We start from the raw sequence: 115,343 nt of genomic DNA on the forward strand, positions 1-115,343 counted from the left end.
CCGCTGTTTCTCTGATAGATGTCCCGTGTTCATTCATATAATAAAGTACATCTAGTTTATACTGGGCTGGGTAGAATGTATAGCACTTTTCAAAGGCCTTTTCACCTGAAGACTCATATCGTCTAATCCACTCACGAAGTACGCTAGGGTTAACTCCTATAGATTTAGCAATTGTTTTTCCACTTTCTGTACCATCTAAATATCGTTTCACCGCTTGGATTTTTTCTTTTGAAGAAAATTTAGCCATAAAAAATGCACCTCCAATCATATAGAGGGCTTTTACTTTATCTAGCTGCAGCGGCTAGAATCTCTGGCCATTTCACACTCTCGGCCTGCGCCAAAAGTGCTTCTCGATCGAGCGTTCCAATGACCTGCGATTCTGAGCGAGCTGCCTCCGCTTTTATTACTATCCAGTTACGCCTCCTAGACCATTGCGTCTAAGAACCTTCCCTGCCAAAAGGTAAAAAGCACCTTTTGCAGGAAAGAACCTTAGCCACCGGGTCTAAACAGTCGGCTTCACTTTTATTTCACCCAACCGAGCAGCATTTCCCGCACGAATTTGCTTGCTGCGACTGGTGTTTGATCACTATGGTCGTAGACTGGAGCTACTTCTACTAAGTCTGCTCCAACTACATTTATATTTGAATTTGCAATTGCTACGATGGAATCTAATAATTCTTTAGATGTGATACCGCCAGCTTCTAACGTTCCTGTTCCTGGAGCGTGAGCTGGGTCTAATACATCAATGTCGATTGTGACATAGACTGGGCGTCCTGCAAGTTCCGGTAATACTTCTTTTAACGGTTCTAATACGTCAAACTTGTATAAGTTCATACCTACTTCTTTCGCCCATTCAAATTCTTCCTTCATTCCAGAACGAATTCCGAAAGAATATACGTTTTCCGGACCAATTAAATCACACACTTTACGAATAGGTGTAGAGTGGGATAAAGGCTCCCCTTCATACGATTCACGTAAATCAGTATGAGCATCCATATGGATGATTACTAAATCCGGATATTTTTTTGCCATTGCCTTAAAAATTGGCCAAGACACTAGGTGCTCACCGCCGAGACCTAGTGGAAACTTACCGGCATCTAAAAGTTTTGATACATATTCTTCAATCATGTCTAAGCTGCGTTGTGCATTTCCGAATGGTAATGGGATATCACCCGCATCAAAATATTTTACCTCTTCTAGTTCACGATCTAAATACGGACTATATTCTTCAAGACCGATTGATACTTCACGAATACGTGCAGGGCCAAAGCGAGATCCTGGACGGTAACTTACTGTCCAATCCATAGGCATCCCGTAAATAACTACCTCTGACTCTTCAAAACTTGGATGACTTTTAATAAATACTTTACCTGAATAAGCTTCATCAAAACGCATATTCTTTTCCTCCTTATGTGGAACTTAAGGTATCCCAACCTTTCATTATTTCTCAAATTTGGAGCGAGTTGCTCCTCTTTCTCGATTTACCGGGTCTTCTGTTTCATACAAGAAGACAATTTTCTTTACAGAAGTGTAAATGGCTAGCATGTTCAAGTCTTCTGGACAAACACCTTAAATGAGCTACTTACACTTTATTTGTTCAATACGATTCTCTTACTTAATTAGATCGCCAACAAATTTCGGTAATGCGAATGCTGCATTGTGTAATTCTTTTGTGTAGTATTTCGTTTCGATTTCGTGGAAACGCTCTTCACTTACTTCTAATGGATCATGTTTTTTAGATCCGATTGTGAATGTCCAAAGACCACTTGGATAAGTTGGAATATTCGCTGTGTATAAACGAGTAATTGGGAAAATCTCTTTTACATCTTTAAACACAGTTGTAATTAATTCTGGTGTAAACCAAGGGTTGTCCGTTTGAGCAACGAAAATACCATCTTCTTTTAACGCTTTTGAAATTCCAGCATAGAAGCCTTTTGTAAATAGGTTTACTGCTGGTCCTACTGGCTCAGTAGAATCTACCATAATTACGTCATATTCATTTTCGCTTTCTGCGATATGTAGGAAACCGTCTCCTACTTTCACTTCTACACGCTCATTATCTAATGCGCCTGCAATTGATGGTAAGTATTGTTTAGAGTACTCAATTACTTTTCCATCGATTTCAACAAGAGTTGCTTTCTTTACGCTTGGGTGTTTTAACACTTCACGAATAACACCGCCATCACCGCCACCAACAACTAATACGTTTTCAGGGTTTGGATGTGTAAATAAAGGTACGTGCGCTACCATTTCATGGTAAACGAACTCATCTTTTTCTGTCGTCATAACCATGCCATCTAAAATAAGCATGTTTCCGAACTCTTCCGTTTCAACCATATCAAGTTTTTGGAATTCTGTTTGCTCCGTATGTAATGTGCGGTTAATACGCGCCGTAATCCCAAAATGTTTTGTTTGTTTTTCAGTGAACCATAGTTCCATCGTACAATCACGCCTTTCAATGCAAATTTATAATAGGGACATCATTAATGTCCCCTAACAAAAATAAAACAAAACATCCAAAATGTATAGTTAAAAGTACAAAAATACCGAAAATATATTTTAGTCAGAGGGTTCTAACATATGTGCAGAAAGGGTTTGCACCGTAAAAGGAAAGAAAACCCTTTCTTAAGAAAGGGCTTTTGTCTCTATTTCTACTGGTTTACGAATTGGAATTAGGATCATAATACAACCAACTAATACCACAATTCCACCTACTAAAAACGGACTTTGTGGTGAAACAGTATGACCGATAACTCCTGATAAAATCGGAGCAATTGCGCCCCCTAGCCAACGAACGAAGTTATAAACACCTGACGTAACAGATCTTTCATAAGGTGAAATATCCATTACATAACTTGTATATAATGCATTGTTTAAACCAGATGCCAATCCTGATAAAACGATAAGAGTAATTTGTAACCACATAATTTTCACAAAGAATAGTGCAATTAAGAAAATCGCAAATACGAGTAAACTACCCTTCAATAATGTTTTTGGTTCATATTTCCCTTCTAGCTTATGTGCTAAAATTGCAGAACCGTAAGCTAACGCGAGTCCCCATCCGCAAAATACAAAACCTAATTGAATAGCTGATAAATGCATAATAAGTGGTGAATATGCTAACACGACAAAAAATCCGTAGTAGTATAGCATCCCTGAAATGGCACCTTGCATAAATGGTTTATACTTCACCAGGTTAAGTAATTCCCCTACGCCAGCAGCCTTACGCTTCACTTTTCGCTCTGGTTCTTTTACAAAAAAGAATACTAAAATAAATGCTAAGAAAATTAAAATACTCGTCGCGAAAAACGGATAACGCCAAGAATGACCACCTAATATCCCGCCTAATAATGGTCCGCCAGCCATGCCTAAACCGATAGCTGCTTCGTATAATCCTACTGCTTCATGAACTTCTTTACTTAATGCTATTAACAGCGTCATTGCTGTAGCAAAAAACATCGCATTTCCTAATCCCCATCCAGCGCGGAAAAGAGATAATTGAGCAATCGTTTGCGATATACCACATATAAACGCAAATACAGTCACAATCGCAAGGCCGATTGTCATCATCCGTTTATCACCAAATCTCGATGCAAATATACCAGCTGGTAACATCATGATTGCCATCGTTAAAATATAAGCGGTAAATAACATTTCAACTTGCCAATGTGTTGCACCAATTTTCTCTGCAATAATTGGCAAAATTGGGTCGACTACTCCTATACCCGAAAAGGCAAGGAAGGTAGCCACCACTGTAATCAATCTCCCTAGTTTTTGTTTGCTCTCCATTTTGATTACTCTCCTTTTGTGCTCTCTAAAAATGTTACTGCACGATGTAAACTATCTTCGAGTTCTGCCTTTACACGTTGCATTTGCTCCATTTTTTCGTCTAACGTTTGCACTTGTTTTTCAAGCATATCTTTAATTTCTTGAATCACTTCACGATCACGAGGGTTCTCGCTATTTCTCCTTTGCTCCATTCTTTCTTTTAGTGATAAGAAATGCTGCATTTCTTGAAGTGTGATTCCTAGCACTTCTTTCGCTTCTACAATTCTTTTAATTCTGGCAATATCCTCATCAGTATACAGACGAATATTTCCCTCACTACGTTCTGGGGGATGAATTAAACCAATTTCCTCATAATAACGAAGTGTACGTTTTGTTAAACCGACTTGCTTTGTTACTTCATCAATTTTATACATGTTTATTCCTCCCTTCACTTGATTATTACATTTTACGTTAACGTTAACTTTTCTGCAACTGTTAGACTTTTGTAAATGTTTGTCATATTCAATTGTATTTTCCCTAAAGCAGTTTCATAATAAAAGAAATGAGATAATAAGGAGAATTTCACATGATTAAACCACTTATTTTCGCTCATCGCGGAGTAAAAGGAACACATCCCGAAAATACGATGATTGCCTTCCAAGAAGCAGAACGCATTGGCGCTCACGGAATTGAACTCGATGTCCACTTATCAAAAGATGGTGAACTTGTCGTAATTCACGATGAAACCGTCGATCGCACAACAAATGGCGTTGGACTTGTTTCGGAAAAAACGGTGGAGGAACTACAATCATTGGACGCTGGTAGCTATAAAGACCCTTCTTTCCATGAAGCAAAAATCCCAACATTGCGCGAGGTTTTCATTTGGCTTTCCACAACGAACTTACAACTAAATATTGAATTAAAGACAGATGTTATTCATTACCCAAATATTGAGGAAAAAGCTGTCGCACTTGTGCGTGAATATCATCTTTCTAATCAAATTGTATTTTCATCATTTAACCATGACTCTGTTTCATTATTAGCAGAAATTGCTCCTGAAATCCCAAGAGCAATTTTATATGATACACCACTTGCTGATCCAATTGCCGAAGCAAAACATAGAGAAGCAAATGGATTACATCCAAACTTCCAGTTATTAACGAAAGAATTTGTGCAGTTAGCACAAGAGCAAGGGTATGTTTTCCGTCCATATACAATTAATGAATACAAAGATTTACAAACTATGATTGATTATGGTGTAGATGTCATCATTACCGATTGGCCAGCACGTGCCTTTGAGCTCCTTTCTTAATGGAAGGGGCTTTTTTATTTTCGAAATTTCATTGTTTAAAATAAACGAAAACCCTCAATACTAATACAATAACGCTTGTATTAATGAGGGGCTGAAAAAAGATGGATCAAACTATGAATCCAAAACTTAAAAAATATAAACGTCTTTTCTTCACCGCAATGTTTTCTTGCGTCCTTTTCTTCGTTTTTTCTTTTTTTGTTATTATTATAGTTGCAAAAATTATGGGACCTCCTCCTGTTGCGGTCCCGCAAACAAGCGTCTTTTACGGAAATGATGACACTGTTATAGGACAAAGTAATGAAATGCAAAAACGTTACAATGTATCTCTTAATGAAATTTCACCTTATGTAAAAGAGGCGACACTATCTATTGAAGATCAACGATTCTACAAACATCATGGCTTTGATATGAAACGTATTGCTGGTGCCATTGTTGCCGATTTAAAAGCGATGGCAAAAGTCCAAGGTGCTAGTACGATTACACAACAGTATGCTCGTAACCTTTACTTAGATCATGATAAAACGTGGAAACGTAAACTATTAGAAGCAATGTACACAATTCGCCTTGAGGTGAATTATAATAAAAATCATATTTTAGAAGGATATTTAAATACAATTTATTACGGACATGGCGCTTATGGCATCGAAGCTGCGTCCCGTCTATATTTCGATAAAACGGCAAAAGAGTTAACATTAGCAGAAGCTAGTATGCTCGCAGGTATCCCGAAAGGGCCAAGTGTCTATTCTCCCTTTTTGAAAGAGGATCGTGCGAAAGGACGACAAGCTCTCATATTAGATGAAATGGTAAAGCAAGGATATATTACGAAGCAACAAGCAGCCTTAGCGAAGAAAGAGCCACTAACTTTTGCCTCATTAGATACGAAAAAAGTAGCAGAGGTCGCACCATATTTCCAAGATGCTGTACAAGCTTCGCTCCTTCGTGATGTTGGATTAGACGAACAAGCTTTACAACGGGGTGGCTTGCGAATTTATACAACGCTAGACCCTAAACTACAAGCTGTAGCAGAACAAGCTGTAAAAGATCACATACCTGACACAACAAACATACAAACTGCTCTCGTCTCTATGAATCCAAAGACAGGTGAAGTGGCTGCTCTTGTTGGTGGAACTGATTATACTACGAGTCAATTTAACAGGGCTACACAAGCCATTCGTCAGCCTGGTTCTACATTTAAGCCATTTCTATATTATGCAGCATTAGAACGAGGATTCACGCCTGCTACACGCTTAAAAAGCGAATATACTGTATTCACCTTAGGTGACGGCGTTTCAAAGTATAAACCGAAGAACTATAAAGATTATTATGCAGATGATTTCGTAACGATGGCACAAGCTCTCGCAGTCTCTGATAACATTTATGCTGTGAAAACAAATTTGTTTTTAGGCGATGACGCGCTTGCAAAAACAGCGAAACAGTTTGGAATTACAAGTGCATTAAAAGATGTGCCTTCTCTAGCTCTCGGTACATCACCAGTAAAACCAATTGAAATGGTTAACGCTTATAGCATGTTCGCAAACGGTGGAAAAGAAGTAAAACCTACTTTCATTCGCCGCATTATGGATCATGAAGGAAATATATTATACGATGCTCATTTAGAGAGTAAACAAGTTCTCGACAAGAGCAAAGCGTTTGTAATGGAAGAAATGATGACTGGTATGTTTAATAAGAAACTAAGCAGCTATGCTGCTGTAACTGGTCAATCGATGTTATCCAAACTATCAAGAACATATGCCGGCAAATCTGGTTCTACTGAAACGGATAGTTGGATGATCGGATTTACTCCGCAAATCGTAACAGGTGTATGGGTCGGATACGATCAACCTAAATCTATTTCAAACGTAGCAGAACAAGGGTATGCGAAGAAAATATGGACTGATACGATGGAGAAGGGCTTAGATGGACAGCCTAAAAAAGAATTTAAACAACCAAGTGACGTCGTAGCGGTTAATATCAATCCAGAGAACGGTAAAATTGCTACAAAAAATTGTCCTATTTCTGTGAAAATGTATTTCGCTAAAGGTACCGAACCGACTGAATATTGTATGGATCACGTCGATGATAAAGAAGAATTTGAAAAAACGACTGAAGAAAAGAAAAAAACAAGTTGGTGGAAAAAATATCTTCCTTGGTAAAAAAAATAGCTGACGGGCACCCGTCAGCTATTTTTTATTCACTTAATAATGCACGGCGCAATTCTTCACTAGATTCGTTCCAAATCGCTTCATTATGTTCTTTTAAGAACGTACCAAGTACCTTTTTAGATGACTCGTCCATATGGTCAACCATAATGTGACGCTTCAATGATTTATCCATTTTATTTACGTGCTCTGGAAGTGATTTATATCCGCGGCGAATCTCACGGTCAACTGTCATTTCACAAGCTGTTACACCTGCGTAATACGCACCCGTTGCAGTTCTTTCAATCGTTACCCAAACAAGCCAAAACGGTTTTCCGTTTGGAACCTCATCTTTATTTGTTAAAAACTTAATACCTTTTTCTACTGTACTACGCGCATGCATCGCACCGATATCAACAAATGCAGTCTTCTCTAGTACATCAACAAATACAGGTGAAATGTTTTCTAAGCTTAATGCTCCAACACCAAATCCACCATGTCCATCTGTTGAATCATTTTTCACGATATTAAAACCGATTTTTTTCTTTTTCTCTGTCATATGTAAAATCCTCCTCACTTAAAAATTATAAAAGGCCAAAAATAGGCGCAATGATGCTATCTAAAAATACAAATACATGCGGAATAACTACTTGAAAAATAGGTTGAATTGTGTAATTACTAAGCGGTGTAATAACGAGAATTAATAACGCAATTGCCCCGTATTTTTCATACTGTGTCATTTTCGCGCGAATATTTGCTGGTGCTAAATCTTCCACTACGCGATACCCATCAAGTGGTGGGATCGGTAATAAGTTAAATACAAGTAAAACGATATTCAGCATAATAAAAATCTGGAAAAATTGAGCTAACGTATCTGCCACTGCAGATGGAATTGAGTATAATACACCAAATTTTAATAAGCTATACCAAATAATTAAACCAATTGCGCTTAAAATTAAGTTACTAATCGGCCCTGCAATTGAAACTAATATACCTGCAAGACGCGGTCTTTTAAAGTTATATGGGTTAACAGGAACCGGTCTTGCCCAACCGAATCCAAGAATTAATACTGCAATCAAACCTATAGGATCTAAGTGTGCCATCGGTGATAAAGTCAAACGGCCTTGTCTCTTTGCTGTATCGTCTCCAAATTTATATGCTACATATGCATGTGCAAATTCATGAACTGATAATGCGATAATAATGGCCATTGCTACCAAAGGAATTTGGTGCAACGGGTATCTAAATAACTGATCCATGCTTCATCTCCTCTTCCATATGTCAAAAAAAGAAATTATTTGTTTTTTCGATTGTTCTTCCCCATAATCCGCTATAATAAGAGTGTAACTTACATAAAAGGAGCGATTGTACATGCCATACGTAACAGTGAAAATGCTAGAAGGACGCACAGAAGAACAAAAGAAAGCTCTTGCTGAGAAAGTAACAGCAGCAGTAAGCGAAACAACTGGTGCTCCTGAAGAAAACATCGTTGTTTTCATCGAAGAAATGTCTAAAAACCATTATGCAGTTGGCGGAAAACGCTTAAGCGACAAATAATTTCAAGTTTTTTCATAAGAAGCAGCCATTAGCTGCTTCTTATTTCTTTCCTTCTAACAACTCAATAATTCTCTCTTTATATTTTCCTTTTCTTCCATCTTCATAGATTAAATCATGTGGATAGAATAGCTTTTGATCCGTTCTTTTCTTACCTGTAATCGCCTCAACAATATCCGACTCACGTGAAAGCTCTCTAAGCTCTCCGTTTGGCATAAGAAGTAGGATTGGTAGACGCTCTTCTTCTTCTCCTGCACGATAAAAGTCATACGGTAAGTCTGATGTTGAATCAACTACTAAATAATACTCCGGATCAAGTCCAATCTTTTTAAATAAACTACTTAATTCCATCCAATTATCTAAACCGTGTTTATCTGTAAACTCTACATATTTAAATAGATTTCGATTCATAAAACGGCGGCATAAATCGCTTAAAATTGGATCTTCTTCTTCCTGCCATACTTGGAAGTAGTAATACATAACGTTCTCGTCTAACTTTAAATAATCCTCTACTGTTACTTCTTCTTCAAATAAAGAATAGAAATGAACAGGATGATTTTTAAATGTATAATACTTCTCGTGCAGTGATTTCGCACGGTGTAAAATCTTCGTTAAAATAACTTCTGCACTTCGCGTTACCGGGTGGAAATATACTTGCCAATACATTTGATAACGACTCATAATGTAATGCTCAACAGCATGCATACCACTATTTTTAATGACTACTTGATTCCCATACGGACGCATTACACGCAGTATACGTTCCATATCGAAGTTTCCGTACTTTACGCCTGTAAAATAAGCATCTCTTAATAAATAATCCATACGATCCGCATCAATTTGGCTCGAAATCATACTAATCGCTAATTTATTAGTAGACGTTTTTGCAATTACATCTGCTACCTTTTGTGGAAACTCCTTATCAACACGACTTAATACATCATTAATCTCCGTATTGCCAACGATAATCTTTTGCGTAAATTTCTCATGATCTAATGAAAATACTTTTTCAAACGAGTGAGAAAATGGGCCGTGGCCGACATCATGAAGTAATGCCGCACATAAACATAACAATCTATCTTCAGCATTCCAATTTGGTCTGCCATCAAACACATCATCAATCATACGACGAATAATTTCGTATACACCTAACGAATGAGTAAAGCGACTATGCTCTGCACCGTGAAATGTAAAAAATGTCGTTCCAAGCTGCTTAATACGGCGCAAGCGTTGAAATTCTTTCGTTCCGATTAAATCCCAAATAACACGATCACGCACGTGCACATATTTATGTACTGGGTCTTTAAACACTTTTGTTTCGCTGAGTTTGTCGTTTAAATATACCACTTTCCGACATCCCCCTTTCTTTACTACATTCTTACTTTATATTATAAACGAAATGAGAAACAGAAAGAAATGAAAGACTATATTAATTCCCTTTATAAAAAGAAAAAATCACCTTTACCGAAGTAAAAGTGATTTCCTTTATACATTATTTACCTAAAACGAATTCAGCAACTTCGTCTAAGATCATATCTTTCCCTAGTGGGAAGTAACCTTTGTTTAAGTCTTCATTTTTAATTGTAAATACGTGGTTATTTTTAACAGCGTTCATGTTTTTCCAAATTGATTCTTCTTGGAATTCTTTTAAGCGCTGAGAACCGTCACCAGTTGTAAATACGAATAAGTAATCTGGGTTGTAATCGATTAAAGCTTCTTTTTGTACTTGTACTAACGGTTTATCAGTTGGTGTACCTTTAACTGCTGGTAGTTTTAAATCATTAAAGATTACGCTACCGTAACCGTAATCACCATATACGCGGAAAGCATTTGGATATGCAGCCATTTTCATAAATGTTGCTTCACCAGTTTTAGCGACGATTTTGTCATGTAATTTGCTTGCTTTTTCATCATACTTTTTGAACCATTCTTTTGTTTCTTTTTCTTTACCGAAGATTTGACCTACTTCTTCGAATTTTGGACGCCATTGATCTAATGGAGTGTTTAACATAACTGTTGGTGCAATTTTAGATAATTGGTCATAAATCTTTTCTTGACGATTATTTACAAGAATTAAATCTGGTTTTGCAGCAGCTACTGCTTCGATGTTAATTTTATCGCCCCAAGCAGAACCAACTGGTTTAACATCTTTTAGTTTCTTTTCAATATGTGCATCAATTTTTTCTTGAGATGTATTAGCAGTAATAACCGGTTTCATACCGAAAATTAATAATTCTTCTGTTGAACCACTAAGGTCAGCAATTTTCTTTGGGTTTGCAGGAATTTTAATTTCCCCTTTTGCATGTTTTACAGTGCGCTCTTCAGTCTTTGCATCTGCTTTCTTTTCTTCTTCTTTGTTAGAACAAGCTGCAAATAGTACAGAAGTCACAGCTAGTACCATTGCTAATAGTGCCATTTTAAAATTCTTCATGTTCCCACTCCTTCTAGCTGTATTTATCTTATAAGTTACAATGAACTATAAGAAACAAAGATAACAATTAATCAATATATGTTTATTAATTGTTGTTAATAACCCATTCTAACGGGCGTTCAACTTCCCATTCTTATATAAGAAGCTCAACGTCCATTAGAAGTCCCCCTCTTCACGAGGGGGGTTCTACTTATGCTTTTTTACGCAATTGATTACTAATCATCGCTAAATCATATGTTAAACAAATTGGCTTACAGTTTACTGGGCATGGAACGATTTGAGCTTCAATCTCAAATACGTTACGAAGTGTTTCACTTGTCATAACTTCATCTGGCGTTCCTTGTTTCATTAACTTACCTGCTTTTAATGCAATCATATGATCTGAGAAACGAGAAGCGTGGTTTAAGTCATGGATAACCATAACAATCGTTCTACCTTCTTCTTCATTTAACTTTTTCAATAAGTTTAATACTTCTAATTGATGGGCCATATCTAAGTACGTTGTCGGTTCATCTAATACGAGTAATTCTGTCCCTTGTGCAAGAGCCATTGCGATCCACACACGTTGACGTTGACCACCTGATAGCGCTTCTGCTGGACGATTCGCAAATTCTTTCATTCCTGTCACTTCAAGTGCCCAGTTAATGTAGCGATAATCCTCTTCTTTCAGCGTGCCAAACCCTTTTTGATGAGGGAATCTTCCATATGACACAAGCTCAAATACAGTAAGACCCGTTGGCACTTCTGCAGTTTGTGGTAAAATCGCCATTTTCTTTGCAATTTCTTTCGTTGGCTGTTTCTCAATTGCTTTTCCGTCAAGATAAACAGTACCTTGCTTTGCCTTCAAAATACGAGACGCCGTTTTTAATAATGTGGACTTCCCACAACCATTTGGTCCAATAATTGTTGTAATTTTGCCTTCCGGAATTTCAACTGTTAATCCATCAATAATTAAACCTTCATTATAGCCAACAGATACCGCATCCACCGCTAAAGTTGCCATACGAAAAGCCTCCCTTTATTTTGTCCTCATAAGTAAATAAATGAAATACGGTGCACCAATTACAGAAATAACAAGACCGACTGGTATTTCTGAAGTTGTTAGTACACTTCTTGAAATTACGTCTGCGAATAAAAGTAAAAACGTTCCTATTAGGGCAGCTGTGGGCAACATAATTTGATGTTTACCACCAACAAGGCGCCTTGCTAAATGCGGGGCCATTAAACCGATAAAGCCAATTCCGCCGGCAACAGCAACAGATGCACCTGCTAAACAAACTGCAATAAATAATAATTTACGTCTTTCTTTTTCTACGTTTACACCAAGGCCAACTGCTGTAGAATCGCCTAGGTTCATTACATTTAATATGTGTGCTTTACTTATAGCAAGCGGTAAGAAAATAACCATCCATGGAAGTACACTTAATACAAATTTCCAATCTGTACCCCACAGACTTCCCGCTAGCCAAATCGTAGCAAAACGAAAATCGTTAGATGTCATCTTCATAGAGAAAATTAAACTAACAGCTCCAAATCCAGCTGCAACGGCAATACCGACAAGTATTAATCGAGTCGATGAAACGCCATCTTTCCATGCTAGTAAATAAATAATTACCGCTGCTAATATCGCTCCAACTAGTGCGAAGAATGGAAGAATGAATACAGATAAAAATGTACCAGTCCCTACTTTCCCGAAGAAGAAGTAGACGAATATAACAACTGTTAATCCCGCTCCAGCATTAATACCTATAATACCTGGATCAGCAAGCGGATTTCGCGATAAACCTTGCAAAATCGCACCTGACATAGCTAAGGCAGATCCGACTAGTATAGCAATTACCATACGCGGCATACGGAATTCAAATAAAATAACAGACTGATCTTCAGCCCCTAGTCCAACCAATGACTTTAATACGTCCATTGGCGGGATTTTAAAAGTTCCTGTATTTAAACTAATAAGAAATATAGAAATGATTAGTCCTACTAAAATCGTTAATATAGAAATGTTCTTTTTTGTTAAGACACTCATCCTCACATCTTTCCTCTCCCTTCATTACGTGCTAAGTAGAGGAAGAATGGAACCCCAATTAGCGCTGTAATTGCTCCAATTGGCGTTTCAAATGGTGGGTTAATAACGCGAGATAACATATCTGCACATTCAATTAACAGCCCGCCTAAGACCGCAGAACATGGAATAACCCATCTATAGTCCGAGCCTACGAGGAAACGAGTCATATGCGGGATTACAAGACCGACAAATCCAACTGATCCTGCCATGGAAACTGCAGAACCCGTTAAAACAAGAACAAGTACTGTTCCGATAAATTTAATCAATGTCGTATTTTGACCAAGTCCAATTGCAATTTCTTCACCGAAGCTCAAAATTGTAATATATCTCGACATCATAATTGCGATAAAAAGACAAACAAGGCCAATTGGTACTAACATATTAATACTTTGCCATTTCACTCCAGCAACTCCGCCTGCATTCCACATGCTCACCTCTTGGGCAAGATTGAAATACAATGCGATTCCAGATGAAATTGCCCCTAATAAAGCACTAATAGCTGCACCTGCTAAAGCTAATTTCACAGGTGTTAATCCACCTGGTGAAGAAGACCCAATTCCATATACAATGCTTGCACCAAACGCAGCTCCAATAAAAGATGCGATTACAAACATTAAATAAGGTGAATTAGGGAAAAATGCATACATAATTGCAATTCCAAATACAGCCCCATCTGTAATCCCCATTAATGATGGTGAAGCAAGTGGATTTCGCGTCATACCTTGCATAATTGCTCCTGATACCGCTAAAAAGGCACCTGCTACTACGCCCCCTATTGCTCTAGGCATGCGAAGCTCTTGAATTACGTTATGATGTGTAATAGATCCATCAAACTGAAATACAGCTTGCCATACAGTCTTTAAACTAATATCTGCAGCCCCAAAAGAAATAGAAACTGCCATGCTTAAAGCTAACAAAATTGTACCCGCTACTAAAATAATAGAAGCGATGAGCGGTCTGCTCTTAATCTCTTTAACATTCTCTTCTTGCTGTTCTATACTGCTTGCACTCGCTTCCATCCCTCAACCATCCTAACCAACAACATATATTTATTAAAATGAAATTTATTCTCAAATAGTAATAAAAAAATTAGGTGAATTGTTATTTTCCTGATAATGATTCTCAGAATCAGACACTTCTATTCTACCTATCGCTTTAAAAGACTGTCAACCATTATTTTGAAATATAAATTTATATAAATTGGAATTTTAATACAAAAATTATGTCCATCCTTTAGAAAACGTTCGTACACACAAGATTACTTTTGCAGAATAAACCATTCCTCTTATGGGCATAAAAAAAGAAGAGTAATCTTTTCACTCTTCTTTTTCTTACTTATTTAACTTTGCTTCAATTTTTACGATTAACTCATCTTCTGTTGGAGCCGCAACTGGACGGTTATTTACAAATGCGAATGATTTTTTACGACCAGGACCACAGTAAGACTGACATCCAACTTCAATCGTTGCACATGAATCTACTTTTTTTAACTTCGGAACTAACGTTTTAACGTTCGTTGCCTGACAGTCATCGCACACGCGAAACTCGTTTCCCATTACATAACACTTCCTCTATTTTAAACTTTTCTCAAGTACATTTAAAAATAAACACTAAATGGTATTTTACCGCTCTTTGAAGCTCGTTGCAAGTTTCCCTACAAAGCCTATTCTCTACATAATGCTACATATTTATATGCTCTCCTACAGAAGCGCTCACCATTCATGGGAAAATTTTTACCTTTCATCGAAATCTACCATATTTTTAAAAGCTTTGTATAAAAGTTTATTTTTTTGCCCATTATAAAAATAGGAAGTTCATAAAAAGAAAGGGAGTTGAATCTATGAAAGTAAGACAAGATGCTTGGACAGATGAGGATGATTTATTACTTGCTGAAACGGTACTTCGTCATGTTAGAGAAGGAAGTACACAATTAAATGCATTTGAGGAAGTAGGGGATCAGTTAAATCGTACATCTGCTGCTTGTGGTTTCCGCTGGAATGCTGTCGTTCGCTATAGCTATGAACAAGCTCTTCAACTAGCAAAAAAACATCGTAAAGATAAAATGCGTGCTGCAAGCGGTGAACAAGCGAAAAAACGTTTACTTTATACACCACCAGTTTCAGATTCGATAACTAATTATGAAGAGTTAGTACAAGAAGATTCAATCGTACAATATAAAGAAGCTATTCCATATCAAGAATCTACTGCTGCAAGAAGCTCTATGACAATGCAAGATGTTATTTATTTTTTACAAACAGTCGGATCTTCAAATATAAAAGTGACAGCTCTTGAAAACGAGAATACGAGATTGAAACAAGAAATTAAAGCACAAATTCTTAGGAATGAGGAACTAGAAAAGAAACTAGAAAAATTAGAAAAGCAATCTCATACTGTACAAGAAGATTACGAAACACTTATGAACATTATGAACCGAGCTCGTAAATTGGCAGTCATGGATGATGAAGAACGTTCTCAAACATCTTTCCGAATGGACCGAAACGGTAATTTAGAAAAAATTGCAGAATAAAAAGGATGCATGTAATGCATCCTTTTTATTATTTCACCTCTAAGCTCCCCTTTATATGTGAGAAAACTCCATTCTTCATTTTTTGCTATAATAGAGATTGTCATTTTAAAGATAAGGGGTTAGTTATATGAGCAATTCCCGTTCCATTTTATCTCAGCCAGAGTGGCGCATTGTAGATCAATCTAGTTTGGGACCAACATTCCATGCACTTCAGTCATTCGCAATGGATGACACATTATGCACAAGCATTGGAAATGGCAAGTCAGCCGCAACAATGCGTTCTTGGGTTCATCACAATACAATTGTCCTTGGTATTCAAGATTCACGCCTTCCGCATTTAGAAGAAGGTATTTCTTTTTTAAAACAAAACAACTTCAATGTTATTGTTCGTAATTCTGGCGGGCTTGCAGTCGTGCTTGATGAAGGTGTTTTAAACGTATCACTTTTATTCCAAGAAACAGAAAAAGGTATCGATATTGATCTTGGATACGATACGATGTGGCATTTGATTAAGGAGATGTTAAAGGATTACGACGTTACTATCGAAGCAAAAGAAATTGTCGGCTCTTACTGTCCTGGTAGTTATGATTTAAGTATTCGCGATCAAAAATTCGCTGGTATTTCACAACGTCGTATTCGCGGCGGTGTCGCTGTCCAAATTTATCTTTGTGCTACAGGAAGTGGCTCTGAGCGTGCCGCACTCGTTCGTGATTTCTACAACCTAGCAATTCAAGGGGAAGAAACACGCTTTACGTACCCTGAAATTGTACCAAGTACGATGGCCTCACTCTCAGAATTACTTGACGAAACCATTACAGTACAAGATTTAATGATGCGTCTTTTAAAAACATTGCAGCAATTCGCTCCAAAGTTAACTCCATCTCAATTAACAATAGATGAGATTCCTTTATATGAGACGAATTTACAACGTATTATTGATCGTAATAATAAAGCACTTGGCTTAGAAAAATAAAGACCGTCGCTATAATAGCGACGGTCTTTATTTCAATTCATTATAGAATTAAAGTGCTTGAGCTGCTGTAATTAAAGCTAACTTGTACACTTCTTCTTCGTTACATCCACGAGATAGGTCATTTACAGGCATGTTTAAGCCTTGTAAGATTGGTCCTACTGCTTCGAAGTTACCTAAACGTTGAGCGATTTTGTAGCCGATATTACCAGCTTCTAAGCTTGGGAATACGAATACGTTAGCATCACCTTTAATTGTAGAACCTGGAGCTTTTTTCTCAGCTACAGATGGTACGAATGCAGCATCGAATTGGAATTCTCCATCTAAAGTTAACTCAGGAGCCATTTCTTTTGCAATGCGAGTTGCTTCTACAACTTTTTCTGTTTCTGGAGATTTCGCAGAACCTTTTGTAGAGAAGCTTAACATAGCAACGCGTGGATCAATGCCGAATAACTCAGCAGTTTTCGCACTTTCGATACCGATTTCAGCTAAATCTTGGCTGTTTGGTGCAATGTTAATTGCGCAATCAGCGAATACATATTTCTCTTCTTCACGTACCATAATGAATACGCCAGAAGTTTTTGTAACGCCTGGTTTTGTTTTAATAATTTGAAGTGCTGGACGAACTGTATCAGCTGTAGAGTGAGCTGCACCACTTACTAAACCGTGTGCTTTTCCCATGTATACAAGCATTGTACCGAAGTAGTTTTCGTCTTTAAGGATTTTGCGAGCGTCTTCTTCAGTTGCTTTACCTTTACGGCGTTCAACGAAAGATGCTACCATTGCATCCATTTCTTCGTATGTAGCTGGGTCGTAAATATCAACGCCTGCTAATGTTAAATTCATGCTAGCAGCTTTTGCGCTAATTTCTTCCTTATTACCAACTAAGATTGGTTTTACTAACTCTTCTTTTGCTAAACGCTCTGCAGCGCCTAAAATTCTTTCATCAGTTCCTTCAGGAAGTACGATAGAAATGCCTTTTCCTTGAACTTTTTCTTTTACTGTTGTAAATAAGTTGCTCACGAATAAACCCTCCTACATATGTTAAAAATACTCTATCTTTAAGAATACTGCTTTTCTTCTATATTTTAAACTTATAGCTCCCAAAAAATAGATAAAATAAAAATGATTATATTTTCATAAAATTCAGCCGTTAAATTCAACTTGCTTAAACACTTAAATGTGACAATTTTATGCGCCAAGGTTTTATATAGATGATTTTAAAACTATATATGCTATAGTTAACGTGTAAAACTATCATTAACTGAGGTGAATAGAATGAGTGAAGCAACAACAACGTTAGATGGCTGGTATTGTTTACATGATTTACGTTCTATTGATTGGGCTGCATGGAAAACATTATCTAGCGACGAACGCGGACAAGCAGTGTCTGAATTTTTAAATGTCGTTGAAAAATGGAACGAAGTAGCTACTGCGAAAAAAGGTAGTCACGCAATGTATACAGTTGTTGGCCAAAAAGCTGATATTATGCTTATGATTTTACGTCCAACAATGGAAGAGTTAAATGAAATTGAGACAGAATTGAATAAAACAACTTTAGCTGAATATATGGTTCCTGCATATTCTTACGTATCTGTTGTTGAATTAAGCAACTATCTTCCAGCTGATGAGGATCCATACCAAAACCCACAAATTTTAGCTCGCTTATATCCTGAATTGCCGAAAGCAAATCATATTTGCTTCTATCCAATGGATAAGCGTCGCCAAGGTGATGACAACTGGTACATGCTTCCTATGGAAGAGCGTAAAAAAATGATGTACAGTCATAGTAAAATTGGTCGTCAATATGCAGGTAAAGTACGCCAAGTGATTTCAGGATCTGTTGGATTCGACGATTTCGAATGGGGCGTAACATTATTCGCTGACGATGTTCTTCAATTTAAAAAACTTATATATGAAATGCGCTTCGATGAAGTAAGTGCTCGTTATGGTGAATTTGGAACATTCTTCGTTGGAAACATTTTACCAGACGAAAAAGTAGAGAAATTTTTACACATATAAATGGTGAAAAGGAACGAATTTCGTTCCTTTTTTTATTCTTCTCTATATTTATCCTCAAAAATCTCCTTTTTTCTGCACTTTTGAAGAAAAACCGACATTTTTTCAAATTTATTGTAAAATTGTAACCTTTTTATATGTAAAGATATGCTAAAATGATACGAGCTATATGCTAAATAACGATGCGAAGGTGATAATCTATATGAAAAAAATCTTGTCTATTTTACTATTGCTTGTATTGTCAATTTCTTCCTTAAGAGTAACAACATCCCATGCGGAAGAAAAAATACATATTGAGGCGGCGGCTGCACTTTTATTTGATGCAGATACAGGAAAAATACTTCACGAGCAAAATCCAGATGAATTGCTAGCTATTGCTAGTATGTCAAAATTAATTGTTGTTTATGCTGTTTTAGAAGCAATTAAAGAAGGAAAAATCACATGGGATACGAAAGTAAATATTTCTGATTACGCTTATGAAGTCTCTCGTAATAATGAATTCTCTAATGTACCGTTCGAAAAAGGACGTCAATATACTGTAAAAGAATTATATCATTCTATTGTTATATTCTCTGCAAATGGATCTAGTATCGCTTTAGCAGAACTTCTTGCAGGAAGTGAGAAAAACTTCTTAAATCTTGCAAATGAACATGCTAAAAAGCTAGGATTAAAGAAATATAAATTTGTAAACGCTACTGGCTTAAATAACGCTGACTTAAAAGGAAAACATCCTGAGGGAACTGATCTAAATGCAGAAAACTCTATGTCAGCTCGTGATATGGGTATGCTTTCAAAAGCAATGATTACAAAGTATCCAGAAATGCTAGAGGATACAAAACAAAGATTTAGAAACTTCCCAGACAATCATCCAAAACCAATTCGTATGGAAAACTGGAATTGGATGTTACCAGGAGCTGCTTTCGCTTATGAAGGTACTGATGGTTTAAAAACCGGAAGTTCTGATACAGCTGGATACGGATTTACTATTACTGCTAAACGTGGTGATGTACGTCTTATCTCAGTTATTATTAAAACAAAATCAATGGATGAACGTTTCACAGAATCTCGTGAATTAATCGAATATGGATTTAATAACTTTGAAAAACAAAAACTAAAAGTTAATAAGAACAATACAATCTCTGTAGTAAAAGGGAAAGAAGACCAAGTAACTGTTGCACCCGAAAAAGAAATAACAGTAATTGCGAAAAAAGGTAGCAAAGAGCCTTATAAAATTGGGACTGAATTAGATAAATCTCTTGCTGAAGATGGACATTTAGTTGCTCCTACTAAGAAAGATGCCAAAGTAGGCTCAATTACTTTAGAATCAACTGATAAATATGGTTTCTTAGACGGTAGTAAAAGTATGAAAGTTACTGCAAAAACGACAGAGGAAGTTGAAAAAGCAAATTGGTTTGTGTTAACAATGCGCTCTATTGGTGATTTCTTCTCAAACTTATGGTCTAAAGTTTTTTAATAAAAAAGCTGGCTCACGCTAGCTTTTTTATTTTCCACTCTCAATGTAAAACTTCGTTTGGTTGTCATATCTGAGTCCTTTTCCTCATACGTATGAACTAGTAATTGTTACACACTTCATCTAGAGATAAACCTCTTTCCAAAAGGTATTACAAAAAGAGAGGTGACACATAATGGGCGTTATTGCTTATAACGAAGCAGATGTAAAGTTGTTAGCTAGACTGATGCGTGCTGAAGCCGAAGGAGAAGGGCAACAAGGAATGTTAATGGTCGGAAACGTTGGGGTAAATCGTGTCCGCGGAAATTGTTTAGACTTTAAAAGCATTCGTAATTTACGTCAAATGGTTTATCAAAACCCCGGCGGTTTTGAAGCAACGCAAAAAGGATATTTTTATCAACGGGCACGTGAACAAGATATTGCCCTGGCGAGACGGACCATTCAAGGGCAACGTTTTTGGCCTGCCAATTTTGCCTTATGGTTCTTTAGACCTGAGGGTGCATGTCCGCCAACTTGGTATAACCAACAAAACTCTGGTCGCTTCAAAAAACACTGCTTCTTCCAACCATCTGGCGAAGACTGTCCTAGCGTATATTAAGAGATGAAAATGAGGAGGGATTTTTGAATGGCACAGCAACAAAATCCGTACTATGGAACAGGTTTTTATCAACCATCTGGAACTTATGTACAACCGCAACAAATGACTCAACAACAACAGCAAGCAATGCAACAACAATCAGCTCAAGCTGCACAAGCTCAATATGCAATTTCTCAAGGCATGTTACCTCTAGAGCAATCCTATATTGAAAATATCCTTCGCTTAAACAAAGGTAAGCAAGCTACGGTTGTAATGACTTATGAACGTGGCAGTTCCCTTGGTACACAATCTTATACAGGTATTATTGAAGCGGCTGGCCGTGACCATATCGTTATTAGTGAACCACAATCAGGAAAACGCTATTTACTACTAATGATTTACTTAGATTACGTAGAATTTCCAGAGGAAATTACGTATTTACCTAGTCAACAAGCAACTTATGCTCCAAGACCATAAAAAAAGCTGGCATATGCCAGCTTTTGTTTTTTTATAATCCTTTTACAACTGCAGTTCCGACTAAAATCCATGCCACAATAAATGCTACACCACCAAGAGGTGTAATTGGACCAAAGAACTTAATGCCTGTCGTACTTAATGCATACAAACTACCTGAGAACATAATAATCCCAGCTACCATTAGCCAACCAGCAGTAGTTAAAAGTGATGATTGGACCTTATCCATTAATAAAGCAACTACGAATAGTCCACCTGCATGAAACATTTGATATGTAACGCCTGTTTTCCACACTTCTAACATTTTTGCAGAAATTTTATTTTCTAAACCGTGTGCTCCAAAGGCCCCTAACGCAACAGATAGCCCCGCTGCAATACAACCTAGTAAAAAGAAAATTTTCATCTTAATTCCCCTTTTTTACCTTTATCATAAGCAATTTTTGCATATAAGCCAAACGATTTATCTTCTAAAAATCAAATAAAGAATTACCGTTTGCATCACTTTCTTTTATATATACTGGCTCCCCAGAAACAGGTGCAATTGGTTGCATAGTTGTTACTGGTTGTGATCCAATTACTTTCGATGGAATTTGTGGTTCTCTATATGTAGATGTTTCAACTTGTTCATCTAATAATAAGTCACATAAAGCGCGCACAACTAATAAATGTTCTTTTGACTTTTGTCCTTCACTACTTTTTGCCTTCGCAATTTCATTCGCCATTTTATTTAAAATCTTGTCGCTAGATATTTGCATTCCTTATCACCTCGTACTTTGTAATTCTTTCTCGAATTGTCCCAGTTTCTCTACTGAACCAAATACTATTATCATATCACGTTCTTTCAATTTTTCCTGCCCCGCTGGATTATGTATAATATTACCATTTCTTAAAATCGCTAATATTGTTACATCAAACTGATTCCTTACATTACTCTCTAGTAACGATTTACCAACTAATATTGAATCTTTTCCAACTAGAATTTCTTCAATGACAAATGACTGTTCCACTCCATACAACACTGTATCAATATAATGAACGGTTAATGGATTGGCAATACCTTTTGCGATATGAATACCTGCCATACTAGATGGATTAATAACCTTATTTGCACCAGCACGCCTTAATTTCTCTTCAGTTTCTGGCTTTTCAGATCTCGCCACAATTTTAATCGTATCGTTTAATCCTCTGGCTGTTAATGTAATAAATACATTTTCGGCATCATTTGCAACAATAGCAACTAAACCAGCTGCTTCTAAAATTCCGGCATTATGTAATACTTGATCTTCCGTTGCATCTCCATGTACAAATAAAAGCTTTTCCTGCCCCGATATACTTTCATCTTTATCAACAACGACAAATGGAATATTCTTTTCTTGCAATTCATGTACAACTTGAAGCCCCACTCTACCGCAACCACATACTATAATATGATTTTTCAACTGCGCTATTTGTTTATCCATCTTCTTCCTCCGTACTGCATGAAATAAATTCCCTTCAATAATCATAGCTGCCACTACCCCAATTGCATACGTAACAATACCTACGCCAACAGGAATAATAAGGAGCGCAAATACTTTCCCCGCTTGCGTTACAGGAACGGCATCCCCGTATCCAACAGTCAATACAGTAATCATCGTCATCCAAAATGCTTGAAACAAACTAATCTCTTCGATCGTCATAAATCCTATCGTTCCTAGAATTACAACAAAAGTCATACATATAACTGCTATCCATAATTGCTTACGTGCATTCATACCTTGTTTCAACTCTTTTCTCTATCTACAATCTTTGCCAGTGGAAATAAAATACGTATATACTAGATACGGAATCTATGAAAGAGGTTGATATAATGAAGACATTTCTTTCCGCCTTACAATGGGCACTATTTATTTTAGCTGGAAGCCTTATTGTACCAATTAGTGTCGCAACTAGTTATGGTCTTGATGGCGCTGAAGCTATCGCATTCGTACAAAGAACGTTATTTGTTCTAGGCTTTGCTGGTCTCTTGCAAGCTATATTTGGGCATAAACTTCCTATTCAAGAAGGTCCTGCTGGCCTTTGGTGGGGAATTTTCTCCCTTTACGCAAGTTTAGGTGTCGTATTATTTGGATCCAGCAATGAGACACTTAAAGTTCTTCAATATGCTTTCTTATTAAGCGGTATTATTTGTATTATTCTTAGCGTTTTTGGACTTATTGATAAACTTGTTCGCTATTTTACACCGACAGTCATTGGAACGTATTTATTTCTTCTTGTCGCGCAGCTTAGTGGCTCCTTCTTAAAGGGAATGTTTGGCCTTGATGGAAAACATACAGAAGTACAACCTAACGTATTTATTCTTTCACTCATTGTTATTTTACTATCCTTTTTCATCATGAAGCTACCTATTATTGGACAATATTCCGTCCTTTTCAGTATCATATGCGGCTGGATATTATTCGCATGCTTCGGATTATCTAATCCAATAACACCAGTGACAGACATAATCCGTTTTCCGTCCTTATTTGTTTTCGGAATGCCTCGTGTTGAATGGAATATGGTAATTACAGTCATTTTCGTTACACTCTTACTTCTAACAAATATGTTAGCAAGTATTCGCGTTGTACAAAAGGTTGTCTCTAAATATGAAGAAAATGCTGCATCAGATCGTTTTAAACAAGCTGGCATTATAACAGGAATCAACCAATTGCTAGGCAGCCTGTTTTCAGCTATTGGGCCTGTCGCTATTTCTGGATCAGCAGGTTTTATTGCAACGACTAATATTTATAAACGTCTCCCGTTTATATTAGGGTCAAGCTTTATTATTGTCGTTAGTATATTTCCAAAGATTACTTCATTCTTTGCAGCAATCCCTGTTGCAGTTGGTTATGCCGCTATTTATCCTGTATTCGCAAGCATGATTGGCCTCGCCTTTCGAGAATACGAAACTGTCCAGGATAAAGAACGATTATTTAAAGTAGCCGGTCTTTCAATCTTTACAGGAGTCGGAGTTATGTTTGTTCCAGCAGGAGCATATTCCACACTTCCACCATTTCTAGCATCGTTTTTAAGTAATGGTCTCGTTCTTGGATCTGTAATGGCAATCTTGCTAGAAATACTATTTTCTCGTTCCACAGCAAAACAAATATCGTAAATTGGAAAACTTCCATTATTGCACTCTACCTTTAGAGTTGTTACGATAAAATCAAACTTTAATCATTGGGGTTTTATTCATCCCCAATGATTATTAACCAATATTATGAGCAACACACTCATAATAATTTATCTACTTCTTTTCAAAGAGGTTTGATGTCTTACTATTATTCCTCAACATCTTCATGAACATGTATTTTGATTTCAATTAAAGAAAGGAATTTTCTATATGACTTATAAAATGATTGTTTTAGATTTAGATGATACTTTATTACGTGATGACCATACTATTTCACCTCGTACGAAAGAAGCGTTAATGACTGCACAAGAGCAAGGGGTAAAGGTTGTACTTGCTTCTGGACGTCCAACGTTTGGTATGCGCAATGTAGCCAAAGAGCTTCGTTTAGAAGAATACGGCAGTTTCATTTTATCTTTTAATGGTGCAAAAATTATTAACTGTAAAACAAACGAAGAAATCTTTAGTAGTACGCTATCTCCTGAAATCGTTCACAACCTATTTGAAATTAGTAAAACTGAAGATGTATGGATTCATACTTATATGGGCGATGATATCGTAACGGAAGAAAATAATCCTTATACTGAAATTGAGGGCGATATTACTGGTATGCCAATTGTTGTAGTAGATGACTTTAAAGCCGCAGTTAAAGAGCCTGTAGTAAAAGTATTAATGAATAAAGAGGCTGAACGCCTTGTTGAAGTTGAAAAGAAACTACAAAAACAACTAGAAGGCCAATTAAGCGTGATGCGTTCGAAACCATTCTTCTTAGAATTTACAGAAGCCGGTGTTACAAAAGGAACGAGCTTAAACAAACTGATTCAAAAGCTTGGCATTAAGCGTGAAGAAGTTATCGCAATGGGCGATAGCTATAACGACCAAGCAATGATTGAATTTGCTGGTCTTGGTGTTGCAATGGGCAATGCACCTGATGATATTAAAGAAATTGCAAACTACGTAACAGATACAAATATGAACGATGGTGTTGCAAAAGTTGTAGAGAAATTCGTTTTAAAAACGGATGTACTTGTTTAATATTTTCATTCACAAAACCTATTTGAAGTCAAATACTTCAAATAGGTTTTTATTTAAATTCTCATGCTTTTGTGACTATATTTTGAACTTTGCACTATTCTCGTAGTGTAAACTTTCTTTTTGTATATAATGAAACAAAATAGACTATTTTATTTTGAAAAAGAATACAAATTTACTATATACAAGCATACGTTAAAGGAGGCTACTTTATGTTATCTACACCAATCGGACGATTAAGAGCAATTGGACTAGTTGAGGGTATTTCTTTCCTATTACTATTATTTGTAGCAATGCCATTAAAATATTTCGCAGGATTTGCAACAGCTGTTAAAATTACAGGCATGGCTCATGGTGTTCTATTTATTCTATTCATCTTTGCAGTAATTCAAGTAACAATCGTACACCGTAAATCAATTTTATGGGCACTTGGAGCATTCGTTTCATCAGTTATCCCATTTGGTACTTTTGTACTAGATGCAAAATTAAAGAACGAGCAACAATGATAATAAAAAGGTAGTTAACGACTGTTAACTACCTTTTCTATTTATAAATTTGGAATTTCCCAATCAATTTCTCTTTCGCCCATATTAGCTAAAATCGTATTTACTTTAGAATATGGCTTACTACCAAAGAAACCACGTCTTGCCGATAATGGGCTTGGATGTACAGATTCGATAATATGATGATTCGGATTCGTAATTAACTTCTTCTTCGCCTGCGCATGGCGCCCCCACAATATGAAAATAACTGGCTTTTCACGTTCGTTCAACAGTTCAATTACACGATCTGTGAAGTGCTCCCATCCTTTTCCCTTATGAGAATTTGCTTCGCCTTCACGAACTGTTAATACGGTATTTAGTAGTAATACTCCTTGTTCCGCCCATTTTACTAAATAACCGTTATTCGGGATTTCATAACCATATTCATCTCGAAGTTCTTTATACATATTTAACAATGATGGTGGTGTTTTAACACCAGGTTGTACAGAAAAGCTTAAACCATGCGCTTGATTCGGTCCATGATATGGATCTTGTCCTAAAATAACAACCTTTGTATTTTCATAACTTGTATACTGAAGAGCGTTAAAGATATCTTCTACCTTCGGATAAACAACATGCATGCTGTATTCTTCTGTCAAAAAACTGGATAGAGTAAGATAGTACTCTTTCTCGAATTCTGGTGCCAATAGTGGCTCCCAATCATTCTTTAAAACATTTTCCATACTGTCACTTCCTGTCTAATTAATTCACCATATCCTGTCTTGTAAATACTACGAACGAAATAACAAGAGAAACAACTGCCCAAACAGTTAAATTCATCAAAGAAAACCCCATCGATAAACCTTGTAATGCAGGTAATTTTCCTGATAAATAATCCGTTAATGATAAATTCACACTAAAAATATACTTGGCGCCTTCCCAAGATGTTGCGAACGAGCTTAAAATACCACCTGCAATTAATGCAGCTAGCATAACGCCCATACCAGCTGGTGTATTACGAATTAAAACAGAGACCATAAATGATATAGTTCCAACAACGATAGCAACAAACCAGGCTAGTCCATACGCCATTAAGATGTATTGCCACTGCGGAATAAGATGTACAAAGTTCGTATTTAACGTTTCCTTATCAATGACGAATCCTGTTAAAACAGGTAAATTCCATCCCGAGTACCCAAATACAAGCCCTGATAATATGTAGGCAAACAAACCTACAAGAAACAGTATGAGCGAAATGAAAAATAACATCGTCACGTATTTACTAAGGAGTATTTTCCAGCGCCGAATCGGCCGCGTAAGTAACATCTTCATCGTCCCATCACTTCGTTCTCCTGAAACGATATCAATGGCGACAATCATTACGAGAAGCGGAATAAATAACGTAATTCCTTGTTCAATAAATGCTCTGACAAAAGTCGGTGCACCCGGTGCCATCGGGTTAATATCATGATCTAAATAATATTGTTGTTGCTCAACTCTTACCTTTAACCAATCACGCCATTCTTCTGGCAACCTAGAATTGTTCAATCGATTTTGAGAATCAACAATTTGCTGTTGTAATGAAACCTTCCAATCAGTTGTACCGAGTCTTTTTTGTGTCGTTTCTATTTCACGATACTGTGCGTACACAAAAAGCGGGATCAAGATTGCTAAAATAAGCATGACAACAAAAATACGTTTCTTGCGGTAAATCTTTTCTGATTCATTTAAAACTAGATTCGCAAATTCACGCATGCTGCTCACCCCTTGTGAGTTCAATAAATAAATCTTCTAGCGTAAATATGAGCTCCTTAACGCTATGTACATCTATTTCATTTTCAACAAAGTGTTTATTCCAACTACTTATAGATGCAATATCCATGCGGCATAGTAATCGCTCGCCTTCTACACTCACTTCTCTTATTTCCTCGGCCGCTTCTAGCATATCTTTCGCCTTAGAAATCGGTGTAACAATCCATTCTACACGATCGCTTGCTGTTTTAATTAATTCTTCAACCTTGGCAACTGTTATCATCTTTCCTTTATGAATAATAGCAACGCGATCGCATATCATTTGCACTTCACTTAGCAAGTGACTTGAAATAAACACGCTCATATTTTCTTCTTTTACAAGCTTATGTATAAATTCCCTAAGTTCTCTAATCCCTGCTGGATCTAAACCATTCGTTGGCTCATCTAATATGAGCAATTTTGGATTCCCAAGGAGCGCCTGCGCAATTCCAAGGCGTTGTTTCATACCAAGTGAGTACGTTTTTACCTTGTCATGAATTCTTTCATCTAAATGAACCATTTCAGCAATTTCAATAATACGTTCATCTGATATATCACCTAACATACGAGCAAATTGCTTTAAATTTTCCCATCCTGTTAAATATGTGTACAGTTCTGGGTTTTCAACGATACTCCCAATTTGACGCATCGCTTCTCTGAAATTTTCCTTAATCGAATAACCACCGATAGAAATCGTACCTTCTGTCGCCTTAATCAATCCGACTAACATTCGAATGGTAGTCGTCTTTCCAGCACCATTTGGTCCTAAGAACCCGAACACTTCTCCTTGCTTTACATCAAAGGAAATATTCTCTACAAGAGTCTTCTTTCCAATTATCTTCTTCAAGTCTCGTACAGAAAGTATCGTCGTCATTTTACCCCTCCTTGTTCTAGTTTTAATTTACTTACAACGTTTTGAACTAAACGTTCTGCCATATACGTATAACCTACTTCGTTCGGATGAAAATGATCAGAGTATAATAAATCTTTCCCGCGGTTTTGGAATAAATCAAATGTCGGTGTAATATACACATTTTTATCGTTTAGCGCTAACTTCTCTAAAGATGCATTCCAGTCCACAACAATGTTTGAAGACCCTTTTAAATCTTCTACATCTTCAAAAGGATTGTATAAACCAAGCCAAAAAATCGGACTATCTGTATTTAATTTACGAATTTCTTCTATAATTTTCTTTGCTTCATTTTGAAATGTTTCTGTGTCAGGACGATACGTCTCTAAATCTATTTTCCCAAGCGATTCCCAGCCCGGGAACAAATCATTCCCACCAATCGTTAACACGATTACATCTGCTTGCTTAATTGAATATTTAGCGCCATTACTTTCAATTTGTTTTAATAAATCGGGCATTTTTGCACCACTAACTGCTAAATTTGTTAATGCAATTTTTTGCTTATAATCTTTTTGTAAATCCTCTTTCATTCGCCCAACATAACCAATTCCTTCTTTATCACCAACGCCACGCGTTAATGAATCACCTAAACTAACGATTTGTAATGTTCCCGTTTTCCTTTTCTCTTTTGCTACTACATCGGTCTTTTTAATTAAATTTGAAGCTTTTGGATTTAATACATCATTTACACCTGAAACAAAGCCATATGCAAATAAACAGAAAGATGCAATTGTAATGAGTAGAATTACTTTTACTACTTTTGATCTCATATCAAAACCCCTTTTAGCCCTCATAGATTGTCCATAATTATACCAAACGAAATTTTGAAAAGCGATTCTCACACCTTCTCAATTATGTCGTTTCTCTACCTACTAACTCTGGTAATAACTCTATATGCTTCACATCTAATTTCTCTTCACTAATCTTTTCATATAATAATTCAAACGCTCTCATTCCAACGTTTTTACTAGAATGCGAAATCGTCGTTATACCCAATATATCTGCCACCTCTTGATCATCACACCCGATAATCGTAATATCACCCGGAATACGAATTCCTTGTTTTTTTGCTTCTGTAACCATCCCCGCTGCAATATGGTTACAAGATGCAAGGAACGCCGTCGGTTTTACTGACATATGAGCCCATTCTCTAATTACATTGCGTCCATCTTCCACTGTAAAACAACCCTCAAATTTCCAGGTCTCTAACGGTGTTACGGTACTCTGTTGAAGCGAATCTTCATACGCCTTCTTTCGTCTTTGGCTATTAACGCTATTACTTCTTCCAATACAATATCCAATACGTGTATGACCGGTATCTATTAAGCTTTTCATCCCATGTGAAAATACTTTGTAGTAATCGATATGGACACTTGAAATGCATTTTGAATCTATTTCTTCACACATAACAATCGGGCCGAATTTCGTATATTCTTCAAGCTTCTCCTTACTATTTGCCCGAGAACAAATAATAACCCCATCAAGCTTTTTCATTTTTAACATATTTAAAATTTCTAGTTCTCTTTCTTCGCTATAATTCGTCTGGCAAAGCATCATATTATAATTATTCTTTGCTGTTTCCTTCGATATTCCTTCAATAATAGCGCTATAATATTGATCATTTACGTGCGGTAATAAAACGCCAATTACATTCGTTTTTCCCTTCACTAAATGAATTGCATTCACATTTTGCGTATAATTTAATTCTTCTATAATTGCTAAAATTTCTTTTCGTTTCTGTTCATTCACATAAGGATGATTATTTAGTACACGTGAAACAGTTGAAATAGATACCCCAGCAAGTTCAGCAATCTTTCTTATATTTGTCATCTCATTTTCCCCTTCTCACAAAAATTCTCCCTTGACCTGGTAAGCTTTCCACAATATATCCTTTCCTAGCAAATACATTTTGAAAGGATATACAACTATGTTTCGATTCAAATTAGAATATATATTTTTCATTGGCGGTCTACTCATTCTCGCCATCGGTATTAATATGATGACGACCATTACTTCCTTTGGACTTAGCCCTTATGATTCCTTCTTTATTGCACTATATCAAAATTTCGGGATAAGTATAGGTTTTTGGATTTTCATGATTAACTTCGCTTTTACACTTATCGTACTCTTTTGGAATAAAAAACAAATAACAATTGGTACTATCGTAACGATGGTTCTTATTTCTCTTTTTGTTGATTGGATTGGTTCCACTACAACTATTATGGATGCTATCCGCTCTCTTCCAAAATATATAACACTTATTTGCGGAAATCTATTTGTTGGAGCTGGAATTGGCCTTTACGTCTCTACGAACCTTTGCCCAGCACCTCAAGAAGCTTTCGTTTTAACGGTTGCTGAGAAGAAAAAATGGACGTTTAGAAGAACAGAGATTTCATTAGCCTTTTTATTTTTAACGCTAAGCTTTTTATTAGATGGACCTATCTATTTTGGAACAATCATCTTATCCTTTACAACAGGCTGGATTATCCAAGCATTTATTCAAGTTGGTACGCAGATTTTAAATAGAAAAGAGCCTATTAAGCAAGCTGCTTAATAGGCTCTTTCTGTTTTATGGTAAGAGATACTACTTAGCATCCCCTTCAATTCGATAGTTCGCTTTCAAACAATCTATTTCTTCATACCCTTGCAACGTATGTAGAATATAATCATAATCAGCAAGAGACGCACGATGCGTTACAATTACAATTTCAGCCTTTCCTTTCTCTTCAAGCGGCATTTGAATAATTTTTTCAAAGCTAACTCCGCGCTCAGAGAATAATGAAGTGATCTTTGCAAATACACCAATTTCATCTTTTACATGAAGTCTTAAAAACTTCTTCACAACAATTTCGTCTGGCTCTTTTAGTACCTTTTGATATTGCGGGACTACAGCACTATTTCCTGTTACCCCTAATCTAATATTTTGCATTACAGCTACTAGGTCGGAAACAACAGCCGTTGCTGTCGGTAAACTTCCTGCACCTGGTCCATAAAACATTGTTTCTCCAACTGCTTCACCATACACATATACAGCGTTATATTCGTTTTGCACGGCCGCAAGAGGATGTGTATTTGGAAGTAAAGTCGGTTCAACTGTAACCTCTAATTTTTCACCATCTCGCTTCGCAAGACCGATTAATTTAATCGTGTATCCTAAACTCTTACTGTATTCAATATCTTCTTCTGTAATAGAAGTAATCCCTTTTACCTTCACATCTCCAAGCTCTACATTTGTAGAGAAACCAAGGGTAGCCAAAATTGTCATTTTTCTTGCTGCATCTAAACCTTCTACATCTGATGTTGGATCCGCTTCTGCAAATCCAAGTTGTTGGGCTTCTTTTAACACGTCGTTATATGCTCTCCCTTCGTCTGACATTTTCGTCAAAATAAAATTAGTCGTTCCATTTACAATTCCCATTACTTTCGTAATAAGATCTGAAGAAAGTCCTTCTACGATACTGCGTAAAATTGGAATTCCCCCTGCCACACTCGCCTCATAGAATAAATCAGCCTTATTATCTTTTGCTGTCGCTAATAATTCAGCTCCATGTAATGCCATTAAGTCTTTATTTGCAGTTACAACATGCTTTCCGCTTTTTAAAGCTTGTAAAATATATGATTTTGCATCATCAATGCCACCCATCACTTCGATGACAACATCAATATTTGGATTATCTAAAATTTCATGTGCATCTTGTGTTAATAGAGTAGAAGGTACCTCTACCTCTCTCTCTTTCTCAATGTTTTGCACTAATACTTTCGTTACCTTCACTGGACAACCTACTTGGTGTATGAGTCGTTCTTGATGATCCGTAATAATACGAACCACACCACTGCCAACCGTCCCAAGACCTAATAACCCAACTTGAATTTCTTTCATAGTACTTTCCACCCCTCAAAAATTGTGTTTAGATGAAATTATATGAGTAAAAAACCTGAAAAACAATGTATTTTGAACATTCGGAAAAATAAAGGTTAATCTTTACAAGGAAAACGTTACCACGTGTTACACAATCTTTCTTTACAATATATAAGGGGTTTCTTGATACACGTAATAATTCAGCCAATTAGAGAATAATAGATTCCCATGGCTCCTCCACCGTACAAGCGGCTTCTCATTTGGATTATTATGCTTAAAATAGTTTTTCGGCACATCAATATTTAACCCTTTTTGGCGGTCCCGGTCGTATTCTTGCTTTAACGTGTCACAACTATATTCACTATGCCCAAGCGCAAACACTTGTCTTCCTCCTTGCCCAATAACAAGGTGAACACCTGCTTCCTCAGAGTTTGCTAACAGTGTTAATTCTGTCACCTCTCTAATATCACTCTCTCGTACTTCTGTATGACGAGAATGCGGGGCAAAAAACAATTCATCAAACCCTTGTAACAGTTTCACATGTTGCTCGCAAACTTCATGTTCAAACACACCGAACATTTTTTCCTTAAGAGGATACTTTGGAACGCCATAATGATAGTACAAACCAGCCTGTGCTCCCCAGCAAATATGAAGCGTAGATGTTACATTCGTTTTTGAATACTCCATAATATGTTTAAGCTCTTCCCAATAATCTACCTCTTCAAAAGCAAGGGTCTCCACTGGCGCTCCTGTAATAATAAGCCCATCAAACTTTTCATTTTCAATATCACGAAACGTTTTATAAAAGCTTGTTAAATGTTCTTGCGTTACATTACGAGATAGATGTGATTCCATATGAAGCAAATGAACATCTAATTGTAACGGTGTGTTTCCAATTAAGCGAAGTAATTGCGCCTCTGTATCTTGCTTCGTTGGCATTAAATTTAATATAGCAATTTTCAAAGCACGTATATCTTGTGTTTCTGCCCGCTCCTTCGTCATTACAAAAATATTTTCTTTTTGCAACACTTTGCGAGCCGGTAAATCTTTATCAATTATGATCGGCATGTGTTTTGCCTCCAACTAGAGCTGCTTCTAAATCTGCAATAATATCAGAAACATCTTCTATACCAACCGATAAACGAATTAAATCAGATGTAACACCAGCTAAACGCTGATCTTCAGCATTTAATTGTCTATGCGTCGTACTAGCAGGATGTATAACGCAAGTTCGTGCATCAGCTACGTGCGTTACGAGAGTTGCTAGTTTTACATTTGCGATAAATTCTTTTGCTGCTTCTAATCCGCCTTTAATACCGAAAGTTAAAACACCACTAGCACCTTTTTTCAAATACTGTTGTGCTAATGAGTAATTTTCATTACTATCTAAGCCCGGATAATTCACCCATTCAATACGTTCATGATTAGCAAGCCAATTAGCAACTGCAAGAGCATTTTCACTATGACGTTCCATTCGTAAATGCAATGTTTCTAAGCCAATATTGCTAATATATGCATTGAATGGGCTCATACAATTTCCATAATCTCTTAATAGCTGAACACGTGCTTTCACAATATACGCTGCTGCACCAAAGTTTTGAACGTAACTTACACCATGATAACTTGGATCTGGTTCAACAAGTTCAGGATACTTCCCATTTGTCCAATCAAAGTTTCCACCGTCAATTACAATACCGCCTAAGGAGCTCGCATGCCCATCGATATATTTAGTCGTAGAATGAACAATAATATTGGCCCCATGTTCAAACGCCTGGCATAAATAAGGAGTTGCTAATGTATTATCAACGATAAAAGGTACCTCTAATTCTTTAGCGGCAGCTGAAAATTCTTTAAAATTTAAAACATTCATCGCTGGATTTCCTAACGATTCTGCATAGATAAGTTTCGTCTTGTCATTAGCAAGCGCCGTAATTTCATCTGCCGTTAAATTTGGATTAAAGAACGTAACATCAATGCCCAGTTTACGCAAACTCACTCCAAATAAATTAAACGTTCCCCCGTAAACCGTTGAAGAACAAAGTAAATGATCCCCACTACTACAAATATTTAAAACGGCGAGCATAATAGCTGCTTGCCCAGAAGCCGTTGCAACAGCTCCTACACCGCCTTCTAAATCTGATAACTTCTGCTCAAATGCGGCTAGAGTAGGGTTTCCAATACGCGTATAAATATATCCTTCTGCCTCTAAGTTAAATAGAGCTGCTAAATCATCCGAAGTATCGTATTTATACGTTGTGCTTTGATAAAGTGGTAAAACACGTGGTTCACCATTCTTTGGCGTATAGCCACCTTGCACACAAATCGTTCCTTTTCCCCATGATTCTCCCATCTCTCATTCTCCTTTCTTTTATACAAAATAAAAAACTGCCCCTTTCCTGAAAACAAGAAAGGAGCAGTTTGAAAACACGCTCTAAAGGCTCTTTCTTATCTCTCAGGATTACTACCTGCAGGATTTGGCACAATTCCGTTATACGGCTGTTGCCAAGGTTTCATCGGGCCTGTCCCTCCACCTTTTCTTGATAAGACTATGCAATTACCGTTGATTTTATAGCAATAATTTCCTAATGTCAAACAGTTTTTCTGAATGTTCTAAAATAAATGTTAACAGTTTCATATAAAGCAACAAAAGAATTATATTCCATACTAACTCGAAAAATACCTTAGAAAAAAATGATTCATGTAAAATAAACCCGAATCATCTATTTTCATTAAACAAACTGTTTTAATAGAGCATATAATTCTTCAAAATTATGCACTTCATATGTCGGTATAATCCCACTATCATTTAATTTTCTTTCTGGATTAAACCAACAAGTATCAATTCCCGCTACATATCCACCTTTAATATCAGCGCTTAATGAATCCCCAATAATCAGCCCTGCTTCAGGTGCAAAGTTAGGAATCCGTTCAAAAACATAATCAAAATACTCTTTCATCGGTTTTTGAAAACCTGTATCTTCCGAAACAAAAACATCTTTAAATAATGAATGTAAACCTGCATTACGCAAACGTTTATCTTGCGTCTTAGAAACACCATTTGTCACTATATACAATTCATACTCTCCTTGAATTTGATTTATAAATTCAAACGCACCTTGCATGAGTTGATTTCCTTCTTCTAAGTAGTTACGATAATTATTTTCGAATAATATTCCATCTACTTCTTCTCCATACTCTTTAAACAACAGAGAAAATCGTGTATTTACAACTTCATTGCGTGATAGTTCTCCTTTTTCAAAAGCATCCCAAAGACCTTTATTTATTTTTTTATAACGAGCCTCTATCTCGTCTGTTAAAGGGATTCCCTTCTCTTCAAAAAGCACCCGTAAAGCCACTTTTTCAGCCCTTTGGAAATCTAGTAATGTATCATCTACATCAAATAACAATGTTTTATATTTTTTCATAAATTCATCACACTCTCTTTTCTACAAAAACAAATTTACATAAATCGTATCATTCCTTCTTGTAAAGATAATAGGAGATATCTCATACTATACATGGGGGGTGAAAATATGAAAATCAGCAAAAATGAGGAAGAAATTTATCAATACATGCGAATCCATCAATTCCATACCCTATTTTCATTTCATGTCTTGCCATATGTAGAGCTGCATTCTTTTCAAACGAAAGAGATGATATGTAGCGAAGGAAATGCTCTCCCTTATCTCTATTACTTAATTTCTGGGAAAGCAAAAATATATATGAGTCATCAAAACGGGAAGGTTTCATTAATTAACTTTATTCAAGCACCATCTTTTATCGGGGAATTAGGATTAATAGGAGTAGAAAATATTACTAAATCCGTTGAAGTACTAGAAGATTGTGTATGTTTGGCACTTCCTCTTAAAGATTGTCAGCAACTTTTATTACAAGATGCAACGTTTTTACAGCACTTATGTAAATTTATTGGAGAAAAGACAATTACTCGCACTGAAAATTACGCAAAAAACTATAGTTATCCTTTTGAAAATCGATTAGCTGCTTTTATTTTATTAACAGAGCAAAATAATTGTTATATAGAAAAGCATACCGAGGCCTCGGAATATTTAAATGTCAGCTACCGTCATCTTTTATATGTATTAAATCAGTTTTGCCAACAAAATTATTTAAGAAAAGAAGGCCGAACATATTATATACAAGATCGAAATACATTAGAAAAACTTGCTGATGAACTAAAAATATAAAAAACAGCATTAACATGTAAACGTTAATACTGTTTTTTCGAGTGACGATTATAATTTTAATTAAAATTCACTTGCTACTTTAGCTGCTTCTTCAAGACCTGCAGCGATGATTTCTTCTGCTTTATCTGGGAATTGGTTATGCCCTTCAATAACTACTGTTTCCATGTTTGTTGCGCCGAAGAAGCCCATCATACTTGCTACATATTTAACAGCCATTTCTACCTCAGCTGCTGGACCTTCTGAATATACGCCGCCTCTTGCATTTAATAATGCAATCTTCTTATCTCCGATTAGGCCAACTGGACCCTCTGGCGTATATTTGAACGTTTTACCAGCACGGTTTAAATAATCAATATATGTGTGCAATACTGCTGGAATCGTTAAGTTCCATAATGGGAAGCCGAAAACAACTTTATCAGCTTCTAGGAATTGATTTAAATACTTATCAGCAACTGCTACTGCTTTTGCTTCTTCTTCTGTTAAATCAAAGCCTTTACCTGCCTTGAATGTACCATTGATCATGTCTACGCCTACATATGGTAATTCTTCTTTATATAAATCAAGTTCTACTACTGTATCATTTGGGTGTGCTTCTTTATAGTTTGCTAAAAATGCCTCATATAATTTTACACTAACTGCTTGTTCCGCTGGACGGTTATTTGCTTTAACGAATAAAACTGTTGCCATTATTTATTCCTCCTAGTACTCACTCTTATGTTGTTATATGCTTTCAAAAAAGGTATCCCTTGTAATTGTTGTTTTGTTGCTTACAAACATATTCTATCTTTATATAAAGACAATTTCGTCCTCACATAGACGTATTTTTCCATAAAAAAAGTCCACCTTCTAAAGGCGAACTTGGTCTTACGACTTTCGTCTTATACAATTCCATTTTTCACTGCATATAATGCCGCTTGCGTACGATCAGATAAATTCAACTTACTCAAAATGCTACTTACATGCGCCTTAACTGTCTTTTCTGTAATAACTAAAACAGATGCAATTTCCTTATTGCTCATCCCTTTTGCTAATAGCTGCAATACTTCATTTTCTCTCGCTGTTAGCACATCCACTTGAATAGAAGGTTCTTCTTCCTTTTCTTCTACAGGTAATGTTTGAGAGAGAAGAGCATTTGCTATATCCGGATGTAATTGAATATTACCTTTATATGCGCTTCGAATAGCCTCAACAAGCTGATCCGGTTCTACATCTTTTAAAATATACCCACTTGCTCCAGCCCTTAATGCAGGTAACACATGCGCCTGATCAGAAAAACTAGTCAATACAATTACTTTCACATTTGGATACTCTTTTTTAATATATGCCGTCGCCTCAACACCATCCATTTCAGGCATATATAAATCCATTAATATAACATCAGGATTTGTTTCTCCTACTTTCACTAACGCTTCTTTCCCATTATTCGCTTCTCCAACTAACTCTAAATCTTCCTGTGTACTTAAGAAAAATGCTAATCCTTTTAAAACGACTGTATGATCATCAACTAACAATACTTTTATTTTCACAAACTTCCCTCATTTTCACATCATAATGGTACATTTACTTTTACGCGCGTTCGTTTATTACTACTTACAATTTTAATTGTTCCACCAACTAATTCTACTCTTTCACGCATCGTAGTCATACCTAGTGATTTCTTTTCTTTTATATTCTTTTCCACAAAGCCCTTTCCTTGATCAACTATTTCTAATGATACATTTTTCTCATTCACTGTAAAATAAATCGTCGCTTCTTTTACACCTGCATGCTTACTTACATTGTTCAGTGCTTCTTGGCCTATGCGCCATAAAGCTTCTTCTACTACACGAGGTAAATCACGAACACCCGTAACTTGCTCCCTAATTTTCAGTCCCAAATTTTCACCGTACTGCTTTAGAGCTGGCAATAATCCTTTTTCTAATCCTGCCGGACGAAGCTGCCAAATTAATGTCCTCATTTCTTTCAAAGCTCCTTGCGCAAGTTCACGCATCTCATGCAAAGATTGATCTACCTTTTCATTTTTACCTTTTAAAACTGCCTCGGCGCCTTTTGTCATGAAGGTTAATGAAAATAATTTTTGCGAAACAGAATCATGTAAATCTCTTGCTAACCGATTTCTTTCTTCCATTCGTACAAGTTCACGGCGCTGCTCATTTAACCTCAAATTCTCTATTATTAACGAAACATGGTTCGATAATGCTTGAATTACATCTATTGTATTAGCATCAAACTCTCCATTATTCAAACTAACACATAAAACACCAAATATATGGTTTTGAATATGTATTGGTGTAGCAATAACAGCTCGATTTAGATGTACATTATGTCCTATTTGATGTTTTATTAGAACTGGTTCATCTTGTTCTAACGCCTTCTTGGCCGCCTCTTTTACATCCTCTTGTAACTCTTCCTGAACGTAAGACGCTCGCAGAGATAATTCTTTTTCCTCCCTAATAAAAAGCGCTACTTGATTCCATTGAAATACTTCACCTACGTGATTTACCACCTTTTCAGGTAGTACATTAAACTTATGAATCATTTTTAAATCTTGAATGAAACGCTCTAATTTCACATAATAATGTGCTCTTCTCTTTTCATTTTCATATAATTTTGTTCGCTTTAAAGCCGTACCAATTTGGAAGGCAACCGATTGGAGTAATACTAATTCTTCTTCTGAAAAATGTGTTTTACCCGGACTTGCAACATTTAACACCCCAAATTTTTCTCCCCCAGCTTTTAAAGGAACCGTAGCATGATGAAGAATGCCCTCCGTATCCCCCCAATTATATTCAATTGCATTATTAATTCTTTTACATTCAATAATATTAACGGCTCTCTCTAATTTTCCATCTACAAAACCTCGTAAACACCAACATTCACCTTCGCACATCGGGCGTTTATTTTCATATGTAAGTGCCTCTGGTAATTGATAATCAATTAACTTCGTATACTTCCCATTTTCATCCGCAAGAAAAATCCATCCTGTCGTTAAACCTGTTACACTTAGCAATTTCTCGAGGACAGCTTGCAATACATGATATGTATCATTTGATGTATTTAATGTTTCTGCAATTTCCTTTAATATAACTAATTCATTCGTACGATTATCTCGAAACATACTCATTCTCCTGCATACAAGATTTTAAATAGCTCTTAAAATAAATCATCTACTTTTCACTTTGTACTTATTCGTAACATTGATATAATGGTGAAAACATAGTTTTCATTATATCACTCGAGGGGGCTTTCATAATGACATTAAATAAAGCACTTACTATCGCTGGTTCTGACACAAGTGGCGGTGCTGGTATACAAGCAGATTTAAAAACATTCCAAGAACTGGGCGTATACGGAATGACATCTCTTACAACAATCGTAACGATGGATCCACATAACGGTTGGGCACATAACGTATTTCCAATCCCAGCTTCTACATTAAAACCACAATTAGAAACAACAATTGAAGGTGTTGGCGTAGACGCTTTAAAAACAGGTATGCTTGGATCAGTAGAAATTATTGAAATGGTTGCAGAAACAATCGAAAAGCACAATTTCAAAAATGTAGTAGTTGACCCTGTTATGGTATGTAAAGGTGCAGATGAAGCATTACACCCTGAAACGAACGATTGCTTACGTGACGTTCTTGTGCCCAAGGCATTAGTTGTAACGCCAAACTTATTTGAAGCTTACCAATTAAGCGGTGTGAAAATTAATTCTCTTGAGGACATGAAAGAAGCAGCGAAGAAAATCCACGCTTTAGGTGCCAAATACGTACTAATTAAAGGCGGAAGCAAACTTGGTACGGAAACTGCAATCGACGTCCTATATGATGGAGAAACATTCGATCTTTTAGAATCAGAAAAAATTGATACTACAAATACACACGGCGCAGGTTGCACATATTCTGCTGCAATTACAGCAGAACTTGCAAAAGGAAAACCTGTGAAAGAAGCAGTAAAAACTGCTAAAGAATTCATCACAGCTGCTATTCGTTACTCATTCAAAATTAACGAATACGTAGGTCCAACTCACCATGGTGCATATCGTAAATTCGTTGTATCAAAAGAACTTGTCTAATATATAAATAAAAACACTCACAAGCTTCATACATTGCCTCTGTGAGTGTTTTTTATAAGCTTTATGTCTTCCGGTCATCTTATCTTTAAGATACAGAGCTGACCTTATTTCTACCATTTCGTTTCGAGTAGTATAACGCATCATCCGCCGCTTGAATAAATTGCTCTGATGCCCCTTCATACTCTGAAACCCCTACCGAAACTGTAATTTTTATTTTTGTTCCATCTAACAATTCAAATGAATGTTTTTCAACAGCTATACGAGTTTGTTCCCCAACATGAATTCCATAAGCTATTCCTTTCCTTGGTATCAAAAGCTCAAACTCCTCTCCACCCTTTCGAAAAACCAAATCCGGAAATGCTGACATTTCTCGCAAAATATGCCCTACTTGTTTTAACACTTCGTCTCCCGCTGGGTGCCCATACGTATCATTTACATGCTTAAAATGGTCAATATCTATAAGTAGTAAACAAAGTGAATCATTTTTCAAGTGTTTATTACTAATATGACGATTCATCTCTAAATCAAACTGTCTTACGTTTCCTAGACCTGTCAATGCATCTATCGTTGCGTATTGCTTCATCGTTTGAAATAGCTCATTGGATTGTAAAACATAATTTGCACTTATGAATGTTATGTAACCTGTAATAATACTAGAAATTAAATATAATCCCACTATGTGGATCTCTTTAATTAACCATATATATAACGCTGGGATTAGAATAGATAAAATATATGCGTGTAACCATACCCACTTTTCCCCTAAAGAAAGCTTCATACGCGAAATAAAGATACTCCCTATTCCTATCGCAATGATTGTATAAAAGGCCACTTGAGAAGCTAATGAATAATCCATAAACAACAGTCTAGTTACTAAAATCATAATAATTGTTATGGTACTCGCTATCGGCCCTCCAATAATAACAGCTAGAATAACAGCTAAGTAGCGTAAATCCAATAGGATGGTACCAACACGAACACCGAAATACATTAGTAATATACCTAGTATCCCAGTAAAAATGCCTACTACACATTTCTGCCCAAAAGAGAATCCTTCTTTTAACGGCTTATCTCTTAAAAGCTGACCTCCAACAAAAATAAAGGAAAGAATAATTGTTGTATTTACAAATAAGTCCTTTAACATAAAATGATCTCCTTACTTTTCTATCTATCCCTTTCCTTACTTTATTGTATACGAAATCCCTATAATTCCCAAAGTTTTTATTTATTTTTTGCTGTTCCACGTGAAACAGCAAAAAATAAAAAGGGCGAAAACTCGCCCTTTTTCATTAACAACAGCGTGATATTTTTCCACCCTTTGCGTTAAATCTTGCTTCTTGTGCCTCAGCAAAAAATTGCTTTTGACATAAAACCTCTTCTTCAGGATGATGCTTTTTCATATGCTCCACATATACTTCATAACTTGGTACCCCAACGAGCAAACTAATAAAGCGTTTTCTTCCCCTCCATACTTGCCACAGCTTTTTAAGCATAGTTCCTCGACTCACTTTCATCTCTCGGAATATATGGTGCCTCCTTTAACGGCATTGGCTTATTTCTTAATACTTGTATCCAAATTCGAAGTGCTGAAATTAACACAGCGATTACAACTATCATAAAAATCCCACAAAGCGCTGCATCAATATAATCATTGAAAATAATTTGCTTCATTTGAGCGACATTTTTAGCTGGCGCTAACACTTTCTCCTCATCTAATGCTCTCTGAAATACCTTTGCATGCGATAGAAATCCAATTTTAGGATTTTCATGAAATAGCTTTTGATACCCCGCCGTCATTGTTACAATCAGCAACCCGACAGTTGGAATAAGTGTTACCCAAACGTACGCCTTTTTTCCCATTTTGAACAAAATTGTCGTTCCAAGTAATAATGCAATACCTGCTAGCATTTGATTTGCAATACCGAAAAGTGGCCATAATGTATTAATTCCACCGAGCGGATCTATTACCCCTTGGTATAAGAAATATCCCCACCCTAATACACATAATGTTGTAGCGATTACATTCGCTAATGTAGAATCCGTTTTCCCAAATGGCTTATATACATGCCCTAAAATATCTTGAATCATAAATCGGCCGACACGCGTTCCGGCATCAATCGTTGTTAAAATAAATAGGGCTTCAAAGAGAATCGCAAAATGATACCAAAATGCCATCATGGCCGTTCCACCTATTACTTGTGAGAAAATATATGCCATACCTATCGCTAATGTTGGCGCACCACCTGTACGTGATAAAATCGTTTGCTCTCCAACATTTACAGCGAGATCTTTTAGTTCATTTGGTGTAATAGCAAATCCCCATGAGGAAATAACTTGAGCTGCCTGCGAGACATCTGTACCGATAAGTGCTGCGGGACTATTAATTGCAAAATACGTTCCCGGTGTTAATACACAAGCTGCAATCATCGCCATCGCTGCTACAAACGACTCCATTAACATTGCTCCATAACCGATTGGCTGTGCGTGTCCCTCTTGCTCAATCATCTTCGGCGTCGTACCTGATGAAACAAGAGCATGGAATCCAGACACTGCACCGCAAGCAATAGTAATAAATAAGAATGGGAATAAGTTTCCAGAGAACACAGGACCAGTTCCATCAATAAATTTCGAAACTGCTGGCATTTGTAAATCTGGTGCTACAATTAAGATACCGATTGCTAACCCTACAATTGTTCCAACTTTTAAAAATGTACTTAAATAATCACGTGGTGCTAAAAGCATCCAAACTGGTAATGCAGATGCAATAAATCCATATACAATAAGCATAATAGCAATTGTTTCACCACTAAATGTGAACATACTTGCAAGTGTTGGATTTTCTGCTACATACTGTCCTCCAACAAGAGATAAAATAAGTAGGATAATACCGATTACTGATCCTTCTCCAACACGACCAGGCCTAATATAGCGCATATAAACTCCCATTAAAATAGCGATAGGAATCGTTGCTGCTATCGTAAACATTCCCCAAGGACTTCCGATTAGTGCCTTTACTACGACCAACGCTAATACTGCTAATAAAATAATCATAATTCCTAAAATACCTATCATTGCAATTAGTCCTGTAACAGGTCCAATCTCATCTTTAATCATTTCTCCTAACGATTTACCATTACGTCTCATTGAAGCAAATAAAATAACAAAATCTTGGACAGCCCCCGCAACAACTACCCCAACAATAATCCAAATGGTCCCTGGTAAATACCCCATTTGTGCCGCTAAAATCGGTCCTACTAAAGGTCCCGCTCCAGCAATCGCTGCAAAGTGATGTCCAAACAATACCCACTTATTTGTTGGAACATAGTCTTTCCCATCATTTAATGTATGGGCTGGTGTTTGCCGATTATCATCTAAATTAAAAACCTTTCTCGCTATAAATCTACTATAAAAGCGATAAGCAACTGCATATACACATACGGCAGCTACTAAGAGCCATACAGCATTAATGGTTTCACCTTGTGATAAAGCTATTACCCCAAAAGCACCTGCTCCTACTGCTGTAATAACGCCCCAAAGTAAGATCGATTTCAATGTCTTCACATACAATTCCCCCAATACTATTTCTTAGTGGAGATTGTACTAAATTTTCTGAATATTTAACTTGAATCCTCCCTATCATGAAGGATTTTCAGTTTATCATGTTAAAATACTCTCATTATCTACTATAATTCAATATTATTTCGAAGGCGTTTTACATAATTACGACTGACTGGAATCGGTTGCTCATCATACCTATCTAAATACAAATTATACGTGCCATTATAATAAGGTTTCAGTTCTTTTACATATGACATATTAATTAAATAGCTTTTATGTACACGTAAAAAATCATATGCATTTAGCTTATTTTCTAATTCCTGAAGTGTATATGTTGAAATATACTGATTATTCGTTGTGTAAATTGAAACAGTTTTATTTTCTTTATTTTTACTTACATATACGATATCTTCTGGAAGAATATATCGTATGCCCTCTTGACTTTCTATCGGTAGTTTTCGCAAATAACTCTTTGCTTTCTCACCTTGTTCTTTACCTATTTTATATAAAAGAAATTGTAAATCTTCTTCACGAAATGGTCGCAATAAATAATAAAATGCTTGGAAACGAAAAGCTGTAATAGATTCTTCTATGTTTTCACCTACAAAAATAAATTTTGTATAGCAATTTATTTCTCGTAATAAACTTGCATATTCAAAACCAGTACCATCTAGTAATTTGGAACTTAAAAAAACAAAGTCTGGTATATGTTTTTTCATCATAAATAAAGATTCTGTTCCTGTCTTTGCTTCAAAACATTCTACATTTCTCATATTTTCAGTGAAATTTTCAGCTAACTCTTTTCTCTCTTCTGCCTCTTCCATAATCAGTAAAATTTTCATTTCTTCAACCACCTAATTCTTTGTCCATATGTCCTGTTGTATACATTCGCTTTTATAAGAAATAATCCCTTTTTCTTACTATACCATTATTTATCTAAAAAAACAGAAAAAAGGAAACCACTTCGGTTTCCTCTCTCCCTTTATCCTACACTAACTACCTATAAAGAGCTGAGTATTGTAGGGTAATAAATGATCAGGGATACGTTTAAAATTTCACTTTATACTAATTCTCGTTGCTTCGTTTCCTGACCAAGTATTATTACAGCAAATACCCCAATTAAAATTGATCCACAGAAAATCGTAAATATTAATGATAGTGAAGCTTCTGAGGCAACTAAATACCCCACTAATAATGGTCCAAGAATACCACCAATACGACCAAATGCTGCTGCCATTCCTGCACCTGTACCACGAATAACCGTTGGATACTGCTCAGGTGTATAGGCATATAATGCTCCCCAAGCACCTAAATTAAAGAAGGATAGTAACATACCTGCAACGATTAATACTGTTAATGAATCCGCAACCCCAAACAAATAGGCACTGCAAGCTGTCCCGATTAAATACGTAACCAAAACAAATTTACGACCGAGACGTTCAATAAACCAAGCAGCGGTGAAATATCCTGGAAGTTGAGCTAATGTCATAATAAGTACATATTGGAAACTTTTTATTAAACTAAATCCTTTTAGCACCATTACACTCGGTAACCAAAGGAACATTCCATAATAGGAAAAGACAACACAAAACCATAGAATCCATAGCATAATTGTTGCTTTACGATATTCCCCAGACCAAACTGATTTTATATTTTCAATAACAGATGGCCTTTTTTCAACTTTTTGGAACCTTGGGGAATCCGGTAAATTCCATCTTAAATATAAAGCATATAGTGCTGGAACTGCACTCAATACCATCGCAACTTCCCAACCATATTTAGGAATAACAAAATACGAGATAAGAGCTGCAATTAGCCATCCACCTGCCCAAAAACTTTCTAATAACACAACAATTTTCCCACGTTCATGCGCTTCAACACTCTCTGATACTAGTGTAGAGGCAACCGGAAGCTCTCCGCCAAGCCCCATGCCAATTAAAAAGCGTAAAACGAGAAACATCGCGAGTGTCGTCGTTAATGCAGTTAAACCACTACCGATAGAAAATAATAATAATGTAATAATAAAGACTGATTTTCGTCCTATTTTATCTGATAGTATTCCAAAAATAAGCGCTCCTACTGCCATACCGATTGAGTTAATACTGCCTATCCAGCCCATTTCCTGGCTCGTTAATCCCCAATCCTTTTGCAAGGCTACCATTACAAATGAAAGCATTCCAACATCCATTGCATCAAATAGCCATCCAAGCCCAGCTATCCCAAGTAGTTTGCGCTTCGAAATTTCTTTTACCTTGCCCACTAGAAGTCCTCCTTACACAGGTGTCTTTACACATCATTTTACATGTGTGAATTGTATAAGTAAAATACTTTTGTGTAAAAAATTCTCCTTCATCATTCCCAAAAAGTAAAACGTCTATCCTGATTGGTGCGGGCTAATAATCAGTGGGGATGCCTCACTGACTAAAGTTTCAATTTATTAAAAATGAACAAATAAAAAAAGCAGCGATATTTCGCTACTTTTTCGAACGCATTACTTCTTTTAAAAATTCCGCTAATACTAACTGACGACGCCAGCGTGTTGGATTACTGCATAATCTATAAAACCACTCTAAATGAATCGCTTGAATCCATTTTGGTGCACGTTTTACCTCTCCAGCCCATACGTCTAAACTTCCACCCACTCCAACAGCCATTTTCGTTTCTAAACGATGCTTATTGTTTTGGATAAAGTTTTCTTGTCTCGGGAAACCAAGTGCAACAAGTAATAAATCTGGTTTTGCTTCTTGAATGCGAGAAATAATATTCTCTTCGTCTTCTTGTTTAAAATAACCATCTTGTATACCAGCAATGGATACAGCTGAATATGTCTTTGTTAAATGCTCTGCTGCAGCTTGCACAACATGCGGCTTTGCACCTAATAAGAAAACAGATACCGGTTTGCTATCTTCTGATAACTTCGCTAGTAAATTACACATTAAATCAAAACCTGCTACACGTTCTTTTAAAGGTGTACCAAGCATACCGCTTGCTTTTACAACACCAATACCATCAGGTGTAATTAAATCTGTATTCAATAATGTTTGATAGAACTTTTCATCCTTTTTTGCACACATAACAATTTCAGGGTTTGCTGTTACTACCTGAAACGTATGAGTTCGCTCCGATTCTAGTTGTTCTTTTAAATATTGGACCGTTTCATCCATTGTCATTGTAGAAAAAGGAACGCCTAGAATATCAACTGTTTGTACTGCCATAGTTAACTATCCTCTCTATCATTACAAGTTTTTTGCTATTAATTGCTTATATGTTTCCTTTGTATCTTCATATAGTTTTTGAAGTGAGAAGTTCATAGTAGCATGCTCATAAATATGTTTACCCATTGCTGCTAACTCTCCAGTTTTCCACTTATCATACGCTTCTTCTAAAGCTAATGCCAATGCCTTTCCATCACCTGTCGGTACAATCCATCCGTAAGTTTCATCTACGATTAAGGGTTCAATTTCTCCAGCCCTAGTCACAATTGATGGTACGCGTTGATTTGCCGCTTCTAATAAAACTAGTGGGAACCCTTCACTATGGGAAGTTAATAAATTTACATGTGACGACGCAAATAATTGTTTTACATCTTGACGATGTCCTAAAAACTCTACTTTATCGTTAATCCCTTTTTCAGTAGCTAATGACTTTAGATTTTCTTCTAATGGGCCATCACCAACTAATAATACTTTAATTTTCTCTAATTTTGTTTGTTGTAACGCATCAAATAAAACTTCATGTCCTTTGACAGGATGTAATCGTGCTACTTGGATTGCCGTAAATACATCTTCATCAATATTGAACATTTCTTTTTTATTATAGCCTTCTGCTTTTTCCTTATCGTATTCAATTCCATTATAAATAACATGCATCTTTTCATTTGAAATACCTAATGCTGCCAGGCTTTTTTTCAATCTATTTGTTACAACGAAAAATAAGTCTATATTTTTTAAGGCTTTCAAATTTAATTTCGTAAAAATCCAACCTTTTAAGCCCTGTTTAGTAAAGTCTTGAAATGGATCACTATGAATAGTCGTTACCCATTTTGCCTTTATTCTCTTTTTCATTAAAGAAACATAGAAATTAGCCCTAGGGCCATGCGTATGAACTACATCAAATTTTTCTTTATTAATAAATTTACTTATATTCTTTAAAATGGATAAATCATAGCGCGATTTTTGTGAAAACACATGGACTTTTATCCCTAACTCCCTTGCTTCCTTCGCAACAATTCCATCTTCAAATACTGCTAATTCTACTTCACCAGTTGGAAACTGATCGAGAAGTGAAATAATATGTGTTTTCCCTCCCCCATCTTCTGCTCCTGCATTCATATGCAATATTCTCATATTTTTTCCTCCTTTAAATCCTCGCTACGTTTCCATCTATTTTTATTTTACTGTACTAAAAAATAAAAGCTAACAAAAGTTAGCTTTTATTTTTATCATTCAATTTCTAGGTCTACTATTAGATAAGCTAACACCACTACAAAGTAAATCCCAACTCCTGGTGCTGTTAAAATATGTCCTGCAATATAAGCAATACCTAACGCTAACAATAAGCTTGCTGAAATCATTCCATATTTTATATTAAATATGTCCTTAAATCTCGTAGCAAATGCTAGTAGAATTCTTAGCCCGTAATAAATAAATGGAATCATTAGTAATACAAAGCCAATAATCCCGAAATCATAAAACCAATCATGGAAGTCCATTTCAATTAGTTTTGGATCTGGCTGCTTTTGTTCATTGTATTTAAAGTTACCTGCATAACCCATGCCTAATAACTTTTGTGACACTGGTGCTTCTTTAAAGAACTGCTTATGTCTTTCTTCATATACTTGACGTCCACTGAAAATAAGATTTTCTTGATTTTCTTTCTTTTGCTCTTTCTCAAGCTCTTTCTTAACTTCCTCTTCTATCTTCGCCTTTTCTTCTGGCTTTTCAACTTTATGATGATTTTCTTCTTTTGCTTTAAGTTCTTGCTCTTTTTTCAGCTTCTCTTTAATTTCTTTTTCTTTTTGACCTTGCTGTGCCACATTTTGCTCTGATAAATAATTATTGTGAATACCCATATTTTGTGCTAATGGCGTTTGTTTAAACGTTCCAACTACACCAGCTAATAGGACGATAGCAATTACTGCATTAAGCGCAAGGGATTTTTTGTTCGGATTTTTTCTATCAAATAATAATTGTAGTAAAATAATCCCGATTGCTGCCGCTAACGTAGCACCAATTGAGCCCATCCCTACTTTTGTACCAACTTGAATTAGCGAATAAATCATTAAAAGTGATGGAATCCAATATAAAATGTGTTTCCAGCTCTTTGTTTTTTGAATAGAATATAGTACTACAATAGGGAAAATAATAGCTAAGATTGAACCTAGTTCATTCCCTGCATAGAACCAACCTCGAGAACCCACTTTCATCCATTCATAACTACCAAAGTCAGTAGATGTTGAAATAGAAATAACCATAATTGCGTTAATGATTAATGTAGAATATACAATACTATTTCGAACCTTATCACTAATATTAACTGTCTTTTTCAATGATTTTAAAGCTAAAATGTATGATCCCAGCATGATATATATATATAATGCTTTCGCAACGAATTTAACTTCTTCACTAAGTACAATAGGATCCTTAACTAATTTGTTATTAATAAATCCTACTCCTAAAACTCCGGCTAATAATATAAGATAAATTAAAAACTTTCTATTTTCCTTCTCTTTTGCCTGAATTAAAATGTAAATGCCACCAACAGCCATAATAAGGAATCTTACTAAAATTCCAACGGTAGCATTTGACTTTAATAAAGTGATGCTAAGAGACGTTAATAAATCTAAAACAGGCTGTAAAATAATAAAAAAGAGCAAAAAATGCTCAAATCTAACCCTAGCTTGATTTGCTAACATTCCAAGACCTCCATACAAAATCTTAACATTATCTTTTAATCATAATTTATTATCGTTAAAACACACCTAGCAATTATAACATAACTCATATTCAAATCGAGAACTATTTTTCCAGCTAAAACTAGCCAGGACAAGTATTAATCAATAATAGAAATTACTGTCCCTTAGCTATAATCCCCTATTTTTACAAAAGCTATCTAACAACCATCCCCTTATTTTTGTCAGTATATACATATTTATTTATCAATTTATACAAGCATAAATAAAGTGCCTATCATTGTAATATTTCACCAAATAGGTAACATCAAAAAATGTAAAGTTAATCTTTTCATACCTTTTTCAAAATACTTTATGTCTATTTTCCAAACATTTTCAAACGCTTTCTTTATGTATTTTATCCGTTTTTCTACATGTAGCGAAAAGTAATTGTTATTTCCAATACTTTAGTGTATATTTTTTCTCTGGAACATCTTTAAGAGGAAGGGATTAAGGCCATGTTATTAATCGATATATTTACGTTTCTTGGCATTATCGCCGCTGCCATTTCTGGTACATTAGTTGGTTTAAAAAAAGATTTAGATTTATTTGGTGTCCTTTGTTTAGCTGTAGCTACTGCGCTCGGCGGCGGTATTATTCGTGATATCATGATTGGTAACCTGCCCCCTGTCGCATTTGTAAAACCCATTTACTTTTTCGTAAGTGTATTATCAGCATTATTTACTTGTATGTTTTTTGAGCGTATCAATAAACTTCAAGTCGTTATTATGCTTTCTGATGCTGTTGGCTTAGGCGTTTTTACAGCTATTGGTGCAAATGCGGCAATGTCACATCATGTTGACGCCTCATTTCTAGTTGTTTCAATGGGAGTCATTACAGGTATTGGAGGCGGTATTTTGCGTGACATTTGCGCTCAAGATATCCCTTACGTATTCCGAAAAGAGATTTACGCAATCGCTTCTATCTTAGGAGCAATTAGCTTCCTAATCACACACGCTATGGGGGCGCACGTATTAGCTTTTTATGTTTGTTTATTAGTAACATTTGTTATTCGTGTCGTCACTGTAATATATAATGTGCATTTCCCTGTTTTCTTTAAAACACATGCTAAAATTAATAAAGGCCATTAAGAGAATTCTATCTAGAATTCTCTTAATTTATATACTATTCAACGAACTAATATAGAGTAATTGTATATAAGCATATATAATTACTCTATATTAGTTTTAAAATTGAAAACGTTTTATATACAGGGGGGAAGAATGATGCTTGGGGTTTTCAAAAAAAGTATTAATAAAACAAATGCCAGTATAATCGAATTAAGTAAGGACCAACAAATAACTTTTAATGTCCCTACTAATTCTGAATTGAAAATTCAAATGGATATGCTACATATTTCAAAAGAAGATTTACAAGTTGTAAAAGTACTACAGCCTTTTATTTATGCAGAAATTGATTGGATTACTGAAAAATTCTATGCCAACATTACAAAACAACCTAATTTAATTACTATTATTGAACGTTACAGCTCTATTCCAAAACTAAAACAAACTTTAAAAACACATATTAAAGAATTATTCAGCGGCAATATGCATGAAGATTTTATTGAACAACGTGTTAGGATCGCCAAAAGACATGTACAAATTGGTTTACATCGAAAATGGTATACTGCTGCTTATCAAGAATTATTCCGCTCTATCATGAAGATTTTGCAAACAAAAATAACGACAATCGATGATTTTTCCTATTCTATAAATGTCATAAATAAATTATTCACTCTTGAACAAGAACTTGTTCTTGCAGCTTATGAATCTGAATATGAAAGAATGCAAAAAGAGCATGAAAAAGAAAAAGAACTAACTGCTATGACAATTACGCATATCGCAACAGAACTAGCTGCTGTATCTGAAAAAACAAGCTCTTCTATTCAAAAACTAACCGCCAAATCTGAAACTATTGTAGAGATCGCTAAAACAGGTACATCATTAGCTACAACATCTGAAGAAAAAGCGAATAAAGGGAAAGAACAATTAAACCAGCAGAATAAACGAATGGGATCTATTCAAATGAATATGGAAACGATTATTACAGATACTCATGAACTTCTTAATATTTCTAACAAAATTAATGAAATCATAGATATTGTTAAATCAATTGCGGAGCAAACAAATTTACTCGCACTAAACGCTGCTATCGAGTCTGCACGTGCTGGAGAATTTGGGAAGGGGTTTTCTGTTGTTGCTGGTGAAATCCGAAAATTATCAGAGCAAACGAAAGAATCTATATTTAACGTTACAAAGCTCGTCGAAAAAACAAATGAACAAATTACCCGTGTCTCGTCTTCCGTGAAACAAATTAGCTCTCTCGTATCGGAAGGAACGGATAGTATGTCGGCAACGGATCGATACTTCCAAGAAATCGTACAAGATATGTCTAACTCAAAAGAACAGAATAAGAAAATTGAACACGAACTACAAGCTATTTCACAAGTAATGAAAGGAATTCAAGATGACTCCTCACAAATGGCTCTAACAGCCGATAATTTGCAACTAGAACTAAATCGATAAGATAAAGTAAAACTTTAATCAGTGGGAGTTTTGTTCATTCCCCACTGATTATGAACCCTCACCAATCAGGCTTTTACGAGCAGCAGGGTTCCTACCTAATTTCTTTGCTTTCGCTGAATTTTGAGATGGGGGTCTTACTGCCTAGAAAATAGCGGGATAAAATTCAGGTCAGGCATACTTTTCATCTACACTGACTACTAAATTTCATCTCCCATCAAAAAAGAATCCAGAATGGATTCTTTTTATTTTCTGAAAAATATTTTTTGACAATACACATAACTCATATAAACACCAAAGCTCTGCAAAATAAACAATGCTGGCATAATTACATTGTAATATGCCATATCTACTTGGAAGAGCTTTAACAATACGTAGCCACTAATGAAAAATAAGAACAACATATATCCCTCATTTTGTTGTTTCTTAATAAGGAAGTGTAATAGAGCTATAGTCATAAACAATGTTACTGCTATATATATCAGTTTTTCACATTTGAAAAGAATAGAATTTATCCCCTCATCTGAAAACTGATTTATTATCGGTTCTAAAAGTTTAAATCTTTCTCCCTCAATCTCTTTTAACTTTTGATCAATATGCTCTGTTACACTTTGATTTTTTGATATTTTTTCCTCATGTTGGGTTTTTCCAATTAAAACAGATTGAACATACGTCTCATTTGCAATCGTATATTGTGACATCCCCATTGTTTTAATTCCATAATTCACACCAAAATGGGCACTATAAAATAGAATAAGTATCCCTATCATCTTTAGTAACACCTTTTGTTTCGTTGCTGATTGAAATACTTCGATTAATAATACATATACCGTGATAAAAATAGGAAGAAATAATCCCATTGGGAAAATCATATTACTAAATGCAAATAAAATTGCCGAAAACACCCACATATAAGGATGATCTAATCCTTTATATAAAAGTATGTAACAAGCAAAATAAAATAAAAATATTGCAAGTGACTCAGGAGTTAATACGGAACTCATGAATATATTTGGAATATACAGAGCATAAAATACGGAAGCAATACGACCGCATTCTTCTCCAAAAACCATTGCCGCAATACGATAAATAAAAAATGAGGTTCCTGCGCAAAATAACACATTAAATAGTTGTAAAGCGAATAATGTATCACCAAATATACGAATAATTATTGACTCATATATAATAAAAGGCAAATGAGTTACAGTCCCTATATTATTACCAATTGCAATCTGCTTTGCAGACTCATACATCACTTTCATATCACCAATTATTGGAGCATCTACAAATAACAGCATACTAAGCCTTACAACTATAGTTATACTTATAAGAAAAGTAAGAAATTGTTTATCTGTAAAACGATATTGTAGAATTGATGTCACTAGCAAAATGAGTATGACGAAAATTGCCAATATGATTGTTACACTTGTTGTACTTCCTCCAAAAAATTGCTTACTTGTCTCAAATGCTGCCCAACAACTATAAACAAAAAATGCGAGCATCGCACCGATCATAATTTTATTGAAGAAAGATGAAAAATTTGTTTGTATATGATTCATATGTCCATTGCACCTCTATTTCCATTCATAACAAAACGATTCTACCATGAATGGGTACACGGCTGATAGAGAATTTCTATGACAAATACATAGTCATTACTTTTTACTTGCAATGTAAGCGAATCCTCTTTTACACTACATTTTAGATAAAATAAATTTTCTTTCAGTTACATGAATACAAATACAGAAGTTTAAATAATCCTCTTTTGGAATACACTTTACTTCATTAAATATCTAATATGAGTAATCCACTTACACATATTATTCTGATTGAAAACAGACTATAGGGGCTGAATATATGGAAAAGAAATTCATGCGAGAATCTAAAGCAATTAAGACAACACGTGTTTTTCCTAACGATTTAAATAATCACCAAACACTTTTTGGAGGGAAATTATTAGCAGAAATTGATAGTATTGCTTCGATTGCGGCTGCAAGACATAGTCGTAAACATTGCGTAACAGCATCTATTGATTCAGTTGATTTTTTAACTCCAATTCACCAAGCTGATTCTGTTTGTTATGAAGCATTTGTATGTTATACAGGGAAATCTTCAATGGAAGTTTTCGTAAAAGTAATCGCAGAAAATTTATTAGCAGGCGAGCGTAGAATTGCCGCTACTTGCTTCATTACATTTGTGGCAATAAAAGATGGAAAACCTTCGTCTGTACCACAAGTACTTCCTGAAACTCAGGAAGAACATTGGTTACACACAACCGGTTCAGAACGTGCGGAAAATAGAAAAAAAGGACGTTTAAAAAGCAAAGAAATGGCTGAGGTTTTAACTTTAAATAAACCTTGGAATATTTAATACGATACTCTTCCATATACATGCACAGATTTTTTCTTCCTTGCATGTATTTTTTTATACAAAATATCACCTCTTACCATTTTATTCTCAATCTGCTCTCCTAAATCATGCACCAGCTTTTCCTTTATTTTGTTATACTGTTAATGGTATATTAAATAAAGTTCGTTTAAAAATAACCATAATATGATTAAGTATATAAGGGATGGTGCGGTAATGACTATTGAAGTACCAATTTCAATACCAAAAACGTTAATTATTATTCCAGCGTATAACGAGGAAGAAGCAATTGCAGATACATTAACAAGATTATTAAAACTAAAACAGCATTTTACAGGATTAAGCATTTGCGTTATTAATGATGGATCACAAGATAAAACAGCTCGAATCGTAAAAGATTTCCCTGTTCACCTTGTGAACTTACCATATAACCTAGGTATTGGCTCAGCTGTACAAACTGGATATAAATACGCATATGAGAACGGATATGATATTGCGATTCAGTTCGATGCTGATGGACAACATAATCCAGATGATTTATATAAAATTATAAAGCCTATTGCTGAAGATGAATGCGATATGGTGCTAGGGTCACGTTTTACAGAAAAAACAGCATATAAAGGTAGTATTTCCAGAAGGATCGGTATTTTTTATTTTACTGCTCTATTGAAAGTACTAACAAAACAAACATTTATGGATCCAACTTCTGGATATCGTGCTATCAATCGAGAAGTAATTACAATTTTTGCACACAACTATCCAAAAGATTATCCAGAACCAGAAGTTCTTATTCATTTAAAAAAGAAAAAACTTCGCATTAATGAAATATCTGTAAATATGCAAGAGCGACAAGGTGGACAATCTTCCATCACACCTTTTAAATCTGCATATTACATGATTAAAGTAAGTCTTGCTATATTGATGCAAAAAATCGTGAAAGGTTGATAATAAATGCCTATAATTACCTTTTCATTCATCTTTATTTTATTATTATTATTATTAATTATTAATTCCATTCGCCGTGGAACTTTAGAAACGAAATATGCTATTTTATGGATTTTAGTTTGTATTGCAATGGCTATTTTAAGTTCTACTGATAAAATTATAAACTGGATTGGAAAACTATTAAAAGTAGAATATCCCCCTTCCATTTTATTCTTATTTGGACTATTATTCTGTTTCATCTTAATTTTTGACCTAACACGAAAAATTTCTAAACAACATCATCAACTTGTAACATTAACGCAAGATTATGCGTTACTAAAGCAAAAATTAAATGCAACTGAGACAGACAAAGACTAACCTAATATTTCAAAGCTAACATAAAAAACCTCTTAATTTATTTCAAAAATTAAGAGGTTTTTTTATTCTCAATAATAATTTATTCGCCTTCACAATCGTTATGATAAATACATCCTACTTACTAATAAGTTAAAATGATATGAATAAGAACTTATATGCAATAGACATGTTAAAGCTGTTTGAAATACAAGAATTAACCAGAAGAATCTCACTTCCCGCCACCTTTTTAATAGAAAGTTGATTTACAAAGTTTATATGCGTTAAACTTATACAGATGTTCTTGTAATCTTCTTCCTTTCCAAAGGCTTGTATATATGATGCAAGACATAAAAAACTTGAGGAGATAAAAATTCTATGATGGAACAAAAGCAACTTGTTTCTGTTGTCATACCCCTGTATAACACAGAAAAATATATTGAAGAAACGATACAGTCAATACTAGATCAAACATATAAAAACATCGAAATTGTAATTGTAGATGATGGAAGTAAAGATCAGTCACCTTCTATCGTAAAAAACCTTGCTGAAAAATACCCAGGGCAAGTAAAATACGTTCATCAAAAAAACCAAGGTGTTTCGGTAGCCCGTAATACAGGTATCGAAAATGCTAGCGGAAAATATATCGCTTTCCTTGATAGTGATGACTTATGGCATCCAACTAAAATTGAGAAGCAAGTCAAAAGTATGCATAAAAACGATATGGACGCGTGCTATTGTGGTTATATGAATTTCTACGAAGAAACAGGCGAGAAGGTTGAACATACAACAAACTTTATTAAAGGCGATATGGCAAAAGCATTCCTAACACATCAAGTTGTTGCTCAAACAAGTACTTGGATTTTCAAACGATCCATCGTAATGGATCATAACATTCGTTTTACACCAGGATGTAGTTGGGGCGAAGATTTAGAGTTTTTATTTAAACTTATGAGTGTGACAAATGTATGTTATGTCGATGAATACTTAACTTATTATAGAATTTTATCAGAAGGAAATCTTTCTTCTAAGTATAAAGATTATGAATTAAAAACGACAAAAGAGTTGGAAGTATTCAATCGTATGAAAGATTGGGTACATAATAAATCTCAAGATTTCATTACAAAAGACCCTCAGTCACTGATTGAGATTCTTGAGACTTATTTATTCCCTTATACAGTCATCAATAACGCTTGTATATATATTAAAGAAAACTCTCGATTAGATAAATCACAAGTTCAATTAATCAAAAAAGATATAAGGAAATATTGCCGTAAAATCTATTCAAAGAATGGAAAGCGTAGTAAAAAACTATATGCAATGCTTTGGTTTGTACGAATTAAATTTCTGTTTTCTTAAACTGAAAATATAACGATACTCTCTTTCTGTGAACAAATCAAATTTACAAATAGGACAAGCTAACCGGGTCCTAAAGAATAGAAAGGTCTTTTCTCATGAAAACAAATAAAATTCTAAAAAACGCATCCTACCTGTTTGTGGGAAACATTACTGTACGTTTTGTACTGGCTATTGCAACAATTTTCTTTGCAAGATATGTTTCTCCAAGTGATTACGGTATGTTTACAACTGCGTTAGCAGTTTCAGCTGTTATTTGTTACTTTACAGATGCAGGTTTGACACATACCTTTATGCGTGAAGGAACGAGAAGCGATGCCAATATTAGCGTGCTAATAAGTAGTTATTTACGTATTCGTTTAATATTAGCTATCGTAATTTCTGTACTTTTCGCTATTTTTGCCCAGTTCTTCTATCCCGATGCTTACTTACGTGCGATGGTATATTGGGTTGTTCTACCAACAATGTTCGGAGCAACCTTACAAGGTGTTGGAATGGCTTACTTCCAAGTAACAGAACGCATGCAATTTACAGCTATTATTTCTGTGCTACAAGGTGTAACAGCTGCTGCTGCCCTATTACTAGGGATGTCTTTCCAATGGTCACTTATGATGGTTGCTGCTATGTACGGGGTATCTAGTCTTGTAACAGGTGTTATCGCCTTTATAATGACAATACGTTATACACAAGTTCATAAGGGTTGGGATAAAGGCATTTTAGATCAATTACTTATTTTCACAATCAACGGAATCATCATTATGCTCTTACCACAATTGGGCCCTATTATATTAGAAAAGGTTTCAACATATAATCAAGTTGGATTCTTTGGTGCTGCATCTAAAATACCTGCTGTACTATATCAAATACCTGGAGTAATTGCAGCTGCCTTTTATCCAAGGCTTTTTGCTTTTGGTAATGAGAAAAATATTGAAGAACATAGAAAATTATCAAGTTTTGAATTAAAACTTATGTCTTTTTTAGGAATGGGAATTTCTATCCCCTTTATTGCTGATCCAAGTTTCTGGATTGTTAGTTTATTAGGAGAAGAATACGCTCCCGCTGGTAACGCTCTTGCTATTCTAGCGTTTATGGTTATTTTACAATCAATTAACTATCCACTAGCCGATAATTTAACAACGATTGGCCAGCAATGGAAACGTGCAACAACAATGACTATTGGATTAGTTGTTGCCATCATAGGTTATATTGTATTAGGTAGTAAATATGGAATGATGGGGGCAGCTGCCGCAGCTATCCTTACCGAAATTACACTATTAATCGGATTTACCCTCTTTATTCGTAAAGGCATGCAATTATTAGTTAAAGGAATTATATTTAATTCCTTAGCCTTTATTATTAGTTACGGTATATACCGAATTGCATTAATCGACTTACCACCATTAGTTGCTTTAACTCTTACTGGTATACTATACGGTATGATCGGAATTGTAATTGATCCTCAAATACGTGGATTTGTTTTAGGGTTTATAAAACAAAAGTTCATTCGCAAACACGCTTAAAAGCAAAAAGCTTTTCCATTTTTAAATAGGAAAAGCTTTTTGCTTTTTTTATATACTATCATTTTTCTTCAGTAAAAAAATGCTATATATTCCAGCTCAAATTGACTTACTTTCTGAGAATGCCTTATACTAAATTACATGTAAACTATGAACTCCAACGCTTGTAAAAATATATATGCTTCAACAAAAATATATATTTTCTCATGTTAAAACTAAAGAACACACCTTTAAAAATTGGTGTGTTTTTATATGCTACCTAAAAACTAGTTGTTACATGTAACGACTTTCAAAGGAGGATTATCAATTTTTATGAGCATAAAGCCGAATAATAAATTCTTTTCCAAGAAAACAATGATAATTATGCCAATATTATTATTGTGCGCTTTTGCTTTTCATTATTTCTTTTTAACATCTAATCAAGCCTTTTCTGGTACAGGGGATGCGTTACGTCAATTTGGCTTCTTTACGTTTCTTCTACAACATGCCTTTAAAGATGGCAACCTTTTTTGGTCCTTTGATTATGGGTTAGGTGGAGATTTATTTGGAGAGTTTAGTTATTATTACAGCACATCACCATTTTTCTGGATTACACTGTTACTACCTAAACTAAGTCTTGAGCAAGTATATGACGTGAAATTATACATGAGTATTTTAAAAAACTTTTTAGCTATGGTATTCATGTATGGTTCTTTACGTTACCATAATAAAACAGCATTCTCATCTTTTGTTGCTGCTATTATATATGGTGGCTGTATTACTTTCATCCGCCACTCTTTACTATGGGATTTCATGGCTGATGCTATTGTATTTTTACCATTAGTAATATGGGGGCTTGATAAATATATTATCGAAAAGAAGCGCGGACTTTTCCTAATTGCTGCCACTTTAATGTTAGCATCAAACTTTTATTTTGCTTTTATCACAAGTATTTTCATATTCATTTATGCATTATTCCAATACTTTGCGACACAACAAAATAAAACGATTGTCTCTTTTCTAACTTATTATATTAGAATCGGTTTATTGTATGGATTATCACTCGGTTTAGCCGCCGTTTGCTTCCTCCCATCAGTTAATGCCGTATTTAGCGCTGATCGATTATCAAAAAAGTTTGAGATACCATTATTATTTGAAGATAAATTTTATAAAGATTTAATGGAAAATATTTTCTTCATGTATAATGCTGAAAATCATCAATTAGCTTTACCAGCTTTAATTTTATTCTTAATCGTATTTGGAATGTTTATACGTGATAAACTCATTAAAAATAAAGTATTCTTTACGTTATTCATGTTTATTCTGTTTATGCTTCCATATACATATTCTGTGTTTAATGGTTTTTCAGCAATGCAATCTAGATGGTTTTATTTATTTGTATTTGTAATTTCCCAAACAATTGCATACATTCTAGATTGGATGATTATTCATAAGAAAGACTACAAATTACCTTATTTAATAAGTTTATTAGTGTCTATTGGATTATTCATTTATGCATTTTATAGAAAAATAAATATAAATGTAACTGATAAACCTTTACAAGACGTTGATAACATTTTACTCGGAACTGTCGTTCTTTCTGTTATTACAGTATGTCTATGGCGTTATATTTCTAAACCCTTCATACAATTTTTAGTTGTATTGAACGTACTCGTTAGCACAATTTCTATGAATTATATGTATGCGAATAATATACTTAGCACCGTTTACGGACAGAGTCAAATTTCAACTGAAAAGTTACACGAACCAGGCTATGATAATAGCGAAGAAATTGCTGCAATTCGCTACATACAAGAAAATGATAAAGACTTTTATCGTATTCTTAATCCATATAGCGAATATAACACACCAATGCTACAAGGATATCATGGCGTAAGTACGTATCAAAGCTTGGTTAATTATTATGTCCATGACTTTATGAAAAATAAATATGGCGTATTCCAAATGTACGATACACCTTCAATGTTTTATCAAACTGACAGTCGACTACTACTTGAAAATATGCTTGGTATAAAATATCGCGTATTAAGTGCTGATACAGATCCAAAGAATGTACCTTATGGATATAAACTATTACAGCAAGTAGGACCATATAATATTTACAAAAATGACTATTCCTTACCGTTAGGATATGTATATGATTCGGCTATAAGTGAAGAAGAGTTTTCTAAATTAAACTTCGCTCAGCGTGATCAATTATTATTACATGCTGTTGTCGTTAATAATACAAAAGAATTTTCATTAAATCATTTTAATAAACAAGACCTTAAATCAAAGGCAGTATCTATTAAAACGGAAAAAGCAAAATTCGAAAACATGGAAAAAGAAGGAAAAAAACTAATTGTTCATGGCTTTGGAAATATGATTGTACCTATCAATTATCCTAATACGCCTGGTGATCTACTGATAGAATTAAAATTGAAAAATACAGGTACATTCAATGCAACTGTTAATGGAAAAACAATAGGAAAAGGTGACGATGCTGGTGCATACTCGTATCCGTTAGAAAGATTTGTTTACAATTTAGGCAATGATCGTCCAGAAAACCTAACTATCTCTATTGATATGGCAGGTGAGTATGAATTAGGTGACTTACAAGCAAATATCGTAAACTATGAAAGTGTACAAAAAGAAACAAAAAAATTAACTGAAAATAGGCTTGAAAATATTTATTATAAGAACAATTATTTAAAAGGGGATATCAACTCAAATAAAGACGGGCTCCTATATTTATCTGTTCCATATAGTAAAGGTTGGACTATAAAAGTTGATGGAAAAGAAAAAGAATTTACGAAAGCAAATTCTGCCTTTATCGGTGTTCCCATTACAAAAGGCTCACATGTAATCGAAATGACTTACGTTACACCTTACTTCAAATTAGGTATGATTATATCAATCATCTCACTAATTATTTGTGTAGCTTTACTAATTTTCACAAATCCAAAAACACGACGGAAATTTTCTTTTAAAAAGCAATAATGAGCAATCAATGAATCATGAAGCTATCAAATTGGATAGCTTCATATAAAAACGCATAACATTGTTTTAACCTACTACAAACAAGGAGTGTCAAAAATGACTCTTTCAATCGTTGTACCATGCTACAATGAAGAAAAGGTGCTTCGAGCCTTTTATTCAGAGACTTCTCTTGAAATTCATAAATTAACTACCGATTATGAATTTGTTTTTGTTAATGATGGTAGTAAAGATGATACATTAAATATTTTACGTGATTTAGCTAGTTCAGATTCATCGGTACATTATATATCATTTAGTCGAAACTTCGGAAAAGAAGCAGCAATGTTAGCAGGTTTAAAATATGCTACAGGCGATGCAATTGTTATTATGGATGCTGACTTACAACACCCTCCTACGTTAATAAAAGAACTGTTAGAAGGATATAACGAAGGCTACGACCAAGTCATTGCAAAAAGGACAAGAACTGGTGATTCACCCGTTCGCTCTTTCATCTCTCGTCTTTACTATAAGGTAATGAATAAGTTTGTAGATATTGAATTAGTAGATGGTATTGGTGACTTTAGACTTTTAAGTCGAAGAGCAGTGGATTCTTTAGTGTCTTTAAGTGAATACAACAGATTTTCAAAGGGTTTATTCTCTTGGATCGGTTATAACGAATTAATCATTGAATATGAAAATGTATTACGTTCTGAAGGAGAAAGTAAATGGACCTTCTCAAAATTATTAAATTACGGAATTGATGGTGTAATTTCATTCAATAATAAACCGTTACGTCTATCTATATATCTTGGATTACTAACAACCATTTTAGGACTTTTATACGTAATCACTACGTTCGTTCAAATCATCCTTGGTGGTGTGGAAGTTCCTGGTTATTTTACTCTCATTTCCGCTATACTATTTATTGGTGGTATTCAACTCATATTCCTCGGTGTTATTGGTGAATATATTGGTCGTATTTATTATGAAACAAAACGTAGACCGCATTTTATTGTAGCTGAAAAGAAAGTTAGTGAAGTTAAACAAAAGGCATAACCAAAAAGTTACTTCTGTAGGTAGAAGTAACTTTTTTATATACTAACATTTACAAACACTTCTTTTGAAAAAATATACATTTTGAAATGATGGCATTATATGAAAGAATTTAGTATCATGATTCAAGGTACTATTTCAAGTTGGACGGAGGATACTATGAGCTTATTAACAGTTGAAAAATTAGGACATACATTTGGCGATCGTACATTATTTAAAGATGTATCTATGCGATTATTAGCAGGTGAGCACGTTGGATTAGTTGGTGCAAACGGTGTTGGTAAATCAACATTCATGAATATCATTACTGGTCAGCTTATTCATGACCAAGGTCGTGTAGAATGGACACCGGGCACACATTACGGCTACTTAGATCAGCATACTGTTTTAACACCTGGGCGTACAATCCGTGACGTACTAGCGGATGCATTTTTACCGTTATTCGAAAAGGAAAAAGCTTTAAATGAAGTTACAGAAAAAATGGGAACTGCTACACCAGAAGAACTAGAAGAACTTCTTGAGCAAATGGCAGAAATACAAGATGCACTTGAAGCAGGTGGTTTCTACTTACTAGATATGAAAATTGAAGAGGCTGCACGTGGTCTTGGAATTGATGCAATTGGTTTAGATCGTGATGTTTCAGCACTAAGTGGTGGACAACGTACAAAGGTATTGCTTGCAAAGCTATTACTTGAACAGCCAGAAGTGTTATTGCTTGATGAACCTACTAACTATTTAGACGTTGAACATATTCATTGGTTAACAAATTATTTAAAAGAATACCCACATGCATTCTTATTGATTTCTCATGATACGGAATTTATGAACAAATGTGTTGATGTTATTTTCCATCTAGAATTCACAAAAATGACACGCTATACAGCGACATATGAAAAATTCCTAGAACTAGCAGAAATCAATAAAAATCAACATATAAACGCTTATGAAAAGCAGCGTGAGTTTATCAAAAAACAAGAAGACTTCATTGCAAAGAACAAGGCTCGTTATTCAACGACAGGTCGTGCAAAGAGTCGTCAAAAACAACTTGATCGCATGGAACTTATTGATCGCCCAGAAACAGCGATTAAACCTGAATTCTCATTTAAAGAAAGTCGCGCAAGTAGCCGCTTCGTCTTTGAAGGTGAAAATGTAGAAATCGGATATACGCATCCTCTACTACCAAAGCTATCAATGACGATTGAACGTGGTGAAAAAATTGCTATTGTTGGATGTAACGGTGTTGGTAAATCAACGTTACTAAAAACAATCTTAGGTAAAATTAAACCTTTAAGCGGTAAAACAAGCCTTGGTGACTTCTTAGAGCCTGCATACTTTGAACAGGAAGTTAAAGCTGATAATATAACACCAATTGATGATGTATGGAATACATTCCCTGGTTTAGACCAGCATCAAATTCGTGCAATGTTAGCAAAATGCGGATTAAAAAATGAACATATTTCTCGCCCATTAAGTCAATTAAGTGGTGGAGAACAAGCAAAAGTTCGTTTATGTAAGCTAATGGGTGAGGAAAGTAACTGGCTATTATTTGATGAGCCGACAAACCATCTTGATGTTACAGCAAAAGCGGAACTTAAGAAGGCTATGAAAGCATATAAAGGAACAATTCTCCTTGTATGTCACGAACCGGACTTCTATGAAGATTGGATCACAAAAGTTTGGGATGTTGAAGAATGGTCTCAAAACAGTAAGTAGTCTTTAAGAAAAAACTCCTTGTGTAGACAAGGAGTTTTTTACTTATTTTTATTAAGAATTTTTTATATTGTAGTATCCTATAAGGCGTAATTGAAATTCTTTTAATTCCGGATACGCCTCTAAGTTTGCTAACATACCTCTAATTACCGGAATTCTTGGATTAAGCAATCGTATTTCAGCCTCTAAAACATCTAACGTTACTAACAACTCATCATCCTCTAATTGATCAGCTAAATTACGCTTAAATACAATAATTTCTTTTAAAAAATGCTCTTTAACTTGTTCCTTAATGAGCTCGGATTTACAAAGAAATTCTCCAAGCTTTTCTTCATGTAAAATAGGTTCTTCCGAAGATTCTACTAAGCCATCTACTAAATGATCTACTCTTTTTAAAATAAAAGCAGCGACATACGATAAATCGATTTCTGGTGCTTGTAAAATAATTAATTCTAAATACCCACGGCATATGCCTTCTACCATAATTACTAAATCCAATAAATATGGCATAACCTTTTCACCATAAATGGACAATAAACTATTCCGATAAAATGCATGAGACTCTAACTTCATCCGCATCATAAATTCTTCTACTTCTTTATTAAACGGAATCGCATTTTCTCTCGCATGCATAATAATAAATTCTTTATGCTTTTGTATATCATTAAACTGACAATGTAATTGTTTTGCAAATTTTTCACGTGGTAATAAAGACTCTTGTTCAATATCCAGCATTTTCTTTTGGATTTTGTCATAATAATATCGAAGTGTCGCTAATAAAAGCTCATCTTTCGATTTAAAATATAAGTAAAAAGCTCCCTTAGATATACCACTAGCTGTCACAATTTCCTGCACTGATGTCGCATTTACACCCTTAGTAGCAAATAACTTCATAGCCGATTCTATAATTAAACGCTCTTTTTCTTTCATATCTTCTCTCCTAAATTTAATCTCGCATCTTATTATAAATGTATTATACCATCTCTTTTTATTGACGATTGACCGAACGGTCAGTTATATTATGTATTAGACTGACCAGTTGGTCAATATAATAAAAAGGGAGCGCAAACATGAACAAAATCATCAATTTCTCGTTAAAAAATAAGTTCGCAGTTTGGCTACTAACCATTATTGTTACTATTGCGGGGATCTACTCTGGACTCAATATGAAGCTGGAAACAATCCCTGATATTACAACACCGATTGTGACAGTAACTACGGTCTATCCTGGTGCTACACCAGAAGAAGTAGCTGATAAAGTTTCAAAGCCGATGGAAGAACAACTACAAAATTTAAGCGGTGTTAACGTTGTGAGTTCATCATCTTTTCAAAACGCATCTTCTATTCAAGTAGAATACGATTTTGATAAAAATATGGAAAAAGCTGAAACAGAAATTAAAGAAGCTCTCACAAATGTAAAACTCCCAGAAGGTGTTAAAGATCCTAAAGTTTCACGAGTAAACTTCAATGCCTTTCCAGTTATTTCGTTAAGCGTGGCAAGTAAGAATGAATCTTTAGCTACCTTAACTGAAAATGTAGAAAAAAATGTTGTACCAGGATTAAAAGGACTTGATGGTGTTGCATCTGTTCAAATTGCTGGCCAACAAGTAGATGAAGTACAGCTTGTCTTCAAGAAAGATAAAATGAAAGAACTAGGACTAAGTGAAGATACCGTAAAAAATGTGATTAAGGGATCGGATGTATCTTTACCACTTGGCTTATACACATTTAAAGACACGGAAAAATCAGTTGTTGTAGATGGCAATATTACAACGATTAAAGCGTTAAAAGAACTTAAAATCCCAGCTATACCTTCCTCACCTAACGGTCAAGGTAGTCAAAATGCTGGCGCTGGTGCACAAACGCCGCAAATGAATCCAGCTGCTATGAACGGGATTCCAACAGTTACATTAGACGAAATTGCTGACATTAAAGAAGTTGGGAAAGCAGAATCTATTTCTCGAACAAATGGAAAAGAAGCAATTGGAATTCAAATTGTGAAGGCCTCTGATGCAAATACAGTTGATGTTGTAAATGCAGTAAAAGATAAAGTAAAAGATCTTGAGAAAAAATATAAAGATTTAGAGATCATTTCAACATTCGACCAAGGTGCACCTATTGAAAAATCAGTTGAAACAATGCTGAGCAAAGCAATTTTCGGTGCTATCTTTGCGATTGTTATTATTATGCTGTTCCTAAGAAATATTCGAACAACGTTAATTTCTGTCGTTTCAATACCACTTTCTTTATTAATTGCTGTTTTAGTCATAAAGCAAATGGATATTACGCTTAACATTATGACACTTGGAGCAATGACCGTTGCTATAGGCCGCGTTGTCGATGACTCAATTGTTGTTATTGAAAATATTTACCGACGTATGTCGTTATCAGAAGAGAAATTACGTGGAAAAGATTTAATTCGTGAAGCTACGAAAGAAATGTTTATCCCGATTATGTCTTCTACCATTGTAACAATTGCTGTATTTTTACCGCTTGGACTAGTAAAAGGTATGATTGGTGAAATGTTCTTACCATTCGCCTTAACTATCGTCTTCGCTTTATTAGCATCATTACTAGTAGCAGTTACAATCGTACCGATGCTAGCTCATTCCTTATTTAAGAAAGAGAGCATGAGGGAAAAAGAAGTACATCATGAAGAAAAACCAAGTAAATTAGCAAATGGGTATAAACGCATACTTGCATGGGCTTTAAATCACAAAATTATTACATCAAGTATCGCTGTCCTTCTATTAGTTGGTAGTCTTGCACTTGTACCAGTTATCGGTGTAAGTTTCTTACCTTCTGAAGAAGAAAAAATGATTATTGCAACATATAATCCTGAACCAGGTCAAACGTTAGAAGACGTTGAAAAAATTGCAACAAAAGCTGAGAAGCACTTCCAAGATAATAAAGACGTCAAAACAATTCAGTTCTCATTAGGTGGAGAGAATCCAATGAGTCCTGGTCAATCAAACCAAGCAATGTTCTTCGTGCAATATGATAACGACACGAAAAACTTTGAAAAAGAGAAAGAACAAGTCGTTAAAGATTTACAGAAGATGTCTGGCAAAGGCGAATGGAAAAACCAAGACTTCGGAGCAAGTGGCGGTAGTAACGAAATTAAACTATACGTTTATGGAGATAGCTCAGAAGACATTAAGCCTGTCGTAAAAGATATTCAAAATATCATGAAGAAAAATAAAGACTTAAAAGATATAGATTCTAGTATTGCAAAAACATATGCAGAGTACACTTTAGTCGCAGATCAAGAAAAGCTGAGTAAAATGGGCTTAACGGCTGCTCAAATTGGAATGGGACTTTCTAATCAACATGATCGCCCTGTTCTGACAACAATTAAAAAAGACGGTAAAGATATCAATGTATATGTAGAAGCTGAAAAACAAAATTATGAAACAATCGATGACTTAACAAATCGCAAAATTACAACACCACTTGGTAATGAAGTAGCTGTGAAAGATGTTATGACTGTAAAAGAAGGTGAAACATCGAATACAGTAACACACCGAGATGGACGTGTTTATGCAGAGGTTAGTGCCAAATTAACATCTGATGACGTTTCAAAAGCATCTGCTGCAGTACAAAAAGAAGTAGATAAAATGGATCTTCCTTCTGGTGTAGATGTTTCTATGGGCGGTGTTACTAAAGATATTCAAGAATCATTCAAGCAACTTGGCCTAGCGATGTTAGCTGCGATTGCCATTGTATACTTCGTTCTTGTCGTTACATTTGGTGGTGCCCTAGCACCATTCGCAATTTTATTCTCGCTACCATTTACAATTATTGGGGCTCTTGTTGCCTTATTAATCTCTGGTGAAACATTAAGTGTATCTGCAATGATTGGTGCGCTTATGTTAATCGGTATCGTTGTAACAAACGCAATCGTGCTTATCGACCGCGTTATTCATAAGGAAAATGAAGGACTATCAACACGTGAAGCTTTATTAGAAGCTGGTGCAACACGCCTTCGTCCAATTTTAATGACTGCAATTGCAACAATCGGTGCTCTTATCCCGCTTGCATTAGGATTTGAAGGTAGTGGCTTAATTTCTAAAGGACTTGGCGTAACGGTAATTGGTGGATTAACAAGTTCAACGTTATTAACACTTCTTATTGTTCCAATCGTTTATGAAGTATTAAGCAAATTTAAAAAGAAAAAAACAAAATAACAAAAAAATAACCTCGCTAACTGCGGGTTATTTTTTATTTCCAAACAAGATTAGGAAATCGCCATAGCCTTCTTTCTCTAATTCCTCTTTCGGAATAAATCGAAGAGCTGCGGAATTAATACAGTAACGAAGGCCATTTGGTCCTGGACCATCTGGAAATACGTGCCCAAGATGTGAATCTCCTTCTTTACTTCTCACTTCTGTACGTGTCATATTATGACTCACATCCATCTTTTCTTTCACACTAGCTGACATCACTGGTTTTGTAAAACTAGGCCATCCACATCCACTATCAAATTTATCTAGAGAAGTAAACAACGGCTCACCTGAAACGATGTCTACATAAAGACCTTCCTCTTTATGGTTCCAATACTCATTTCGAAATGGTGGTTCTGTACCATTTTCCTGTGTTACATAATACTGCATCTCATTGAGTTTTTCTTTTAAATGAGCATTATCCTTTGGCCAATGTTGCTTAATAAAAGCATCTCGTCCTGAGCCTTTACGATATAACTCATAGCGGAATGTGTTTTTCTTATGGTATCCTTGGTGATATTCTTCAGCTGGATAAAATGTAGCTGCTGGTAGTATTTTTGTCGCAATTGGTTTTGAAAAGCGTCCACTCTGCTCAAGCTCTTCTTTTGAGGCCTCTGCTTTTTTATGTTGTTCTTCATTATGATAAAAAATCACCGTTTCATAAGACTGTCCGCGGTCGTGGAATTGTCCACCAATATCGGTCGGATCAATTTGTCTCCAATATATATTTAACAATTCCTCATACGGCATTTTATTTGCATCAAATGTAATTTGTACTGCCTCATAATGTCCCGTCGTTTCTGAACATACTTCTTTATACGTTGGATTCTCTTTATGACCACCTGTATAGCCAGAAACAACCTTTATAATCCCTTCCATCTCTTCAAATGGCGAAACCATACACCAGAAGCACCCTCCAGCAAATGTAGCTAACTCTACCTTTTCATTTACAGCCATTCTTTCACCCCTATTCTATGTTCTTCTTACAGTATGGCATAAGGAACATCATGTTATAAAAGAAAAAGCATCGAACATCGATGCTTTTTCTTACTTCACTTTATTTTTTCCAACATCCTTCTCCATTTCATCACTTGTCACGTCTAAAACATCTAGTAAGAAAATGAAGATTGGAATACCGATAATCAGTCCCCATACACCTAAGAAGTGCTCTGAGAAAATTAATACCATAAAAGTATAGAAAATCGGTAAATTTGTTTTTTGCGACATAAACTTCGGATTTAATACGTAACTTTCAAGCGCATGAATCACTGTTACGATAACTAAAATATAAACAACGTACATAATACCGCCAATATTGTAAGCAATCATACAAAGTGGGAATAACGAAATGATAACCCCCGCTACTGGAATTAATCCAAGCAAGAAAATCATTAATGCTAAACCTAATAATTGCGGGAATCCTAATATCCATAATGCGATAACTGAAAGAACACAGTTAACAACAGCAATTAAAAATTGTGCTTCGATTACCTTTCCAAATGAACGTGCAAATTTCTTTCCGAAGTACTCAATTTCAGTATAGAAAATTGCAAGCCTGCTTTCTTTAAACTTTGCAGTAAAACCAACAATACGAGATTTTTCTAATAAGAAAAACAAACTCAAAATTAAAGAAAGTAAAACTTGAAGGCCAAATTTACCAACATTCGTAATCGATTTATACAAAATGTCTACGCCTTGTCCTACATATTTAGAAAGCTCCATATGATTGACAGCATTAACTGCATACTTAATTAGTTCACTATCTGGTGGGTTTCTTAAAAATACATTGAATTGGTAAATCAGTTGTGAAATTTGTATCGTCAATACTGGTAAATATTTAAATAGCGTAATAGCAATTCCACCAATTAACATTACATATAGAAATGCTATAATAATTTTTCGATTAATAGGCATGAAATGATCTAATTTGCGGGAAATAAACTTTTGGAATCGATCCATTAAATACGTGAGAATAAACGTAATTAATATTAAATTCAACATACTTTGCAGCCCGTATAACACGAGAGCAAGTATTACTAATACGAGTAACCTCTGAAATCCTTTACTTTGAAACAGGTTTTTTATTTGCATAATCGACGAATACTCTCTCCTGTCCTATAAACTAAAACGTTACTAAGTAGATTTCTCTCTCTTTTCTACTTTTAATTATTCATTCATATTAAGATTTTTATAAACTCATTATATGCCTACCTTAACAGGTATATAGTAGCTTACTTCTTATTTTACAATACAATGACCTAATTCAAAACTTATTCTACATAGTATTAATGAAGATTTAAGGAAACTTACATTTTTTTAAATAGGTCTTACCACTACTGTAACATAAAAAGCAAGCTATCAGTAGAAATCTGTCCTACAAATAGCTTGCTTTTCTTGTTTTTTAAGTAAGTTTTACTATCCAATGAATGGTATGAACATTGGGATGACAACTACTGTTACAACCCCAACTACCGTTACAGCAATACTTGCCATTGCTGCCTCTACCTCACCCATTTCAATTCCTACCGCAACTCCTAATGCATGACCCGCTGTTCCAAGTGCTAAACCTTTTGCAATCGGATGTTTCACTCTAAATGTTTTTAAGAATAATGCCCCTAATGCGTATACGATAACTGCGTTAAAAATAACTGCAAAAGATGTAATTGCTGGAATACCACCAATACTTTCTGAAATTGGTAACGCAATTGCTGTTGTTGCTGCTTGTGGTAACATTGAATTCATTACTGCTGTATCTAAACCGATTGCTTTTGCAACAATGAACACGACAATTACTGAGCAAATAGATCCAACCACGATAGCCGATAAGATTTGCCACCAATATTTTTTTAACTTATCTACTTGTTTATATAGTGGGATAGCGAATGCAATTGTTGCTGGTTCTAAGAAGAAACTAATCATTTTTCCGCCAGTATTATATTCTTCAAAAGTAAAGTTACCTACCTTTAGAAAGACAATCCCTAATACCATCGCTACGAATAATGGTGTAAATAAAAAGAATCCTTTTGAATGCTTGAATAATAATGTTCCGATCCCGTATGCGATTAATGAAACGACGATTCCGAAATATGGAGTCATTGTGCTTGCCATGTTTATTACCTCCTAACAATATATAAATGTAGTGGTTACGCAACCTTTCCGTGCTTGCGTCCTTTATTTACTACTTTCAATTCTTTTGTATCTTCTGTTTCTTTCTCATCTTTTCCTAAAATGAATTGTGCAAATAATCCTGTTACAGCGAGTAAAATAACTGTTGCGACAACAATTACAGTTAAAATTTGTACAAAGTACTGCCCCATTACACCAAGAGAATTAATAACTGAAATACCTGATGGGACGAATAAGAATCCAATAATACCTGTTAAAGCTGTTCCAAGTGATTCAACTTGCTCCAATTTAATAACTTTTAAACATAATAGACTAAATAAAATAACTAACCCGATTACCGATGAAGGCATTGGAATTGGTAAATGTGTTGCAATAATATTAGAAATTAACATAATAGCTGAGAATATGAATGCTTGTGATAAGAAACTATATACTTTTTTCGTACTCATTTTGGCCACCTCTTTCGATTTGGTACCTTTATTGTATAGGATGTAAACGAATAAGTAAGCGTTTACATAACAGAACGTCAAATATACAGAATCAGTTACAAATATAAAAGGATGAAATACAAAAGCTGCTTCTTAAATACGAAGCAGCTTCTTGAGTTCTTTTGCATATGTACGGCTAACAGGTACTTTCGATCCTTCTTTCATAATTAAATTATAAGTAGAATTGAACCATGGCTGAATTTCAGTAATATGATTAATATTCGCAATAAAACTACGGTGTACACGCATGAAGCTTGCTTGTGGTAACTTCTTCTCTAAAATTACAAGTGTATCATGTGTTACATACGTTTCCCTCATTGTTTTTACTGTTACTTTCCCATCTACAAGCCCTACATATATAATATCTTCAATATTCACAAGTACGATTGATTCTTCAATTGGTAATGCTAATTTATGCATCTCTGCTGTTACATCTGTCCCCTTTATTTCGTGCTTCGTTTCTGTTTGCGCTTGTTTTTGTTTTTTATACTTCTTTAATGTCTGCACAATACGCTCTTCATCAAATGGTTTTAAAATGTAGTCTAACGCATCTACTTCAAATGCTTGCAACGCATATTGATCATAGGCCGTAGCAAATACAATTGCAGGTGGATTTTTCATCTTCTTTAATATATTCGCGATTTCAAATCCGTTATCATCGGATAATTGAATATCTAAAAACACAATATCTGGTCTACTTTGCATTAGTTCTTCTAATGCGTCTTCCACACAATCAGCCTCACCAACTATCTCAACTTCTTTCGTCCTCTCTAATAGATACTTTAGTTCATCACGTGCTAACATTTCATCGTCAACTACTAATACTTTTAACACCCGGTTCTTCCTCCCCTACTTTTTTTGGAATAATAAAGGTAATCTCCGTCCCTTTATTTAATTCACTTTCGATATGAAGCATCGTTTCTTTCCCAAATAAACCAATAAGACGTTCGTTAATATTATATAAAGCTGTTCCAGTCCCTTTCTTTGACGAAACTACCATCTTTCCTAATTGTTCTAAACGTTCTTCCTCAATTCCCTGTCCATTATCTTTTACTTCAAAGTGAACCATACCCTCTTTTTCAAAAACATGCACTTCCACTTCGCATACTGGTTGCTTCTTCGGAAAAGCGTGTCGCAATGCATTTTCAACCAATAGTTGAAGAACAAATGGTGGTACTAAAATTGTCTTTAGCTCATCCTCAATATACATCTTTACCTCATACTTATTTGGGAACCGTGCTTGTTCTAGTGATAAGTATGCCTGTACATGGTTTAATTCTTGTTCTAGCGGAATCAATAACTGACGTGCTCCTTGCAAATTACAACGGAAATACACGCTGAGCTGTAATAATAACTTCCTTGCTTTTTCTACATCTGTTCGGCATAAAGCTGATACTGTATTAATCGCATTGAATAAAAAGTGCGGGTTAATTTGCGCTTGTAATGCTTTTATCTCCGCATCTTGAAGTAATTTACTTTGCAACTCAGCTTCCCCTAATTCAAGTTGTGTAGAGAATATTTTTGCTAACCCTTCTGCTAATTCCTCTTCCACACGACTTAACTGGTTAGGATTTTTGAAATACAGTTTTAATGTCCCTATCGTATTTCCATGCGAAGTTAGTGGAATAACAATCGCCGCTTGCAAAGGGCATCCTTCATGTTGACAATTAATGACCTCACGTGATTTTGCTTTCATTATTTTCCCTGTATTTAAAACTTCTTTCGACAAACCAGTTATTAAACTATGTGAAGGAATATGATGATCTGATGCTAATCCAACGTGCGCTAATATTTTCTCTGTATCTGTTAAAGATACCGCATCCGTTCCTGTAAAGCGGTGAATAATTTGTGCCACATGCTTACACGATTCTTCTGTTAAGCCTTGACGAAAATACGGTAACGTTTTATCAGCAATACGCAATACTTTATGAGTCTGAAGCGCTTTTGCATTCTCCTCCTGACGCAAAATAGCTTGTATCATAGAAAGTAAAATAAAACTGCCAAAACTATTTACAAGAATCATCGGTATCGCTATTGTTTTCACAACGCTAATTCCATCCTCTATAATTAATAAAATCATAAGCATTTCTAAAGATACGATAAAAATACTTAAAACTGCTGAAAACTTAGGAGTAATTGTACGATTATATTTTTTGAAAATATATCCGATATAACCAGTTATAATCCCAGCTAAAATAGAAGAGATTGCGCAGCTTAACGCTGTCGTACCACCAAGCATATAACGATGAATACCAGCAAAAAATCCTACTCCAACCCCTACAATAGGGCCACCAAGTAAGCCGCTAATACCAACACCCATAATACGCGTATTCGCAATTGTGCTTGACGAAGAAACACCTTGTAACCAGTTTTCATTCATAATCGTATTTCCTGCTATTTCAATCCCAGTGTAATTGCTTACAATTGTAAATACCGAAAAAATACAAATAAGCTTAAGCTTATCTACATAGCCATCCTGTTTATGAAGGAGGCGTCTGAAAGTTTTAATATGAGAGAGTAAAAATCCTAAAATAACTATAAGTCCGACTCGTTCAATCATCATGAGTACTAAATTTAGCATCTTTGATTCATTCCTTTTTATTTAGTTAGTTTTATTATGGGAAAATAATGAAGTCGGCGTCAAGAAGAACGAAATGTTTTTTGAAATATTTTACACATAATAACTTTCTCTTTATTTGACAATACAATAGAAGAGTGCTAAAAATAAAGTAATATAATACAGTCCTTTAACCCAACCCCGTGAGGTTGAGAAGGAAGTCGGAATACAATATACGTATGTTCTTTTTTGAGGATACGTATGCTTTTTTGGCCTTCTCATCATATCAGGTGAGAAGGCCTTTTGTTATTCTTCCATAGCGACTGTAGAAAATAAGGAGGAGTAATAATGAACGTCACTACTGATGTACAACAAACAACAGAGGAGACGAAAGCGAAAAGATATAAAACATTATTTGGTTCTGCGCTAGGATATGCAGCAGAAGGTTTAGATATGTTGCTATTATCTTTCGTACTTGTCTATATTTTAAAAGAGTTTCACTTAAGTCCTGTTGAAGGTGGAAACTTAACATTAGCTACCACAATAGGGATGTTAATTGGTTCTTATTTATTTGGATTTATTGCTGATTTATTTGGCCGTATTCGTACAATGGCCTTCACAATCTTACTGTTTTCACTAGCAACCGCACTCATTTATTTCGCAACAGACTACTGGCAATTATTAATTCTGCGCTTTTTAGTTGGAATGGGAGTTGGTGGTGAATTCGGAATCGGAATGGCCATCGTAACAGAAACATGGTCTAAAGAAATGCGTGCTAAAGCGACATCTGTTGTTGCACTTGGATGGCAATTTGGTGTATTGGTTGCTTCAATCCTTCCAGCATTTATTGTCCCGCACTTTGGATGGAGAGCCGTTTTCTTATTTGGATTAATTCCAGCTTTACTAGCTGTCTATGTCCGCAAAAGTTTAAGTGAACCGAAAATATGGGAGCAAAAACAACGCTACAAAAAGGAACTATTGCAAAAAGAAGCTGCAGGTAAATTAACAACTACTGAAGCAGAACAACTAAAACATATAAAAAAATTCCCACTTCGAAAGTTATTTGCCAATAAAAAAGTAACAATTACAACAATCGGTCTTATTATTATGTCGTTTATCCAGAACTTCGGATATTACGGAATCTTCACATGGATGCCCACTATTTTAGCAAATAAATATAACTATACATTAGCAAAAGCAAGTGGCTGGATGTTCATTTCTACCATCGGTATGCTAATTGGAATTGCAATCTTTGGTATTCTGGCTGATAAAATTGGTCGTCGTAAAACTTTTGCAATCTATTATATTGGTGGTACAGTATACTGTCTCATTTACTTCTTCTTATTCACAGATTCAACATTATTATTATGGGGAAGTGCATTGCTTGGATTCTTTGCAAATGGAATGATGGGAGGATTTGGAGCAATTTTAGCTGAGAACTATCCTGCTGAGGCTCGCTCTACCGCAGAAAACTTTATTTTCGGTACAGGACGTGGATTAGCTGGATTTGGACCTGTTATTATTGGCTTACTTGCTACAGGTGGCAACCTACTTGGAGCATTGTCCTTGATTTTTATCATCTACCCAATCGGGTTAATTACAATGCTACTATGTGTACCAGAAACAAAGGGGAAAGTATTAGATTAAACGTAAAAGAGGAAGCATCTCATTTAAGATGCTTCCTCTTTTACGTGTTTATTTATTTTGATTTACTAGCCTTCTGAAATAAGAATGCAGTTTTATCTTCTTCTTTTACAATACCTTGTTTTAATGCTAATTCTCCAGCAACTTTAGGTGCTAACCATAGCATTGGGAATAATAAAATTGATACCGGAACTGCCGTTACTACGATAAACGATTGTAGAGCATTAATACTTCCTTCACCCATATATAAAAGAATTGCTGCAACTGCCCCCATAATAAGCGACCAAAAAATTCGCAAACTAATTCTAGGATCTCCGTCTCCAGTCACTGCCATTGAAATGGAATAAGCCATTGAATCTCCTGTTGTCACTACAAATAAAATTGTTAATAAAAGAAATGCTGGTCCAATAATATTAGAAAGTGGCAATTGCCCTGTAATTGCAATCATAGCTGCCGGCATACCAGATTCACTTAATGCGTCCGAGATAGACCCAGGATTCATCAACTCATAAAACACGCCTGATCCACCTAATATAGTAAACCAAAACGTTGTAATAATAGGTGCGATAATTCCAATTGCAACGATGATTTCTCGAATCGTTCTCCCTCTTGAAATTCGACTCACTAAAATTGCCATCATTGGTCCGTATCCAATAAACCATCCCCAGAAAAAGATTGTCCAAGATCCTAACCAACTTGTATCACCACGGTATGTGCTCATCGGTATAAACTCATTTACATAAAATCCAAACGAAGAAACAAACGAATCAATAATAAATCCACCTGGCCCAAATAGTAATATGAATGCCATTAATACAATTGCTAATCTAACATTTAAATTACTTATAATTTGAATCCCTTTATCAATACCTGTTACTGCCGATATGGTAGACACGGCCACCACACAAACAATAATTGCTAATTGAGTAGTAAACACATCAGAAATTCCAAATAATTCTTGTAATCCATAACTTGCTTGTAAACCTAAAAATCCAATTGGGCCAATTGTACCTGCAGCTACTGCAATAATTGCAGCTGCATCAATTATCGTTCCAAGCAGGCTCTTTCTTAATTTTTCCCCAAAAATAGGATATAAAAGCGTTCGAGGTTTTAGCGGCATATCTCTATGATAATGTCCATACATCATAACTACCGCACTAATTGTACCTAAAATCGTCCATGCTAAAAATCCCCAATGCATATAACTTTGTGCTAAAGCAGGCATGACTGCTTCTTTCGTTCCAGCAGATATACCATCATATATTGGTGGCACCGTCATCAAATGATACATTGGCTCTGCGGCCGCCCAAAAAACGCCACCTCCGGCAAGTAATGTAGACATAATAATAGCAAGCCATTTTGCCGTACTAATCTCAGGTTTTTCTAATCCCCCAAGCTTAACTCTCCCATATTTGGAGAACGCCATACACATCGCAACAATAAATGTACCTAATAATAAAACTTGCCAGAAGGCACCGAAATATTTAATTGAAAAAGCGAAACTGTTATTAATCGCACTCTCTACATAATCCTTGTTCAAAAAAACTGCAATTACAAATAATAAAAGTGAACCACCACTAATAATAAATACAGGCCAATCAGTTTTTCGACTCTTCATCCTCATTTACACTTCCTCCTTCCTCAGCAATCTAAAAAAACAACTTTATTATGTTTTATTGTTTAAAACCAAAACACAATAATTATATATGCATAACATTTTATCGACTTCCCACATACTTATGTTGTCCCTAAAAATATGCCAAATCCCTTATTAAAAAGAAAGAATCTCTTCCTCTTACATAAAAAAGCAAAACAAAAGACCTTATATTTCTATAAGGTCTTCGAAACAGAAATTTGATTATAACATAAGGAACTCCTTGGTTCAAAAAGCCTCTTCCAAAAATAACCGAGAGTAAAGGCTTCCATTTGCTACATAACAGTAATTAAAAAAAATTATATTTCACAGAAAAAACCTACACTAAATATTATTTATGAAAGAAATTTGGCTTCAAAATTTCATTCGGATACGGTTTATGATAAATGTGGGTGGTAGCTGGAGATAATGGTGGAATAAGCCATACCCAATTACCTGTTACAACACGACCACAAGCAGCTTCTTGCTTCTCAAATTGCTGAAATTGTTGTGCAGCAGTATGGTGATCAACAATACTAACTCCATGTTTTTTAAAGGAGTGTAGTACAGCAATATTCAACTCAATTAACGCCTTATCTTTCCATAACGTACCATTTCTCGATGTATCTAAATCCATCATTTCCGCAACAGCTGGAAGTAAATTATAACGATCATGATCTGCTAAGTTGCGCGCCCCAATTTCTGTTCCCATATACCATCCATTGAACGGAGCGGCTGTATAAGAAATACCGCCAATTTCTAAGCGCATATCTGAGATCATTGGAACCCCATACCATTTTACTCCAAGTGATGAAATAGGGTATTCTGGGTGTTCAATTGGCACTTCTTTTACTTCTTCTCTCGGAATTTCTTTATATGTAGGCGCCTTCCCGTTTATAGAGAACACAAGTGGCAATACATCGAAATTCGTACCTTCCCCTTGCCAACCAAGCTCCTGACAAAAGTCTGTAAATGTAGCGGAATGAGAGTCACCAATCACTCCCGTCTCTGTTTTATATCCTGCATATCGAATCAATTGGTGATTATAAATTCTTATATTATTTTCCTCACCTTGATATTGCTTAAAAATCGTAATGGTTGGTTTAACTTTCCCGTCGTTCGTTGCATATTTAATATGATGAATTAATGCATTATATACACCCTCTTCATCATTTACTTCGCGCGCATCTAATATGTGCATCTTACTCCAAAATAGTCTTCCAATACATCTATTACTGTTACGCCATGCCATTCGTGAACCATGAACAAGTTCTTCAAATGTATGCTCATATGTCCCTGTCTGCTCTATCTCAATTTGAATTTCTTTTATACGTTCTTCTATCAATTGTTCTTTATGAAGCTCCTTATAACAAGTCGTAATAAAATTACTTGCTTCCTCTATTAATTGTTTCGTTTTACTCATAAACAATCTCCTTCTATTTCAACAAAACCCTGCTACTTTACAGTATAAGCAAAAAAGATAGGAGTCACAAATGAAAGTGAGAGTGTTACTTTTATTGTAATATTTTTCAGAAAATTAATAGACTTACTATTGACTTATATGGAAAATGGGTGTATTTTTGACTCAGGTAAAGTATTTTTACCTAGACCAACTTTTTAAATCGAAAGGAGGGAATGTTATGTCTTCATTTCAATTGCCAAAGCTTTCATATGACTATGATGAACTAGAGCCACATATTGATAGCAATACACTTTCCATTCATCATGGAAAGCACCATGCGACATACGTAAACAATTTAAATGCTACTTTAGAAAATTATACTGAATTACATAATAAATCTTTAGAAGAATTGCTATGTAATTTAGATGCTTTACCGAAGGAAATTGTTACAGCTGTACGAAATAACGGTGGTGGTCACTATTGTCATAGTCTTTTTTGGGAAGTGATGAGCCCACGAGGTGGCGGTGAGCCTAATGGAGACGTTGCAAAAGTAATTGATTATTATTTCAATACCTTTGACAACTTAAAAGATCAACTTTCCAAAGCAGCTATTAGTCGTTTTGGAAGTGGCTATGGATGGCTTGTTCTTGACGGTGAGGAACTCTCTGTTATGAGTACACCAAATCAAGATACACCTTTGCAAGAAGGGAAAATCCCCTTACTCGTAATTGATGTATGGGAACATGCTTATTATTTAAAGTATCAAAATAGGCGCCCAGAGTTTGTTACCAACTGGTGGCATACAGTAAACTGGGACCAAGTAAACGAGAAGTATTTACAAGCAATTCAATCACAAAAAAATTAGTCGTACGTATAAGGTAAATTTGGTAATGTAAAATCAGTATTGTCGAAATCCTCCAGAATCCCCCGGATTGCCACCGGGGGATTTATGATTACTTCATTGTATTTATATAATATTTTAAAACATTTTTTATTTCTAGTTTCAGCTCTCGGAACAAAAATCCGAATTCACGAGCCTTTCCATTATGTAACGTACAGTTAGTTACCTCATTATAAGGAGCTATATTTTCCCCACCTTCCTGAATGAGTGCTTTTATTCCCGTCCTCTCTTCTATAAAATGAATAATTTCTTCCGTAGAAACTACACCATTACTACATGCGTTAATTGGTCCTCTCACATTTTCCATTCCGCACCAAGCTAGAAACTCTCCTGCTTCTTTTTCATGTATAAATGACAAAGTTCCATCTACATGATCCATAGCGATAGGTTTTTGGTTCACGATACATTCAACGTAAAATTGTAACCTTTTCGTATAATCATTTTCTCCAATAACAACTGGAAAACGCACTGCAACGACAGGGAATGTTGCATATTGAAATAAAACCGCTTCGGCTAATCTTTTTCCTTCACTATAATTAAAATCATTCCTATCTCCATATGTAATTGCATATTCATTTGGATTAAAGTCCTCTTCTAACAAGCTTAATGCAGGTTCATAGACAGCCATTGAAGATGTCATAACGTATTTCTTCGTTTTCCCTCGTAACACTTCACATACTATCTTTGCTGCATTCGAGCTATAGCATAAATTATCGTATACAATATCATAACTTTTTCCTTCTAGACGCTCTTCTAGTAGCTTTCCATCTTCTCTATCGACAATTATTCTTTTTACTGCATTACCAAAAGAATCTTCGGTAATTCCCCTCGTGGCAATTGTTACATCGTGTCCAGCTTGCAAAAGGTACTCTACTAAATGTTTACCAAAAAATCTTGTTCCTCCTAGCACCAACACTTTCTTCAATTTCATCATCCCCATTTTCATGATTTATAAGATACCACCTCTTTTATTATAAAACGCTAATATATAAAAAAGCATGAAATCAGTTTAACGATTCCATGCCTTTATGCAGATAATATATTAACGTACTCGATATTTATAAATACAATAACAGAAGTACAAAATAGAAATTACTGATACATAAACCCATAGTTCATATACAAATCCCTCTCCCCACACTCCCATAAAATAAAAGAGTGAAGGTAAAGTCAATGTTACCCATGATTGTACGAAGGCAATCCTTCCAAGATATTGATTAATGTTCTTCTTTTGTGTATTTAATACAAAGAATAAATACCAAAGTAATGCCCACATAAACCACGTTAACGCATTAACAACATCATGGAATTGAACAAATGAAACAACCATATAGAATAAGGCTATAATTGCTACCCAAATACAAAACCATCCTAGACCACTACTATCCATTCCTTTTATAAAAGTAACACCTACATATAAATAAGTTAATCCAAATAAGAAAGTAGCCGCATATGAATACACTGTCCAATTGCTTTGGTCAGAAATCATGATCAAATAAAACGGAATAATAATTTGTAGTGCACCCACAAATAAATTAAAAACACCCGCACTTTTCATCTCTGCTTTCCCTAATATAACAAGACTATTTAAAAATAAAGCTGCCCCTGAAAGTAATAATCCTACATAACCCATATATATTCGTGTGAAAATCTTTACCTTTCACACTTTTAACCTCCCCACACTATAAAGTGATACTTATATTATTTTTCTTCCCATTTAAAACTACATACATAATTTTTCATCCAAATAAGTCAGACCTCCTACCTCAAAAAGGAGCGAACTTAAAACGCTTTCAATAATAAATAATCCTATTAAAACATGAACTAGGATTCCTTGATTATAAACGGACTCTAACAATGATACAAGTGTTGGAATACTTTTCAATAATACGCTTTCAATTTCTATAAAAAATTAATAAAATAATACATTCCTCTATCTCATTCTACTACCTTCTAGCATACGATATTGTAAAATCATATCATTTAAAACAGCGAACGTTCTTTTCTAGGTTCGCTAATAAACTTAATAAAAAATGACCTCTTGCTTTTATGCAAAGGTCATTTTTTTATATTCATCATTAAACTTCTAAATAGCCATTTTTATTATTTGATTGCCATTTCCAAGAATCTGCACACATTTCTTCTAATCCGCGTGTTGCCTCCCAGCCTAATTCACGCTTTGCTTTCGATGTATCAGCAAAACATACTGCCACATCACCTGGGCGACGCTCTGTAATTTTATAAGGAACTTTCTTGCCCGAAACTTTTTCAAACGTTTCAACCATCTCTAGTACACTATAGCCCATGCCTGTGCCCAGGTTATAAGCATCTACTCCTGTTGTACTCAGTACTTTCTCAAGCGCCTTTACATGACCATTTGCTAAGTCCACAACATGGATGTAATCACGGACTCCTGTTCCATCTTTCGTTGGATAGTCATTTCCGAATACGCTTAATTCTTTTAACTTACCTATTGCTACTTGCGTTACATATGGCATTAAGTTATTTGGAATTCCGTTTGGATCTTCTCCGATACGCCCACTTTCGTGTGCACCAAATGGATTGAAATAGCGAAGTAACGCAATACTCCATTCTGTATCTGCAAATGCTACATCACGCATAATTTGCTCAATCATTAATTTCGTTTGACCATATGGATTTGTTGCACTTAATGGAAACTCCTCCGTAATCGGTGACGTTTCTGGGATACCATATACAGTTGCAGATGAACTAAAGATCATCTTCTTTACATTATGTTTCTGCATTACTTCACATAGCACTAACGTGCTTGTAATGTTGTTATGATAATATGTTAATGGAATCGCTACTGACTCCCCTACAGCTTTAAATCCTGCAAAGTGAATAACTGCTTCAATTGCATTTTCTTCAAAAATTGCGTCAAGCGCTTCGCGATTTAAAACATCTTCTTTATAAAACTTAAATTGTTTTCCTGTTATTTCTTTCACTCGATTTATAGATTCTACCGAGCTATTCGAAAGATTATCCACTACTATAACTTCGTAACCGCTATTTAGTAATTCTACACATGTATGACTACCAATATATCCTGCTCCACCTGTTACAAGTATTGCCATAATTATAGTCCTCCATATTTCATTCATTATAAACTTCTCAAAGTATATCACATATTTCTTATCCTATGTTTAACATGCGAACACAGAAACTTACATTTTATCCCATAATAATTTTATAACATATACGATTCTAATCAGGTAATAAAAAAACGCCACATAATAAAAATTATGTGGCGTTTTTTTATTAAATTACGTAACAATATACACTTAGAAAATGCGCAAGACTACCTAATAATACAAAAACATGAAAAATTTCATGATGCCCCATATATTTAAACTCTAACCATTTTGGCTTTGTTCCATAAATAAATCCACCAATTGTATAAAAAATGCCCCCAAGTACTAAGAAAATAATGCCTCCTGTACTTAAATTCTCAGCTAACGGTGCAAAAAATAAAACAATTAACCAACCCATCGTAATATAAATTGCTGTCGATAACCATCTTGGACAATTAAACCAAAACATTTTAAATACAATGCCACAAATCGCAGTTGCATAGACTAAACAAAATAATAGTAAACCACTTGCTGAATTTAATGTAATTAAGCAAAAGGGTGCATATGTACCTGCAATTAATATAAAAATCATAGAATGATCTAACTTCCTAAAGAAGTAAATAACACGCTCATTGGCCACAACACTATGATATACAGCTGACGCCGTATAAAGGACCATCATTCCAATACCAAATAAAATAACAGCTGTAATTGCAGCAAATGATGGCATCTTGATAGAAACTTTCACAAGCATAGCTAATAAGGCAATAAATGATAATATCGCTCCACCTAAGTGAGTAAATGCATTAACTGGTTCCCTTACATAAGCATTCATAATAACACCCCTCATATAATTACATGTAGTTTTGATAACTACATGTAATTATATACACATTTCTTTTTAAGGTCAACATTTACAATTCATTTGTTTCGTAATACCATATTTAAAGATATATTAATTAGACATTAAGTTCCGCTAAGTTATAAAAGTGAGGGATTCTACGTGGAAAATATAAATGAATTACTTGAGACATTGCATTTAGAAAAAAATATTAAACTTGAGGATATTCCAAATGTTGACTTATATGTAGATCAAGTTGTCCAACTATTTGAGAATACTTATGCAGATACAACGAGAACTGATGATGAAAAAGTATTAACAAAAACGATGATTAATAATTACGCAAAAGGGAAACTATTCATCCCTATCAAAAATAAAAAGTATTCAAAAGAACATATGATTTTAATTAGCCTAATTTATCAATTAAAGGGAGCTCTCTCCATTAACGACATAAAAAGTTCATTAGAAACTATAAATGACTCCTTATTAAATGATGATTCATTCGAATTAAATACGTTATACAAAAATTATCTTGCTCTTACTGAAAGCAATGTCGAAAGCTTTAAACAAGACGTAAATAACCGTGTTACAGAAGTAAATGAGATTTCTTCCTTAGAAGATACAAAGCTAGAAAAATTTCTACTACTAACATCCTTCGTGACTATGAGTAATATGTATAGACGTTTAGCGGAGCAACTAGTGGATAATTTAAAAGAATCATAAATAAAAAACTATCCACCTATTAAAGTGGATAGTTTTTTATTTACTTAATTGCTTCATGAACTTTTAGTTGTTTCCCTTTAATCGTTGTAGTCTTCATGACTTTCAAGACAAGTGGTCCTTTTCCATTTAATATTTCAACGTAAGAAACGTTATCTTGTATCGTAATAATACCTATATCTTCTGCTGTAACACCTTTAATTTTAGCAATTGTACCGACGAAATCTATCGCCCTAATTTTCTTTTTCTTCCCGCCATTAAAGTACAGCTTCATAATGCCTTTGTTGATGTCTGCATTTTTATCTTTCTTTATAATTGGTTTAGCATGTATCTTTTCTTCAAATGCAGCTTTCTCTTTCATAACTTCTTCTTTTGAGGGTCCAATCGCCTTTGGAATTTCAAATCCAATATACTCCTCAATCTCTTCTAAAAATCTATTTTCATATGGTGTTATAAATGTAATAGCTTTTCCACTATTTCCAGCTCGTCCCGTTCTTCCGGTACGATGTACATAGCTTTCTTTTTCAAGTGGAATATCATAATTAATAACATGTGTAATATTATCAATATCTATTCCTCTCGCAGCTACATCTGTTGCTACTAAATAACGGAATTTTCCTTTTCTAAAATCATCCATGACTTCAAAACGATCTTCTTGTACCATACCACCATGTATTTTGTCACAAGGATAGTTAGCTCGTTTTAATTGTCTATATACATGATCTACATTTTCTTGTGTACGACAGAAAATAATACAGCTATCAGGATTCTCAATCGTTGTTACATCTTTAAGTAGTGAAAGCTTCTCATCTTCTATCACCTCAAAAAGAGTATGTTCAATTTTATCCGTCGTAATCCCAGCTGCTTTAATTTCAATATGAGTTGGTGAATTCATATATGTACGAGACAATTTCTCAACATCTTCTGGAAGTGTTGCTGAAAATAACATTGTCATTCTTTTTGTAGGTAATTCATCAATAATTGCCTCTACTTGATCGATAAAGCCCATATTTAGCATCTCATCTGCTTCATCAATAACTAAATACTTCAAGCACTCTAAAGAAAGGGTACCCTTCTCAATATGATCCAACACACGACCAGGAGTCCCAACTACAATATGTGTCTTTTGCTTTAATTCTAATTTTTGACGTGCAAATGGAGATTTCCCATAAACTGCCGCAGCCTTAATCCTTTTGAATCGACCTATATTTGTAATATCTTCTTTTACCTGTACTGCAAGCTCTCTCGTTGGTGCTAAAACTAATGCTTGTGGTTTATTCTCTTCCCACTCCACCATTTCACAAAGTGGAATACCAAATGAAGCGGTTTTTCCACTTCCAGTCTGGGACTTCACAACAAGATCCTTCTTTTGTAATGCAACTGGAATAACCTCTCCTTGTACTTCTGTTGGATGATCATATCCTAACCCAGTAAGTGCCCTTACAATTTCCTTACTTAATTTATAATTAGAAAAACTTTTTTTACCCATATATTAACCTCATTTTATTCTGTATTATTTTCTTTTTTATCTTTTGTATACGTTACTATCACCCTACTTATTATACTTGAAACCTCACATAAAAGGTGAATCATGCCAGATTCATCTTTTTATATAGAAATAAACCTTTTCATTTCATATATTGTTCAACTACTTGATAACATCTTTTGCTCGTATTGTTAGCATTAACCTTTTCATAGTATCCTATATCCACTCAAAAAAATAAAAAGAATACATACAACCTTGTATAATTATCTTAATTTTTCAACTTTTTTCATAAACGAACAATACAAACGAAAAAACGTTTTAAATTCGTTTTTAACGTTGTTTTCCAGATATAAAATCTACTTTTTCAAAAAATGTTAAGAAATCCTTTGACTTGTTAATAAAAATAATGTAAATTATCCTATGGACGAACATTTTTAATTAATAAAAATAAAATATTCGTATTTTAGGGGTGTAAATGATGGAAAACGTATTCGACTATGAAGATATTCAATTAATTCCTGCAAAATGTATTGTAAATAGCCGCTCTGAATGTGATACAACTGTCACTTTAGGAAAACATAAATTTAAATTACCTGTCGTGCCTGCAAATATGCAAACGATTATTGATGAAAGAATTGCAACTTATTTAGCTGAGAACAACTACTTTTATATCATGCATCGTTTCCAACCAGAGAAACGAATCTCATTCATTAGAGATATGCAATCACGTGGGTTAATCGCTTCTATCAGCGTTGGTGTAAAAGAGGACGAATATGAATTCGTACAACAATTAGCTGCTGAGCAACTTACACCTGAATATATCACGATTGATATCGCACACGGTCATTCTAATGCTGTGATCAACATGATTCAACATATTAAAAAACATTTACCAGAGAGCTTCGTTATCGCTGGAAACGTTGGAACTCCAGAAGCGGTAAGAGAATTAGAAAATGCTGGTGCCGATGCAACAAAAGTTGGTATTGGACCTGGTAAAGTTTGTATTACTAAAATTAAAACAGGCTTCGGAACTGGTGGTTGGCAGCTAGCTGCACTTCGCTGGTGTGCAAAAGCTGCAAGTAAGCCAATTATCGCTGATGGTGGTATTCGTACACACGGCGACGTAGCTAAATCTATTCGCTTTGGGGCAACTATGGTCATGATCGGTTCTCTATTCGCTGGTCACGAAGAGTCTCCGGGAGAAACAATTGAAAGAGATGGAAAACTTTATAAAGAATACTTCGGTTCTGCTTCTGAATTCCAAAAGGGTGAGAAGAAAAACGTTGAAGGTAAGAAAATGTTCGTTGAGCATAAAGGTTCTTTAGAAGATACGTTAATCGAAATGGAACAAGATCTTCAATCTTCTATCTCTTACGCTGGTGGAACAAAATTAGATGCTATTCGTACTGTAGATTATGTTGTCGTGAAAAACTCGATTTTCAATGGTGACAAAGTATATTAATTCTTAAATTAACTCGAAGGACAAGCATTTTCATGCTTGTCCTTCTTTTTTGTATATAAAAATGAAAAATATTTTAATTTAACCGAATTTTCTATCATTATATTTTTAGATAGTCTTAATAAGGAGGATATACGACTTGAAAAATGTAATAGAAAATCGTCTTAATCGCGCAGAGGTACCTGCTGAACTAACATGGAATTTATCCGATTTGTATAATTCTGATGCCGAATGGCATACTGCATTAAACGCATTGGAAAATGATATACAGAAACTTGATTCATTTAAAGGGCATTTACATACTAGCTCCCACACTTTATTAAATTGCCTACTTTTAGAAGAAGAGCTTTTAATGACGTTAACAAAACTGTACTCATATGCAAATTTAAAAGAATCTACTGATCGTACAAATCCAAGTATTCAAGCGAACTCTTCCAAAATTTCTGCTTTATGGACGAAAGTACATACTGCACTATCCTTTATTCATAATGAAATCCTCATATTCGGCGAAGGAACAATTGAAAAATATTTAACTGAAGAAACAAAACTTGAACCTTTCCTTAAATCGTTACTAGAAATACTACAAAAAAGGCAGCACACACTGCATCTACTGCAGTAGCTCAAATGATTAAAGAGGAAGGACAACCTGCTATTGATCGCTGGTGGTACAATGAAACATGCCGGAGTAGATATGTCAAAACCAGATGCAATCCGTAAAGCTGTTTCTTACGTTGGTTCATTACTTGATAAATTAGAGCATTCTTATCAAGTATAAAAAATAAGCCCTCGCTTTATGAGGGCTTATTTCATATTTACTTCCCAAACCGTTTGCGATATCCACATTTCCTGCAAAGTTCTTCAACCGCAACTCTTTTCGAAAATCCATCGACAATGTTTGTTGCTCTTTCACCTTCGATAATGTTAGAAAATGAATCATTATTAATATTCCCAAGGTTAATAATCCCTTCACCATCTAAACAACAAGGAATAACTGTTCCATTCGCTAAAATACCCGCTTGATTACGAAGTCCATGACAGAATCCTTTCCCATCATCCTCTTCTTCATGTAATGCTGGCCACTGGAATTCATAGTCTTGATTAATAAAGACACGTTCTGCAATTTTTATACCTTTTCCTGGTGTAAGCTTCTCTTCAATTTGATAAGATAGATCAAATTCATTTTCAATTATAGATAATAACTCTCTATTTTTCTGGATTTCAGCATTTGTTTTATTATCCTGAGTTAAATTCCATAACCTTAACGATACAATTAAATCTGATTGACTTGTCGCTTCCCTAATGAAGGAAAGTATACTCCTTACATAGCCCTCTTTATCTTGCGAACCTGGATGTCCATCAAAACTATGCAGTGAAAAATTCATTTGTCTTAACGCAGGTTTATTTAACAGCCTATGTCTTCTCTTATTAATTAACGTTCCGTTCGTTGTAATATTAACTTTAAACCCTTTTTCATGACTTAAGTCTAATAGTTGATCTATTTTCGGGTGGAGCAACGGCTCACCCTTCACGTGCAAATAAATGTAGTCTGTGTGAGGTTTAATTTGGTCTAATCTTTTAGCAAAATCCTCCACAGAAATGAATTGCTTCTGCCTTTCCGTCGGCGGACAAAAGCTACACGCAAGATTACATACACTCGTAATCTCCAAGTAAAACTTCTTAAACTTCTTCACCTTTAATTCCTCACTTCTCTAACTACTTATACTTTTTCCTCTTCATATTACAGCATATTTTTATGGAAATAGAAACATACTTATTTTAGGAAATCTACATACCATCTAATAATATTTAAAAGACCATCGGTAATTTTTGTCCAATGGTCTTTTTATCCTTTTATATGCAAAGAATAAATTTATTTATGATACGGTTCATCATAACTATTCTAAATAAGCTTATTTTTTATTATTTTTATAATCAAATTTAACAAAAAAAGTAGTGCCTTCCGATCCTGTTTGAATTTCTACTTTTGCATTATGGCGAGCAGCAATGGCATAACATATACCTAACCCCAATCCAGTTCCATTCTCTTTGGTCGTGTAAAATGGCGTACCCAATTTCTCTAATACTTCAGGCCTGATACCTTTTCCTTGATCCCGCACTGCAAGCACCACACAATTTTGACCTTCTTTGTAAGTGCTAATGGTTAGAACTTTCCCTGTACTCATCGCTTCTAAACCATTACGATATAGATTCATTAATAATTGCCTTATCTCATTACGATTTAAAAGTAATTCCGGAATGTCATTTGTATCGACTTGAATATATTTATTTTGATTATGCGTATCAACCTTTATTAAAGGAATAATATCGCGGATAATTGAATTTAAATCTAACATCTGCAAATCTAATTTCCTTGTATTACCCATTGAGAGAAATTCAGTAATAATAGAATTGGCACGGTTAAGTTCTTCAATCATTAAATGAAAGTACTTATTATGTTTCTCATAGATATTCTCTTCTTTTAATAACTGTAAGAATCCTAGTACTGTTGTCATTGGATTTCTAATTTCATGGCTGATACCTGCTGCCATTTGCCCTATTAAATCTATGTTGGATAATCTTTTCAATTCCTGTTCATATTTCTTTTTTTCCGTTATGTTTTTAAAAATACAACAAATACCATCATCATATGGGTATGCAATAACTTCGTGCCAATATTCATCTGCAGTAGAAAGAAATTCGAAATGAACTGTAGTTCGCTCTGACATCGCACGATGAAATTCCTCATACATAATTGTGTCGATTTCACTCGGGAAAACATCCCATATATTCTTTCCTAATACATCTTTTGCTGTTTTTCTTTGCGGAAAATATTGGTGCTTATTTACGTACGTAAATTCCCATTTATTATTTAAAATAAAAAATCCATCCGTAATGCATTCAATCACACTTGTAACTTTTTCATTAGCAGCAGCTAACTCTCTCGTTCGCTCTTCCACTATGCTTTCTAGTTGATCCATATATAACAAATTCGAAAACGTAGGGGCTGTGGCATCAACGATAGATTTTGCTAGTTGAAGTTGAGAATGATCATAATTGTGAACTTTTCCTTCTTTGCCAACGACGATTACCCCTAATACTTCTCCCATTGAAACCAATGGAATCATCAATAGACCCTTACTATCTATATTTTTTGTTTGAATAACCTCTTGGATCTTGGCTTCATAGCTTTTCTCTGTCCAATCCGCTTCTGTCCAATCACAGCCCTTACTTAATTTCGTTGTTTTGATTGTTGTTTTGTCTAGCGGATCTAGAAGATGGGCAGTCATATTTTTACTTTCTAAAATCTGTTCTAAGTAAAAAAAGCATTTATCAAAACTCTCCTGTATCGAGGAACACATTGATAAATCACGTGTAACATTTAATAATAGCTGCTTCTCAGCAATAAGGCTTTCCTTTTGTTTTAAATTATTTGCGTTTTGGATTGCAACCGCAGCCATATTTACATAAGCTTCAACACTTTGAATTTCTGAATCTGTTAAGTTCATCGGAATTCCATAATCAAATAAAAAAACCAGACCAAATAACTCTTGCCCAAATGAGATAGGCAGAGCTAATAAGGACTTAATTTTGAATGCATCAACCGGTCTCGGATCCGGTCGATGATCCTTTGAGGTATCAGGAATATAGATGGTTTTTTTCGTTTTAATAACTTCTTTTGCCAGTAAGTCTATTTCAGGATCAATTACTTGAGTATCAAGCGTTACGCCGTTTATAGTCTCTGGTTTTCCTGCAAACCCTCTAAATGTTCCATCTTCCTGGGGTAAATAAATTCCAACAGCATCGCACCTAACAATTTCCTCTGATATTGCCATTGTCACACGCTGCAATACTTCACGTAGTTCTAATTTTGTATTTATTATTTTTGTTATATTTGCGAGCCTAGAATATCTCGTCTGATCACTTACCATTCACATAGCCTCCAGTTATAGGCATAATAAAATAAATATGATAATATCAGTGTTTTACATAAATACATTACTTATGATACGGTTCCCCACGATTAATCCGAAACGCTCTATACACTTGCTCAAGCAACACTAATCGCATTAATTGGTGTGGTAATGTCATCTTTGAAAAAGAAAGTGATTCATTTGAACGCTTCATCACTTCTGAGCTTAGTCCAAGTGAGCCACCAATTACAAATGCGACTTTACTCTTTCCGTATGTAGCAAGGCGATCTAGACTTACCGCAAATTCTTCTGATGACTTTTGCTTTCCTTCTATAGCTAATGCAATCACATGCGTGTCATCAGAAATTTTATCCAGTATACGTATACCTTCTTTTTCTTTTACAATTAACATTTCTGCTTCACTTAAATTTTCTGGCGCCTTTTCATCAGGCAATTCAATTACTTCTACTTTTGCGTATGCAGATAATCGTTTTAAGTATTCTGCTATACCTTGTTTTAAATATTTTTCTTTTAATTTCCCAATTGAAATAATCGAGATATTCACACGCATCCTCCACCTTACAAACATGTTATCCACAAAACTTATCCACATATCCACAAATACTACCCACATATTGTGTAAGAATCTGTGTTCGATACAACATATGTCGCCTCATTTTGACAAAATTCACATGTTTTTTTCTCTTTTTCTGAGTTATCCACATTGTTGATAACTGGCGCAACTTCACACTCATCCACAATAATATCTAACGCTAATTCAACATGTTCTAAACAACAAGGTAAATTCATTTTCTTCGCCTCACTTTTCTACAATAGAAAACAGGAGGTAGGCCCTCCTGTTTTTAATACTTTTGAATGCCTAATTTTACTGTTGTTGTTACTCTTTTTGTACCACGATAAAACGTAAGAGTCATTTTATCATTAATTTCCTTATCATATAAGGCCGTACGGAATCCAATAATATCGCGAATCGGTTTTCCATCTACCGCCACAATAACATCATGTTCTCTTAAACCAGCATCCGCACCTGGCGAAGGACTTTTCACATCCAAAATACAAACTCCCTCTGTTACAGTACCTGGTAAATGTAATGTTTTTGACCAATAATAGTTTGGAATTTCATTTAATGACCTAAGTTCAATCCCAACATACGGTCTTCTTACTTTTCCATACTTCTCAAGTTCATTCATAATCGGAACAGCTCTATTCACCGGAATAGCAAGGCCAATTCCTTCTACTTCTTTTGCAGCAATTTTCATTGAATTAATACCAATTAATTGTCCTGCTGCATTTACAAGTGCACCGCCACTATTACCCGGATTAATCGCTGCGTCTGTTTGTAACACTTCTACTTGCCAATCATAATGTCCATCTTGATCTAAATCTACAGGGACAATACGTTCATTAGCTGAAATAATACCTTGTGTAACTGTTCCAGAAAATTGCAGCCCAAGTGGGTTTCCAATCGCAATGACTGGCTCTCCTCTACGAACAGTATTAGAATCGCCAATTTCAATTATTTTTTTCACATGCTTTGCATCTATTTCTAATACTGCTAAGTCTGTGACTACATCGGTTCCTAATACTTTTCCAGGAACCTTCTTACCGTCACTTAGACTTACTTCAATACGATTCGCTCCAGCTACAACATGATTATTCGTTACAATATAAGCTTGACCATCTGTCTTTTTATAAATTACTCCTGATCCTGTACCGGCCTCTGAATCTGCCTCTGAAAAGTTATCTCGTTGAATGTTAATAACACCCACAACAGCTTCAGATGCACGATCAACAGCATCTACAAAGCTAATCTGTTTAATCCCTTGAGCTTCCGCCATATTACTTCCGCTTGCTTCAGCTTGCGGAAGCGTATCAGCAGAATTTGAAAATAAAGGCGCTCCAAACGCAAATAAAGAAGCTCCTACAATTGTTCCCGCTATACTAGAAAGAACTATACCTTTGTGCTTCTTTTTTCCTGCACGTTTCATACGATAATTTTCTTCATCAATAAAGGACATATTTGTTCACCTATCTTCCTGAAAACAACTATATTCACCTTTATTGTTTACTAAAATGAAGAATTATACGTATTGAATTTTTGTAGGCATTTTTGGATCTGTATCGTGAATTTCAAAGGATTCACCCACTCCAAATCCTTTTTCCTCTAATACTTGTGATACTGACATACGCGCTAGTTCTTTCATGTTATTATCTAAGCTTAAATGGGCTAAATAAATATGCTTTGTCTCATCTGTAATTACATCTGCCATCGCTAATGCAGCATCCTCATTACAAACATGCCCAACGTCACTTAAAATACGTCGTTTAATGCTCCATGGATAACGTCCCATACGAAGCATTTCTACGTCATGATTACTTTCAAATACGAAAGCATTAGCTCCCTTAATAACGCCCTTCATACGGTCGCTTACGTATCCCGTATCTGTAATAAGTGCTAATTTTCTATTATTGTTATGGAAAGCATAAAACATCGGTTCTGCTGCATCATGAGAAACTCCAAATGACTCGACTTCAATATCACCAAATGTTTTCACATCCCCAACTGAGAAAATGAACTTTTGCTCAGTTGGGATATTTCCTATTAAATGTTCCATTGCATTCCATGTTTTCTCATTCGCATAAACAGGTAGATCATATTTACGTGCCAATACACCTAATCCTTTAATATGATCACTATGCTCATGCGTTACAAGAATACCTGATACATCATTTATATTCAGTTCTGCCTGTTTAAATAAAGCCTCTGTTGCCTTACCACTTAAACCTGCGTCGACTAGTAATTTTTTTTCATCGGTTCCTACGTATAGCATATTTCCTGTACTTCCACTTGCAAGTACGCTAAAATGCAACCCCATTCTTTCTCACTCCAGTATGTTCATCCACCACTTGATTTTCCTTTTCCCCTAATTCCATAACTTGTCCTTCAATTGCATTCACAAAGAAGTCCTGCTTCTGCTCCGTTTTTAAATTCCACGTTGGAGCAAGTACTTGGTTATTAGAAGTAGATGCGGTAAGAGTGGCATAACCAATTTGTGCTTCTTTAACATGCGTATTTCCATGAATTTTATTTTTTAAATACAAATTTTCTAAAGCTGTTTGAGCCGTAATAATTTCTTGGTCTTTCGTTTTTTCACCTTCGCCCATTTCTTTTAAATCAGTTAGCATTGTCTGCGTATATGAAACAAGTTCATTTTTTTCATTTAATTCCACAACAATCATCGCCTGATTATTATAGAAAATAGGCTTATCTTTATATTTTTGAAAGAAATAAATTTTAGAGTCTTTCACCGCTCCAAATTCATACTTTTGTCCATCTAATACATAGTTCTTCAAAAATTCATTATACTTATCTTTTGATAATGATTTCGTATTTAAAAAAGGCTCTTTTAGCTTACTTTCTATCTTATACATATTTTGTATATGCACCGTTTGATTTTTCAAAGACTGTATATCTTCTTCTTTAAAGGCTTTATTTTCCGCTCTAATAAACGACTCTTTTTTCGGTTCTTTAGGGATATTCCCCATAGTAATTTTGTTTGCTTTTAATTCTTGATCTATCTTTGTTTCTGCAATAAGCTCCAATTGATTACTATCTTGCTTTTGAATGAATTGAAAAATGAGAAAGAGGTCCAAAACAAAAAAGGTCACAATAAATATGGTTTTAATCCGATCCCAATCCATTTAGTCCTCCCTCACTCCACTCATAGATTTTCTGTTTACCTGTTTCACCTTCAACAAGCTTTACATACCAAATTGGTTGTAGTCGAACTACTTGCCCATCTAGTGATAACTTGTATCCAATGCCAATATCCTTAATTACTTGTTTCTTTATCTCTGGATTATTTTCTAGGGATGCTATTACAACATGCCCTGACGGAAGAGTAACCTTCTGTTCTATACCTTTAGTATTTAAAGACAGCAGCGGTCTTTCATATTCCATTACTTCTTCTGATCCCCATATTTGTCTCAATTCAGCTAATCCATCTTCATTGAATACTGAATATCCATCTTCATTTAAACGAAATACTGTCTCTCCTTTATTCATATAGTCCAAACGATATGAATCCAAACTCCCACTGTGACCACTTACGAATTCAAAGCTTTTTTGTAAAAGCATTAAATTATCTATCGTTTTCTCAGTTAAGACAGAAGAGTTTTTATACTTTAGCATGTGACGATCGTTTTCAATTTCCATGGATCTAATACCATCTGTAAATGTTTCTTTCGACATCTCGGTAATCGGACTTAAATAACGAGGATCACTAAACAGAGCATTCTTAAACGTATCAACTGCTAAATTAGATGAAATATATGTTATATTGTTTAACTCTGTCGTTCCATCTGGTAAAAATAACTTTTTCATATCATTGAGTTGATAATCAAAATAAGGCTTTGCTGATACTATAAATTGATTTTGGGCATTTACAATATCTTTTAAATACACACCACTTAGTTTTGCCTCATATATTTTAAAGTTATCACCATCAGAAACAAAGTTAATTTTAATTTCTTGATCCTTACTTCGAGAAGGATCGAGGAGAATACGATTAAAGTGTTTAGGCTTATCTGTACTCTTCTCTTTCATGTTAAACATGGATTTAACTGCATCAAATGGGATGTCGGTAGGGAAAACCAGTTCAACTTTCCCTTCACCATGCACATATGAAAGGAAATCACCCTTAGTGATTGATATCTCTCTAAAACCATGTAGTTCCCCTACTTCCAGAGGCTTATAGATTGATTCTATATCTGCCTCTCTTCTGCTCCCATAATGATTTTTATCTTTATGCACGATGATAGAAGTAGGACGGACAACATCGGAAATTTTAGTTTGGTTCATTCCTTCATTCCCCTGTACAAATTTCGCGTTTTGCATGGATGTAGAATCTGGCACATACGTCCATAGGTTAAAAGTAAGAAATAGGCTAATTACAACTAGGTTAATTAAAACTATTGTTTTAAAGTTTTCCATACTCATTCCCAATCGTCCTCTTCATCTGCTGCCATTGGTAACGTGAAATAAATAGTTGTCCCTTTTCCTTCTTCACTCTTCGCCCAAATAGAGCCACCATGTGCCTCAATCATTTCTTTTGCAATTGCTAATCCAAGTCCCGTACCACCCATTTGTCTTGAACGAGCTTTATCTACGCGATAAAAACGTTCAAAGATTTTATCAACGTTTTCTTTTGGAATACCCATTCCTTGGTCACTTACGCTAATTTCTAATAAATCACCGCGATCACGTAAACGATATGTTACTGTTCCACCTTCTGGTGAATACTTTAATGCGTTAGAAATAATGTTATACAGCACTTGAGTAATTTTGTCAGTATCCATATCAATAAACCTAGATTTTTTAGAGAAAGATCGTTTGAAACTTACATTTTGCTCTTTAGACATTTCAAAGCGATCAATAACATTATTAAAGAAATCAGTAAAGTCGACCCATTCTTTCATTAAACGGTGCTCTGTACTATCAAGTTTAGATAGCTGTAACAACGCATTTACAAGTCTAATCATTCTTTCTGTTTCTTCTTGTGTAACCGTTAAAAATTGTGGTGCAATATTCGGATCCTGCCACGCTCCATCTGTAAGTGCCTCTAAATAACTGCGCATCGTCGTTAATGGCGTCCTTAATTCATGAGAGACATTCGCCACAAACTCACGGCGTTCCCGTTCTATACGCTCCTGCTCTGTTACATCATATAGTACAGCAATTAAGCCATTTGCCTTCCCTGTTTCTTTTTGAATAACAGAGAAGCTAGCACGTAAAATATATGGTTCGTTTCTCGTACTAAAATCTAATAAAACAGAATCTGGCTCTTCATATAAATGATCGAGCGTAAATTCTTCCTGTATCCCTAATACCTCTAAAACAGATTGATCGAGCGCTGTTTCACGAGAAACATTTAACATCTTTTCCGCAGGGTCATTTAGTAAAATAATATCCCCTTTTCGGTCAGTAGCAATTACTCCATCTGTCATATGTGATAAAACAGATGATAATTTACGCCTTTCACTTTCCGTAGAAGAACGAGCTTGTTGTAATTTTTTTGATAAATTATTGAAGGATAATGCCAGTTGTCCAATTTCATCATGGCTATGCACTTTTACTTTTCTCGAATAATTTCCTTTTGCCATTTCGATTGCTTGTCTCCGCATATCTGAAATTGGTCTTGTAATTGTTTGAGCCAATAAAATTCCAAGTACGGCCGTTACTAATAAAGCAATTACTGTTCCAGTAGCAAAAATTTGGTTTATATCCTTCATTTGTTTATATACATCTTCCATAGATGCCACAATGTAAATAACACCAAGCGCATCCTTACCGTTATCATCTAGAATCGGAGTAAGCATAACTTGAACACGATGACCTGTACTACCATCCTTCTCAATTTTCACTTCCGGCTTTTTTTGTACTAACACTCGCTGAACAGCTATATCAGTTGATGTTCGATTCACCTTATTCTGCTTTGATTCATCTGAAATAGCCAGTAACTTTCTATGCGAATCAAATACGCTTACCTCTTGTATAACTTTCTTCTGATCAGAGGCAAATTTTCGAATTGAAGTTTTAATCGTTTCATCTGTTGACTCTGTTTCTGCTTTTGTATAACTTTTTTTAAACTCTTGCTTCAAATTATATGATAATAAGTTTGTTTGCTGCGTTAAAGAATCCCTAAAACCTTGTACTAGGCTCTTCTCTAATTCCCTTACGAAATACACTCCAATAACTTGCATCGCTATTAATATTAATAGCATATATATAAGCACAAATTTTAAATGAATAGATTGAAAAAAACCAACTTTCTTCATATACTATTCCTGCTCTGGGTCACGCAAGTAATACCCTACTCCACGTCTAGTTACAATTAAAGTAGGATGGCTTGGATTATCTTCAATTTTTTCACGCAAACGACGTACTGTTACGTCTACTGTGCGCACATCTCCAAAATAGTCATAACCCCAAACTGTTTGTAATAAATGTTCGCGTGTCATAACTTGTCCCAAATGTTTCGCTAAATAATGTAGCAACTCAAATTCACGGTGCGTAAGCTCGATGTTTTCCTCTCGCTTCGTTACACTATATGCATTTGGATTAATTACAATTGGTCCAATAACCATTTCTGTATTTTCCTCTTTTTCTGCAGCACCACCTTGTTGATGACGGCGTAAATTCGCCTTCACACGAGCAAGTAATTCCCTCGTACTAAATGGCTTCGTTACATAATCATCTGCCCCAAGCTCAAGCCCTAATACTTTATCAATCTCAGAGTCCTTTGCTGTAAGCATAATAATCGGCATTTCTGAACTTTTACGTATTTCACGGCAAACCTCTAAGCCATCTTTACCTGGTAGCATAATATCTAATAAAACCATATCTGGTTGTTCTTCATTAGCCTTTTCAATTGCTTCATCACCATCATGCGCCATTACTATTTCAAAACCTTCTTTTTCTAGGTTAAACTTCAAAATATCTGCAATCGGCTTTTCATCATCAACTACTAAAATTTTCTTTCCCATCATCGTCTATTTCCTCCTTATAAAAATATGGTCAATAATCCCTAAACATATTGATGTTTACATAGTATGTCCTATATGACCGCATCCTTTGTTTAAGTATTTTCTCCTCTATTCTCATAGACTCATGTATGATCCACTTTTACACGGCATCCTATACGATCTATAGAAAAACCTCTAGCTTCAACTGCTAGAGGCTCCTCGTTCTATTTTAAAATAACTACTCAGTTTTGTAAAATTACATAAATAAAAAGGATATTAAGTGGGCCCACTTAATATCCTGAGAGTGGCTCGGGACGGAATCGAACCGCCGACACGAGGATTTTCAGTCCTCTGCTCTACCGACTGAGCTACCGAGCCAAAACTATATATAAAACCACTAATGGTGGTATAAACAAAAGTGGCGGTCCCGACCGGGGTCGAACCGGCGATCTCCTGCGTGACAGGCAGGCATGTTAACCACTACACCACGGGACCAAAAATAAGCAAAAAAAAAACATGACCCGTACGGGATTCGAACCCGTGTTACCGCCGTGAAAGGGCGGTGTCTTAACCACTTGACCAACGGGCCACGAAAAATAAAATGGTGAGCCATGAAGGACTCGAACCTTCGACCCTCTGATTAAAAGTCAGATGCTCTACCAACTGAGCTAATGGCTCATACTCACCAACGTCATATTTTCGTGACGACAAGATGTATCATAACATGTATTCTGTATTTATTGCAATACTTTTTTTCGTTTTTTATAAAATAATAAGAAAAAACTCATGCGGACATGAGTTTTTTCTAAAAAATATTAATTAAGCTTCGTATACGTTACGAACAATATTTGTTTGGTTACGATCTGGTCCAACTGAGAACATAGATATTTGAATTCCTGTTAACTCAGAAACACGTTCTACGTATTTTCGTGCATTTTCAGGAAGTTCATCTAATGATTTTACACCAGTAATATCTTCTTCCCAACCTGGAAGCTCTTCATATACAGGCTCACATTTTGCTAAAATGTTTAAGTTAGCTGGAACTTCATCAATAACTTCGCCATTGTATTTGTAAGCAACACAAATTTTAAGAGTTGGAATACCTGTTAAAACGTCGATAGAATTTAATGATAGATCCGTTAAACCACTAACACGACGTGCATGTCTTACAACAACGCTATCGAACCAACCTACGCGGCGTGGACGACCAGTTGTCGTTCCATACTCGCGACCAACTTCACGAATTTGATGACCAATTTCATCATGAAGCTCAGTAGGGAATGGACCATCACCAACGCGGCTTGTATATGCTTTACATACACCTACAACGCGAGTAACTTTCGCAGGACCAACTCCAGTTCCAACTGTTACACCACCAGCAATTGGGTTAGAAGATGTAACGAATGGGTACGTACCATGGTCAATATCAAGCATAACACCTTGTGCACCTTCAAATAATACACGGTGATTATTATCTAATGCATCATTTAATACAACAGACGTATCACATACATATTGCGCGATTTGTTGCCCGTACTCGAAGTACTCTTCGAAAATTTCTTCTACAGTGAAACCTTCTGTATCATACATTTTTTCAAATAAACGATTTTTTTCTACTAAATTGCGCTCAAGCTTCTCTTTAAATGCTTCACGGTCTAAAAGATCAGCCATACGAATACCAATGCGAGCAGCTTTATCCATATATGCAGGACCGATACCTTTTTTCGTTGTACCGATTTTGTTATCACCTTTACTTGCTTCTTCTAACTCATCTTGTTTTAAGTGGTAAGGTAAAATAACGTGTGCACGGTTACTTACACGTAAATTATCAGTACTTACACCACGATCGTGTAAGTATTTTAACTCTTCAAGTAATGCTTTTGGATCTACTACTAATCCGTTTCCGATTACACAAATTTTCTCTTTATAGAAAATACCAGATGGAATTAAGTGTAATTTATATTTAACTCCGCCGAAAACAATTGTATGTCCCGCGTTATTTCCACCTTGATATCTTGCAACTACTTCCGCATGCTCAGAAAGAAAATCAGTGATTTTACCTTTTCCTTCGTCGCCCCATTGTGTTCCTACAACTACTACTGAAGACATTATTAAAGCACCTCCGCAATTTTCAAACGATCTATTCAAACAATATAATTGTACCAAAACCGAAAAAGAAGTCAACCGAAAAGCGAACATTTTTTCACAAAAAAACTTTTTCGTTCGTAAGAATTATATATTTAACTTATGAAAGCCTTATCTTTCTTATAAAAAAAAAGAAACACATCTTATTATAAGAAATGTGTTTCTTTTTTATACTGCCTTTATGCCGGTGGAGCATGTCCATCCTCAAAACGACGTTCTAAGTTAACGAACTTATTGAACTCTTTGACGAATGCAAGTTCCACTGAACCTACTGGACCGTTACGCTGTTTTGCAATAATAATTTCAATTGTATTTTTATTTTCCGTTTCTCGATCATAGTAGTCTTCACGATATAGGAAAGCTACAATATCGGCATCCTGCTCAATACTTCCAGATTCACGAATATCAGACATCATCGGGCGTTTATCTTGACGAGATTCTACACCACGAGATAACTGTGATAAAGCAATAACAGGCACTTGCAATTCACGTGCAATCCCTTTTAAGGTACGAGAAATCTCAGATACTTCCTGCTGACGGTTTTCTCCTGATTTCCCACTTCCTTGAATAAGCTGCAAATAGTCAATCAAAATCATACCAAGACCTTGTTCTTGCTTTAATCTACGACATTTTGCTCGAATCTCATTTACTTTAATACCTGGTGTATCATCAATATATATACCAGCATTTGAGAGACTCCCCATTGCCATTGTTAATTTTGCCCAATCATCGGAAGTTAATGAACCAGTACGAAGTCTTTGTGCATCAATATTCCCTTCTGCACAAAGCATACGCATAACAAGCTGATCAGCACCCATCTCCAAACTAAAAATCGCTACATTTTCATCCGTTTTCGTCGCTACGTTTTGTGCAATATTTAATGAAAATGCCGTTTTCCCTACTGATGGACGTGCTGCCACGATAATTAAATCATTTCGTTGGAAACCTGCTGTCATCTTATCTAATTCAGTAAACCCAGTTGGTATCCCAGTAACTTCACCCTTTTGATTATGCAAAAGTTCAATTTTGTCATAAGCATCTACAAGAACATCTTTAATGTTTTGGAATGCTTTTGCATTCGTTTGATGGGATACTTCTAATATTTTTTTCTCAGCCTCGTTTAAAAGACCATCCACATCATCTTCTCTCTCGTATCCATCCGATACAATATGAGTCGCCGTGCGAATTAAACGACGTAAAAGCGCCTTTTCAGCGATGATGCGTGCGTAATATTCTACGTTAGCTGCAGTTGGCACAACTTCTGCTAACTCTGCTAAGTAAGAAACCCCACCAACCTCTTCTAGTAATCCTTGATCAGCCATTGCTGATGTCATCATTACTAAGTCGATCGGCTCTCCCTTATCAGATAGCCCAAGCATGACTTCAAAAATCTTTTGATGTTTCGTTCGATAGAACGAATCAGGTACCAATAACTCTGATGCTGAAGTTAACGCATCTTGATCAATCAATATGGCCCCTAAAACCGCCTGCTCAGCCTCTATATTATGCGGAGGGGTACGATCAGCAAGTACATCACTCATACGCAATCCTCCTTGCTTAATTTATTTTTATTGTTCACTAACATGAACTTTTACTGTTGCTGTTACTTGTGGATGCAATTTCACAGTAACGTTTGTATAACCTAACGCGCGGATTGCATCGTCCATTTCAAATTTACGTTTATCAAGCTTAATTTTGTGTGATTTTTGCATTGCATCCACGATTTGTTTACTTGTGATAGAACCAAATAAACGGCCACCTTCTCCAGATTTCGCCTTTAATTCTACAGTTAATTTCTCTAAAGTCTCTTTTAACTCTTTTGCATTTTCAAGCTCTGCTGCTGCATCTTTTTCTTCTTTACGCTTTTGAGCTTCTAAAGTTTTCATACTGCTATTTGTTGCTTCAGCAGCTAATCCTTGTTTTAGTAAGAAGTTATTTGCATAGCCATCCGGTACGTTTTTTACTTCTCCTTTTTTACCTTTACCTTTTACGTCTTTTAGAAAAATTACTTTCATGATTGTGTGCCTCCCTGTAAATAGTCATCAATAACAAATCGAAGCTTCTCCTCAGCTTCATCTACTGTAACATTTTTCATTTGTGTGGCTGCATTCGTCAAATGCCCGCCACCGCCTAAGTTTTCCATAATTAGCTGCACATTCACTTCACCTAAAGATCTGCTGCTAATTCCAATGAGATTCTCGCCACGTTTTGCAACAACAAATGATGCAATAATCCCTGTCATCGTTAATAACGTGTCTGCTGATTGCGCAATAAGCACTTGATCGTAGTAATCATCACTATCAACTTTAGCAATCGCAATTCCATTTTTATAAATGTACGCATTTTTTATAGCTTTTGCAACCCGTAAATACTGATCCATATCTTCCTTTAAAAGTTCTTGTACAAGTACAGTATCTGCACCATGTGAGCGCAGATAAGAAGCAGCATCAAATGTACGAGCCCCTGTCCGGAACGTGAAACTTTTCGTGTCGACAATAATACCCGCTAACAATGCCGTCGCTTCTAACATTGTCATCTTTAAATTTTTAGGTTGATACTCAAGTAATTCTGTAACCAATTCTGCCGTTGAAGAAGCATATGGTTCCATATAAACTAGCAATGGGTCTTCAATAAAATCTTCTCCACGGCGATGATGATCAATAACTACTACATTTTCAATTTTATGTAACAGTTTTTGCTCCATCACCATAGAAGGTTTATGCGTATCGACAACAACAAGTAACGACTCATCATTTGCAAATTCCATCGCTTGCTCTGGAGTAATAAAATGAGACCATAACTCCTCATTTTGTTTCACTTTGTCCATCAAGCGCTTAATTCCTTTATCGGAATCATTTTCATCTAACACAATATATCCTTTACGCTCATTTAATTGAGCAACTTTTAAAATACCAATCGCAGCACCAATTGCGTCCATATCGGGAGCCCTATGCCCCATAATAATGACATTACTACTTTCTAATACTAAATCCTTTAACGCATGCGAAATGACCCTAGCGCGTACACGGGTACGTTTTTCAACCGGATTTGTCTTACCTCCATAGAACTTAACTTTACCTGTCGCTTGTTTAATAGCTACTTGGTCTCCCCCACGCCCAAGCGCAAGATCTAAACCAGATTGAGCCATTGCTCCAAGCTCTGATAAAGGTAAATCACCTGATCCGACACCCACACTTAATGTAAGTGGTATATTCCTTTTAGATGTTTCTTCACGTACCTGATCTAAAATGCTAAATTTCCCTTTTTCCATCTGCGTCAAAATACTTTCATTTAGCACAACGAAGAATCTTTCTGAAGATGCACGTTTTAAATACGCCCCATACTTAAGTGCCCATTCATTTAGTCGCGATGTCACAAGACTTGTTATATTCGTACGTAATTGATCATCTAATCCTTGTGTAACTTCATCATAATTATCCAAATAGATGACAGCTAAAACAGTCCTTTGATCCTCGTACATCTTTTCGATTTCTGTTTGTTCCGTTACATCAAAGAAATAAATTAACTTTTCTTCTTTCCTTACAAAAACGCGAAACTTTCGATTATTTAAAGAGACTATATCATCAGAAGTTTCTCCTTTAATGAAAAGAAGTAATGTTTCTGATACATCGTAAAGGTGCCATCCAGCTAATGCATGCTGTCCCAGACATGAAGATAAATAAGGATTTGCCCAATCAATCCCATAATCCTTATTGTATAACAAAATACCAATCGGCATTTGGTTAAATGCTTCATTACTTACTTTCTTTACTCTTGTAATCATATCTGTCGTATGCTTTTCGAAATTCCTTTGAAAATTAAGTTCAAATCGTATAACGATAAAGAATACGATACAAAAAATGACAAAAGCAGCTATCCCCATAATTAAATGAAAATAACAGAGAATTGAAATGAGCACAAACACAAAAAATGCCAATACATAAACAGGATATAAAAACCACTGTTTCTTATCAAATTCAGGCATGTATACAACTCCTATAAAGTAAAACTAACTCACCTTCCAGTTAGTTAAACAGATTAAAATAGTATAAGGAATATTATTTTATCCCCCTATTTTAGAACGCAATGAAATCCCTAAGTCAATTATACCTAAGATTGTCACAAGAGGAAACAGCATCGGAATAAACATGCATGCAATAAAACTAATAATAGGAACCCCTTTAGTAAAACCTTTTCTATACGCTAAAAAGGCGATAAATGTCAGACCTTGCAGTACAAGCAATAGTGCAAATATGACATTTAGGTTAGAAAATACCATATGTAAATATGATGTTGGTTCTACTTTTATAAAAGTTGCTAACAAAATAAATATAACGTAATACCAAATGATACTCTTTGGTAATTGTATATCTTTAAATTTAGGCCAAGATATAACGTCATGTTTTAACTTTTTCAAAACACTACCTGATATTATCACTGTAATCCAAGAAAAACATACTGAAACTAGCACAAGTATACTCGGAAGTAACGATTGTAATATATCATTCATTTGTGCAAGTAACTCTTTTTGTTCCTTACTAATCGGCATACCTGTAGCACTTACTATCTTTTCGCTTTTCGCCATACTTTCACTAAATATACTTTGCATTTGCTTCATTATATCTATGTTGAAAAACTTTATACTCGCAACATAAATAAGTACAAAACCAATTAAGTATGCAAGCGTCCCAGCTATTAAGATTTCCACTGGCTTTTTTCTTGTTTTATACATATATCCTAAAACAATCCCTATCAATCCAAACATAATTGTCTTCACTAAATTCATCGGTTGACTCACAATAACAGTAACAAAAAGTGCCGCTACAAAAACCACGAGCACATTAGATAGTTTATGTCTTATCATTAATAGTATAAATGGTAACGGCAACGCAAAAGTTACAACTGTACCCAAAATCGGAACATACATAGATATAAGCAATAACATTGCATATATAGCCAACAACGCGGCACCTTCAGTAATAAATCTTGCTTGTTTCACATTTTAACCTCTCTTTCAAAAAAGAAAAGCATAGCAAAATGCACAGTAGAGTCCGACTCTACTGTGCATTTCATACGCTATTATTCACCAACATATGGTAAAAGTGCCATTTGACGAGCACGTTTAATTGCAACTGTAAGTTTGCGTTGGTATTTTGCGCTTGTTCCTGTTACACGACGAGGTAAAATTTTACCACGCTCAGAAACGAAACGTTTTAATAAATCAACATCTTTATAGTCAATGCGAGTGATGCCGTTAGCTGTGAAGAAACACACCTTACGACGTTTCGCACGTCCACCTTTGCGTCCTGCCATGTCTATTTCCCTCCATTCTTTGTTAAAACTAACAAATTTACTGTATTAGAACGGTAAATCGTCGTCGGAAATGTCGATCGGTTGACCTACATTTGAAAATGGATCGTCATTCTTCGTAAATCCAGAGTTACCTTGGTTACCTGAATTACTAGATTGACCAAATGGGTTAGAGCCTTGGTTACCGAAACCAGCTCCTGATGGTTGCTGATTAAATGAACCACGTTGCTCCCCACCGCCATTACGCGGCTCTAAAAATTGCACGCTTTCCGCAAGAACTTCTGTTACGTATACACGTTTACCATCTTGTCCCTCGTAATTACGAGTTTGAAGACGTCCATCTACGCCTGCTAAGCTACCTTTTTTCAAATAATTTGCTACGTTTTCTGCTTGTTTACGCCATATTACACAATTAATAAAGTCAGCTTCACGCTCACCTTGTTGATTGGCAAATGCGCGATTCACAGCTAACGTAAAAGTAGCTACTGCAACACCATTGGGCGTGTAACGTAAGTCAGGGTCCTTAGTTAAACGACCAACGAGGATAACACGATTCATCAATCGAACCACTCTCCCTTATATATCAATTATTTTTCTTCTTCTTTAACAACGATATGACGAAGGATATCTTCGTTGATCTTAGCTAAACGGTCGAATTCGTTAATCGCTTCTGCGTTAGATTTCACGTTTAAGATCATGTAGAAACCTTCACGTAAGTCGTTGATTTCGTAAGCTAAACGACGCTTACCCCACTCTTTCGTGTTAATGATTTCTGCACCATTGTTTGTTAAAACACCTGCAAAACGTTCAACTAAAGCTTTTTGAGCTTCTTCTTCAACGCCAGGACGAATGATGTACATAATTTCGTACTTTCTCATTACACTTTCACCTCCTTTTGGTCTAAACGGCCCGTAATGGGCAAGGAGCAATTAATTTATAGTAATTACTCACGAGTTTAGATTATATCATAGTAAGTTATATGAATCAACTCACCAATACATAAAAAACTTGGCAAACATATAATATATTTGCCAAGCTCATATCTTTATTTTTCCTAGGAAATATTAAATTAAACGTTAAAACGGAAGTGCATAACATCTCCGTCTTTTACGATATATTCTTTTCCTTCTAAACGTACTTTTCCAGCCTCTTTTGCAGCTGTCATAGAACCGTTTGTCATTAAGTCATCGTAAGAAACTGTTTCTGCACGAATAAATCCACGTTCAAAGTCTGTATGAATAACACCAGCACATTGTGGTGCCTTCATTCCTTGTTTAAATGTCCAAGCACGTACTTCTTGAACGCCAGCCGTGAAGTAAGTAGCAAGTCCTAATAAATTGTATGCAGCACGAATTAATTGATCTAAACCAGATTCTTCAATGCCTAGTTCTTCAAGGAATACTTTTTTCTCTTCCTCGTCTAGTTCAGCGATTTCTTCTTCGATTTTTGCACATACAACGATTACTTGAGAATTTTCATTTGCAGCAAATTCTTTTACCATTTTTACGTATTTGTTTTCAGAAGGATCCATAACATCATCTTCACTTACGTTTGCTACGTATAGCATTTCTTTCGTTGTAAGTAAATGAAGGCCTTTAACGATTTTCATTTGCTCTTCTGTAAATTCAACAGTACGAGCCGGTTTGCCCTCTTCAAAAGCTTCTTTTAAGCGAACTAAAATTTCATGCTCGTATACTGCTTCTTTATCTTTTTGTCTTGCTAATTTTGCAACACGCTCGATACGTTTATCAACAGATTCTAGATCCGCTAAAATTAGCTCTAAGTTGATTGTTTCAATATCATCAATCGGATCTACTTTCCCTGAAACGTGCGTAATATTTTCGTCTTCAAAACAACGAACAACTTGGCAAATTGCATCTACTTGGCGAATGTGCGATAAGAATTTATTTCCTAATCCTTCACCTTTACTAGCACCTTTTACGATACCCGCAATATCAGTAAACTCAAATACAGTCGGAACAGTTTTTTTCGGTTCTACTAATTCCGTTAATTTATTTAAACGCTCATCTGGTACTTCTACAATCCCTACGTTTGGATCAATTGTACAGAATGGATAGTTTGCAGATTCTGCTCCTGCTTGTGTAATTGCATTAAATAAAGTTGACTTCCCTACGTTAGGTAATCCAACAATCCCAGCCGTTAATCCCATATTTTTCACTCCTATGTCTCAATCTTTCATCATTATAGATAGTAACGAAAAAAATGACAAGTTTCCGCCAAACGAAAAAAAGTAACAGTTACCTACTGTAACTGTTACTCTCGCTCTATTCTTCGTGCTTCACAAGTATTTTTTTCACCTTACGATCAAACTCTCTTCGAGGAATCATTACTGAATGGTCACACCCCTCGCACTTAATGCGGATATCCATTCCCATACGAATAATTTTCCAACGATTCTCGCCACATGGATGGGCTTTCTTCATTTCCACAACATCATACAAGTTATATTCCTTTTGCTCCACTCTCCAAACTCCTCTCCATACTAAATTGCTTTTCCACTAACTAATTCTTCACGATTATATAAAACCATACGTGGATATGGAATTTCAATTCCATGTAAATCAAGACGATTTTTAATCTCTTTACGAAGTGCCCTTGCAATAACTGCATGTTGCATCGGCTCTACTTCAGCAATAACACGTAATATAACTTCTGAGGCAGCTAATGTTTGCACACCTAATAATTGAGGTGTTGTTACCATTTTCTCGTACTTTGAAGGTAATTCTACTAATAAATCTTCAATAACTTGCTCTGCTTTCGCAATATCAGCCTCATATGAAATAGATATATCAACAAACGCTACACTATTACTAACTGAGTAGTTAGTAACTTGAATAATACTTCCGTTTGGTAAGGTATGAATTTCACCTGTCCAACTCTTTACTTTCGTTGTACGAAGTCCAATTTCTAAAACGACTCCTTCAAATTGACCGATTTTAACATAATCGCCAACTGAAAACTGATCTTCTAACAAAATAAATAAACCTGTAATAACGTCTTTCACTAAACTTTGAGCACCAAATCCGACTGCTAAACCAATTACCCCAGCACCCGCTAATAAACCTGATGCATTAATATCAAACACACCTAAAATCGCAATTAGCATAATGAACATAACAACGTACGCTACAATATTTTCAAGTAATTTCGCTACTGTAACTGTACGACGTTCTGAAATTTGAATTGGAGAACGACTTCCCATGCGAAACGCATTTCGTACAACCGCTCTTGCAATTCGCACAACAACTGCACCAATTGTTAAAATAATACATATTTTTAATGTCGCAACTCCAATATGAGCCCAACGATCAGCATCTAATAAATACTGTTTCATAGAATTAAACCACTTCGCTAATAAATCCATGTACCTCTACCTCTCTAGCTAAAATTTCTTTTTAGTTACCCTTATTATTGTATCAGAAGTCCCCTAATTGCTGAAAAAATTTTATGATTTTAATCCTATTTTATCCCCGACATCCAGGTATAAAATGGAACGAATATATATATACTAGTACTATTATTTCCGTTTTCATTCACATTTTGCAAAAATTACGCACTTATAACTTTCCATTTTCCTCACCATATAACATATATTGAAAATTTATTAAAAGGATGGATGCTTCATGAATATTGGAAGTTTTCGCTTACCATTTTTTGAGAAAGAAACTCAAAACGTTATGCACCAAGATCTAGAAGCCTCCGAGATAATCAGTAATTTCTTACTTACCCATATTCCTATTAAAACTAATATACCACTCATTCTCGTTTGTATCGGCACAGATCGCTCTACAGGTGACGCACTCGGCCCATTAGTTGGTACAAAACTTGAACAAATAGACATCCAAAACCTCCAAGTATTCGGTACACTAGATGAGCCAGTACATGCGCTAAATTTAGAGGAGAAAATTCAGAATATACAGAAAGAAAATCCTACTGCATTTATAATTGCTGTTGATGCCTGTTTAGGAAAATCTCAAAGTATCGGTTCTATCACTACCGGAATGGGGCCTAGTAAACCTGGAGCTGCAATGAACAAGAAATTACCTGCAGTTGGTGATTTACATATTCATGGCATCGTAAATCTAAACGGTTTTATGGAGTTTTTCGTCCTGCAAAATACAAGATTAAGTTTAGTCATGAAAATGGCTGATGTAATTGCACAAAGTATAAAAGAAACAGATCAAAAATTATCTGTATTAAAAAAGGCAAACCATCTATAAATAATAAGATGGTTTGCTTTTTAGTTTTTCTGCGCTAATAATTCTAAAATACGATTTAAATCCTCTTTATTGAAAAATTCAATTTCGATTTTACCTTTTTCTTTTTTCGTTTCTTTAATTTTCACATCTGTGCCAAACTTTTCTCTTAAGAACGTTTCACGTTCTACGAAAAATATATTCCGCTCTTTTTTCACTTTTTTTGTTTCACGTGAAACGTGTTGATTAATCTCTTGGACGATTTTCTCTAATTGACGAACATTTAATCCTTCTTTTTCAATGCGTTTCAATAAGGACTTCAATTGTTCTTCATCTTTTATCGTAAGTAAAGTTCTCCCATGAGCCATTGAAAGTTGACCATTTGCAATCATATCTTGTACGAAAGAAGGTAGGCTTAATAACCGAGTATAATTTGCAATGTAAGGTCTGCTTTTACCAAGACGTTTCGCTAATTGTTCTTGCGTTACATTTAGCTCATTCATTAACATCTGGTATGCCATTGCCTCTTCCATAGGATTTAAATCTTCTCGTTGTAAGTTTTCTAACAAAGCAAATTCCATCATTTGCTGTTCAGTTAATTGTCTTACAACCGCAGGTACTTTTTCTAAACCAGCCTCTTTTGCAGCACGAAATCGTCTTTCACCTGCAACAATTTCATATCCTTTAATACTCTTCCTAGCAATTAATGGTTGTAGAATACCGTGTTCCTTAATCGAAATTGCTAATTCCTGAATCGCCTCTTTATTAAAGTGTTTACGCGGTTGATATGGATTCGGCCTTAATTCAGTTACAAGAATCTCCTGAATTGTTTCCTCTTCTTTCACATCTAAATCAGGAAAAAACACATTAATTCCTCTTCCTAATCCTTTAGCCACCTGCAATCACTTCCTCTGCTAAATCTATATATACTTCTGCTCCTCTTGATTTAGCGTCATACTGCATAATAGGTTTCCCATGACTTGGAGCCTCGCTCAAGCGTACATTACGCGGAATAATCGAGCGATATACTTTATCCCTAAAATACTTTTTCACTTCATCTATAACTTGGATCCCTAAATTTGTACGGGCATCCAACATTGTTAACAATACACCTTGAATTGCTAAATTTTTATTTAAATGTTTTTGTACAAGTCGAACTGTATTTAATAGCTGACTTAACCCTTCTAGTGCGTAATATTCACACTGTACAGGAATAATAACAGAATCTGCTGCTGTTAATGCATTAATCGTTAATAACCCTAAAGATGGGGGACAGTCGATAATAATATAGTCATATTCATCACGAACTGGCTGTAATGCTCTTTGCAAACGTACTTCCCGGGAAATAGTCGGTACCAATTCAATTTCAGCACCAGCTAATTGAATTGTAGCGGGTAGAACATCTAAGTTTTCAGTTGCGGTTTTCTGTATAACCCCTTGAACATCTGCATCTTCCACAAGAACGTTGTAAATACATTGATCTAATTCAGATTTTTCAATTCCCACACCAGTCGTTGCATTTCCTTGAGCATCAATATCTACAAGAAGGACTTTTTTACCTACTTGCGCCAATCCAGCCCCTAAATTAACAGATGTTGTTGTTTTTCCAACACCGCCTTTTTGATTAGCAATAGCAATGATTTTTCCCATGATGTCACCTACTTTCAACCTTTCTATCTTATTCTAGTAACAATTACGTTTATTGTAACATGAAATAAAACTTTTTCTTTTACGTCCTTTATTAAACTTCAAAATTTATTTCTAAACTCCTTCTTCATTTAACAAGAAAATATAGTAAAAGAGACCTCTCCAATAGGATAAGGTCTCTAGCACGTCATTATTATTTTTTCTTTGGAATTTTAATTGTAATTTGATAGTACTCATCAAATTCTTCTTCCTCAGAATTAACATTCAAACCACTTTCAGTAACCATTTGTAAAGATTGTCTAATTGTATTCATAGCAATCCTCGTATCTCGACTTACTGCTTTTTGCTTTGCCTTACGCTTCGGTTTCGCTTCCTCTAGTAACTTCGCAATTCGTTCTTCTGTTTGCTTTACATTTAGTTGTTTCTCCACAATTTCCTGTAAAACCTTCAGTTGTAATTCCTCATTTTTTAAAGGAATGAGAGCGCGGGCATGACGTTCTGTAATGCTTTTTTCTAATAATGCACTTTTTATTTCTTCAGGCAACTTTAACAATCGCAACTTATTTGCGATTGTAGATTGTCCTTTTCCAAGTCGTTGTGCCAATGCTTCTTGTGTTAAATTATGTAACTCAATCAGCTTTTGATATGCCACAGCTTCCTCGATTGCCGTTAGTTCCTCACGTTGCAAGTTTTCAATTAAAGCTACAGAAGCTGTCTCTGTATCATTTAAGTTCTTTATAATTGCAGGAACCTTTTCCCACCCTAACTTTGTTGCCGCGCGAAAACGTCTTTCTCCAGCAATAATCTCGTACTTATCATCCTCATATTGCCTTACAACAATCGGCTGAATAAGTCCATGTGTACGAATTGTTAATGCTAGCTCATCAATACGCGCATCATCAAAAACTGTTCTTGGTTGATAACGGTTAGGGGTAATATTTACTATCGGAATTTCTTGTATTTCTTCATATACCTTTTTATCTATCTCTTCATGGCTTTCGTCTTGTAATTCGAATTCGCTCTCTTTATCTCCAAAGCCAAATAAACGAGAAAACGTATTTTTCATACATATTCCACCACCTTTTAGGCCTATTGACTATTCTCCATAAAATGTTTCCTATGAAACATTTACGTTTTCATTTATATAATTTAATCTTACGTCTAATAAGATTTATTTTTCAATAGGTAATTTATTGGGTGTTCCCGGTTTGCGTGGATATTTCTTTGGTGTCTTGCGCTTTTTCTCGATTAATAAAATATTACGTTCACTCTCTTCAAACGGTAATTGGAACGTAGACATCTCTTTTAACTCTCCGCCTAGCACCTCTAAAGCATACTTGCCATTTTCAATTTCTTCGTTTGCTGCTGCACCTTTCATTGCAATGAATGTTCCTCCAACTTTTACAAGCGGTAAACATAGCTCACTTAATACAGAAAGACGCGCAACTGCACGTGCCATTACAATATCGTATGATTCACGTACACCTTCTTTTTTCCCAAACGTTTCAGCACGATCGTGACAAAATGCAATATCACTTAATTCTAACTTTTGTGCTAAGTGATTTAAGAAATTAATACGTTTTTGCAACGAATCTACAATTGTTACTTTTAAATGCGGGAAACAAATTTTTAAAGGAATACTTGGGAATCCAGCCCCTGCACCAACATCGCAAATTGAGAATGGTTTTGAAAAATCATAATAAAAAGCAGCTGTAATGGAATCAAAAAAGTGTTTTAAATATACTTCTTCTTTTTCTGTAATAGCCGTTAAGTTCATTTTTTCATTCCACTCTACTAATGTTTCAAAGTAGATTTTGAACTGCTCTAACTGTCTAGAAGAGAGGGTGATTCCCTTCTCTTCTAGCATAGATTGAAATTGTTCTATGTTCATCTAGCAATATCTCCTTACTA

109 protein-coding genes, 4 tRNA genes, 3 pseudogenes and 1 riboswitch are annotated in these 115,343 nt (G+C 35.1%); of the genes and pseudogenes, 34 read left to right on the forward strand and 82 right to left on the reverse strand.

Translation table 11 applies throughout. From position 1 onward, the window contains the following. The 5 genes from BAQ53_RS25485 to BAQ53_RS25505 form a co-directional block, all read right to left on the reverse strand. A partial coding sequence (locus BAQ53_RS25485; RefSeq protein WP_208905495.1) for a transposase occupies positions 1 to 247 on the reverse strand: 247 nt, incomplete at its 3' end. Between the two features lie 275 nt (positions 248 to 522). After that, positions 523 to 1,395, reverse strand: coding sequence for an agmatinase (speB, locus tag BAQ53_RS25490; protein ID WP_208906405.1), 873 nt, complete (start codon positions 1,393 to 1,395; stop codon positions 523 to 525). A 216-nt stretch (positions 1,396 to 1,611) separates the two neighbouring features. Further along, positions 1,612 to 2,439, reverse strand: a complete 828-nt coding sequence (gene speE / locus BAQ53_RS25495) for a polyamine aminopropyltransferase (RefSeq protein WP_000424696.1) — start codon at positions 2,437 to 2,439, stop codon at positions 1,612 to 1,614. A 186-nt stretch (positions 2,440 to 2,625) separates the two neighbouring features. Beyond that, positions 2,626 to 3,789, reverse strand: coding sequence for an MFS transporter (locus BAQ53_RS25500; RefSeq protein ID WP_000444234.1), 1,164 nt, complete (start codon positions 3,787 to 3,789; stop codon positions 2,626 to 2,628). A 5-nt stretch (positions 3,790 to 3,794) separates the two neighbouring features. Continuing rightward, positions 3,795 to 4,202, reverse strand: coding sequence for a MerR family transcriptional regulator (locus BAQ53_RS25505; protein WP_000276560.1), 408 nt, complete (start codon positions 4,200 to 4,202; stop codon positions 3,795 to 3,797). Positions 4,203 to 4,354: 152 nt separating this feature from the next. Here BAQ53_RS25505 and BAQ53_RS25510 point away from each other — a divergent pair, with 152 nt between their 5' ends. Both BAQ53_RS25510 and BAQ53_RS25515 read left to right on the forward strand, forming a co-directional pair. Further along, positions 4,355 to 5,080, forward strand: a complete 726-nt coding sequence (locus BAQ53_RS25510) for a glycerophosphodiester phosphodiesterase (protein ID WP_000595028.1) — start codon at positions 4,355 to 4,357, stop codon at positions 5,078 to 5,080. A gap of 101 nt (positions 5,081 to 5,181) precedes the next feature. Beyond that, the gene (locus BAQ53_RS25515) at positions 5,182 to 7,233 is read left to right on the forward strand and encodes a transglycosylase domain-containing protein (RefSeq protein ID WP_208906406.1); all 2,052 of its coding nucleotides are present in this window, start codon (positions 5,182 to 5,184) and stop codon (positions 7,231 to 7,233) included. A gap of 34 nt (positions 7,234 to 7,267) precedes the next feature. Here the strand turns inward: BAQ53_RS25515 and BAQ53_RS25520 are convergent, their stop codons facing one another. Then, entirely contained in the window at positions 7,268 to 7,777 is a 510-nt protein-coding gene (locus tag BAQ53_RS25520) for a YwhD family protein (protein ID WP_000136678.1), read from the reverse strand. A 25-nt stretch (positions 7,778 to 7,802) separates the two neighbouring features. Next, complete coding sequence (locus BAQ53_RS25525) at positions 7,803 to 8,477, reverse strand: site-2 protease family protein (protein WP_000372451.1); 675 nt, start codon at positions 8,475 to 8,477, stop codon at positions 7,803 to 7,805. A 112-nt stretch (positions 8,478 to 8,589) separates the two neighbouring features. On the opposite strand from BAQ53_RS25525, the gene BAQ53_RS25530 reads away from it, so the two are divergent. Beyond that, a complete protein-coding gene (locus BAQ53_RS25530; protein WP_001147171.1) occupies positions 8,590 to 8,775 on the forward strand; it encodes a 2-hydroxymuconate tautomerase in 186 nt (61 codons plus the stop codon). 39 nt (positions 8,776 to 8,814) lie between these two features. On the opposite strand, the gene BAQ53_RS25535 is transcribed toward BAQ53_RS25530, so the two are convergent. The 6 genes from BAQ53_RS25535 to BAQ53_RS25560 all read right to left on the reverse strand — a co-directional run bounded on the left by BAQ53_RS25535 (position 8,815) and on the right by BAQ53_RS25560 (position 14,827). Further along, positions 8,815 to 10,119 (reverse strand): HD domain-containing protein, encoded by a 1,305-nt coding sequence (locus BAQ53_RS25535; RefSeq protein ID WP_000262742.1) that lies wholly within the window; start codon positions 10,117 to 10,119, stop codon positions 8,815 to 8,817. Positions 10,120 to 10,264: 145 nt separating this feature from the next. Further along, entirely contained in the window at positions 10,265 to 11,203 is a 939-nt protein-coding gene (locus tag BAQ53_RS25540) for an ABC transporter substrate-binding protein (protein ID WP_000787716.1), read from the reverse strand. Positions 11,204 to 11,393: 190 nt separating this feature from the next. Next, positions 11,394 to 12,206 carry an ABC transporter ATP-binding protein gene (locus tag BAQ53_RS25545; RefSeq protein ID WP_000212068.1) on the reverse strand — a complete coding sequence of 271 codons (813 nt, stop codon included), beginning with the start codon at positions 12,204 to 12,206 and terminating at the stop codon, positions 11,394 to 11,396. Between the two features lie 15 nt (positions 12,207 to 12,221). Next, positions 12,222 to 13,238: a FecCD family ABC transporter permease gene (locus BAQ53_RS25550; protein WP_001242964.1), complete on the reverse strand. Its 1,017-nt coding sequence runs from the start codon at positions 13,236 to 13,238 to the stop codon at positions 12,222 to 12,224. After that, positions 13,235 to 14,290: a FecCD family ABC transporter permease gene (locus BAQ53_RS25555; protein ID WP_000388294.1), complete on the reverse strand. Its 1,056-nt coding sequence runs from the start codon at positions 14,288 to 14,290 to the stop codon at positions 13,235 to 13,237. The genes BAQ53_RS25550 and BAQ53_RS25555 overlap by 4 nt, the downstream gene beginning before the upstream one ends. A gap of 312 nt (positions 14,291 to 14,602) precedes the next feature. Next, on the reverse strand, positions 14,603 to 14,827 hold the full coding sequence (locus tag BAQ53_RS25560) for a YuzB family protein (RefSeq protein ID WP_000526079.1): 225 nt from the start codon (positions 14,825 to 14,827) through the stop codon (positions 14,603 to 14,605). A 284-nt stretch (positions 14,828 to 15,111) separates the two neighbouring features. Here BAQ53_RS25560 and BAQ53_RS25565 point away from each other — a divergent pair, with 284 nt between their 5' ends. Together BAQ53_RS25565 and lipL are read left to right on the forward strand one after the other, a co-directional pair. Continuing rightward, positions 15,112 to 15,798 (forward strand): RsfA family transcriptional regulator, encoded by a 687-nt coding sequence (locus tag BAQ53_RS25565; protein ID WP_000868368.1) that lies wholly within the window; start codon positions 15,112 to 15,114, stop codon positions 15,796 to 15,798. Positions 15,799 to 15,925: 127 nt separating this feature from the next. Then, positions 15,926 to 16,771 (forward strand): octanoyl-[GcvH]:protein N-octanoyltransferase, encoded by an 846-nt coding sequence (gene lipL / locus BAQ53_RS25570; RefSeq protein ID WP_000071947.1) that lies wholly within the window; start codon positions 15,926 to 15,928, stop codon positions 16,769 to 16,771. A gap of 48 nt (positions 16,772 to 16,819) precedes the next feature. Here lipL and pta read toward each other — a convergent pair whose 3' ends face one another. Further along, the gene (pta, locus tag BAQ53_RS25575) at positions 16,820 to 17,791 is read right to left on the reverse strand and encodes a phosphate acetyltransferase (RefSeq protein ID WP_000067215.1); all 972 of its coding nucleotides are present in this window, start codon (positions 17,789 to 17,791) and stop codon (positions 16,820 to 16,822) included. Between the two features lie 255 nt (positions 17,792 to 18,046). Here pta and hemQ point away from each other — a divergent pair, with 255 nt between their 5' ends. The 4 genes from hemQ (at position 18,047) to gerQ (ending at position 21,312) form a co-directional block, all read left to right on the forward strand. After that, positions 18,047 to 18,790: a hydrogen peroxide-dependent heme synthase gene (gene hemQ, locus BAQ53_RS25580; RefSeq protein WP_001287595.1), complete on the forward strand. Its 744-nt coding sequence runs from the start codon at positions 18,047 to 18,049 to the stop codon at positions 18,788 to 18,790. Positions 18,791 to 18,989: 199 nt separating this feature from the next. Beyond that, positions 18,990 to 20,261 carry a serine hydrolase gene (locus BAQ53_RS25585; RefSeq protein ID WP_000722878.1) on the forward strand — a complete coding sequence of 424 codons (1,272 nt, stop codon included), beginning with the start codon at positions 18,990 to 18,992 and terminating at the stop codon, positions 20,259 to 20,261. A 172-nt stretch (positions 20,262 to 20,433) separates the two neighbouring features. Then, on the forward strand, positions 20,434 to 20,856 hold the full coding sequence (gene cwlJ / locus BAQ53_RS25590; protein ID WP_000538154.1) for a cell wall hydrolase CwlJ: 423 nt from the start codon (positions 20,434 to 20,436) through the stop codon (positions 20,854 to 20,856). A 27-nt stretch (positions 20,857 to 20,883) separates the two neighbouring features. After that, complete coding sequence (gene gerQ / locus BAQ53_RS25595; protein ID WP_000068651.1) at positions 20,884 to 21,312, forward strand: spore coat protein GerQ; 429 nt, start codon at positions 20,884 to 20,886, stop codon at positions 21,310 to 21,312. Positions 21,313 to 21,343: 31 nt separating this feature from the next. On the opposite strand, the gene BAQ53_RS25600 is transcribed toward gerQ, so the two are convergent. The 3 genes from BAQ53_RS25600 to BAQ53_RS25610 form a co-directional block, all read right to left on the reverse strand. After that, the gene (locus tag BAQ53_RS25600) at positions 21,344 to 21,712 is read right to left on the reverse strand and encodes a DUF423 domain-containing protein (RefSeq protein ID WP_000688315.1); all 369 of its coding nucleotides are present in this window, start codon (positions 21,710 to 21,712) and stop codon (positions 21,344 to 21,346) included. 64 nt (positions 21,713 to 21,776) lie between these two features. After that, entirely contained in the window at positions 21,777 to 22,064 is a 288-nt protein-coding gene (locus tag BAQ53_RS25605) for a YwdI family protein (protein ID WP_001167350.1), read from the reverse strand. A 6-nt stretch (positions 22,065 to 22,070) separates the two neighbouring features. After that, positions 22,071 to 23,063 (reverse strand): potassium channel family protein, encoded by a 993-nt coding sequence (locus BAQ53_RS25610; RefSeq protein ID WP_002164263.1) that lies wholly within the window; start codon positions 23,061 to 23,063, stop codon positions 22,071 to 22,073. A 95-nt stretch (positions 23,064 to 23,158) separates the two neighbouring features. On the opposite strand from BAQ53_RS25610, the gene BAQ53_RS25615 reads away from it, so the two are divergent. From BAQ53_RS25615 to BAQ53_RS25625, 3 genes are all read left to right on the forward strand, one after another. Further along, complete coding sequence (locus BAQ53_RS25615) at positions 23,159 to 24,442, forward strand: purine/pyrimidine permease (protein ID WP_208906407.1); 1,284 nt, start codon at positions 23,159 to 23,161, stop codon at positions 24,440 to 24,442. Positions 24,443 to 24,670: 228 nt separating this feature from the next. Further along, positions 24,671 to 25,492: a Cof-type HAD-IIB family hydrolase gene (locus tag BAQ53_RS25620; RefSeq protein WP_000221382.1), complete on the forward strand. Its 822-nt coding sequence runs from the start codon at positions 24,671 to 24,673 to the stop codon at positions 25,490 to 25,492. Positions 25,493 to 25,701: 209 nt separating this feature from the next. Beyond that, positions 25,702 to 25,995, forward strand: a complete 294-nt coding sequence (locus tag BAQ53_RS25625; RefSeq protein WP_000953396.1) for a DUF3817 domain-containing protein — start codon at positions 25,702 to 25,704, stop codon at positions 25,993 to 25,995. A 41-nt stretch (positions 25,996 to 26,036) separates the two neighbouring features. Here the strand turns inward: BAQ53_RS25625 and BAQ53_RS25630 are convergent, their stop codons facing one another. From BAQ53_RS25630 to BAQ53_RS25650, 5 genes are read right to left on the reverse strand one after another with little or no spacing between them, the layout of a single operon-like run. After that, positions 26,037 to 26,714: a uracil-DNA glycosylase gene (locus tag BAQ53_RS25630; RefSeq protein ID WP_000432516.1), complete on the reverse strand. Its 678-nt coding sequence runs from the start codon at positions 26,712 to 26,714 to the stop codon at positions 26,037 to 26,039. Between the two features lie 19 nt (positions 26,715 to 26,733). Next, on the reverse strand, positions 26,734 to 27,726 hold the full coding sequence (locus BAQ53_RS25635) for a DUF2705 family protein (protein WP_001206477.1): 993 nt from the start codon (positions 27,724 to 27,726) through the stop codon (positions 26,734 to 26,736). Then, positions 27,719 to 28,636 (reverse strand): ABC transporter ATP-binding protein, encoded by a 918-nt coding sequence (locus tag BAQ53_RS25640; protein ID WP_000207704.1) that lies wholly within the window; start codon positions 28,634 to 28,636, stop codon positions 27,719 to 27,721. Before BAQ53_RS25640 ends, BAQ53_RS25635 begins: the two co-directional genes overlap by 8 nt. Further along, entirely contained in the window at positions 28,633 to 29,514 is an 882-nt protein-coding gene (locus BAQ53_RS25645; protein ID WP_002164264.1) for an SGNH/GDSL hydrolase family protein, read from the reverse strand. The genes BAQ53_RS25640 and BAQ53_RS25645 overlap by 4 nt, the downstream gene beginning before the upstream one ends. Positions 29,515 to 29,524: 10 nt before the next feature. Next, the gene (locus tag BAQ53_RS25650) at positions 29,525 to 30,502 is read right to left on the reverse strand and encodes a LacI family DNA-binding transcriptional regulator (protein ID WP_208906408.1); all 978 of its coding nucleotides are present in this window, start codon (positions 30,500 to 30,502) and stop codon (positions 29,525 to 29,527) included. A gap of 97 nt (positions 30,503 to 30,599) precedes the next feature. Here BAQ53_RS25650 and BAQ53_RS25655 point away from each other — a divergent pair, with 97 nt between their 5' ends. Further along, positions 30,600 to 31,226 (forward strand): YczE/YyaS/YitT family protein, encoded by a 627-nt coding sequence (locus BAQ53_RS25655; protein WP_000488229.1) that lies wholly within the window; start codon positions 30,600 to 30,602, stop codon positions 31,224 to 31,226. A 30-nt stretch (positions 31,227 to 31,256) separates the two neighbouring features. Here the strand turns inward: BAQ53_RS25655 and BAQ53_RS25660 are convergent, their stop codons facing one another. The 4 genes from BAQ53_RS25660 to BAQ53_RS25675 form a co-directional block, all read right to left on the reverse strand. Then, complete coding sequence (locus tag BAQ53_RS25660; protein WP_000659099.1) at positions 31,257 to 32,552, reverse strand: homoserine dehydrogenase; 1,296 nt, start codon at positions 32,550 to 32,552, stop codon at positions 31,257 to 31,259. A gap of 141 nt (positions 32,553 to 32,693) precedes the next feature. Next, on the reverse strand, positions 32,694 to 33,599 hold the full coding sequence (gene metA / locus BAQ53_RS25665; RefSeq protein ID WP_001121539.1) for a homoserine O-acetyltransferase MetA: 906 nt from the start codon (positions 33,597 to 33,599) through the stop codon (positions 32,694 to 32,696). Further along, positions 33,583 to 34,881 (reverse strand): bifunctional O-acetylhomoserine aminocarboxypropyltransferase/cysteine synthase, encoded by a 1,299-nt coding sequence (locus BAQ53_RS25670; protein WP_000504782.1) that lies wholly within the window; start codon positions 34,879 to 34,881, stop codon positions 33,583 to 33,585. Before BAQ53_RS25670 ends, metA begins: the two co-directional genes overlap by 17 nt. Positions 34,882 to 34,973: 92 nt before the next feature. Then, a riboswitch (SAM riboswitch) is annotated at positions 34,974 to 35,078 on the reverse strand. A 182-nt stretch (positions 35,079 to 35,260) separates the two neighbouring features. Beyond that, positions 35,261 to 35,956 (reverse strand): YjjG family noncanonical pyrimidine nucleotidase, encoded by a 696-nt coding sequence (locus BAQ53_RS25675; protein ID WP_000760215.1) that lies wholly within the window; start codon positions 35,954 to 35,956, stop codon positions 35,261 to 35,263. A 108-nt stretch (positions 35,957 to 36,064) separates the two neighbouring features. Here BAQ53_RS25675 and BAQ53_RS25680 point away from each other — a divergent pair, with 108 nt between their 5' ends. After that, positions 36,065 to 36,736, forward strand: coding sequence for a transcriptional regulator YeiL (locus BAQ53_RS25680; protein WP_000703323.1), 672 nt, complete (start codon positions 36,065 to 36,067; stop codon positions 36,734 to 36,736). A gap of 60 nt (positions 36,737 to 36,796) precedes the next feature. On the opposite strand, the gene BAQ53_RS25685 is transcribed toward BAQ53_RS25680, so the two are convergent. The 3 genes from BAQ53_RS25685 to BAQ53_RS25695 form a co-directional block, all read right to left on the reverse strand. Further along, positions 36,797 to 37,423: an FMN-dependent NADH-azoreductase gene (locus tag BAQ53_RS25685; protein ID WP_000246723.1), complete on the reverse strand. Its 627-nt coding sequence runs from the start codon at positions 37,421 to 37,423 to the stop codon at positions 36,797 to 36,799. A gap of 191 nt (positions 37,424 to 37,614) precedes the next feature. Next, positions 37,615 to 38,262 (reverse strand): response regulator, encoded by a 648-nt coding sequence (locus BAQ53_RS25690; protein WP_000695799.1) that lies wholly within the window; start codon positions 38,260 to 38,262, stop codon positions 37,615 to 37,617. A 20-nt stretch (positions 38,263 to 38,282) separates the two neighbouring features. Continuing rightward, the gene (locus BAQ53_RS25695; protein WP_000488137.1) at positions 38,283 to 39,854 is read right to left on the reverse strand and encodes a GAF domain-containing sensor histidine kinase; all 1,572 of its coding nucleotides are present in this window, start codon (positions 39,852 to 39,854) and stop codon (positions 38,283 to 38,285) included. A 134-nt stretch (positions 39,855 to 39,988) separates the two neighbouring features. On the opposite strand from BAQ53_RS25695, the gene pdxK reads away from it, so the two are divergent. Then, complete coding sequence (pdxK, locus tag BAQ53_RS25700; RefSeq protein ID WP_000174252.1) at positions 39,989 to 40,813, forward strand: pyridoxine/pyridoxal/pyridoxamine kinase; 825 nt, start codon at positions 39,989 to 39,991, stop codon at positions 40,811 to 40,813. A gap of 85 nt (positions 40,814 to 40,898) precedes the next feature. On the opposite strand, the gene BAQ53_RS25705 is transcribed toward pdxK, so the two are convergent. The 8 genes from BAQ53_RS25705 to BAQ53_RS25740 all read right to left on the reverse strand — a co-directional run bounded on the left by BAQ53_RS25705 (position 40,899) and on the right by BAQ53_RS25740 (position 50,285). After that, positions 40,899 to 41,957, reverse strand: a complete 1,059-nt coding sequence (locus tag BAQ53_RS25705) for a GGDEF domain-containing protein (protein WP_208906409.1) — start codon at positions 41,955 to 41,957, stop codon at positions 40,899 to 40,901. Positions 41,958 to 42,102: 145 nt separating this feature from the next. Beyond that, a complete protein-coding gene (locus BAQ53_RS25710; protein WP_002180952.1) occupies positions 42,103 to 42,306 on the reverse strand; it encodes a YbdD/YjiX family protein in 204 nt (67 codons plus the stop codon). Continuing rightward, positions 42,299 to 44,374, reverse strand: a complete 2,076-nt coding sequence (cstA, locus tag BAQ53_RS25715) for a carbon starvation protein CstA (protein WP_000854313.1) — start codon at positions 44,372 to 44,374, stop codon at positions 42,299 to 42,301. The genes BAQ53_RS25710 and cstA overlap by 8 nt, the downstream gene beginning before the upstream one ends. A gap of 122 nt (positions 44,375 to 44,496) precedes the next feature. Next, a complete protein-coding gene (locus tag BAQ53_RS25720; RefSeq protein ID WP_000698253.1) occupies positions 44,497 to 45,213 on the reverse strand; it encodes a LytR/AlgR family response regulator transcription factor in 717 nt (238 codons plus the stop codon). Between the two features lie 218 nt (positions 45,214 to 45,431). Beyond that, entirely contained in the window at positions 45,432 to 46,631 is a 1,200-nt protein-coding gene (locus BAQ53_RS25725; protein ID WP_000521103.1) for an MFS transporter, read from the reverse strand. A 214-nt stretch (positions 46,632 to 46,845) separates the two neighbouring features. Further along, the gene (locus BAQ53_RS25730) at positions 46,846 to 47,586 is read right to left on the reverse strand and encodes a WecB/TagA/CpsF family glycosyltransferase (RefSeq protein ID WP_000290757.1); all 741 of its coding nucleotides are present in this window, start codon (positions 47,584 to 47,586) and stop codon (positions 46,846 to 46,848) included. Between the two features lie 21 nt (positions 47,587 to 47,607). Then, entirely contained in the window at positions 47,608 to 48,717 is a 1,110-nt protein-coding gene (locus tag BAQ53_RS25735; RefSeq protein ID WP_001221237.1) for a glycosyltransferase family 4 protein, read from the reverse strand. A 95-nt stretch (positions 48,718 to 48,812) separates the two neighbouring features. Beyond that, positions 48,813 to 50,285: an O-antigen ligase family protein gene (locus tag BAQ53_RS25740; RefSeq protein WP_000880762.1), complete on the reverse strand. Its 1,473-nt coding sequence runs from the start codon at positions 50,283 to 50,285 to the stop codon at positions 48,813 to 48,815. Positions 50,286 to 50,779: 494 nt separating this feature from the next. On the opposite strand from BAQ53_RS25740, the gene BAQ53_RS25745 reads away from it, so the two are divergent. The 3 genes and pseudogenes from BAQ53_RS25745 (at position 50,780) to BAQ53_RS26695 (ending at position 52,849) form a co-directional block, all read left to right on the forward strand. Continuing rightward, positions 50,780 to 51,412 (forward strand): trimeric intracellular cation channel family protein, encoded by a 633-nt coding sequence (locus tag BAQ53_RS25745; RefSeq protein ID WP_000924371.1) that lies wholly within the window; start codon positions 50,780 to 50,782, stop codon positions 51,410 to 51,412. A 135-nt stretch (positions 51,413 to 51,547) separates the two neighbouring features. Continuing rightward, positions 51,548 to 52,093: pseudogene (locus tag BAQ53_RS26690) on the forward strand (protoglobin family protein); the annotation flags it as partial. 54 nt (positions 52,094 to 52,147) lie between these two features. After that, a complete protein-coding gene (locus BAQ53_RS26695; protein ID WP_374058668.1) occupies positions 52,148 to 52,849 on the forward strand; it encodes a methyl-accepting chemotaxis protein in 702 nt (233 codons plus the stop codon). 242 nt (positions 52,850 to 53,091) lie between these two features. On the opposite strand, the gene BAQ53_RS25755 is transcribed toward BAQ53_RS26695, so the two are convergent. Continuing rightward, the gene (locus tag BAQ53_RS25755) at positions 53,092 to 54,405 is read right to left on the reverse strand and encodes an ArnT family glycosyltransferase (protein WP_001015620.1); all 1,314 of its coding nucleotides are present in this window, start codon (positions 54,403 to 54,405) and stop codon (positions 53,092 to 53,094) included. 298 nt (positions 54,406 to 54,703) lie between these two features. Here BAQ53_RS25755 and BAQ53_RS25760 point away from each other — a divergent pair, with 298 nt between their 5' ends. The 8 genes from BAQ53_RS25760 to BAQ53_RS25795 all read left to right on the forward strand — a co-directional run bounded on the left by BAQ53_RS25760 (position 54,704) and on the right by BAQ53_RS25795 (position 65,088). After that, a complete protein-coding gene (locus BAQ53_RS25760; RefSeq protein ID WP_000412127.1) occupies positions 54,704 to 55,216 on the forward strand; it encodes an acyl-CoA thioesterase in 513 nt (170 codons plus the stop codon). A 213-nt stretch (positions 55,217 to 55,429) separates the two neighbouring features. Next, on the forward strand, positions 55,430 to 56,158 hold the full coding sequence (locus BAQ53_RS25765; RefSeq protein ID WP_000151540.1) for a glycosyltransferase family 2 protein: 729 nt from the start codon (positions 55,430 to 55,432) through the stop codon (positions 56,156 to 56,158). Between the two features lie 6 nt (positions 56,159 to 56,164). Further along, positions 56,165 to 56,515: a DUF2304 domain-containing protein gene (locus BAQ53_RS25770; RefSeq protein WP_001121771.1), complete on the forward strand. Its 351-nt coding sequence runs from the start codon at positions 56,165 to 56,167 to the stop codon at positions 56,513 to 56,515. Between the two features lie 354 nt (positions 56,516 to 56,869). Continuing rightward, entirely contained in the window at positions 56,870 to 57,850 is a 981-nt protein-coding gene (locus tag BAQ53_RS25775) for a glycosyltransferase family 2 protein (RefSeq protein WP_000970512.1), read from the forward strand. Positions 57,851 to 57,945: 95 nt separating this feature from the next. After that, on the forward strand, positions 57,946 to 59,367 hold the full coding sequence (locus tag BAQ53_RS25780; RefSeq protein WP_000856136.1) for an oligosaccharide flippase family protein: 1,422 nt from the start codon (positions 57,946 to 57,948) through the stop codon (positions 59,365 to 59,367). Between the two features lie 309 nt (positions 59,368 to 59,676). After that, complete coding sequence (locus tag BAQ53_RS25785; protein ID WP_000023709.1) at positions 59,677 to 62,343, forward strand: YfhO family protein; 2,667 nt, start codon at positions 59,677 to 59,679, stop codon at positions 62,341 to 62,343. A gap of 96 nt (positions 62,344 to 62,439) precedes the next feature. Next, complete coding sequence (locus tag BAQ53_RS25790) at positions 62,440 to 63,378, forward strand: glycosyltransferase family 2 protein (protein ID WP_000175830.1); 939 nt, start codon at positions 62,440 to 62,442, stop codon at positions 63,376 to 63,378. A 156-nt stretch (positions 63,379 to 63,534) separates the two neighbouring features. After that, positions 63,535 to 65,088, forward strand: a complete 1,554-nt coding sequence (locus BAQ53_RS25795; protein WP_000055410.1) for an ABC-F family ATP-binding cassette domain-containing protein — start codon at positions 63,535 to 63,537, stop codon at positions 65,086 to 65,088. Positions 65,089 to 65,139: 51 nt separating this feature from the next. Here the strand turns inward: BAQ53_RS25795 and BAQ53_RS25800 are convergent, their stop codons facing one another. After that, the gene (locus tag BAQ53_RS25800; RefSeq protein ID WP_000659647.1) at positions 65,140 to 66,015 is read right to left on the reverse strand and encodes a TetR/AcrR family transcriptional regulator; all 876 of its coding nucleotides are present in this window, start codon (positions 66,013 to 66,015) and stop codon (positions 65,140 to 65,142) included. A gap of 140 nt (positions 66,016 to 66,155) precedes the next feature. Here BAQ53_RS25800 and BAQ53_RS25805 point away from each other — a divergent pair, with 140 nt between their 5' ends. Next, entirely contained in the window at positions 66,156 to 69,272 is a 3,117-nt protein-coding gene (locus BAQ53_RS25805; protein WP_001033494.1) for an efflux RND transporter permease subunit, read from the forward strand. 27 nt (positions 69,273 to 69,299) lie between these two features. Here the strand turns inward: BAQ53_RS25805 and msrB are convergent, their stop codons facing one another. From msrB to lytS, 7 genes and pseudogenes are all read right to left on the reverse strand, one after another. Then, positions 69,300 to 69,752 carry a peptide-methionine (R)-S-oxide reductase MsrB gene (msrB, locus tag BAQ53_RS26340; RefSeq protein WP_224201069.1) on the reverse strand — a complete coding sequence of 151 codons (453 nt, stop codon included), beginning with the start codon at positions 69,750 to 69,752 and terminating at the stop codon, positions 69,300 to 69,302. A gap of 45 nt (positions 69,753 to 69,797) precedes the next feature. Next, positions 69,798 to 70,265: pseudogene (gene msrA / locus BAQ53_RS26345) on the reverse strand (peptide-methionine (S)-S-oxide reductase MsrA); the annotation flags it as partial. A gap of 90 nt (positions 70,266 to 70,355) precedes the next feature. Beyond that, positions 70,356 to 71,399, reverse strand: a complete 1,044-nt coding sequence (locus tag BAQ53_RS25815) for an AI-2E family transporter (protein WP_001166010.1) — start codon at positions 71,397 to 71,399, stop codon at positions 70,356 to 70,358. Between the two features lie 324 nt (positions 71,400 to 71,723). Further along, positions 71,724 to 72,416: an antiholin-like protein LrgB gene (gene lrgB / locus BAQ53_RS25820; RefSeq protein ID WP_000168868.1), complete on the reverse strand. Its 693-nt coding sequence runs from the start codon at positions 72,414 to 72,416 to the stop codon at positions 71,724 to 71,726. Positions 72,417 to 72,451: 35 nt separating this feature from the next. Then, on the reverse strand, positions 72,452 to 72,883 hold the full coding sequence (gene lrgA / locus BAQ53_RS25825) for an antiholin-like murein hydrolase modulator LrgA (protein ID WP_000104901.1): 432 nt from the start codon (positions 72,881 to 72,883) through the stop codon (positions 72,452 to 72,454). Positions 72,884 to 73,015: 132 nt separating this feature from the next. Further along, positions 73,016 to 73,756, reverse strand: coding sequence for a LytR/AlgR family response regulator transcription factor (locus tag BAQ53_RS25830; protein ID WP_000921850.1), 741 nt, complete (start codon positions 73,754 to 73,756; stop codon positions 73,016 to 73,018). After that, positions 73,734 to 75,503, reverse strand: coding sequence for a two-component system sensor histidine kinase LytS (gene lytS, locus BAQ53_RS25835; protein ID WP_000933584.1), 1,770 nt, complete (start codon positions 75,501 to 75,503; stop codon positions 73,734 to 73,736). The genes BAQ53_RS25830 and lytS overlap by 23 nt, the downstream gene beginning before the upstream one ends. 324 nt (positions 75,504 to 75,827) lie before the next feature. Between lytS and BAQ53_RS25840 the strand changes: the two genes are divergently transcribed. Beyond that, the gene (locus BAQ53_RS25840) at positions 75,828 to 77,126 is read left to right on the forward strand and encodes an MFS transporter (RefSeq protein WP_001103415.1); all 1,299 of its coding nucleotides are present in this window, start codon (positions 75,828 to 75,830) and stop codon (positions 77,124 to 77,126) included. 52 nt (positions 77,127 to 77,178) lie between these two features. Here the strand turns inward: BAQ53_RS25840 and BAQ53_RS25845 are convergent, their stop codons facing one another. Together BAQ53_RS25845 and BAQ53_RS25850 are read right to left on the reverse strand one after the other, a co-directional pair. Then, positions 77,179 to 78,747, reverse strand: a complete 1,569-nt coding sequence (locus BAQ53_RS25845; protein ID WP_001242451.1) for a BCCT family transporter — start codon at positions 78,745 to 78,747, stop codon at positions 77,179 to 77,181. Positions 78,748 to 79,108: 361 nt separating this feature from the next. Next, positions 79,109 to 80,179 carry a nitric oxide synthase oxygenase gene (locus tag BAQ53_RS25850; RefSeq protein ID WP_000047635.1) on the reverse strand — a complete coding sequence of 357 codons (1,071 nt, stop codon included), beginning with the start codon at positions 80,177 to 80,179 and terminating at the stop codon, positions 79,109 to 79,111. Between the two features lie 217 nt (positions 80,180 to 80,396). Between BAQ53_RS25850 and sodA the strand changes: the two genes are divergently transcribed. After that, positions 80,397 to 81,023, forward strand: a complete 627-nt coding sequence (gene sodA, locus BAQ53_RS25855; RefSeq protein WP_000094038.1) for a superoxide dismutase [Mn] — start codon at positions 80,397 to 80,399, stop codon at positions 81,021 to 81,023. Between the two features lie 88 nt (positions 81,024 to 81,111). Here the strand turns inward: sodA and BAQ53_RS25860 are convergent, their stop codons facing one another. The 4 genes from BAQ53_RS25860 to trhA all read right to left on the reverse strand — a co-directional run bounded on the left by BAQ53_RS25860 (position 81,112) and on the right by trhA (position 84,986). Further along, positions 81,112 to 82,005 carry an NAD-dependent epimerase/dehydratase family protein gene (locus BAQ53_RS25860; RefSeq protein ID WP_000781721.1) on the reverse strand — a complete coding sequence of 298 codons (894 nt, stop codon included), beginning with the start codon at positions 82,003 to 82,005 and terminating at the stop codon, positions 81,112 to 81,114. A 96-nt stretch (positions 82,006 to 82,101) separates the two neighbouring features. After that, the gene (locus BAQ53_RS25865; RefSeq protein WP_000542569.1) at positions 82,102 to 82,692 is read right to left on the reverse strand and encodes an AmiS/UreI family transporter; all 591 of its coding nucleotides are present in this window, start codon (positions 82,690 to 82,692) and stop codon (positions 82,102 to 82,104) included. A 445-nt stretch (positions 82,693 to 83,137) separates the two neighbouring features. Next, the gene (gene galE / locus BAQ53_RS25870; protein WP_208906410.1) at positions 83,138 to 84,154 is read right to left on the reverse strand and encodes a UDP-glucose 4-epimerase GalE; all 1,017 of its coding nucleotides are present in this window, start codon (positions 84,152 to 84,154) and stop codon (positions 83,138 to 83,140) included. Between the two features lie 184 nt (positions 84,155 to 84,338). Then, entirely contained in the window at positions 84,339 to 84,986 is a 648-nt protein-coding gene (gene trhA, locus BAQ53_RS25875; protein ID WP_000995363.1) for a PAQR family membrane homeostasis protein TrhA, read from the reverse strand. A gap of 168 nt (positions 84,987 to 85,154) precedes the next feature. On the opposite strand from trhA, the gene BAQ53_RS25880 reads away from it, so the two are divergent. Beyond that, entirely contained in the window at positions 85,155 to 85,715 is a 561-nt protein-coding gene (locus tag BAQ53_RS25880) for a DUF1836 domain-containing protein (protein ID WP_000427881.1), read from the forward strand. Between the two features lie 40 nt (positions 85,716 to 85,755). On the opposite strand, the gene BAQ53_RS25885 is transcribed toward BAQ53_RS25880, so the two are convergent. Then, positions 85,756 to 87,201: a DEAD/DEAH box helicase gene (locus BAQ53_RS25885; RefSeq protein WP_000516872.1), complete on the reverse strand. Its 1,446-nt coding sequence runs from the start codon at positions 87,199 to 87,201 to the stop codon at positions 85,756 to 85,758. A gap of 475 nt (positions 87,202 to 87,676) precedes the next feature. Here BAQ53_RS25885 and guaC point away from each other — a divergent pair, with 475 nt between their 5' ends. From guaC to BAQ53_RS25900, 3 genes and pseudogenes are all read left to right on the forward strand, one after another. Further along, positions 87,677 to 88,660 carry a GMP reductase gene (gene guaC / locus BAQ53_RS25890; protein ID WP_000432447.1) on the forward strand — a complete coding sequence of 328 codons (984 nt, stop codon included), beginning with the start codon at positions 87,677 to 87,679 and terminating at the stop codon, positions 88,658 to 88,660. 136 nt (positions 88,661 to 88,796) lie between these two features. Next, positions 88,797 to 89,261 (forward strand): annotated as a pseudogene (locus BAQ53_RS25895) (oligoendopeptidase F); the annotation flags it as partial. A 66-nt stretch (positions 89,262 to 89,327) separates the two neighbouring features. After that, on the forward strand, positions 89,328 to 89,432 hold the full coding sequence (locus tag BAQ53_RS25900; RefSeq protein WP_230876865.1) for an oligoendopeptidase F: 105 nt from the start codon (positions 89,328 to 89,330) through the stop codon (positions 89,430 to 89,432). A 37-nt stretch (positions 89,433 to 89,469) separates the two neighbouring features. Here BAQ53_RS25900 and BAQ53_RS25905 read toward each other — a convergent pair whose 3' ends face one another. The 25 genes from BAQ53_RS25905 to BAQ53_RS26025 all read right to left on the reverse strand — a co-directional run bounded on the left by BAQ53_RS25905 (position 89,470) and on the right by BAQ53_RS26025 (position 110,953). After that, positions 89,470 to 90,348 (reverse strand): radical SAM/SPASM domain-containing protein, encoded by an 879-nt coding sequence (locus BAQ53_RS25905; protein WP_000713633.1) that lies wholly within the window; start codon positions 90,346 to 90,348, stop codon positions 89,470 to 89,472. Positions 90,349 to 90,567: 219 nt separating this feature from the next. After that, positions 90,568 to 92,586: a GAF domain-containing sensor histidine kinase gene (locus tag BAQ53_RS25910; RefSeq protein ID WP_000253123.1), complete on the reverse strand. Its 2,019-nt coding sequence runs from the start codon at positions 92,584 to 92,586 to the stop codon at positions 90,568 to 90,570. 67 nt (positions 92,587 to 92,653) lie between these two features. Beyond that, entirely contained in the window at positions 92,654 to 93,133 is a 480-nt protein-coding gene (rlmH, locus tag BAQ53_RS25915) for a 23S rRNA (pseudouridine(1915)-N(3))-methyltransferase RlmH (RefSeq protein WP_001027003.1), read from the reverse strand. A 59-nt stretch (positions 93,134 to 93,192) separates the two neighbouring features. Next, positions 93,193 to 93,378, reverse strand: a complete 186-nt coding sequence (locus BAQ53_RS25920; RefSeq protein ID WP_208906411.1) for a CxxH/CxxC protein — start codon at positions 93,376 to 93,378, stop codon at positions 93,193 to 93,195. 53 nt (positions 93,379 to 93,431) lie between these two features. Next, positions 93,432 to 94,607 carry a S1C family serine protease gene (locus BAQ53_RS25925; RefSeq protein WP_000008030.1) on the reverse strand — a complete coding sequence of 392 codons (1,176 nt, stop codon included), beginning with the start codon at positions 94,605 to 94,607 and terminating at the stop codon, positions 93,432 to 93,434. Between the two features lie 63 nt (positions 94,608 to 94,670). Then, on the reverse strand, positions 94,671 to 95,465 hold the full coding sequence (locus BAQ53_RS25930; protein ID WP_000522837.1) for an MBL fold metallo-hydrolase: 795 nt from the start codon (positions 95,463 to 95,465) through the stop codon (positions 94,671 to 94,673). Continuing rightward, positions 95,449 to 96,291 carry a two-component system regulatory protein YycI gene (locus BAQ53_RS25935; protein ID WP_000383738.1) on the reverse strand — a complete coding sequence of 281 codons (843 nt, stop codon included), beginning with the start codon at positions 96,289 to 96,291 and terminating at the stop codon, positions 95,449 to 95,451. The genes BAQ53_RS25930 and BAQ53_RS25935 overlap by 17 nt, the downstream gene beginning before the upstream one ends. Beyond that, complete coding sequence (locus tag BAQ53_RS25940) at positions 96,272 to 97,588, reverse strand: YycH family regulatory protein (RefSeq protein ID WP_000061565.1); 1,317 nt, start codon at positions 97,586 to 97,588, stop codon at positions 96,272 to 96,274. The genes BAQ53_RS25935 and BAQ53_RS25940 overlap by 20 nt, the downstream gene beginning before the upstream one ends. Beyond that, on the reverse strand, positions 97,585 to 99,426 hold the full coding sequence (walK, locus tag BAQ53_RS25945) for a cell wall metabolism sensor histidine kinase WalK (protein WP_000755369.1): 1,842 nt from the start codon (positions 99,424 to 99,426) through the stop codon (positions 97,585 to 97,587). Before walK ends, BAQ53_RS25940 begins: the two co-directional genes overlap by 4 nt. A 3-nt stretch (positions 99,427 to 99,429) precedes the next feature. Further along, complete coding sequence (walR, locus tag BAQ53_RS25950) at positions 99,430 to 100,137, reverse strand: cell wall metabolism DNA-binding response regulator WalR (protein ID WP_000971865.1); 708 nt, start codon at positions 100,135 to 100,137, stop codon at positions 99,430 to 99,432. Positions 100,138 to 100,418: 281 nt separating this feature from the next. Continuing rightward, positions 100,419 to 100,491 (reverse strand) — tRNA-Phe (locus BAQ53_RS25955). A 41-nt stretch (positions 100,492 to 100,532) separates the two neighbouring features. Next, positions 100,533 to 100,608 (reverse strand) — tRNA-Asp (locus tag BAQ53_RS25960). Between the two features lie 22 nt (positions 100,609 to 100,630). Next, positions 100,631 to 100,702 (reverse strand) — tRNA-Glu (locus BAQ53_RS25965). A 13-nt stretch (positions 100,703 to 100,715) separates the two neighbouring features. After that, a tRNA-Lys gene (locus tag BAQ53_RS25970) sits at positions 100,716 to 100,791 on the reverse strand. Between the two features lie 141 nt (positions 100,792 to 100,932). Beyond that, positions 100,933 to 102,222 (reverse strand): adenylosuccinate synthase, encoded by a 1,290-nt coding sequence (locus tag BAQ53_RS25975; RefSeq protein ID WP_000100238.1) that lies wholly within the window; start codon positions 102,220 to 102,222, stop codon positions 100,933 to 100,935. A 215-nt stretch (positions 102,223 to 102,437) separates the two neighbouring features. Beyond that, positions 102,438 to 103,799, reverse strand: coding sequence for a replicative DNA helicase (gene dnaB, locus BAQ53_RS25980; protein ID WP_001286148.1), 1,362 nt, complete (start codon positions 103,797 to 103,799; stop codon positions 102,438 to 102,440). A 27-nt stretch (positions 103,800 to 103,826) separates the two neighbouring features. Continuing rightward, positions 103,827 to 104,273, reverse strand: a complete 447-nt coding sequence (gene rplI / locus BAQ53_RS25985) for a 50S ribosomal protein L9 (protein WP_000864228.1) — start codon at positions 104,271 to 104,273, stop codon at positions 103,827 to 103,829. Then, the gene (locus tag BAQ53_RS25990) at positions 104,270 to 106,243 is read right to left on the reverse strand and encodes a DHH family phosphoesterase (RefSeq protein ID WP_001113785.1); all 1,974 of its coding nucleotides are present in this window, start codon (positions 106,241 to 106,243) and stop codon (positions 104,270 to 104,272) included. Before BAQ53_RS25990 ends, rplI begins: the two co-directional genes overlap by 4 nt. A 78-nt stretch (positions 106,244 to 106,321) precedes the next feature. Next, a complete protein-coding gene (locus BAQ53_RS25995) occupies positions 106,322 to 107,257 on the reverse strand; it encodes a YybS family protein (RefSeq protein WP_000806422.1) in 936 nt (311 codons plus the stop codon). Positions 107,258 to 107,337: 80 nt separating this feature from the next. Next, positions 107,338 to 107,571: a 30S ribosomal protein S18 gene (gene rpsR, locus BAQ53_RS26000; protein ID WP_000918873.1), complete on the reverse strand. Its 234-nt coding sequence runs from the start codon at positions 107,569 to 107,571 to the stop codon at positions 107,338 to 107,340. Positions 107,572 to 107,616: 45 nt separating this feature from the next. Beyond that, entirely contained in the window at positions 107,617 to 108,129 is a 513-nt protein-coding gene (gene ssb / locus BAQ53_RS26005; RefSeq protein WP_000981966.1) for a single-stranded DNA-binding protein, read from the reverse strand. A 26-nt stretch (positions 108,130 to 108,155) separates the two neighbouring features. Further along, positions 108,156 to 108,446, reverse strand: a complete 291-nt coding sequence (rpsF, locus tag BAQ53_RS26010; protein ID WP_001233778.1) for a 30S ribosomal protein S6 — start codon at positions 108,444 to 108,446, stop codon at positions 108,156 to 108,158. A 191-nt stretch (positions 108,447 to 108,637) separates the two neighbouring features. Then, on the reverse strand, positions 108,638 to 109,738 hold the full coding sequence (gene ychF, locus BAQ53_RS26015; protein ID WP_000524671.1) for a redox-regulated ATPase YchF: 1,101 nt from the start codon (positions 109,736 to 109,738) through the stop codon (positions 108,638 to 108,640). 115 nt (positions 109,739 to 109,853) lie between these two features. Beyond that, a complete protein-coding gene (locus tag BAQ53_RS26020) occupies positions 109,854 to 110,051 on the reverse strand; it encodes a DUF951 domain-containing protein (protein ID WP_000435485.1) in 198 nt (65 codons plus the stop codon). Positions 110,052 to 110,071: 20 nt separating this feature from the next. Continuing rightward, complete coding sequence (locus BAQ53_RS26025) at positions 110,072 to 110,953, reverse strand: mechanosensitive ion channel family protein (RefSeq protein ID WP_000364811.1); 882 nt, start codon at positions 110,951 to 110,953, stop codon at positions 110,072 to 110,074. A 259-nt stretch (positions 110,954 to 111,212) separates the two neighbouring features. Between BAQ53_RS26025 and yyaC the strand changes: the two genes are divergently transcribed. Continuing rightward, positions 111,213 to 111,809 (forward strand): spore protease YyaC, encoded by a 597-nt coding sequence (gene yyaC, locus BAQ53_RS26030; protein ID WP_001020713.1) that lies wholly within the window; start codon positions 111,213 to 111,215, stop codon positions 111,807 to 111,809. A 20-nt stretch (positions 111,810 to 111,829) separates the two neighbouring features. Here yyaC and spo0J read toward each other — a convergent pair whose 3' ends face one another. The 4 genes from spo0J to rsmG all read right to left on the reverse strand — a co-directional run bounded on the left by spo0J (position 111,830) and on the right by rsmG (position 115,323). Beyond that, positions 111,830 to 112,681, reverse strand: a complete 852-nt coding sequence (gene spo0J / locus BAQ53_RS26035) for a stage 0 sporulation protein Spo0J (RefSeq protein ID WP_001051832.1) — start codon at positions 112,679 to 112,681, stop codon at positions 111,830 to 111,832. Further along, on the reverse strand, positions 112,674 to 113,435 hold the full coding sequence (soj, locus tag BAQ53_RS26040; protein ID WP_000516114.1) for a sporulation initiation inhibitor protein Soj: 762 nt from the start codon (positions 113,433 to 113,435) through the stop codon (positions 112,674 to 112,676). Before soj ends, spo0J begins: the two co-directional genes overlap by 8 nt. A gap of 190 nt (positions 113,436 to 113,625) precedes the next feature. Continuing rightward, positions 113,626 to 114,498 carry a nucleoid occlusion protein gene (gene noc, locus BAQ53_RS26045; RefSeq protein WP_000799016.1) on the reverse strand — a complete coding sequence of 291 codons (873 nt, stop codon included), beginning with the start codon at positions 114,496 to 114,498 and terminating at the stop codon, positions 113,626 to 113,628. A gap of 105 nt (positions 114,499 to 114,603) precedes the next feature. Continuing rightward, a complete protein-coding gene (rsmG, locus tag BAQ53_RS26050) occupies positions 114,604 to 115,323 on the reverse strand; it encodes a 16S rRNA (guanine(527)-N(7))-methyltransferase RsmG (RefSeq protein WP_208906412.1) in 720 nt (239 codons plus the stop codon). Between the last annotated feature and the right edge of the window lie 20 nt (positions 115,324 to 115,343).

This window comes from Bacillus sp. B25(2016b), assembly GCF_001679765.1.
In the GTDB taxonomy this organism is placed as follows: Bacteria; Bacillota; Bacilli; order Bacillales; family Bacillaceae_G; genus Bacillus_A; species Bacillus_A thuringiensis_K.

Excerpts from the sequence above, each read along its gene's own strand:
- BAQ53_RS25515 (WP_208906406.1), top strand. The coding sequence starts at position 5,182 with ATGGATCAAACTATGAATCCAAAACTTAAAAAATATAAACGTCTTTTC.
- lrgA (WP_000104901.1), bottom strand. The coding sequence starts at position 72,883 with ATGAGTACGAAAAAAGTATATAGTTTCTTATCACAAGCATTCATATTC.
- walR (WP_000971865.1), bottom strand. The coding sequence starts at position 100,137 with ATGATGGGAAAGAAAATTTTAGTAGTTGATGATGAAAAGCCGATTGCA.
- BAQ53_RS25680 (WP_000703323.1), top strand. The coding sequence starts at position 36,065 with ATGAAAATCAGCAAAAATGAGGAAGAAATTTATCAATACATGCGAATC.
- BAQ53_RS25850 (WP_000047635.1), bottom strand. The coding sequence starts at position 80,179 with ATGAGTAAAACGAAACAATTAATAGAGGAAGCAAGTAATTTTATTACG.
- BAQ53_RS25930 (WP_000522837.1), bottom strand. The coding sequence starts at position 95,465 with ATGGGGTTGCATTTTAGCGTACTTGCAAGTGGAAGTACAGGAAATATG.
- BAQ53_RS26025 (WP_000364811.1), bottom strand. The coding sequence starts at position 110,953 with ATGGATTTATTAGCGAAGTGGTTTAATTCTATGAAACAGTATTTATTA.
- BAQ53_RS25770 (WP_001121771.1), top strand. The coding sequence starts at position 56,165 with ATGCCTATAATTACCTTTTCATTCATCTTTATTTTATTATTATTATTA.
- BAQ53_RS25625 (WP_000953396.1), top strand. The coding sequence starts at position 25,702 with ATGTTATCTACACCAATCGGACGATTAAGAGCAATTGGACTAGTTGAG.
- BAQ53_RS25705 (WP_208906409.1), bottom strand. The coding sequence starts at position 41,957 with ATGTTAAAGGACTTATTTGTAAATACAACAATTATTCTTTCCTTTATT.
- BAQ53_RS25975 (WP_000100238.1), bottom strand. The coding sequence starts at position 102,222 with ATGTCTTCAGTAGTAGTTGTAGGAACACAATGGGGCGACGAAGGAAAA.
- BAQ53_RS25670 (WP_000504782.1), bottom strand. The coding sequence starts at position 34,881 with ATGGGAGAATCATGGGGAAAAGGAACGATTTGTGTGCAAGGTGGCTAT.
- BAQ53_RS25745 (WP_000924371.1), top strand. The coding sequence starts at position 50,780 with ATGTTATTAATCGATATATTTACGTTTCTTGGCATTATCGCCGCTGCC.
- BAQ53_RS25520 (WP_000136678.1), bottom strand. The coding sequence starts at position 7,777 with ATGACAGAGAAAAAGAAAAAAATCGGTTTTAATATCGTGAAAAATGAT.
- BAQ53_RS25600 (WP_000688315.1), bottom strand. The coding sequence starts at position 21,712 with ATGAAAATTTTCTTTTTACTAGGTTGTATTGCAGCGGGGCTATCTGTT.
- BAQ53_RS25655 (WP_000488229.1), top strand. The coding sequence starts at position 30,600 with ATGTTTCGATTCAAATTAGAATATATATTTTTCATTGGCGGTCTACTC.
- BAQ53_RS25530 (WP_001147171.1), top strand. The coding sequence starts at position 8,590 with ATGCCATACGTAACAGTGAAAATGCTAGAAGGACGCACAGAAGAACAA.
- BAQ53_RS25560 (WP_000526079.1), bottom strand. The coding sequence starts at position 14,827 with ATGGGAAACGAGTTTCGCGTGTGCGATGACTGTCAGGCAACGAACGTT.
- BAQ53_RS26695 (WP_374058668.1), top strand. The coding sequence starts at position 52,148 with ATGACAATTACGCATATCGCAACAGAACTAGCTGCTGTATCTGAAAAA.
- BAQ53_RS25605 (WP_001167350.1), bottom strand. The coding sequence starts at position 22,064 with ATGCAAATATCTAGCGACAAGATTTTAAATAAAATGGCGAATGAAATT.
- guaC (WP_000432447.1), top strand. The coding sequence starts at position 87,677 with ATGGAAAACGTATTCGACTATGAAGATATTCAATTAATTCCTGCAAAA.
- lytS (WP_000933584.1), bottom strand. The coding sequence starts at position 75,503 with ATGCTAAATTTAGTACTCATGATGATTGAACGAGTCGGACTTATAGTT.
- BAQ53_RS25695 (WP_000488137.1), bottom strand. The coding sequence starts at position 39,854 with ATGTTTCGAGATAATCGTACGAATGAATTAGTTATATTAAAGGAAATT.
- BAQ53_RS25795 (WP_000055410.1), top strand. The coding sequence starts at position 63,535 with ATGAGCTTATTAACAGTTGAAAAATTAGGACATACATTTGGCGATCGT.
- rplI (WP_000864228.1), bottom strand. The coding sequence starts at position 104,273 with ATGAAAGTAATTTTTCTAAAAGACGTAAAAGGTAAAGGTAAAAAAGGA.
- BAQ53_RS25505 (WP_000276560.1), bottom strand. The coding sequence starts at position 4,202 with ATGTATAAAATTGATGAAGTAACAAAGCAAGTCGGTTTAACAAAACGT.
- BAQ53_RS25735 (WP_001221237.1), bottom strand. The coding sequence starts at position 48,717 with ATGAGAATATTGCATATGAATGCAGGAGCAGAAGATGGGGGAGGGAAA.
- BAQ53_RS25630 (WP_000432516.1), bottom strand. The coding sequence starts at position 26,714 with ATGGAAAATGTTTTAAAGAATGATTGGGAGCCACTATTGGCACCAGAA.
- speE (WP_000424696.1), bottom strand. The coding sequence starts at position 2,439 with ATGGAACTATGGTTCACTGAAAAACAAACAAAACATTTTGGGATTACG.
- noc (WP_000799016.1), bottom strand. The coding sequence starts at position 114,498 with ATGAAAAATACGTTTTCTCGTTTATTTGGCTTTGGAGATAAAGAGAGC.
- gerQ (WP_000068651.1), top strand. The coding sequence starts at position 20,884 with ATGGCACAGCAACAAAATCCGTACTATGGAACAGGTTTTTATCAACCA.
- BAQ53_RS25845 (WP_001242451.1), bottom strand. The coding sequence starts at position 78,747 with ATGAGGATGAAGAGTCGAAAAACTGATTGGCCTGTATTTATTATTAGT.
- BAQ53_RS25620 (WP_000221382.1), top strand. The coding sequence starts at position 24,671 with ATGACTTATAAAATGATTGTTTTAGATTTAGATGATACTTTATTACGT.
- BAQ53_RS25500 (WP_000444234.1), bottom strand. The coding sequence starts at position 3,789 with ATGGAGAGCAAACAAAAACTAGGGAGATTGATTACAGTGGTGGCTACC.
- BAQ53_RS25540 (WP_000787716.1), bottom strand. The coding sequence starts at position 11,203 with ATGAAGAATTTTAAAATGGCACTATTAGCAATGGTACTAGCTGTGACT.
- ychF (WP_000524671.1), bottom strand. The coding sequence starts at position 109,738 with ATGGGATTAACGGCTGGGATTGTTGGATTACCTAACGTAGGGAAGTCA.
- BAQ53_RS25610 (WP_002164263.1), bottom strand. The coding sequence starts at position 23,063 with ATGAATGCACGTAAGCAATTATGGATAGCAGTTATATGTATGACTTTT.
- BAQ53_RS25935 (WP_000383738.1), bottom strand. The coding sequence starts at position 96,291 with ATGGATTGGGATCGGATTAAAACCATATTTATTGTGACCTTTTTTGTT.
- cwlJ (WP_000538154.1), top strand. The coding sequence starts at position 20,434 with ATGGGCGTTATTGCTTATAACGAAGCAGATGTAAAGTTGTTAGCTAGA.
- BAQ53_RS25865 (WP_000542569.1), bottom strand. The coding sequence starts at position 82,692 with ATGGGTTATGTAGGATTATTACTTTCAGGGGCAGCTTTATTTTTAAAT.
- BAQ53_RS25565 (WP_000868368.1), top strand. The coding sequence starts at position 15,112 with ATGAAAGTAAGACAAGATGCTTGGACAGATGAGGATGATTTATTACTT.
- BAQ53_RS25510 (WP_000595028.1), top strand. The coding sequence starts at position 4,355 with ATGATTAAACCACTTATTTTCGCTCATCGCGGAGTAAAAGGAACACAT.
- BAQ53_RS25525 (WP_000372451.1), bottom strand. The coding sequence starts at position 8,477 with ATGGATCAGTTATTTAGATACCCGTTGCACCAAATTCCTTTGGTAGCA.
- BAQ53_RS25710 (WP_002180952.1), bottom strand. The coding sequence starts at position 42,306 with ATGCTTAAAAAGCTGTGGCAAGTATGGAGGGGAAGAAAACGCTTTATT.
- lrgB (WP_000168868.1), bottom strand. The coding sequence starts at position 72,416 with ATGGCAAGCACAATGACTCCATATTTCGGAATCGTCGTTTCATTAATC.
- yyaC (WP_001020713.1), top strand. The coding sequence starts at position 111,213 with ATGAATATTGGAAGTTTTCGCTTACCATTTTTTGAGAAAGAAACTCAA.
- walK (WP_000755369.1), bottom strand. The coding sequence starts at position 99,426 with ATGAAGAAAGTTGGTTTTTTTCAATCTATTCATTTAAAATTTGTGCTT.
- speB (WP_208906405.1), bottom strand. The coding sequence starts at position 1,395 with ATGCGTTTTGATGAAGCTTATTCAGGTAAAGTATTTATTAAAAGTCAT.
- rpsR (WP_000918873.1), bottom strand. The coding sequence starts at position 107,571 with ATGGCAGGACGCAAAGGTGGACGTGCGAAACGTCGTAAGGTGTGTTTC.
- BAQ53_RS25940 (WP_000061565.1), bottom strand. The coding sequence starts at position 97,588 with ATGAGTATGGAAAACTTTAAAACAATAGTTTTAATTAACCTAGTTGTA.
- BAQ53_RS25765 (WP_000151540.1), top strand. The coding sequence starts at position 55,430 with ATGACTATTGAAGTACCAATTTCAATACCAAAAACGTTAATTATTATT.
- lipL (WP_000071947.1), top strand. The coding sequence starts at position 15,926 with ATGAGCAATTCCCGTTCCATTTTATCTCAGCCAGAGTGGCGCATTGTA.
- BAQ53_RS25840 (WP_001103415.1), top strand. The coding sequence starts at position 75,828 with ATGAACGTCACTACTGATGTACAACAAACAACAGAGGAGACGAAAGCG.
- metA (WP_001121539.1), bottom strand. The coding sequence starts at position 33,599 with ATGCCGATCATAATTGATAAAGATTTACCGGCTCGCAAAGTGTTGCAA.
- BAQ53_RS25720 (WP_000698253.1), bottom strand. The coding sequence starts at position 45,213 with ATGAAAATTTTACTGATTATGGAAGAGGCAGAAGAGAGAAAAGAGTTA.
- BAQ53_RS25885 (WP_000516872.1), bottom strand. The coding sequence starts at position 87,201 with ATGGGTAAAAAAAGTTTTTCTAATTATAAATTAAGTAAGGAAATTGTA.
- BAQ53_RS25675 (WP_000760215.1), bottom strand. The coding sequence starts at position 35,956 with ATGAAAAAATATAAAACATTGTTATTTGATGTAGATGATACATTACTA.
- BAQ53_RS25640 (WP_000207704.1), bottom strand. The coding sequence starts at position 28,636 with ATGACGACGATACTTTCTGTACGAGACTTGAAGAAGATAATTGGAAAG.
- rpsF (WP_001233778.1), bottom strand. The coding sequence starts at position 108,446 with ATGAGAAAGTACGAAATTATGTACATCATTCGTCCTGGCGTTGAAGAA.
- BAQ53_RS25860 (WP_000781721.1), bottom strand. The coding sequence starts at position 82,005 with ATGAAAATGGGGATGATGAAATTGAAGAAAGTGTTGGTGCTAGGAGGA.
- BAQ53_RS25805 (WP_001033494.1), top strand. The coding sequence starts at position 66,156 with ATGAACAAAATCATCAATTTCTCGTTAAAAAATAAGTTCGCAGTTTGG.
- BAQ53_RS25555 (WP_000388294.1), bottom strand. The coding sequence starts at position 14,290 with ATGGAAGCGAGTGCAAGCAGTATAGAACAGCAAGAAGAGAATGTTAAA.
- BAQ53_RS25635 (WP_001206477.1), bottom strand. The coding sequence starts at position 27,726 with ATGCGTGAATTTGCGAATCTAGTTTTAAATGAATCAGAAAAGATTTAC.
- BAQ53_RS25760 (WP_000412127.1), top strand. The coding sequence starts at position 54,704 with ATGGAAAAGAAATTCATGCGAGAATCTAAAGCAATTAAGACAACACGT.
- pdxK (WP_000174252.1), top strand. The coding sequence starts at position 39,989 with ATGACATTAAATAAAGCACTTACTATCGCTGGTTCTGACACAAGTGGC.
- dnaB (WP_001286148.1), bottom strand. The coding sequence starts at position 103,799 with ATGAGTGATGTACTTGCTGATCGTACCCCTCCGCATAATATAGAGGCT.
- BAQ53_RS25790 (WP_000175830.1), top strand. The coding sequence starts at position 62,440 with ATGACTCTTTCAATCGTTGTACCATGCTACAATGAAGAAAAGGTGCTT.
- trhA (WP_000995363.1), bottom strand. The coding sequence starts at position 84,986 with ATGAATGCTTATGTAAGGGAACCAGTTAATGCATTTACTCACTTAGGT.
- rsmG (WP_208906412.1), bottom strand. The coding sequence starts at position 115,323 with ATGAACATAGAACAATTTCAATCTATGCTAGAAGAGAAGGGAATCACC.
- BAQ53_RS25585 (WP_000722878.1), top strand. The coding sequence starts at position 18,990 with ATGAAAAAAATCTTGTCTATTTTACTATTGCTTGTATTGTCAATTTCT.
- BAQ53_RS25800 (WP_000659647.1), bottom strand. The coding sequence starts at position 66,015 with ATGAAAGAAAAAGAGCGTTTAATTATAGAATCGGCTATGAAGTTATTT.
- BAQ53_RS25685 (WP_000246723.1), bottom strand. The coding sequence starts at position 37,423 with ATGGCAACAGTTTTATTCGTTAAAGCAAATAACCGTCCAGCGGAACAA.
- BAQ53_RS25775 (WP_000970512.1), top strand. The coding sequence starts at position 56,870 with ATGATGGAACAAAAGCAACTTGTTTCTGTTGTCATACCCCTGTATAAC.
- BAQ53_RS25920 (WP_208906411.1), bottom strand. The coding sequence starts at position 93,378 with ATGAATTTACCTTGTTGTTTAGAACATGTTGAATTAGCGTTAGATATT.
- BAQ53_RS25910 (WP_000253123.1), bottom strand. The coding sequence starts at position 92,586 with ATGGTAAGTGATCAGACGAGATATTCTAGGCTCGCAAATATAACAAAA.
- BAQ53_RS25925 (WP_000008030.1), bottom strand. The coding sequence starts at position 94,607 with ATGTCCTTTATTGATGAAGAAAATTATCGTATGAAACGTGCAGGAAAA.
- BAQ53_RS25730 (WP_000290757.1), bottom strand. The coding sequence starts at position 47,586 with ATGGCAGTACAAACAGTTGATATTCTAGGCGTTCCTTTTTCTACAATG.
- BAQ53_RS25900 (WP_230876865.1), top strand. The coding sequence starts at position 89,328 with ATGAAACATGCCGGAGTAGATATGTCAAAACCAGATGCAATCCGTAAA.
- BAQ53_RS25660 (WP_000659099.1), bottom strand. The coding sequence starts at position 32,552 with ATGAAAGAAATTCAAGTTGGGTTATTAGGTCTTGGGACGGTTGGCAGT.
- BAQ53_RS25785 (WP_000023709.1), top strand. The coding sequence starts at position 59,677 with ATGAGCATAAAGCCGAATAATAAATTCTTTTCCAAGAAAACAATGATA.
- BAQ53_RS25755 (WP_001015620.1), bottom strand. The coding sequence starts at position 54,405 with ATGAATCATATACAAACAAATTTTTCATCTTTCTTCAATAAAATTATG.
- BAQ53_RS25815 (WP_001166010.1), bottom strand. The coding sequence starts at position 71,399 with ATGCAAATAAAAAACCTGTTTCAAAGTAAAGGATTTCAGAGGTTACTC.
- BAQ53_RS25615 (WP_208906407.1), top strand. The coding sequence starts at position 23,159 with ATGAAGACATTTCTTTCCGCCTTACAATGGGCACTATTTATTTTAGCT.
- galE (WP_208906410.1), bottom strand. The coding sequence starts at position 84,154 with ATGGCAATACTTGTAACAGGTGGAGCAGGATATATTGGTAGTCATACA.
- BAQ53_RS25990 (WP_001113785.1), bottom strand. The coding sequence starts at position 106,243 with ATGCCTGAATTTGATAAGAAACAGTGGTTTTTATATCCTGTTTATGTA.
- sodA (WP_000094038.1), top strand. The coding sequence starts at position 80,397 with ATGTCTTCATTTCAATTGCCAAAGCTTTCATATGACTATGATGAACTA.
- BAQ53_RS25740 (WP_000880762.1), bottom strand. The coding sequence starts at position 50,285 with ATGTTAGCAAATCAAGCTAGGGTTAGATTTGAGCATTTTTTGCTCTTT.
- hemQ (WP_001287595.1), top strand. The coding sequence starts at position 18,047 with ATGAGTGAAGCAACAACAACGTTAGATGGCTGGTATTGTTTACATGAT.
- BAQ53_RS25650 (WP_208906408.1), bottom strand. The coding sequence starts at position 30,502 with ATGACAAATATAAGAAAGATTGCTGAACTTGCTGGGGTATCTATTTCA.
- soj (WP_000516114.1), bottom strand. The coding sequence starts at position 113,435 with ATGGGAAAAATCATTGCTATTGCTAATCAAAAAGGCGGTGTTGGAAAA.
- BAQ53_RS25780 (WP_000856136.1), top strand. The coding sequence starts at position 57,946 with ATGAAAACAAATAAAATTCTAAAAAACGCATCCTACCTGTTTGTGGGA.
- BAQ53_RS25545 (WP_000212068.1), bottom strand. The coding sequence starts at position 12,206 with ATGGCAACTTTAGCGGTGGATGCGGTATCTGTTGGCTATAATGAAGGT.